The sequence below is a fragment of the Halomonas sp. H33-56 genome (assembly GCF_040147035.1).
Lineage (GTDB): Bacteria > Pseudomonadota > Gammaproteobacteria > Pseudomonadales > Halomonadaceae > Halomonas > Halomonas litopenaei.
Window position 1 is genome coordinate 3,204,226 of the sequence record NZ_JAMSHP010000001.1, and the last position, 115,343, is coordinate 3,319,568.

Sequence of the window (115,343 nt, forward strand, 5' to 3'; positions counted from 1 at the left end):
GCTCCAGGGTCACCGGGTCGGCCACGCAAAGCGCCTCCAGCATGTGCCCACGCACGCCCTGGCGGGCCTTGATGCGGGCACGCTCCTCCAGCGGCAGCTCGTCCCAGGCCTCGCGCCAGGCGCACACAGTCACCGGACCATAGACCTCGGTCAGGCCATAGACGTGGGTCACATCGATACCGAGTGACTCCACCCCGGCGATCACCGCAGCAGGCGGCGCTGCTCCTGCGGTGGTGGCCTTGACCGGGTGGTCGATGGCGCGACGCTGGGACTCGTCCAGATTGACCAGTCCGTTGAGCACGATCGGCGCACCGCTGAAGTGGGTCACCTTCTCGTCGGCGATCAGTTCCATGATCTTCTTCGGGTCGACCTTGCGCAGGCAGACGTTGACCCCGGCGTTGGCGGCGATGGTCCAGGGGAAACACCAGCCGTTGCAGTGGAACATCGGCAGCGTCCACAGGTACACCGGGTGATGTGGCATCGCCCACTCGAGGATGTTGCTCACGGCGTTGAGGTAGGCGCCGCGATGGTGATAGACCACGCCCTTGGGCTTACCGGTGGTACCGGAGGTGTAGTTCAGCGAGATGGCGTCCCACTCGTCTTCGGGCAGGCGATAGGGGTAGTCGGCGTCACCTTCGGCCAGCAGGTCCTCGTACTCGATCTCGCCCAGGCGCTCGGCCTGGCCCTCGAACTCGGGATCCAGCACGTCGATGATCAGAGGCGGTTTATCGAGGCCCTTGATCGCCTCACGTACCACCTCGACAAACTCCGGGTCCACCAGGATCGCCCGGGTCTCGGCGTGTTCCAGCATGTAGGCAATCGCCGAGGCATCGAGACGGATATTCAGAGTGTTGAGTACGCAACCGGCCAGGGGCACGCCAAAGTGAGCCTCGAACATCGCCGGCACATTGGGCAGCATCACCGACACCGTATCCCCCTTGCCGAGCCCACGACGCTCCAGCGCCGAGGCCAGTCGCCGGCAGCGCTGCCAGGTGGTGGCCCAGTCGCGGCGCGTCTGGCCGTGGACCACCGCCGGCAGGTCCGGATAGACGCTGGCCGCGCGTTCGATGAAGGTCAACGGCGAGATCGCCACGTGGTTGGCCGCGTTGCGCGGCATGCCCTGGTCGTAGATGTTGCTCATTAGACACTCCTGATTGAAGGTCGCATGCGTAGCCACTGGCGGCCTGCGCCTCGCTACGAGGGAAATGACGATGGCCGATCCTGAACAGAAGATAGCCGCCGGTGGACACCGACGGCCAATCGGTTCAGCCAAGCGATACGCCAAGCAGTTCGTCGAAGCCAGCCTCGATGACGCGACGCTGGGCGCACCCCTCGGGGAGCCACTGGCGCACGGCGAAGTCGGCACAGGCCAGCTTGCGCCGGTAGAAGTCGTCGTCGCTGCCGGCGTCCAGCGCGGCCCGGGCGATGATCGCCGCGCGCCCCATCTGCCAGGCGCACAGTACGTGGCCGGTCAGCGACAGAAGCGGTGTGGCGTAGGCCTGGATGGCGTCGGCGCCGCGTTCGGCGTCTGCCCCCGCCTCCAGCACCAGGGCCGCACAGGCACGCAGATCCTCGGCACCGGCGGCAAGCTCTGCCCCCAGCGGAGCAAGAGAAGAATGGGCTGACAGCGCTTCGGCGGTGGCCTGCACTTCGTCGATCAGCAGTGACAAGGCCGCGCCGCCATCGCGCTGGAGCTTGCGACCCGCCAGATCGAGCGCCTGGATGCCGTTGGTGCCCTCGTAGATCGGTGCGATACGCACGTCCCGCAACAGTTGCGCGGCGCCGGTCTCCTCGATGAAGCCCATGCCGCCGTGGACCTGAACACCCAACGAGGCGATGTCCACCGCCTGGTCGGTGGAGAAGCCCTTGACCACCGGGATCAGCACCTCGGCCCGCGCCTGGGCCTCGCGACGGCGCGGTTCGTCCTCATGGTGACGAGCCACGTCGAGTTGCTGAGCGCACAGCAGCGCCAGCGCCCTCAGGGCGTCGGTGCGCGCCCGCATCGACAGCAGCATGCGGCGCACGTCCAGGTGCTCGCCGATGGTGCATGGCTCGCCTCCGCGGGACGGTGGTGTGCGTCCCTGGGAGCGATCGTTGGCGTAGGCCAGGGCGTGCTGGCAGGCACGCTCGGCGACACCGATACCCTGGATACCGACCTTGTGGCGAGCCTCGTTCATCATCGTGAACATGTGGTTGAGGCCGCGCCCGGCCTCCCCCACCAGATAGCCGACGGCGCCGTCCTTCTCGCCGAAGCTGAGGGTGCAGGTGGGACTGCCGTGGATGCCCATCTTGTGTTCGATGGAGGCACATACCACGTCGTTGCGCTCGCCAAGCGAGCCGTCCTCATTGACCAGGAACTTGGGCACCAGAAACAGCGAGATGCCCTTGTTGCCCTCGGGGGCGTCGGGGGTGCGCGCCAGCACCAGGTGGATGATGTTCTCGGCGGCCTCGTGTTCGCCCCAGGTGATGAAGATCTTCTGGCCGAACAGCCGGTAGTGATCGCCTTCCGGCACCGCGCGGGTGCGCACCCGAGACAGGTCCGAGCCGGCCTGAGGCTCGGTCAGGTTCATGGTGCCGGTCCAGCTGCCTTCTACCAGACGCGCCAGGTAAAGCTGCTGGAGTTCGTCGCTGCCATGGTGAGCCAGCGCCTCGATGGCACCCGCGGTCAGCATCGGACACAGGCCCAGCGCCATGTTGGCGCCATGCAGCATCTCCTGCACGCTGCTGGCCACCACCTCGGGCAGCCCCTGACCGCCACGCTCCTCGGACACACCGATCCCGTTCCAGCCGCCCTCGGCGTAGGCCTGGTAGGCCTCGGCGAAGCCGTCGGGCAGTGTCACGCTGCCGTCTTCCAGCCGGCTGCAGCCCTGGCGATCACCACTGGCATTGAGCGGCGCCCAGACATCAGAGGCGAGCTTGGCGGCCTCCTCGAGTACAGCGTCGACCAGCTCGGGGCCAACCTCGGCAAAGGGGGCCAGGTTCAAGGACTCGTGCTCGAGCATTTCCGACAGCACGAAGGACAGGTCTCGCAGGGGAGCGGCGTAGGGATACATGGGGCACCTCGTGAAAACGATACCCGGGATAGTAGTTTCCCTAGTCGGCTCACACTATTGGGCCAAGGTCGCAGTAGACTTCAGGGTTGATCGGGGACAAGCGGCGTGCTCGATAGCGCACGGTAAGGAGGGAACGGACAGAAAATGGGAGGCCGTGGAAAAGGTGCGGAAGGGAGGCCGCCGCCGAGCGTGATCGGCGGCGGCAGGTGTGATCAGCGGGTCTGGCGAATCACGTCGGTACCCTCAGGCACCTCGAAGCGGTAGCGCTGGTCATCGATGTTGCCGTTCTGCTCGGCGTTATCGAAGGCGATGGCGGTACGCTGACCGGTGCTGTCGGTCATCTCCAGCGCCGCCAGCTGCTCGCTGTAGAAGGTCAGGCGCAGGCTTTCGAACAGGGTGTCCGAAGCCTTGGGCTCCAGGGTGAAGGTCTCGGCGGTGCCTTGCTGCGAGCTCTTGACCTCGTAGCTGTCGGTGAGCTCATTGGCGCTGCCGGACAGCAGCAGAGCCGGGGTGTGGGTGATGCGCTCATCCAGCGGCTGGATGGTGGCCTGCTCGAGATCGGGGTCATAGAGGGTGACCTCGTCGCCGTCCGACACCACGATCTGCTCGTAAGGTGCCTTGACCTCCCAGCGGAACTTGCCGGGGCGCGACAGCCACATGTGCCCTTCGGTCTGCTGCAGGCGCTGGCCACTGCCGTCGAGGATCTGCTGCTCGAAGTCGGCGGAATAGGTGTTCAACGGCTCCAGCATGCGGGTCAGGCGCTCAGCGCCGTCGGCCAGGGCGGTGGCGGGGATCGCCAGCGCCAGGGCCAGCGTGGCAAGACCGGAACTCAAGGTAAGGCGTGCGGGCATAGCGTCTCTCCGTCGAAATCGTCGAAATCCTTGTCGCGCCGGAGCGGCTCCGGCGCCGGGAGGATGTCCGTTTGAGTCCAGTATGCCTGGCAAGTTGCCGCTGAACCCGGTCGTGACACCCTCTTGCATGGTGATTACATCCTGACGCGACACTGTCCCCAAATGGAGACAGTGTCGCGCCGATCGGGTTAGCCTGCGGTGGGCGGCGGTGCCAGCACCTCTCGCCCGCCGTTGCTGCCCATGGACGATACCACCCCGGCCATCTCCATGGCCTCGACCAGGCGTGCGGCGCGGTTGTAGCCGATCTTGAAGCGCCGCTGGACCGCCGAGATCGAGGCTCGGCGCGTCTCGGTGACGAAGGCCACGGCCTCGTCATAGAGGGCGTCCTGCTCGGCGTCGCTGTCATCGCCGGTGCCTTCGGCCTCGAGCCCGGTCAGTGCATCGGCGGAAACACCACCGGAGAGGATCTCGTCGATGTACTCGGGCTCGCCGCGCCGCTTCCAGTCTTCCACCACCCGGTGCACCTCATCGTCATCGACGAAGGCGCCGTGCACGCGGGTCGGCTGACCCGAGCCCGCCGGCAAGTAGAGCATGTCACCATGGCCCAGCAGGTTCTCGGCGCCGCCCTGATCGAGGATGGTGCGGGAGTCGACCCGCGACGACACCTGGAAGGCCATGCGGGTGGGGATGTTGGCCTTGATCAGGCCGGTGACCACATCCACCGAGGGACGCTGGGTCGCCAGCACCAGATGGATACCGGCGGCGCGGGCCTTCTGCGCCAGTCGGGCGATCAGCTCCTCGACCTTCTTGCCGACGATCATGAACATGTCGGCAAATTCGTCGATCACCACCACGATGTAGGGCAGCTTTTCCAGCACCGGCGGGGTCTGGTGCATCTCCCAGGGCTGGGGCTCCCACAATGGATCGGCCACCTGGGCACCGGCCCGCTCGGCCTCATCGAGCTTGCTGTTGAAGCCGGCGATGTTGCGCACTCCCATGGCGGCCATCAGCTTGTAGCGACGCTCCATTTCGGCCACGCACCAGCGCAGGGCGTTGGCGGCCTCCTTCATGTCGGTGACCACCGGCGCCAGCAGGTGCGGGATACCGTCATAGACCGACAGCTCCAGCATCTTGGGATCGACCATGATCAGCCGAAGCTCGTCGGGGGTCGCCTTGAGCAGCATCGAGATCAGCATGGCGTTGACCCCGACCGACTTGCCCGAGCCGGTGGTACCGGCGACCAGCACGTGGGGCATCTTGCCCAGGTTGGCCACCACCGCGGCGCCGCCGATGTCCTGACCCAGCGCCATGGTGAGACCGGAGGCCTCGTGCTGGTAACGGTCCGAGTCGATCACCTCACGCAGGCGGATCATCGCGCGATTGGGGTTGGGGATCTCGATACCCACGGTGGGACGGCCGGGTATCACCTCCACCACGCGTACGCTCTTGACCATCAGCGAACGCGCCAGGTCCTTGGCCAGGTTGCTGATCTTGGAGACCTTCACCCCCGCTGCCGGCTTGATCTCGAAGCGGGTGATGACCGGGCCCGGCCAGGTATCGACGACCTCGGCCTTGACGCCGTATTCGCGCAGGCGCATCTCGAGCAACTCCGCCATGTCGGCCAGTTGCTGCTCGGTGTAGTTGGGCTGATGCGGCTCCGGCGGGGTCAATAGCCTGAGGCTTGGCAGCTCGCCGTCGGGTTCCGGCAGGTCATCGAAACCGGGACGCTGGCTTTGCAGGTGCTCTACCGTCCACAGCGTCGGGCCGTCGTTGTCGGCGGCCTCACGGGCTTGCTCGGCGGTAGCCACACGTCCTTCGCCCACGCTGTCGTGGCCTCCGCCAACATTCGCGCCCGCGGCGTCGTGACCTGGCTCAGCGCGGGGAGGCTCGGCCGGCGTGCCGGCGTCGCTGCGGGCCGCTTCCTGCTGCACGCGCTGACCAGCATCCTGACCAGCGTCCTCAGCAGAAGACGGACGGGGAGAAGAACTGGGGGCCTGGCTCGAGACACTACGCGGCGCCTCATGGGTGGCCGCCAACAGACCGGCACCCGCCCCTGCAGCGATGGCGCCGCCAGCCAGGGCACCACCGTCATCAGGCAGCACCGGCTCGGGGATTTCCTCGGCACGACGCTCCTCCCGACGAGGCTGCGTCTGGTGGCTCGACGGCTCCTCCCCGTGAGCGGGCTCTTCCCGACGCGGCTCCTGTGGAGCGGCGGGCGCCGGCGCGGACGGCGCAGCCTCGGACTCCTGAGAAGAGCTAGGCACGGCTGGCGCGGCTTCGGGCGCAGTTTCGGGCGCCTGCGGAGAGCGCGCCTGTGAAGAGCGCGCCTGTGAAGAGCGCGCCTGTGAAGAGCCAGGCCCGGCGGGCGCGGCCCCGGGCGCCTGTGGAGAGCGCTCCTGTTGAGAGCCCTGCGCGGCTGGCGCGGCACCGGGCGCCTGCGGAGAGCGCGCCTGAGAAGTGCCAGGCGCGGTTTCGGGCGCCTGTGGAGAGCGCGCCTGTGGAGAGCGTGCCTGTGGAGAGCGTGCCTGAGCAGTAGGCCCGGCTTCGGGGGCCTCTAAAGAGCTCGGCTCGCTTGCACGTTCAGGCGAAGGCACCGGCGCATCCCTCTCTGCACGCAGCGACATCGGCTCTTCTGCCCTTGCCGCCGAAGGTGCCCCTGCCGCAAAACTGCCGCCCAGGGTCGGCTCTCGCCGCTCTCTGGAAGCCGTGGGCTCCGGGGCCAGGGTCGGCTCTCGCCGCCCGCCCTCAGGTTCGGTGGGACGGGTGTCCCGCGGCGTTGTGGTGCCGTCCTGAACGCTACCTTCATGGCGACGGCGAGGCGCGGCCTCGGCAAAGCGTTCGGTATAGGCAGCGCCAGGCTGCTTGGCCGACGGCGTGGATTCCGCCACGTCCCAGGGAATATCGGTGTTGCCGTCGTCGCCCATGGACGACCCCGCGGCCTCATTCAGGTCGGTCGGTGTCCCCTTGCCGCGCAGGCGCTGCCACAAGGAGGGCCGGGGCGTCGTATCGCTTTCCTCGCCATCTTCGCTGTCGATCGGCGATGACGCCTTGGCCCTGGGCTCAGGTGCACTGTGCTGGTCGGCGCTCTGCCCTGCGTCGTCCTCGTCTTTAGACGATGCGAAGCGGGACTTGAGCCAGCGTCCCAGCAACAGACAACGGTGGCCCGCCTCGTCCATGACATTGAGCCAGGACAACCCGGTAAACAGCGGCATTCCGCCCAGGATAGCGACAACGGCGAGCAGACCTGTTCCGCCGACGCCCACCAGTGGCCGCAGGGCGCCGACCAGCCCGACTCCGAGGATGCCACCGGTGGAGTATGGCAACACGCTGTCGGGCTGATGGAAGTAGAGCGCCCCCAGGGTGGTGCACCCCAGCAGCAGCAGAATCAGCCCGCCGCAGCGCACGGCCAGGGCGGTCGCATCCCACTCGAACTCCACTCGACGGGAACGGATCAGATACCAGGCGGCAAACGCCAGCATGCCTGGCCACCACAGGGCGCTGATGCCAAACAACGAATACAGCACGTCGGCGAGCCAGGCCCCGATGGGGCCCATCCAGTTGGCCACCGCGGTCTCGGGGCCACTGCTCGACCAGCCGGGGTCCGCCGGCTCGAAGCTGAACAGTGCCAGCAGCAGGAATACGCAGGCAGCCAGCAGTACGATGATCACACCTTCCCTGGCAGAGCCATGCAGACGCAACCCGACCTTGCGGGCGGTCTCCTTGGCGGCTGCCGCCGTCGCGCGCGACGACATGGACTTCTTGTTGGCACTCAAACGGCCTTCCCCTTGCGCCATAACGGCGTCTTCCATCCTTCTGACTGGCGGTCATGATACCGAGCCAGCCGGTGAGCGAATAGGCCCAGCATACCTTGAGCGAAGCGCGGGCTGGGGGCACACTGCCCCATCTTCCACCCGGTATTGCAAAGGGAGCCCCATGCTGCCCTGGCTCAACGAACATCCAGTGACCTTTCCTTCGGTCGATATTGCCCTCGACGACCCGGACGGCCTGCTGGCCGCTGGCGGCGGGCTATCTCCCGAATGGCTGATAGAGGCCTACCGCCGCGGAATCTTCCCCTGGTACAGCGACGACCAGCCGATTCTCTGGTGGAGCCCCGATCCGCGCATGGTGTTGCACCCCGAAGAGCTACGCGTGCGCCGAAGCCTCGCCAAGCGGCTACGCAACGGGGGCTTTCGCGCCACCGCCGACCAGGCGTTCGACGCCGTCATCGACGCCTGTGCTGCACCGCGCAACGATGGTCATGCGTCAGGCACCTGGATCACCGATGAAATGCGTGACGCCTACTGCGACCTGCACCGGGAGGGGGTCGCTCACTCGGTGGAAATCTGGCGTGACGACCGACTGGTCGGCGGGCTCTATGGTGTCGCCCTGGGACCGGTGTTTTTCGGCGAATCGATGTTCAGCCGCGAGGCCGATGCCTCCAAGATCGCCCTGGTGCATCTGGCCCGCGCCATGGCGGCCGGCGGCGGGCGTCTGATCGACTGCCAGATGCACACGCCCCACCTGGCCAGCCTCGGCGCTCGAGGTATCGCTCGATCAGCCTTCATCGGCTATCTTGAGAGGTGGCTGGATGATCTGGACCGAGACAGCCTGACTACGCCGGCATGGTCATTCACCGGCATCGGTGAATGACCTGGTATCAGAAGGCCATGTATGACGACCACCATTGACACGACCCATACCAACGCCTGATCCATCACTCGATGCCATCCGACAGGGAGACGGCAGCCTTGAGCAGCAATACACCGCGTCAACCCGTACGCGACCTGCGGTTCTTTCTTACTGTGCCGCACGCCTGCAGCTATCTGCCGGGCAAGGAAGCGACCACCCTGTTCCTGGATCCCAAGGAATCCCCGGGACAGGGCGTATATGACGCGCTTACGCTACTTGGCTTCCGTCGCAGCGGTCTGCATCTTTACCGCCCTCACTGTGAAGGCTGCCACGCCTGCATCTCCGTGCGAATCCCGGTAGCGGACTTTAGCCCCAATCGCACCCAGCGACGCCTGATGCGGCGCAATGCCGACCTGACCATCGAGGTGGTGCCGGCGCAGTTCGACTCCCGCCACTACGACCTCTACGCCCGCTATATCTGCACGCGCCACCATGACGGCGACATGTTCCCACCGAGTCACGAGCAGTACCGTACCTTCCTGAGCCTCGATCAGCCCTACGCGAGACTGCTGGAGATGCGCCTGGACGGAAAGCTGGTAGCGGTATCGGCCTTCGACGAGCTGCGCCATGGCTTGTCCGCCATCTACACCTTCTTCGACCCGGACCACAGCCTCGAGCGCCGTTCTCTTGGCACCCAGGCTGTGCTGGCTCTGATCCAGATGGCATCCCTGAAGGGACTCCCCCACGTCTATCTGGGCTACTGGATCGAGGAGTGCCGCAAGATGAGCTACAAGAGCAGCTTCTCGCCCCTCGAGCGCCTGGATGGCCGGCTCTGGCGACGACTGGTACCGATCGACAGCGAGTAATCGCCCAACCTGATAGCTCAAGCACGTTCTCTGCTCTCTAGAGAGCGGCAAAATATCGCTCACCTTGCTGATCCTTGAGAGCTAACCTGCCATCTGCCTTTGCCATCTGCCTCCGGGGATACTGGAAAGCGGCAGAATATCGCGCACTTTGAGGGGCTAGCCTGCTATCAATGGCCATCTGCCTTTGCCATCTGCTTCCGAGGATACTGGAAAGCGGCAGAATATCGTGAACTTTGCTTATCCTTGAGAGCTAACCTGCCATCTGCCTTTGCCATCTGCCTCCGGGGATACTGGAAATCGGCAGAATATCGCGCACTTTGAGAGCCGATCAGCCATCTGCCTTTGCCATCTGAGTCCGGGGATACTGGAAAGCGGCAGAATATCGCGCACTTTGAGGGCCGATCAGCCATCTGCCTTTGCCATCTGGCTCCGGGGATACTGGAAAGCAGCAGAATATCGCGCACTTTGAGGGCCGATCAGCCATCTGCCTTTGCCATCTGCTTCCGGGGATACTGGAAAGCGGCAGAATATCGCGCACTTTGAGGGCCGATCAGCCATCTGCCTTTGCCATCTGCTTCTGCATCCGGCAGAATATCGCGCTATCCTGACCACAGTAACGGCAGTGACGCCTCAAGGTCAGGCATCTTTTCGATTTCACCAGCGAGGATTCGCCTATATGGCACGCGAAGACCATATCGAAATGGAAGGCGTGGTCGTCGACACCCTTCCCAACACCATGTTCCGGGTCGAACTGGAAAACGGCCACGTGGTGACCGCCCACATCTCGGGCAAGATGCGCAAGAACTACATCCGCATCCTGACCGGTGACAAGGTCAAGGTCGAGCTGACTCCCTACGACCTGTCCAAGGGTCGCATCGTCTACCGTTCCCGTTGAGAACGGCCGGCGTCAGCGCTTCAGCGCCGACGCTACTTGCCGGTAACGCGCCTTAGCGGCGCGCCCCACCCCACCGGCAAGCGCAGCCCCCTTTTGCAAGACAGCAAGACTCTGGTGCAGCACCAGCCCTGCTTTGCCTGACGCAGCAGGGCGGCACTGCCTCGTCCAAAAGCCGGGCAACGACCCGCTACCGGGGATTCGCACGGCTGTTGCCGTCCAGACCCTGCTGGATACAAACGACGACGCCCCGTCGTTGACGGGGCGTCGCGTAGTTTCACTTCCTGACCAGTCGAAGCAACCAACTTGCTGATAGTCTCAGCAGGCAGGCCCAACAGGCAGGCTTCAGGCTTGGCCACACCCCACAAAGCCTGCCTCGACGCTCAAGGCGCGTCGGCCATCTCCACGTCGGTGGACAGGTGAAGCTCTCCGTCCTCCAGACTGACGTGCACCAGCCCACCGTGCTCGGCCAGATCCCCAAACAGGATCATCTCGGCCAGGGGCTTCTTCAGCTTTTCCTGGATCAGTCGAGCCATGGGGCGGGCGCCCATGTCCGGGTCGTAACCCATGGTCGCCAGCCAATCGCGCGCCTCGTCGTCCACCTCGAGCTGCACCCGCTTCTCGTCGAGCTGGGCCTGCAGTTCCACCAGGAACTTGTCGACCACATTGCGTACGACAGGCTTGGCCAGCGACGCGAACTGGATGATGCCATCCAGACGGTTGCGGAACTCCGGCGTGAAGGTCTTGCGAATCGCCTCCATGGCATCGGTGGAGTGGTCCTGGGTCTGGAAACCGATCGAGCGACGCGTCGCGATCTCGACCCCGGCGTTGGAGGTCATGATCAGAATGACGTGACGGAAATCCGCCTCGCGCCCGTTGTTGTCGGTCAGACGACCGTGGTCCATGACCTGCAGCAGCAGGTTGAAGACCTCGGGGTGCGCCTTCTCGATCTCGTCGAGCAGCAGCACGCAGTGGGGCTGCTTGGTGACCGCCTCGGTCAGCAGACCACCCTGGTCATAGCCGACATAGCCAGGAGGTGCGCCGATCAGCCGCGAAACCGTGTGCCGTTCCATGTACTCGGACATGTCGAAGCGCAGCAGTTCGACCCCCATGATATGGGCCAGCTGACGCGCCACCTCGGTCTTGCCGACGCCGGTGGGGCCGGCGAACAGGAAGCTGCCGACCGGCTTGTCCGGCGACTTGAGCCCGGCGCGGGACAGCTTGATCGCCGCCGCCAGGCTGTCGATGGCCTCATCCTGACCGAACACCAGCATCTTGAGATCGCGATCCAGGTTCTCGAGCAGCTTGCGATCGGAGCTGGATACGCTCTTCGGCGGAATCCGCGCGATGGAAGCGACCACCGCCTCGACCTGATCGACGTCGATGGTGTCCACGCGCATTTCCGGCGGCAACAGGCGCTGGTGGGCACCGGCCTCATCGATGACATCGATGGCCTTGTCCGGCAGGAAGCGGTCGTTGATGTAGCGATCCGCCAGCCGCGCGGCGCTGTCCAGCGCGGCGTCGGTGTACTTGAGCTGGTGGTGCTCCTCGAAGCGTGAACGCAGCCCCTTGAGGATCTTGATGGAGTCCTCGACCGAGGGGGCCATCACATCGACCTTCTGGAAACGACGTGCCAGGGCACGATCCTTCTCGAAGATACCGCGGAATTCCTGGAAGGTGGTGGAGCCGATACAGCGCAGCTCGCCGGAGGACAGCAGCGGCTTGAGCAGGTTCGATGCGTCCATCACTCCACCGGACGCCGCACCGGCGCCGATCACCGTATGGATCTCATCGATGAACAGGATGGCGTTGGGCAGCTTGCGCAGTTCCGCCAGCAGGCTCTTCAAGCGCTTCTCGAAGTCACCACGATACTTGGTACCCGCCAGCAGCGCGCCCATGTCCAGCGAGTACACCACGGCGTCGCCGATCACATCGGGCACGTCTTCCTCGACGATGCGCTTGGCCAGGCCCTCGGCGATGGCGGTCTTGCCGACGCCGGCCTCACCGACCAGCAAGGGGTTGTTCTTGCGCCGCCGTGCCAGAATCTGCACCACCCGCTCGAGCTCGTGATCACGCCCGATCAGGGGGTCGATCTTGCCCATGCGGGCCTGCTCGTTGAGGTTGGTGGCAAAACCGGTCAACGGATTGCCGCCGGCCTCGCTGCCGGCTTCCTCGGCGTCCTCGGCCTCGGGAGCCGCCGAAGACGGGCTCTGGCCGTGGCCGGTGACCTTGGAGATCCCGTGGGCGATGTAGTTGACCGCATCGACCCGTGCCACGTTCTGCTGCTTGAGGAAGTAGACCGCCTGGCTCTCCTGCTCGGAGAAGATCGCAACCAGTACGTTGGCACCGGTCACTTCGCTCTTGCCAGAAGACTGCACGTGGAACACGGCCCGCTGAAGCACTCGCTGGAAGCCCAGCGTCGGCTGGGTCTCGCGCTCGGTCTGGTCTTCCGGAATCAGCGGGGTGGTGGAATTGATGAAATCCTGCAGGTCGGACCGCAGCTTGTCGAGATTGGCCCCACAGGCACGCAGCACATCTGATGCTGAAGCATTATCCAGAAGCGCCAGCAACAAGTGCTCCACGGTCATGAACTCATGGCGCTTGGAACGCGCCACGGTGAAGGCCGTGTTCAGGGTCAGTTCAAGTTCTTTGCTCAGCATGGCAGTCCCCTTCTCGCCGCATAGGGCTTGCATCGGATCTTTTGTGGTCCGGCACCATCAACATCGGGTACAAATGGCGCCGTTGCAAGTTCTTCGTCAACGCAGCAACCGTCTCTCGTTAACGCGGGGCCGGCTTGTGCGGATCTGTGACCACTCGTCGCCGCCAGCGGCAGCACTGTCAGGGCGATCCGATATCGACCCGTCTCAGTCCGCTGCCTCGATATCGCTCAACAGCGGATGCTGGCACTCTCTCGCATACTCGTTGACCTGATGGCTCTTGGTCTCGGCGATGTCATGGGTAAAGACACCGCAGGTTGCCTTTCCGTGGCTGTGGACCGTCAGCATGATCTGCACGGCGGTCTCGCTGTCCAGATGGAAGAAGGTCTGCAGCACCTCCACCACAAACTCCATGGGGGTGAAGTCGTCGTTATGCAAGACAACCTTATACATGGGTGGCCTGGCCACCTCGGGGTCAGCCTCCTGGGTCGCCAGGTCACCGTCATCCTGCTCGCCCGGCTCACTGGGCGGACGGGTCATTCCGGCGAAGGGGGCACGGATCCAGACAGGATCCTCCTCTCTTGCGTTGAACATAGGCCTCACACTGTCAATCGGGTGCCTGCGCCCACCCGCGTCGAGCATTGGACGTCGGCGGCGCGGCAGGGTTCCGTTCCGTCTCCCATTATCGGAAATCCGACGGACGCTTTCACGCAAAAAACGTACAAAGCAAAAAGCCCCCGCCCGAGCGGGCGAGGGCCTTTTCAGAGCGCCGCGATGAACAGCCGGTACGGGCGATAGCGATCACCTGCACCAGACGCTGTCATCGGACGATCGGTACGTCGCTTACATGTTGTCGGCGACGGCCTGACCGAACTCGGAGCACTTGAACAGCGTGGCGTTTTCCATCAGGCGATGGAAGTCGTAGGTGACCTCGCCCTTGCTGATGGCCTTCTCCACGCCCTTGAGCACCAGATCGGCGGCCTCGACCCAACCCATGTGGCGCAGCATCATCTCGGCGGAGAGGATCAGCGAGCCCGGGTTGACCTTGTCCTGGCCGGCGTACTTCGGCGCGGTGCCGTGGGTCGCCTCGAACATGGCGGTGGTGTCGGAGATGTTGGCGCCCGGCGCGATGCCGATGCCGCCCACTTCCGCCGCCAGTGCGTCGGACAGGTAGTCACCGTTCAGGTTCAGGGTGGCGATGACGTCGTATTCGGCCGGACGCAGCAGGATCTGCTGCAGCATGGCGTCGGCGATGACGTCCTTGACCACGATGTCCTTGCCGGTCTTCGGGTTCTTGAAGGTCATCCAGGGGCCGCCATCGAGGAGTTCGGCGCCGAACTCTTCCTTGGCCAGCTCGTAGCCCCAATCCTTGAAGGAGCCTTCGGTGAACTTCATGATGTTGCCCTTGTGCACCAGGGTCAGCGACTCGCGGTCGTTGTCGATGGTGTACTGCAGGGCCTGACGGACCAGACGCTTGGTGCCTTCGATGGAGACCGGCTTGACGCCGATGCCACAGTTCTCGGGGAAGCGGATGTTGGTGACACCCATCTCTTCACGCAGGAACTTGATGACCTTGTCGGCTTCCGCGGTACCGGCCTTCCATTCGATGCCGGCGTAGATATCTTCGGAGTTCTCGCGGAAGATGACCATGTCGACGTCGGCAGGCTTCTTGACCGGGCTCGGCACGCCTTCGAACCAGCGCACCGGGCGCTGACAGACGTACAGGTCCAGCTTCTGGCGCAGCGCCACGTTCAGTGAACGGATGCCGCCACCGACCGGCGTGGTCAGCGGGCCCTTGATGGAAACGATGTAGTCCTTGACCGCTTCCAGGGTCTCTTCCGGCAGCCAGGTGTCCGCGTCATAGACGTGGGTGGCCTTCTCGCCGGCGTAGACTTCCATCCAGTGGATCTTGCGCTCGCCGTTGTAAGCCTTCTGCACAGCGGCGTCGATGGCGATCTTCATCGCCGGGGTCACGTCGACACCGATACCGTCACCCTCGATGAAGGGAATGATCGGATTATTCGGTACGTTCAGGCTGTTGTCGGCGTTGGCGGTGATCTTTTCGCCGCCCTCAGGGACGACAATTTTCTGGAAACCCATTGAGAACTCCCCTGTCAGGTCTATTCAGTGGAGCGCGGAGTATAGCATTACCCCCCGCGCCCGGAGTAGGCTTTGTCGACAATCTTTGGAAAAGGCCTAAACGGCCCGCCGCCACGCCTTCCGAGCCAGATCATCGAGCCCGCCCATGAGTCAACTTTATCTGCTGCACAAGCCCTATCGGGTGCTGTCCCAGTTCACCGATGACCAGGGACGCAATACCCTGGCCTCGCTGATCGACGTGCCGGACATCTATCCGGCCGGCCGCCTCGACTACGATTCCGAAGGCCTGTTGTTGCTCAGTGACGATGGCGAGTTGATTCATCGTATCAGCCACCCGCGCCACAAGCAGCCGAAGACGTATCGAGTGCTCGTCGAGGGACAGCCGGACGATCGGGCCTTGAAGGCGCTCGCCGAAGGGGTCACTCTCAAGGATGGACCCACCCGGCCGGCCAAGGTCCGGCGACTGACGACCAGCGGGCTGCCCGAGCGCACGCCGCCCCTGGACCCGAAGCGCCATCCCGTTACCTGCTGGCTGGAGCTGACCATCAGCGAGGGGCGTAATCGCCAGGTGCGCAGGATGACCGCCCATGTGGGCCACCCGACGCTGAGGCTGGTACGCGTCGCCATCGGCCCCTGGCGGCTCGACGGCCTGGCCCCGGGACAATGGCAGCGCCAGACGCTGCACGCGCCAAAGCGCCCCCGGGGCTCAGCCCCTACAACAAGGAGACGCCGATAATGCGCTGGACCCCCTACGTGACCGTGGCCACGGTGGTCGAACGAGCCGGTCGTTTCCTGCTGGTGGAAGAAGACCGTGGCGGCCCCCATACCCTGTTCAACCAGCCCGCCGGCCACCTGGAACCCGGTGAGCGCATCCGCGACGGCGCCCTGCGCGAGGTCGCCGAAGAGACTGCCTGGCGGGTCGGCATCACCGACTACCTGGGCATGTACGTGTACGAGGCCCCGGACGGCAAGACCTTCCACAGCCACGCCTTCTTCGGCATGGCGCTGGCCCACCTGGGCACCGAACTGGACCGGGATATCATGGCCATCCATTGGCTGACCCTGGAGGACGTCGAGGCGCTGGAGCGCGAGGGCCGCCTGCGCAGCCCACTGGTGATCAAGCGCATCCGCGACGCCCTGGCCGGCAAGACCTTCCCGATGGAGGTGCTGCACGAACGCTGAGGCTTCGGTTGACGGGTGCAATTCGTGTATAATCACCGCCCATTTGCCCCACCACTCCGAGAGTCGTTATGTCAGCGTCCACCGGCAAAGTCATCGTCGGCATGTCCGGCGGCGTCGATTCCTCCGTTTCCGCCCTCCGCCTGATCCAACAGGGCTATCAGGTGGAAGGGCTGTTCATGAAGAACTGGGATGAGGACGACGGCACCGAATACTGCACCGCCATGGAAGACCTGGCGGACGCCGAAGCGGTGTGCAAGAAGCTCGGCATTCCCCTGCACACGGCCAACTTTGCCGCCGAGTACTGGGACAACGTGTTCGAGCACTTCCTCGCCGAGTACAAGGCCGGACGCACACCGAATCCCGATATCCTTTGCAACCGCGAAATCAAGTTCAAGGTGTTCCTCGACTACGCCGAGATGCTCGGCGCCGAGATGATCGCCACCGGTCACTATGTTCGCCGCGGCGAGCGCGACGGCCGCCCGCGACTGCTCAAGGGACTCGACGGCAACAAGGACCAGAGCTACTTCCTGCACGCCGTGCCGGAAGCCGCCATCGCGCGCACCCTGTTCCCGGTGGGCGAGATCGAAAAGCCCGAGGTTCGCGCCATCGCCGAACAGCACGATCTGGTTACCGCAAAGAAGAAGGACTCCACCGGTATCTGCTTCATCGGCGAGCGCCGCTTCAGCGACTTTCTCAAGCAGTACCTGCCGGCCCAGCCGGGGACCATCGAGACACCGGACGGCGACGTCATCGGCGATCACATGGGCCTGATGTACTACACCCTGGGCCAGCGCCAGGGCCTCGGCATCGGCGGTCTCGCCAACTATTCGGAAGACCCCTGGTACGTGGCCGGCAAGGACCTCGAGCGCAACGTGCTGATCGCGGTTCAAGGCAAGCATCACCCTCTGTTGTACACCGACAGCCTGGCCACCGAGGCGATGGATTGGGTCGCCGGTGAGCCGCCTTGCGCCGAGGGGCGCTTCAGCGCCAAGACCCGCTATCGTCAGGACGACGTGCCATGCACGCTGACGACCCGGGCCGATGGCGGCGTCGCGGTACACTTCGACGACCCACAGCGGGCCGTGACACCGGGCCAATCGCTGGTCATCTACGACGGTGACGTCTGCCTCGGCGGCGGCGTCATCCGGTCCACCTGGAACGCCGAGGAGCGAGCGGCATGACCGATTCGGTACCTATCCACCGCGCCCCCGAGTCCCCGGCGGCTCGCCAGGCGATCGCCCTGGCCGGCGTATTTCAGGCCGCCCATCTGGTCGACGAGCTGGCGCGCACCGGCCAGGTCGACAGCCGCGCCTGGGACACCCAGATCACCGCCACCCTGGAAACCAACCCGCCAACCTTCGAATCCATCTATGGCGGGCATCCCAACAATCTGCGCCTGGGGCTCGAGACCCTGGAGGCAGTGCTCGGCCGACGCCAGGCCAACCCGGTGGTGATGCGCTACGGCTTCAGCCTGATGCTGCTGATGAACAAGCTGCGCACCCAGCCCGACATGATGGACGCGCTCGGCACCCACCTGACCCGCATCCAGGGCCAGGCCGAACACTTCGGACCGACCCACGAGAACGTCGTGGCGAGCCTCGGCGAGGCCTACCAGCAGACGCTTTCCACCTTCAAGAACCGAATCGTGGTCCAGGGCGACCCTTCGCTGCTGCAAAGCCGGATGATGCCGGAGCGGGTCCGCGCCTGCCTGCTCTCCGGCATTCGCTTCGGCCTGCTGTGGCACCAGCAGGGCGGACGTCGCTGGAAGCTGATCTTCCAGCGGGGCAGCCTCAAGCGCGCCCTGGACACCCTCTGATCGCTCGATCTTCCTTTCCTACCCGTACCGGAAAACCGCCATGCAACTCTCCGCTCTCACCGCCCTCTCTCCCGTCGACGGTCGCTACGGCAGCAAGGCCGAATCACTGCGCGAACACTTCAGCGAATTTGGGCTGATCCGCGCCCGCGTCATCGTCGAGATCCGCTGGCTGGAGCGCCTGGCCGCGCACCCGCAGATCACCGAGGTGCCGGAGCTGTCGGCCACCGCCACAGCCTTCCTGGATGGCCTGGTCAAGAACTTCAGCGAAGCCGACGCGGCGCGCATCAAGGACATCGAGCGCACCACCAACCACGACGTCAAGGCGGTCGAGTACTGGATCAAGGAAGCCATTGCCGAGAATGCAGAGCTGCATGCCGTCACCGAGTTCGTGCACTTCGCCTGCACCAGCGAGGACATCAACAACCTGTCCTACGGCGTGATGCTGCGCGATGGCCTCGACAGCCTGCTGCCGACCATGCGCCAGGTGGCCGACGAGATCGCCCGTCTGGCCGAAGAGCACGCTGCCGTGCCAATGCTGTCGCGCACCCATGGCCAGACCGCCAGCCCCACCACCCTGGGCAAGGAAATGGCCAACGTGGCCTACCGTCTGCGCCGCCAGCTCAAGCAGATCGAAAGCGCCGAGGTACTGGGCAAGATCAACGGCGCCGTGGGCAACTACAACGCCCACCTGGCCACCTACCCGGACATCGACTGGGAGGCCAACGCTCGCACCTTCGTCGAAGGCCTGGGCCTGACCTTCAATCCCTATACCACCCAGATCGAACCCCACGACTATATCGCCGAGCTGTTCGACGCTGTGTGTCGCTTCAACACCATCCTGATCGACTTCGATCGTGACGTCTGGGGCTACATCTCGCTGGGTTACTTCAAGCAGCGCACCGTGGCCGGCGAGATCGGCTCCTCGACCATGCCGCACAAGGTCAACCCGATCGACTTCGAGAACTCCGAGGGTAATCTGGGCCTGGCCAATGCCATCCTCGCCCACCTGGCCCAGAAGCTGCCGATCTCCCGCTGGCAGCGTGACCTGACCGACTCCACCGTGCTGCGCAACCTGGGCGTCGGTCTGGCCTACGGCCTGATCGCCTACCAGGCCTCGCTGAAAGGCATCGGCAAGCTGGAGGCCAACCCCCAGCGTCTGGCCGAGGACCTGGACGCCAGCTGGGAAGTGCTGGCCGAGCCAATCCAGACGGTGATGCGTCGCTACGGCATCGAGAAGCCCTACGAAAAGTTGAAGGAGCTGACCCGCGGCAAGCGCATCGACCAGGCCGGTTTCGCCGCCTTCATCGATGGCCTGGAACTGCCCGACGAGGTCAAGGCAGAGCTCAAGCAGCTGACCCCCGGCAACTACATCGGCAATGCCGTCGAGCAGGCTCGCGCCCTGCCGCAGCACTGAGCCGGAGCCACTGACAGAACCCCGCTTCACCCCGCCAATCGGTGGGGTGAGGCGTTTCTGGAGCCCTCTCTTCGGGGCCGGGGCCGATACCGAGCCCGCTACTCCCAATCACCATCAGGATTCCTCATGTCAACTGATACCCCCCTCACCCTGCTGGGCGGCCTGACATCGGCAGAGTTCCTGCGCGATGTCTGGCAACAGCAACCGCTGCTGATCCGTGGCGCCTTCCCCGACTTCGACAACCCGCTGACGCCAGACGAACTGGCCGGGCTCGCCTGCGAGGACAATATCGAGGCACGCCTGGTCGAGGAACAGGGCCCCGACGGACCCTGGCAGGTCAGCCACGGCCCCTTCGACGAGGCCACCTTCGCCCGCCTGCCGGAGCGCGACTGGACCCTGCTGGTACAGGCGGTGGATCACTATGTGCCGGAGGTCGCCGCCCTGCTGGAGGACTTCACCTTCCTGCCGCGCTGGCGCCTGGATGACATCATGGTCAGCTACGCGCCTCCGGGGGGCAGTGTCGGCCCGCACCTGGACCAGTACGATGTCTTCCTGCTCCAGGGCAGCGGTCAGCGCCGCTGGCAGCTTGGCGGCAAGGTGGCCGATGACGCACCCATCGTGCGCGGCATCGACCTGCGTATCCTCGAGACCTTCGAGGTCAACACCGAACAGGACTGGGTGCTGGAGCCCGGCGACATGCTCTACCTGCCCCCCGGCTGGGCGCACCATGGGGTCAGTCAGAGCGATGACTGCATGACCTACTCGGTGGGCTTTCGCGCCCCCTCGGCGGACGAGGCGATCACCTCCTTCGCCGACTACCTGGGTGAGCAGCAACCCCCCTCTCGCCGCTACGGCGATGCCGGAATGACCCCGGCCGAGGACCCGGGCGAACTCGATCAGGCGGCGCTGTCACGCATGCGCCAGCTGATCCTCGATACCCTGGACGATCCGGCCCAGATGGCCCAGTGGTTCGGCCGGGTGATGACCCAGCCCAAGTACGTGGACCAGCTCGAACCCAGCGAGACACCGACAGCGCCAGACGAGCTTGTTGCTGCACTACAGGAAGGCGAGGTGCTGGTGGCCGCGCCGGGCTCTCGCTTCGCCTGGCACGCTCTGGCGGACGACCGGGCCACCCTGTTTGCCGACGGCGACGGCATCGACTGCGATCTGGCGCTGGCCCGCGAGATCGCCAACCGCGGCGAGTTCGACGCCTCGCTGCTCGACTACCCCGGCGCCGCCGAGGTGCTGACACGGCTGTTCGACGCCGGCAGCCTTGGCTGGCCGGTCGACGACATGGAGGACGACGATGCCTGAGGTGGTGATCGAACAGGGAAGCTGGGAACAACTTGGCGAAGCGGCCGGTGACATTCGCTATCGCGTCTTCGTCATCGAACAACAGGTGCCGATCGAGGAAGAGTGGGACGGCCTCGATCCTGACTGCCTGCATTTCCTGGCGCGCCAGGACGAGCGTGTACTGGGTACGGCGAGACTGCTGCCCGATGGCCATATCGGTCGCGTGGCGGTGCTTGCCGAAGCCCGTGGACTCGGCGTCGGCGTGGCGCTGATGCGCGCCACCATCGAGGCTGCGCGACAGCGTGCTCACTCGAGCGTCGAGCTCGCCGCCCAGACCCATGCGCTCGGTTTCTACGAAGCCCTGGGCTTCCGCGCCGAGGGAGATATCTTCCTCGACGCCGGCATTCCGCATCGCAATATGACCCTCTCCCTGAACGACTGACCTCTCCGTCAGCTCCTCCGTTCAGGAAACTCAACTACAGGAATGTGCCTCTACGGCGCTTTCCTGTAGTCGGACTACAACGCCTTGTCCCCCCAAGTACCAATGGCGAACCCCCGCCGCTGTGGGCCATAGTCACAACCATGGCGCAGCGGACAGACCTCGATGGCGAGTCAGATCGCTCACTTTGTAGTCGACCTCTACCGTTCCGCCAAGATTCGACCAAGGCCGTAAAGACTTCTCGGCCAAGGTGCAGGAACCTGACTACACTTCGCAGGTGCAGCATGGCATGGCGAGCAGTCGATCCTCTTGCAATGACGCCAACCGCAAGAGCCTGCAAGCCACTGGAGCCAAAGGCCGGTCGAAAGCGACCGCCCCGACACCGCCCCTCACCATGGATGCCAGGCAAGTCGTATCAGAACGTCGAACCAAACAGTCGATTCAACATCAGGACGGCCCGATCATGACCTTTCGTGAAGAACTGAAGACCCTGACCCAGCTTCGTGAAGCCCAGCGCGGCAAGTGGGACAACATCGATCCGGAAAGCGCCGCCCGCATGCGCGTGCAGAACCGTTTCCGCACTGGTCTCGACATCGCTCGCTACACCGCCGCCATCATGCGCGAGGACATGGCCGCCTACGACGCCGACACCGCCAACTACACCCAGTCTCTGGGCTGCTGGCACGGCTTCATCGGTCAGCAGAAGCTGATTTCCATCAAGAAGCACTTTGGCAACACCAAGCGCCGCTACCTCTACCTGTCCGGCTGGATGGTCGCCGCCCTGCGCAGCGAGTTCGGTCCGCTGCCCGACCAGTCCATGCACGAGAAGACCAGCGTGGCATCGCTGATCGAGGAGCTCTACACCTTCCTGCGCCAGGCCGACACCTGGGAGCTCAACCACCTGTTCCGTGCCCGAGAAGAAGCCAAGGAAGCCGGTGACAGCGCCAAGGTCGACGATCTGACCAACCAGATCGACAACCACGAAACGCACATCGTGCCGATCATCGCCGACATCGACGCCGGTTTCGGCAACGCCGAGGCCACCTACCTGCTGGCCAAGAAGATGATCGAGGCCGGTGCCTGCTGTATCCAGCTCGAGAACCAGGTGTCCGACGAGAAGCAGTGCGGCCACCAGGACGGCAAGGTCACCGTGCCCCACGAGGACTTCATCGCCAAGATCAACGCCGTACGTTACGCCTTCCTTGAACTGGGCGTGGATGATGGGGTGATCGTGGCCCGTACCGATTCCCTGGGTGCCGGCCTGACCCAGAAGATCGCGGTCACCAACGAGCCAGGCGACCTGGGCGATCAGTACAACAGCTTCCTCGACGGTGAAGAGATTTCCTCGGCCTCCGATATCGACAACGGCGACGTGGTGATCAAGCAGAACGGCAAGTTGGTAAAGGTCAAGCGTCTCGCCTCCGGCCTCTATCAGTTCAAGCCTGGCACCGGCGAAGACCGGGTGGTGCTGGACTGCATCACCAGCCTGCAGAACGGTGCCGATCTTTTGTGGATCGAGACCGAAAAGCCCCACGTCGGCCAGATCGCCGGCATGGTCAACCGCATCCGCGAGGCGGTGCCCAGCGCCAAGCTGGTCTACAACAACTCGCCGTCGTTCAACTGGACGCTGAACTTCCGCCAGCAGGTGTTCGACGCCTGGGAAGCCGAAGGCAAGGACGTCTCCGCCTACGAGCGTGCCGACCTGATGAACGCACGCTACGACGACACTGAGCTTGGCCAACTGGCCGACGAGTGGACGCGCAACTTCCAGCGTGACGCCGCCCGCGAGGCAGGCATCTTCCACCACCTGATCACCCTGCCGACCTACCACACGGCCGCCCTGTCTACCGACAACCTGGCCAAGGGCTACTTCGGCGACGAGGGCATGCTGGCCTACGTGGCGGGTGTGCAGCGCCGCGAGATCCGCGAGGGTATCGCCACCGTTCGCCACCAGGACATGGCCGGCTCCAATATCGGTGACGACCACAAGGAGTTCTTCCACGGCGACGCGGCGCTCAAGGCCGGCGGCAAGGACAACACCATGAACCAGTTCGGCTAAGGATCGCGGGCCAGCGGCACCCAGTCACTGAGCCCAGACACTGAGCCCTGTGACTGTGAGAAAGGGAGGCCGTCGGCCTCCCTTTTTGCTGTCCGTGACCTTGCCCTGCCAAGCCAGCCTTTCCTTCTTCCCTGGCAAGGGCCTACTCTCGAACTAACACGTCTGGCTCCAGCGAGTCCGACAACTGCAGCCATGCGACTCCCTCCGATGCCCATTGGCCTGGCAGGTCCGGTTCGGCATATGATGAATGTCAGGAAAGCGCTGTCGGCGCGACTCAGTGGCAGTCGCGGGGCGACAAGGGCGACAGGCGGACGGCCACCATGGGACGGACGAGACCCGATCATCGTTGGATCCGGGGAACCATCGCCCTGTCAAAGCCTCCAAACAGGCGTTACACTATTTTCGAACAGCGTTTGCGAACTTTGGTGCGGTACCACTACAAGCGAATGTGACCCGAACCGATGCGTTCAGAATGCGGCGCAGAAGACATTCAAGGAGAATCGCCATGAAAACTTCCATCCTTCCTGTCCTGGCGCTGAGCGTCGTGGTGCTTGCCGGCTGCACCGCCACCAATCAGTACTCGGGCAACGTCTATTCCGGCAACCAGGCTCAGACCGCCCAGAACGTGCAGTTCGGCACCATCACCGCCCTGCGTCGCGTCCAGATCCAGGGTGAAAGCTCCGCCGGCGGCATCCTCGGCACCGGTGGTGGCGCGGTGATCGGTGGCCTGCTCGGCAACCAGGTCGGCGGCGGTTCCGGTCGCACCATCGCCACCGCCGCAGGTGCCATCGGTGGCGCCGTGGCCGGCAACCAGATCGAGAAAGGCGTCAACCGCACCGACGCCTGGGAGATGGAGATTCGCAAGGACAGCGGCCAGACCGTGGTCGTCGTGCAGAAGGCAGACCAGGCCTTCCAGGTGGGGCAGCGTGTTCGCCTGATCGGCAGCGGTTCACGTCAGAGTGTTGCCCCCTACTGAGGGCTTGACGAAGGCGCTCGCGAAAGGGGCTTGTCCTTGTAAGCGACAACAGCACTTCGCTCCGCCGCAAACATCTCTGCGTTACATACAAAGGGCCCTGAGGCGTATCCGCCTCAGGGCCCTTTCGGTGATCACCAGGTGAACGCCAGGTGATTCACGTCACCACCGACTAGTGGACCTTGCCCATCACCCAGCAGCCCAGCTTGCAGCCCACCAGGGCGATGATGCCGATCACCAGCAGTGTCATCAGCATATCGATGGGGAAGACGATGAAGGTGGCCCCCAGCACGGCAAGGGCGGGGCACCAGATCCACTGGTCATCGTCACTGCGCAGTACCGCCGGCAGCAGGCTGCCCAGGGCACAGCTCAGGCCCTTGTCCCAGGCCTTGCTCATCACCGCCAGCAGTACCGCAAAGGCCAGCACCCAGATCACAAATAGCGTCATGTTCAGCTCCGCAAGAAAAGCGTGAAAGGCAGAATCGAAAAATCTCACAAGAGGGTATCCCCACCACCGATACTGCGCAACAACCCGAAGGTGGCAGAGGGCGCGCGTGAATACCGTTCAGGATATGACCACACAAGGTGAAAAATGTCCCACGCCCCTGACAGCCCCAGCACCCACGCGTTACCATGCGTCCTCACACGCACTCACCAAAGGTTCATCAATGCAAATTGCGCAAAATTCCGTTGTCGCGTTCCACTACACCCTGACCAATGATGCAGGTGAAGTGCTGGACAGCTCGGAAGGCCGCGAGCCGCTGACCTACCTCCACGGCGCCGGCAACATCATTCCGGGTCTGGAAAAGGAACTCGAAGGCAAGGCCGCCGGCGACAAGGTCAACGCCAAGGTTGCCCCCGCCGAAGGTTACGGCGAAGTACAGGAGCAGCTCGTCCAGGAAGTGCCGCGTGACGCCTTCCAGGGTGTCGAGAGCATCGAGCCGGGCATGCAGTTCCAGGCGCAGACCCAGGGCGGTCCGCTGATGGTCACCGTGACCCAGGTCGAAGGCGACACCGTCACCGTCGACGGCAACCACCCGCTGGCCGGCCAGAACCTGAACTTCGACGTCGAGATCGCCGAAGTCCGTGAAGCCAGCCAGGAAGAAATCGAGCACGGCCACGTGCACGGCGAAGGCGGCCACGAGCACTGATCAGCGCTACGCTCGTCGGAAGCACCACGAGCATGCATGATCAAGTGCCGGCAAGATCAGGTGCCAGCAGGATCAAGCGCCAGCAGGATCAACAGCCGGCATGGTCAAGAGAAAGGGCAGCCCAGGCTGCCCTTTCGCGTGTCTGAGTATCACGTCTGATGAAAGGCCCCTCGCCTCGCGAGCCACGACCGGGGATCAGCTTCTGTCCTCGACGCCAGCGCCTCGCTCGATTGCCCTGAGGGTATGATAGCCGCCCCATAGCCGAGTGGCGGTGGTCAGCAGACAGGCCGCGGCGAACAGCCCTGCCAGCACAGGAAAGTGCGCCGGCCACAGACAAAAGGCCACCAGCGCCAGCACGGTCTCGGTACCTTCGGTCAGGCCGTGCAGATAGTAGAAGGCCTTGCGCTGGAAGCGTGGGCGCTCGAGATCATGGCGCGCCGCCATGATGGCGAAGGCCAGAAAGGACGTCCCGGTGCCGATAAAGGCAAACAGCAGCAGCGCTGCCGGCAAGGCGTTGCGCTCGCTGTCGGCCAGGGCAAAGCCGAGCACCACCGCGGCGTAGAAGACGAAGTCCAGCCCGATATCGAGAAATCCCCCGGCATCGCTGGGCGTACCCCGACGGCGCGCCAGCGCCCCGTCCAGGCCATCGGCGAGTCGATTGAGGAGGATCGCCGCCAGTGCCCATCCATAGGCCTGAACGGCCAGCAGCGGCAGTGCCAGCAAGCCGATAAGAAATCCCGCCAGAGTCACCTGATCAGGCGTCACCTTGCAGCGCTCCAGCATCTTGACCAGAGGCGCCAGGGGCGCCTGGGTTCTGGGCATGGTCCAGCGATCCAGCATAAAAGTCTCGTCAGCAGTAAAACGTCGGTTCGGTAGAAGGAAAGCACAAGCGGCGGGCCAGGGCCCACCGCTTGTGTCTTCAGGTCCAGGCTACTACCTGGGCGGTTCGCTCAGTCGTTGGACTGGGCAGAGGACAGCGACGATGCTTCGTGTCGCTCGGGGCTCGCACCGGCTCTGTCTCCCGTCACCGGCTGGCTTGAGGAATCGGCGTCGCCTCCCCCGCCTCGCCGCCAATTGAAGTAACGCTCCAGATACCCCAGGACCCGCTCGGGCTTGTTCGCGTTCTTCCACACCCCGGCGGCGGCCTTTACGGCTTCCGAATGGGTCGGGTACGGGTGGATGGTCCCCAACAGCTTGTTCAGTCCGATACCGCGGGTCATTGCCAGGGTGAACTCCGCCAGCATCTCGCCAGCGCCAGCACCGACAATGGTGGCACCGAGAATGCGATCCTTGCCTGGTACGGTCAGCACCTTGACGAATCCGGTGGTATCGCCCTCGGCGATGGCCCGGTCGAGCTCGGACAAGGAATAGCGGGTGACCTCGAAGGGCACCTTTTGCTCCTTGGCTTCGCGCTCGTTGAGCCCCACGCGCGCCACCTCCGGGTCACAGAAGGTGACCGCCGGCAGCGCCCGATAGCTCACATTGAAGCGCTTGAACTCGCCAAACAAGGCATTGACGGTGGCGTGCCAGGCCTGGTGGGCGCTGGCATGGGTCAGCTGGAAGGGCCCGACCACATCGCCACAGGCCCAGACATTGGGCAACACTGACTGCAGCCCGCCATCCACGTCCAGGGTGCCGTTGTCGCGAGTGCCCACGCCCAGTTCTTCAAGCCCGAGTCCCTCGACGTTGGCCTGTCGACCCACCGCCACCAGCAACTGATCGAACTCCAGTTGCTCGATACGTGTCTCGCCTGCCTCGTTGACCTCGATCTCGAGTCGATGAAGATCACCGTCACCGGCCACCACCTTGAGCGCCCGGGTCGACAGGCACAGCGTCACGCCGCTGGCCTCGAGCCCCTGAGCCGCCTCCCTGGCGACGTCCTCGTCTTCGCGTGGCAAGAGTTGCGGGCCCATCTCCACCAGGGTGACCTGGCTACCCAGCCGGGCGAAGCTCTGGCCCAGTTCACTGCCGATCGGACCACCACCAAGCACCACCAGGCGCTTCGGCAATGCCTTTAGCTCCCACAGGTTGTCGGAGGTCAGCACCTCGATATCCTTGATCCCCGGCAACGGCGGGACTCTGGGGCGGGCACCGCTGGCGATGATCACGTGGCGGGTGGACAGCACCTGATCGCCAACCTGCACCCGCCAGGGATCGAGCAGCCTGGCTTCTCCTTCGACCACATCGACGCCCAGGCCCCGATAACGTTCCGGACTATCATGGGGCTCGACCTCGGCGATGGCGCCATGGACGTGGCCCATCACAGCGGCGAAGTCGACGCTTGGCTCACCGGCGCTGACACCATAGGACGGCGCCCGACGAATGTCCTCGGCGGCGCGAGCGGCGCGAATCAATGCCTTGGACGGCACACAGCCGGTATTGAGGCAGTCGCCGCCCATGCGGTGGCGCTCCACCAGGGTCACCTTGGCCTTCACCGCCGCGGCGATATAACTGGCGACCAGGCCCGCCGAGCCCGCACCGATCACGACGATATCCCGGTCAAAACGCGACGGGCGCTGGTATTCGGCGGCGAGCCGGCGACGCTTGAGCACCGCCACCACCGCCTTGGCGATCCAGGGAAACAAGCCGATCAACACAAAGGACAGGATCAGCCCTGGCGACAGGATGCCCGCCAGCGACTCGAGTTCACCCAGTTCCCGGCCAGCATTCACGAACACCATGGTACCCGGCAGCATGCCGAGCTGGCTGACCCAATAGAAGGTGGACAGACGCATGCGGGTCAGGCCGACCACCAGGTTGATCACGAAGAAGGGGAAGATCGGAATCAGCCGCAGCGTGAACAGGTAGAAGGCGCCTTCGCGCTCGATGCCGCCGTTGATTCGCGCCAGCTGGCGCGAAAAACGCGTCTCCAGCGTCTCACGCAGCAGGGTCCGGGCGATCACCGCAGCCAGGGTCGCGCCCAGCGAACTGGCGAAGGACACCAGCACCAGACCGATCCAGAAGCCGAACAAGGCCCCCGCCAGCAGCGTCAGCAACCCCGCCCCAGGCAGCGACAGCGCCGCCATCAGGATATAGACCGCGAAGAAGCCACCGGCCACGGTCCAGGGGTCCTCGTGGAACCACTGTTGAAATTGCGCCTGCTGGGCCTTGATCGCGTCCAGCGTAAAGGCCTCGTTGGCGCCGGTGACAAAGAACGCCACCACGGCGACGGCAATCAGTGCCAGCAAGATCCATTTGTTACGGGTCACCCGCGTCTCCTTCTAGGTCAACTGGTGTCGATGATCGGGTCGATGATCGATAGGTAGCCGTGGCCAGCAGCAGCGCCCGTTGTCCTGCGTCCGTCTTGCGACGAGACGATGACCTTACCAGGAGCTGTGCGGCCGGCTATCGGGATGCAATCGAGAGTAGCAGTCTGCCTGAGTCGCGCACAGGCGACCGAGCCTTACGACCGAAAATGCAAAAAATCATCCCCTTATCGACAGCGCATGTAAGGATGCGCCTGCCACAATGACTGAACCAACCGGGAACTGCCCTACTCGAACCTTACAATGACGCCATCCTGACGGAGCCTACGAATGCGATATCCCTTCAATCAGCGTACCTTCCTGCTGGCCGGCCTGCTGACTGGTGCCGTGCTTTCCACGACCCCCGCCCTCGCCGCCGAAGAAAAGGCCATCTTCGCCGGAGGCTGCTTCTGGTGTGTCGAGGACGCCTTCGACAAGATCGATGGCGTCGAGGCGACCGTCTCTGGCTATGCGGCGGGCAACACCGACAATCCCACCTACGAAACCGTCAGCGCGGGGGGCACCGGACACGCCGAAGTGGTGGAAGTCACCTTCGACAGCGACACGGTGAGCTACCAGGATCTGCTCTACGTCTTCTGGCGCAATATCGATCCCTTCGTCGCCAACCGTCAGTTCTGCGATGAAGGTGATTCCTATCGCTCCGCCCTGCTGCCACTCAACGATGAACAGCGCGAACTGGCCGAGGCCAGCAAGGCGGACATCGCCGAGCGCTTCGACCAGCCGATCGAGACCACCATCGAAGATCCCGGCACCTTCTATCCGGCCGAGGACTATCACCAGAACTACTACCAGAAGAACAAGGTGCGCTACACCTTCTACAAGAACGCCTGCGGCCGTCCTGATCGACTCGAGGAAATCTGGGGAGACGAAGCCATGCCCCACGACGTGCCTGCCTCGTCCGCAGCATCCTGACGGCGCGGCGCTGACAGCAACGTCATGACACACCGATCGACCCTGGTGCGAGCCAAGGTCGATCGGTCTCTGCAACGCATCTGCAACCTATCAGCAACAGCGTCGCTGTAGCGTACTCATACGTGTTCGAGTCGACGCTCGACGACGCGCTGGTGTTGTGCACGCTGCAGCCGCTTTCCTAGCCGCCAGGACAGCCAGCCCGTGGTCGCCAGCACCAGCCAGCTGGCCGCCACCACCCCAGGCCAGCCCCGCCACAGCCAGAACGGCTCGAGCCACAGCGGCCCGAGACTCGCCCCCAGGTAGTAGAACACCAGATAGAGCGCCGATGCGCCGCCTCGTCCTTCGCGGGCCTGGCGACCGACCCAGCCCGAAGCGGTGGCGTGGCACAGAAAGAAGCCGAAGGCGCTGAGGGTCAAGGCGGCAATGATGACGGCGAGCATCGGTATCAGGGACACACCCAGCGCCAGCATCATGATGACAACGCCCACCCCCATGGTGGCGGGCGCTCCCGCTCTGGCGACGACCCTGGCAGATAACGTCGAGCCCAGAGTACCGCCCAGGTAGGTCAGAAACAGCAGGCCCAGCCAGCGGGGCCCGAGAGCAAAGGGTGCCTCGGCCAGACGAAAGGTCATGTAGCTGTACTGGTTGATGAACACCAGGAAGTTGAGACCACCGATCAGATAGGCCGACAGCAGCCATGGGTTGGCCAGGTGGCCACGCATCTGGCGGCAGGCGTGCCCCACTCGAAAGGGTTGAGGGGCAAAGGAGCTGGCCGCCGGCAGCAGCCACCAGAACACCGCCACGCCTACCAGGGTCAAACCGCCAACCGCCACGAAGCTCGCCTGGACGCCATACCATTCACCGATGACGCCTCCCAGCACGCGACCACCGATACCGCCCAGGGTATTGGCCGCGATATAGAGCCCCACGGCTCGACTCATCGCCTCCGGCGAGAACTCGTCGCCCATCCAGGCGATCGCCACCGCCGGCAGCCCTCCCAGGGCGACCCCCTGCAGCACGCGCGCGACCAGCAGCCAGTCGAGCCCAGGCGCAAATGCCGCCAACAGTGTCGCGAGAGCTGCCACCGACAGGCTCGCACGCATGATACCGCCCCGCCCGATGGCGTCGGACAAGGGCCCGTAGACCAGCAACGAGAGCGCCAGGGTAAGGGTGGCAAGCGACATCACCAGGCCCACCTTCAGGGTCGAAGCCTCATGGATATCGCGCAGCAGCGGCAGCAATGGCTGGGGGGCGTAGAGGTTGATGAACACCAGCATCGAGCCCAGACACAGGGCGAGGGTCGCCCTGCGCCAGGCAGGGGTATTGGCGTGAATCATGGCGGTCTCCGGTTGGCCTCGTCCATCTTCCATGCTTCACTACCATCACACCAACAGAAGAAAATGATGCTATCCATCACATTCCCTTATGTCGCTACCCTTTGACCTGCGCTCGCTGTCGCTGTTTGTCGCGGTGGTGGACCACGGCGGCTTCAGCGCCGCCGCCCGCGCCCGTCACATCGCCCAGTCCGCCGTCAGCCAGACCATCGCGGGCCTCGAGCGACGCCTCGACACTCGTCTGTTCGAGCGCCATGATCGGCGTGTTCGACTGACACCAGAAGGTGAGGTGCTGCTGGAACATGCCCGACGGCTGCTCGCCGACGCCAGTGCCACCGAACTGGCGCTGAAGGAACTCAACGGCCTGGTAAAGGGCGAAGTGCGCATCGGCATCCCCTCGATGCTGGGTTCCTACTATCTGCCGCCGCTGCTGATGGGCTTTGCCGCACGCCACCCTGGCATACGCATGACGGTGATCGAGGCGGGCGCCCGCCGACTGCAGGCAATGATCAAGGCACGCGAGCTGGACCTGGGAATCGTGGTCGAGGATGGCAGTGCCTGCGAACTGGAAACCGAGGCCCTGCTGCGCGCGGAGATGGTGGTATGCACGCCCCGGGACCACCCCTTCACGGCACGCCACAGCGTGACCCCGGAAGCCTTTCTGAGCGAGCCGCTGGTGCTGTTTCAGGACGGCTATTTTCACCGCGAGTTTGTCGACGCCATGGCCCGACGGCTGGATATCCAGCCCCGCCTGACGTTCCAGTCGAATCTGATCCCGCTGACCAAGGCCATCGTCCGCCAGGGCTTTGGCATCACCACCTTTCTGCGCCGGGTGATCGAGGAAGATGACCTGTCGGCGGTGCCCTTTGACCCCGCCGCCTGGCTGACCCTGTCGCTGGCCTGGCAGCCCCAGGGCTACCTGTCACGCGCCGAGCGCGCCTTTATCGACTACGCCCTGTCGCAACGCGACTCGTTGTAGCCCTGGAGGCGCCGAAGGCTCGCCAAGGACTGGCCGAGGCCTCGCCAGCCAAGCACCAATGCTACCCAACGCAAACGGGGCGAGCCCAGTGAAAGGCTCGCCCCGTTGTTGTGGCGACGTCGATGGCGCCGAGGACGCTTCAGCCGCCCATGCCCGCCGGGCTGTAGGCGAACTGGCGCATGCTCAACCGGGTGGGTTCCAGCGGTCGACGCGCCTGCCAGTAGTAGCGGCGCCAGTAGCTGTTATCCAGCTTGGAGATCATCACACCGCGCGACGATGAGGCGTGCAGAAAGCGCCCCTGGCCGACGTAGATGCCGACGTGGCGGTTGCCCGGAGGACGAAAGAACACCAGATCGCCGGGAGACAGCTGATCACGCGTGATCGGTTCGCCGGTATGCACCTGGCTGCCGGTGGTGCGCGGCAGCTGCACCTGGAAGGCATCGCTGAAGATGTTCTGCACCAGCGCCGAGCAGTCGATGCCGCTCATGCCGGTGCCGCCGAAACGATAGGGCGTACCCGCCCAGCGATCGTGCTCCGCCATCAGCGCCTCGCGGATGGCAGCGGCGGGATCTTCAAGGAAGCTTCCCCCTGCCGCTGGGTCCTCCAGCGGGGACATGCGCGAGGCGGCGCGTTCGGCCAGGCTCGGCATATCACGGGAAAAGTAGTCGTTATCGGCAGTATTCTGGTAGTTCGATGCCGCACAGCCTGACAGCAGGCCAAGCAACACCATCGCCGCTGTCACGCGGCTTGTCTGGGCGACGCTCATGCGACACACACCTCATTCCCTGAACCGGCTGGCTGACGGCCTGCCGGCGCCCAAGAGCCGCTGTGGAAGTGACGCACTCGTGTCACTACCATAACGCCCCTCAGCTGCAAGTTTGACAATTCGGCCTCCTTCTTGATGGGAGGCCTGACGAAAGATCAACACGATACTAGCCAAAATTATCCGATCTGACGATAGATCAGGACAATTTTTTGGCGTTTTTTTCTGCTGTTTCGCGACGATCAGTGCAGGGTTCGTCCATCTCCCGGCAAGGTATCGATGTGAAGCGGTGCCCAATGGCGGGGGCGCGCACCCGGGAAATCCAGGCTGGCCCAGGTGCCGGCGAGGGGCGGAGCGCCCGACAGCCAGGCCACCAGCGCCTGGCGGAAGCTGGCCAGAAACGCTTCGCGCTCCGGGGTTTCCCCCATGAAGAACGAAAATCCTGCATAGAGACCCCGGGCATACTCCTGCCAACCGGCGTAGTGCTCCGACGCCAACTGGTGCGCACGCTCGAGCAGTGCCAGGAAGTCCTGCTGAGCCAGCCAGCCCAGCTGGCGACCGGCGATCGCCAGGTCGACCGCCTGGGCCAGGTCCCAGGCGCACATGTCGACGTCATTGCACTGGTCGGCGTTGTCACGTACCCGCAGCAGGCGCTCCAGGTGATTGCGCTCTTCCTCGTTGCACTCACCGGACTCCAGGGTCGCAATCTCGGAATTCAGGCGCGCGCTGTTGAGGGTGTAGGGCGCGTAGTTGATCTGATATTCCTGGCGATCACCGGCGTCCAGCAGAAAGCGCACGAAATCGATCAGCTCGGTGGCGGAGTGCAGGCCGTAGTGTCCATCGATCCACTCCAGGATCGAAGCCCCTTCCCGGTCGCTTTCCGGCTGCGGCAGGCTCCAGGCGGCGGTGTTCAAGGGTCCCACCAGCGACAGCGCGGTAAAGTGCATCAGGCTCGGACGCTCGCCAGGCTCGCGCCAATCGCCGCTGCGCCACTCGAGCCAGTGGAACAGGCTACCCGGATCGTCCAGGTGCCAGCGAATCTCGTAGGTCAAGGAAGGCTGATCCGGTTCCGGCAACAGCGCATCCCAGGTCGCCCAGGCCTCGAGCAGGCGCTTGGGGGTGCTGTAGAACCGACACAGCACATCGCGCAGGGACGCCGCCATATCGGTCAGGCTGTCCTCGTCGAACTGCTCACTGTCCATGCTCATCAGCAAGTAGAAGGCATACTTCTCGGCCATATGGATGGTCGCCGAATGGCGGGTCGCCCTGGCCAGGCCATCACGACCTGCCAGATCCGCCTGGGGCGCATCACCAAAGGGGGTTCTGGCCGAAGGCAGCGCTCGATGCGCCGCGTCAGCCGCCAGCTGATTGAGATGATGGGCCTGGGCCGGCAGCCAGTAGCGCACCAGTGAGCGGGCGCCCTCGTCGGGGTGCAGATCGAGGGTCTCCGCCAGGTACTTGCGCGCCTCGTCACGACGCGCCTGGGGCAGCGGCGGAATCGGCCCCTGACGTGCCGCCAGCTCGGGTTCACGCACCGAGGCCAGCGCCAGCACCCAGTGGCGAGGCGAGGCGCGCCACTGCCTGGCCGCCTGGCGTGATGCCTCGACCTGCTCCTGGTCGAGCAACTCCTGCAACGAGCCATGCCAAGGGCTCACCGGCGAGCCCATCAGCAACTGCCAGTCGGCTGCCAGGGTCGGCAGCCTGTCCTGACCTTCGAACAGACCACGGCCGCGCTGATAGGAGCGCGCCAGGGCGCTCCAGTCACTGTAACGACGCTGGACCAGATCGCCTGCGTGGTGCGCCAGCAGCGACGCTTCCTGGGGTGTCAGCCAGCCAATGCAGCTGCCGGCCCAGGCCAGATCCACCGCCCTCAGCCAGTCCCAGGCGGCCCACTCCAGCGGCTCCCCCTGGTCCACGTAGCGGCACAGCAGGCGGCCGTATGGGCGCTCCTGAGGCGCCAGCCCCTCACACCAGGCCTGGCGTTCGCCGGCACTGACCGCCATCAACCGCGCGGCGTCGATATCCCAGCCCTGGCGATCCCCCTGACTGGTCAGCCACAGCAAGGCGCGCTTGAGATCCTCGGCGCCATGAATCTGCCAGACTTCCCCCAGCCAGGCCTCGACCCCGTCCCAGTCATCCATGCTGGCCGGCGTCATCAGTACCGGCGAGAAGGCCGCCCGCAGTCGCCAGACGCGATCTTCCGGGCTGTCAGGCCAGAGGGCGGCGGCAGGCTCGCGACTCAGCGCAGTGCCGAGCAACGGCCAGGTGATTCCGGCGCCCTCGCCTTCCAGCTTCGACAGCGCCCGGCAGGTATCGAGCAAGCCCTCATCGCCGCGAAGCCAGCCTTCGCCGCTGCGGGAGGCGCAGAGTGCCTCCAGCCATTCATCCAGGCTTGCGTGACGATGGTGGATGTCGCTGCACAGGCGTGCTGCCCAGCCACGACTCACCTCGGCCGACATCCATCCCGACGCCCCTGCCAGGGCCACCAGCTCAAGCGCTCCCAGCAGGTGGGAGGCAGGCAGCGTGTTCGACGCATTGAGCTCGAGCAGGCGCCACCCCAGTTCGCCCCGGTCGGGGATCTCGAGGGCGGCCAATCGCTCACGTGCCGCCTCTTCAGGCAGCATCAAGGGGTCAGGCATAAAGGCCCAGTCGCACAGCACCAGTTGCTGAGCCCACCAGGCATTGAGCGGATCAACCAAGTCTCACCTCGCAGAAACACGGAGTCAGGCCAGCCCGGTCCGGCCTGACACAAGGCGCCAAGGACCATCGCTTCGGGCAGCTAGAAGTCGGCGACACAGTGTACCGGAAACTGTTCGCCACGCCGATGGCGATTGTTGCCAATAGATCTTCCAGACCTGGGCCTCGAGGGCCCGGCAAGCCTCATCGATGCATTCTTCGAACGGGCGTAAAAAATTCCGATCACAGCCCTTGGCGAGATGTTTCAAATAATGCACACTCGTCAATCATGACATAACACCCCTCTTCTCTGACCCTTTCCGGAGCTCCCGCATGTCCCACGTTCAGGACCTGATCATCGACAAGGCGTACATCGGCGGCCAGTGGCGTGACGCCGATCGCCACTTCAGCGTCACCAATCCCGCCACCGGCGAGACCCTGGCCGAGGTGCCGGACTTGAACGCCGAGGAAGTCCGCGAAGCCATCGGTGCCGCCGATGCGGCCTGGGCCGGCTGGAAGCGCAAGACCGCCAAGGAGCGCTCGGCCCTGCTGCGCGCCTGGTTCAACAGCATCATGGACCACCAGGAAGCCCTGGCCGAACTGATGACCCGTGAACAGGGCAAGCCGCTGGCCGAGTCCCGTGGCGAGGTCGCCTACGGTGCTGCCTTCGTCGAGTTCTACGCCGAGGAAGCCAAGCGTGTGGCTGGCGAGACCCTGCCGGGCCACGGACCCGACAAGCGTATCCTGGTGTTCCGCGAGCCGGTCGGTGTGGTCGCCGCCATCACCCCCTGGAACTTCCCGCTGGCGATGATCACCCGCAAGTGCGCCCCGGCCATGGCCGCCGGCTGCACCGTGGTGGTCAAGCCGGCCGAGGCCACCCCGCTGACCGCCCTGGCGCTGGCCAAGCTCGCTGAAGACGTGGGCATCCCCGCCGGCGTGCTCAACGTGGTGACCTCGAGCTCCCCGCGCGAAGTCGGCCCGGTACTGACCGGCGATGCCCGAGTACGCAAGGTGTCCTTCACCGGCTCCACCCCGGTGGGCAAGATCCTGCTGGCCCAGTGCGCCGACACCGTGAAGAAGGCCTCCATGGAGCTTGGCGGCAACGCGCCCTTTATCGTCTTCGATGACGCCGACCTGGACGCCGCCGTCGAGGGTGCCATCGCCTCCAAGTACCGCAACTCCGGCCAGACCTGCGTATGCACCAACCGCTTCCTGGTTCAGGACGGCGTCTACGATGCCTTTGTCGAGAAGCTGGCCAAGCGCGTGGGCGAGCTGAAGGTCGGCAACGGCCTCGAGGACGGTGTGGTTCAGGGTCCCCTGATCAACTCGGCAGCGGTGGACAAGGTGCAGTCGCACATCGCTGACGCCCTCGACAACGGTGCCCGCCTGGTCGCCGGCGGTGAGGCCCTGGAGGGCACCTTCTTCCAGCCCACGGTGCTGGCCGACGTGACCACCGACATGCGTGTCGCCCGGGAAGAGACCTTCGGGCCGCTGGCCCCGGTGTTCCGCTTCTCCAGCGACAACGAAGCCATCGCCATGGCCAACGACACCGAATTCGGTCTGGCCGCCTACTTCTATGCCACCGACTATCACCGTATCTGGCGCACCATGGAACAACTCGAGTACGGCATGGTCGCCATCAATGAGGGCATCCTCTCTACCGAGCTCGCCCCCTTCGGCGGCGTCAAGGAATCGGGTCTCGGTCGCGAAGGTTCACGCCATGGCCTCGATGAGTACACAGAGCTGAAGTACGCCTGTGTCGGCGGCCTCTAAGGGCCAGCCCCGTCTCCCCGGGGCACGCCCTGCGTGTCCCGGACCTAGCGTCTACCCTATACATTCAGTGCCCTCAAAGGAGTCACGACATGAATAACGCTCAGCTGAACGAACTCAAGGACAAGTACGTCGCCAAGGGCGCGGCCAGCCCCGCCACCGCCTTCGCCGATCGCGCCAAGAACGCTGAACTGTGGGATGCCGATGGCAACCGCTTCATCGACTTCGCCGGCGGTATCGGCGTGCTCAACATCGGTCACTGCCACCCCAAGGTGGTGCAGGCGGTCAAGGACCAGCTCGACAAGGTGATGCACACCTGCCAGACCGTGATGCCCTACGAGGGATACGTGAAGGTCGCCGAAAAGCTTGCTGCGATCACCCCGGTGCGCGGTGAGGCCAAGGTGATGCTGGCCAACTCCGGCGCCGAGGCGCTGGAAAACGCGGTCAAGATCGCCCGCGCCGCCACCGGTCGCAACAACGTCATCTGCTTCGACGGCGGCTACCACGGCCGTACCTTCATGACCATGGCGATGAACGGCAAGGTTGCCCCCTACGCCAGCGACTTCGGCACCATGCCGGGTTGTGTGTTCCGCGCCGGCTACCCGGTGGCCGAGCACGGCATCAGCGAGGAAGAGGCGGTGCGTCGCCTCAAGATGGTGCTGAAGACCGACGCCAACCCCAAGGATACCGCCGCCATCGTGCTCGAGCCGGTACTGGGTGAAGGCGGCTTCTACCCCGCGCCGCAGAGCTTCCTCGAGAAGATCCGCGAGATCTGTGACGAACACCGCATCCTGATGATCGTCGACGAGGTCCAGAGCGGCTTCGGTCGTACCGGCAAGATGTTCGCCATCGAACACAGCGGCGTGAAGCCAGACCTGATGACCATGGCCAAGAGCATGGCCGCCGGCATGCCGATCTCCGCCGTGGTCGGCACCGCCGAGCACATGGACGCCTCTGGCGGCAACTCGCTGGGCGGCACCTATTCCGGCAGCCCGGTGTCCTGCGCCGCGACCCTGGCGGTGATGGAAGTGTTCGAGGAAGAGGACATCCTGGCCAAGAGCCAGGCGCTGGGCGACAAGCTGGCCAAGCGTTTTGCCCAGTGGGCGAGCGACTTCGACGCCGTGGTCCACCCGCGCAACCTGGGTTCCATGGCCGCCTTCGAACTCAACGGCAAGGACGGTCAGCCGGCTCCGGATCTCGCCGCCGCCCTGTGCAAGCGTGCCCGGGAGCAGGGCCTGATCCTGCTGTCCTGCGGCATGTTCGGCAACACCATCCGCTTCTTGATGCCGGTCACCATCGAGGACAAGGTACTCGAGGAAGGCCTGGACATCGTCGAGCAGAACCTCAAGGCCCTGGTCGGCAGCGAAGCCGCCGCCACCGCCTGATCGTGAAGCCTTGACGGCCTGAGCCGTCAGCCGATGACGCCACCGGTCCCGCCGGTGGCGTCGTCGTTTGTGGGGGTTGGCAACACTATGCCGAATCAAGCTAGGGTAAGGGTCCATCCATGGACGCGAGGGACCCGACCATGCAAGAGGACGAACTGGGCATTCTGGGCGTTGCCGCGCTGACGGAGCACTATCGCAGCGGCGACGCCTCCCCCCTGGAAGCTACACGGGCGGCGCTTGCGCGCATCGAGCGCTTCAACGACGCCGTCAATGCCTACACCTACGTCGACGCCGAGGGTGCCGAAAAGGCGGCCAAGGCGTCGGCACGTCGCTGGGGCCAGGGCAAGCCGCTGAGTCCGATCGACGGTGTTCCGGTCTCGCTCAAGGATCTGACCAACGTGGCCGGCATGCCGACGTCCAACGGCTCGCTGCTGGGTTCAAGCGAGCCCTGCGATGCCGACGCGCCACCGGCGAAACGCCTGAGAGAGGCCGGCGCCATCCTGCTGGGCAAGACCAACACCCCGGAAGACGGCTGGAAGGCGGTCACCGACAATCGGGTGTTCGGCGCCACCTGCAACCCCTGGGATACCCGCCTGACCGCGGGAGGCTCGTCCGGCGGTGCTGCCGCCGCAGCGGCCCTCAACATGGGGGTGTTGCACCAGGGCGGCGACTCCGGCGGCTCGATCCGCATTCCTGCCGCCTTCTGCGGGGTGTTCGGCTTCAAGCCGACCTTCGGCTGGACGCCCCAGTGGCCGCCGGCGGAAGAACCGACGCTGTCCCATATCGGGCCCATCGCCCGCAGCGTCGACGACGCCGTGGCGATGCTCAATGTCATTGGCCGCTACGACTATGTCGATCCCTACGCCACCCGGGGCCAGCCGGAGGACTGGGGCCAGGATATCGGCAAGGGGCTCGAGGGACTGCGCATCGCCTTTTCCACCGATCTGGGCTTCGCCGAGGTGGACCCTCAGGTCGCCACACGGGTCAGAGAAGCGGCGGATCGCATGCGCGATCTGGGCGCGGAGATCTGCGAGGTGGATCCAGAGCTGCCCTCGCCGCTATGGATCTTTCAGCGGCTGTGGTTCACCGCCTCGCTGGAGATGGTCTCGCAGCTCAGCGACAGCGAACGCGCCAAGCTGGATCCCGGCCTCTACGAGAACGCCCTGCGCGCAGAAGAGTGGAAGGCCGTGGAGCTGTTTCGCGCCCAGGCGGCCCGAGCCGAGCTGACCATGCGTCTTGAGCAGTTCAACCAGGACTACCACCTGCTGATGACGCCCTCTGTGCCGATCAGCCCCTTCGAGATCAACCACCAGGTGCCGCCGGGTAGCCAGATGCGCGACTGGGAGGAGTGGGCGCCGTTCTCCTACCCCTTCAACCTGAGCCAGCAGCCGGCCGCCTCGGTGCCCTGTGGTTTCACCGACCGTGGCCTGCCGGTGGGTTTCCAGCTGGCCGGCGGCAAGTTCGACGACGCCCGGGTACTGCGCGCCTGCCACGCCTTTCTCGAGGCGCATCCGCCGCGCTTCCCGACCCTGCCGGACCCGGCCCAGCGCGCCGGCTGAGCGGTGCATCAGGCCCCTGGCAGGGCCAGCTACGACAAGGGCCCGGTGCAGTGCACCGGGCCCCTTGCGATGACGGCGAGTCGCCGCCATTCGGTCGCTGATCAGAGCGCGCTAACCGCGTAGCTTGCCCACACCCCACAGCAGCACCACGGCACCCACCACCGCAGTGACCAGTGAACCGATAAAGCCGCCGCTGGACAGCCCCACCAGGCTGAACAGCAGGCCGCCAATCAGAGCACCCACCACGCCGACGCCGATGTTGCCGAGCAGGCCGAAGCCGCCGCCACGCATGATGTTGCCCGCGATCCAGCCCGCCAGACCACCGATGATCAACCACGCGATAAAGCTCATTGCGTTCTCCTTTCGTCACTGAATGGAAACTTGCGAATCATTCACCCTCGCTCCTTCGACCAAATCCCTTGACCAGGGCGCGAGGTGCCGCGTCGATCGCCCGGGGACGATCTTCACCGTTCACAGCTATACCATTACATCAATGCATACGAAAGTAGGGATATGTCACGTAATGTGAGACGCGACAGCACGAATACCGTCCGGTGACGCTGGGTCAGCGCCGATGACAGGCCCTTCGTCGCGTCTAGAATCGGTTGCCGGGCAGGGCAAGAAAGGCCAGTTCCTCGGCGGTGGACGCTCGTCCCAGCGCCTCATTGCGCTGAGGATAGCGACCAAAACGCACCAGCACCTCGCGGTGGCGATGCTCGTGGTGCAGGTTGTGCTCGAGTCCCGGTTGGTCGAACAGGCGCAGCGCCTCGTCGTGCACACGCAACGACTCGCTGTGCATATAGGGCATGTACAGGAAGGCTCGCCAGGGAGGATCGAGCACCCGATCTGCGCGCTGGGACACCGCCTCTTGGGCCAGTACCAGGGCCTGACCGTCACAGGCGAAGGCTCGTGGCTCGCCGCGGTAGATGTTGCGAGAGAACTGATCGAGCACCAGGATTTCCGCCAGCCGCCCGCGGGCCGAGGTACGCCACTGCCAGGTCTCGCCGGCGGCCGCCGCCGCCAGGGTCGCACCGAAGTCATCGCGGATACGGCCATCCAGCGCATCATCCTTGGCAAACCACTGTTTTGGTGTCAGCGTCTGAAACCAGAACTCGATCACTTCGTCGGCTCGCACCACCCTGTCGGTCATGGCAGACTCCCCTTCGCTCGCTTGTGACCCAGGCGGCCGCGCCCTTTCGCTCGCGGATTCCGCCACGTCGCCCCTCTGCCACAGGATGCCCAGGGACAGCCCATGACCTCGTTTGAACTGCTTCGATCGCTCGCCGTGGTGTTTCATCTCACGGGCTTGCTGGTCTGCCTGCTCGGCCTTCACCTGGCACGCCACCCGCAGCGCCGATGGCCCGGTCGTGCACTGGCCCTGTGCGGCTTTATCATCGCGGCAACGCCGACACTGCTGCAACTGTTCGGCATCATCGAGCCTGTGCCGATTTCAGCAGCTCCACCAAACTGACCCGCTGCGACAAAAGACGTATGGCTCGCCACGGAGAGCCGATTAGACTTGCGATCACGTAGTTGGAATACGCAACCGTCGGTTAACTTAATCCTTTAAGCTCGACGTCTTTCTGGAAAAAGACGAAGACTTTCGGAATTTCCACCGACTTGACGTCAATGCGACACTGCGCGAACCCGCGCTGCTTCAGCGCCAAAAGATGCACTGCAGCGGGCAGGATGACGCAAGCGCTGCAAAGATACTTCCTGGGTGTCGGCGCCACTGGCCTGCCAGCTGGCGCTCGGCACGGACATCGACCCAAGTGCGGTAATCGCCATGCCCCCTTTGGGAGGTGGCTCACGACCACGCCGCACCGGACAACGACCGCAAGGATGACACCATGCCCCTACTCACCTTCGCGTCCTTCCTGTTCTTTACAGGACTGGTCGCCTTCATCACCTGGCGCATCACACGCCGTGACGACCATTCAAGCACCAGCGGCTTCTTCCTGGCGGGGCGCAGCCTGACCTTCCCGCTGATCGCCGGCTCGCTGTTGATGACCAACCTGTCCACCGAGCAGATGGTCGGCCTCAACGGCTCCGCCTTCACCGATGGCCTCAGCGTGATGGCCTGGGAGGTGGTGGCGGTCATGGCTCTGGTGGCGCTGGCGTTGTTCTTCCTGCCGCGCTTTCTGAAAAGCGGCATCGCCACCCTGCCCCAGTTGCTCGAGATTCGCTTCGACAAGGGCACCCAACTGATCACCAACGTGATCTTTCTGATCGCCTACGCGGTGGTACTGCTGCCGATCATCCTCTACTCCGGCGCCATCGGCCTGCAGGGCATGCTCGACCTGTCCGGGCTCACCGGTATCGAATCCAGCACCACCCTGCTGTGGCTGACGGTGTGGATCGTCGGCATCATCGGCTCCATCTATGCCCTGTTCGGGGGCCTGCGCACCGTTGCCGTGTCGGATACCCTCAATGGCGTCGGCCTGCTGATCGGTGGCTTCGTGATCGTCTACTTCGGCCTTCAGGCGGTCAGCGACAGCGGCGGTGTGCTCGCCGGCTGGGAGATCCTCAAGGAATCCAACCCCGACAAGATGAACTCCATCGGTGGCAGCGAGCAGAGCGTCCCCTTCTTCACCCTGTTCACCGGCGTCTTCCTGATCAACGTCTTCTACTGGACCACCAACCAGCAGATCATCCAGCGGACCTTCGCCGCCAAGAACCTGGCCGAGGGCCAGAAGGGCGTGCTGCTGACCGGCTTCTTCAAGCTGCTGGGGCCCCTGTACCTGGTCCTGCCGGGCATCATCGCCTACCACCTGTACGCCGATCAGGGCGTCAAGGCTGACGCGGCCTACGGCCACCTGGTGTTCAACGTGCTGCCGGCGCCACTCACCGGCTTCTTCGCCGCGGTGATGGTCGGCGCCATCCTGTCTTCCTTCAACTCGGCGCTGAACTCCACCACCACCCTGTTCAGTCTGGGCCTCTACAAGGCGGTCCTGAAGAAGGACGCCACCGAGGCCCAGGTGGTCAAGTCGAGCCAGGTGTTCGGCTGGATCATGGCCATCTCCGCGATGATCATCGCGCCACTGCTGGCCGGTCAGGAAAGCCTGTTCGGTTACCTGCAGAAGATGAACGCCATCTACTTCATCCCCATCCTGGCGGTGGTGGTGGTCGGCCTGCTGACTCGTCGGGTGCCCCCCATGGCGGCCAAGATCGCTCTGGTGGGTGGCTGTCTGGCCATCTTCTGTGGCTACTTCATCCCGCCCTTCAACAAGCTGCCGGTGATCATGCACGAGTTCCACTTCGTCGCCCTGGTGTTCGTGCTGCTGGTGGCATTGATGCTGGTGATCGGCAAGCTGCGCCCGCGCGCCGAGGCCTGGAAGCAGGAAGACGTCGGCGCCGTCGACCTGACGCCCTGGAAGGGTGCCGTGCCGGCGGGCATCGTGCTGGTGATCCTGGTCATCGCCATCTACCTGGCCTTTGCCGGCTGACGGCCACCACGCCCCGCAATGACGACGCCCCGCCCTGTCAAGGCGGGGCGTCGTCGTTGTGGACACCATATGTCCATATCGGTGGGATAATGGTCCTTGCCGACATTCCTGACCTCCTCCAGACTCCAGAGACTCGCTGTCGCGCCGTTGTCAGGTGCGTCCCCCCTTCTCTGGAGCCCCCATCGTGACCACGACTCGAGACGTCGCCCTGCTGGCCTACCCCGACTGTCAGATGCTCGACGTCAGCGGCCCCTGGCAGGTCTTCGCCAGCGCCAACGACGTGCTGGGCAAGCCTGCCTACCGGCTACGTCTGATCGGCCGAAGTGCGAGCGAACTGGTCACCAACGGCGGTCTGCGACTGCTGCCGGATCTTGACTGGGAAGGGTGGGAGAGCGAACTCGACGAGGCCCCCGATGCTGGCGGCAACGGCCGCGACCTGACCACCCTGCTCATCGCCGGGGGCCACGGCGTCTTCGTCCAGTGCCAGCAACAGCGCTGGCGCGAACGACTGACGCGGGTGGCGCCGCACCTCGGGCGCCTGGGCGCCGTCTGCACCGGCGCCTTCCTGCTGGCCGATGCGGGCCTGCTTGACGGACGCAGCGCCACCACCCACTGGCGCCACTGTCGACGGCTTGCCGACAACTTTCCGCAGGTAAGGGTCCAGGCCGATGCGCTCTACGTCCATGACGGCGGGCGCTACACCAGCGCCGGGGTCACCGCCGGCATCGACCTGGCACTGTCGCTGGTCGAGAGTGATCTGGGCGCAGAAGCCGCCGCAGCGGTGGCCCGCGAACTGGTGATGTTCCTCCATCGCCCCGGCGGCCAGTCCCAGTTCAGCGAACTGCTGTCTCGCCAGCATCGTTGCGGCCCCCGCCTGCGCCCCTTGATCGATCGACTGCACGCCGACCCCGGCGGCGCCTTCGACCTGGAGAGCATGGCCGACAGCCTGAAGATCACCCCACGCCACCTGACCCGGCTGTTTCGCCACCACCTGGACACCAGTCCCGGCGAGTATCTCACCGGACTGCGCCTGGAGGCGGCTCGGCGCGAGCTGGTGCGTGGAGAAACCTCGCTGGAACGCCTCGCTTCACGCTGGCGTCTGGGCACCAGCGAACAATTGAGACGCCAGTTCCATCGCCACTATGGCGTTTCGCCGTCGATCTACCACGCGCGCTTCGGCGCCGATTCAGCGAACCATCGCTGAGTCACCGCCTCAGTCTTTTTTATCCACGACCTTCGTTACCGGAGACTCCGCCATGCCCCCTGTGACTTCATCCCGCCTCCCCGGCGGTGTGCTTCTGCTGTCGCTGTGTCAGGCGCTGCTGGTGAGCGGCAACATTCTGTTGATCGCCGTCTCGCCGCTGATCGGCCAGAGCCTGGCGCCCTCGCCCTGGCTGTCCACCCTGCCGGTGGCGACTCAGTGGCTGGGGTTGATGCTCGCCACCCTGCCGGCCTCCTTGATCATGGGCCGATTGGGGCGCAAGCGAGGCTTCGTGATCGGCAACCTGATCGGCTTCGCCGGCACGGTAGCCGCCTACCTGGCGTTGCTGGCCAATCACTTCGCCGCCTTCACCGTGGCGACCATGGCAATCGGCGTGGGCATCGGCTTCGGTCAGCTCTATCGCTTCGCGGCGATCGAGCTGGCCCCGAGCGGCGCCAGGGACAGGGCCATCGGTCTGGTCATGGGCGGTGGTGTGCTGGCCGCCTTCTTCGGCCCCTGGCTTGCACGTATCAGTCAGGACGCCGTCACGACGCCCTTTCTCGGAAGCTTCATCGGCCTGGGAGCGCTCTACCTCATCGCCCTGGCCCTGTTGCTGGTGGTACCTTTGCCCCCGCTGGACCCGAGCACCCGTCATGGCAAGAGACGTCCGCTCGGGGAGCTGCTGGCACAGCCCAAGCTTTGGCTTGCGGTACTCGCCGCCATGATCGGCTACGGCGTGATGAACCTGGCCATGACCGCTACCCCCCTGGCCATGGCCTCCGATGGCCACGCCTTTCACCACGTCTCGATGACGATTCAGTGGCATGTGCTGGCGATGTTCGCGCCCTCGTTCTTCACCGGCCAACTGACCCAGCGGTTCGGCACGACACGCATGATCGCGCTGGGTTGTGTGCTGCTTTGCGCCAGTGCCCTCAGCGCCCTGGCACCCTCCAGCCTGGCGGGCTTCAATGTCACTTTGATCCTGCTGGGACTGGGCTGGAACTTTACCTTTCTGCCGGCCACTGGCCTTCTGACCGAGTGTCACCTGCCCGCAGAAAAGGCCCGTGTTCAGGCCGCCAATGAGTTCCTGGTGTTTTCCACTGCGGCGATCACCGCCCTGGCGGCCGGCCCGCTGATCCAGTGGCTTGGCTGGCAGACGCTCAATCTGTGGCTGTTGCCGATGGCTGCCCTGCCGCTGATACTGATCGCGGCGCAGCGTCTTGCCTTTGACGCCGGTCGCCCCCAGATTAAGGAATAACTTTCACCGACGGAGTGGCAATGCCAACGGACCTGACCCGTGATCTGATGGACCTGATCGAGCGCGGCCGAGACCGCCAGTTGCGTCTGGCGGTGACCGGGCTATCTCGGGCCGGCAAGACGGCATTCTTGACCTCCCTGGTGGACCAGTTGCGTCACGCCGGGCTCGAGGCGCGGCTCGACCTGCTCTCGGCCAGCCGCGAGGGGCGCCTGCTGGGCGCACAGCGGGTTTCCCAGCAGGATCTCGCGGTCCCCAGGTTTCCCTTCGACCGAGCCCGCGCCAGCCTCGAGAGCACGCCTCCCGAGTGGCCCCAGCCCACCCGTGGCATCAGCGAGTTACGCCTGAAGATTCGCTATCGCCCCGGTCGCCAGCAGTGGTTGCGACCCGATACCGCCGAGTTGACCCTGGACCTGTTCGACTATCCTGGCGAGTGGCTGCTCGACCTGCCGCTGCTGGACCACGACTTCCTGAGCTGGAGCCTCGCCCAGTGGGACGCGGCGGGGCCAGCAAGGCGCGCCATGCTGGCCGACTGGGAAAGCGCGGTGCGTGAACTTCGGCTCGACGACGAGGCCGACGAGGCCCGCCTGGCGGAGATCAGCGAGCGCTACGCCGAAGGCCTGCGCGCCGCCAGGGAGGCCGGCTTCTCCGACCTTCAGCCCGGCCGTTTTCTGCTGCCGGGGGAGCTGTCCGGCGCCCCGGTGCTGCAGTTCTTCCCCCTGCCGGGGCTGGAGCAGGCATCGTCCGACGACCTCGAAAGGCTGCCCGAGACCAGCGTCTACCGTACCCTGGCCCGGCGTTTCAGCTACTACCAGCAACATATCGTCAAGCCGTTCTACCGCGAGCACTTCCGGCGCTTCGACCGCCAGATCGTGCTGGTGGACGTGCTGGGAGCACTGAACGCCGGGCCGGAACGCTTCGAGGATCTGTCCAAGGCGCTCCATCGTCTGATGCAGAGCTTCAACTACGGCCAGCGCAGCCTGTTCTCGCGGCTGTTCACGCCACGCATCGACCGCCTCGCCATCGCCGCCACCAAGGCCGACCACGTGACCCCGGAACAGCATGCCCGCCTGGTCGGGCTGCTCGAGGCGCTGCTGGCCGAACCACTGAAGAACCTCAAGTACGCCAATATTCCGGTCAAGGCCATGTCGCTGGCGGCCATTCGCGCCACCGAGGCCCGCGAGGTCACCCACCAGGGCAGGAAATCCCCTGCGCTCAAGGGCGTCACCCTGGAAGGCGAGCCCTTGCTGGCCTTCCCCGGCGAGGTGCCCAGCCGCCTGCCTGACCCAGCCTTCTGGGATCGCCAGGGGTTCGATTTCACCGCCTTCCGCCCTCAGCCCTCGACCACCGGTGCGCTGCCCCATATTCGCATGGACCTGGCGCTGGACTGGCTGATTGGAGACAAGCTCGCATGACTCGAGATAGCCGTGACGACCCGCGCCCTGCGGTACGCTTCGCCGATGACGACGATGCGCCCTCCGCTGCCGGCGTCGACAACACCACCTTCAGTGACCCGCGTCCGGGCCTGCGCTTCGACGATCACCTGGATAGCCGAGCGCTAACCCCAGCCGAGGCGCCGGAAACCGATACCAAGGTCGACCTCGAGGGCTCTCTGGGACGCCCACGCAAGCGCCGCTGGGGCCTGATCGCAGTACTGGGAGCGGCGGTGGGACTGGGCGGCGCCGAACTGGTGACCGGGGTCCCCGCTACCCTGGCCAGCGGTGACCTGATCGCCACCGGCTGGCAACTGCTGGGACTTGCCACCATCGGCCTTGGCGGGCTCGCCCTGAGTCGGGAGCTGTTTCGCCTCAGGCGCCTCAAGCGCCACGACCAGTTGCGTGAATCCCTGGCCGAATTACCGTCGCGCTCCCCCAGGGACGCACTGTCCATGGTCAGACGGCTCAAGCATCAGCTGGCCCTCGGCGACGACGATCCCCATTGGCTGGCCTTCGAGGCCGCCCGTGAAGACCACCATGACGGCCGTGACCTGCAGGCGCTGGTGGCCCACCATCTGCTCGCCCCCCGTGACCGAGAGGCGCGCCGGCTGATCTCGCGCATGAGCGGAGAAACCGCCGTGATGGTGGCGGTCAGCCCGCTAACCTTGGTCGACATGGCGCTGGTGGCCTGGCGCCACCTGGCGATGATCGATCGCCTGTGCCGACTCTACGGATTGGAGCTGGGCTACGCCGCCCGGGTACGCCTGCTGCGCAGCGTGCTCTATCAGATGGCCTTCGCCGGCGCCACCGAGCTTGCCGCCGACGCCAGCATGCAGATGCTGTCGCTGGACCTGGCCGGGCGGCTGTCCACCCGCGCCGCCCAGGGCCTCGGCGTGGGGCTGCTGGGGGCACGTCTGGGACTGCGCACCCAGCGTCTAGTGCGCCCGCTGGCCTTCGACCCTGACGAGCGCCCCCGAGTGGCGGACCTGCGCCGCGATCTGTGGCGCCAGCTCAGGCGCATGGAGGCACCGAAGAAGGACGCCTGACGGCCCAGGATGGTGAGGAGCGCCGGCCGTAGCATGGCATCGGCCGGCGCCGAAGACAGATGCCTAACGATCCAGCCGCTCGAGCACTTCCATGACTTCCTGACAGGCGCCCATGGTGTGGTAGTCGACCTTGCCGGCAGGGCTCTTCAGGTTGTCGTAACGACGATTGTCCGGCGTCAGGATACGCACCCAGGCGCCATGATGGTGGTCGATCATGTGCTGCCAACTGTAGTCCCACAGCCGCTGGTACCAGCGTCGATAGCTGGCCTTGCCGGTGACCTCCCAGAGCACGGCGGCCGCGGCGAAGCTCTCCGCCTGGACCCAGAAGTACTTGTCGCCGTCACATACCTGCCCGTCGAGATCCAGGCCATAGACCAGGCCGCCATGGGTCCTGTCCCAGCCCGCTTCGCAGGCGCTCGAGAACAACCGCTCGGCGGTGGGAATCAACCAGGCATCATCGCGATAGCGTGCCAGCAGCACCAGCAGCTTGGCCCATTCGGTCTGGTGGCCCACCTGATAGCCCCAGGGACGGAACAGGTGCTTGGGATCATCGCGGTTGTAGTCGAAGTCGCGCTGCCACTGGCGGTTGTAGTGCTCCCAGATCCAGCCCTGGGGATGGTCATCGCTGGCCTTGGTGATCGCGCGGGCGATGGCCATGGCCTGGTCCAGATAAGGGGTCTCGCCGGTGGCCTCGAAGGCGGCGATCAGCGCCTCACAGCCATGCATGTTGGCGTTCTGGCCGCGATAGTCGCTGAGATTCCAGTGCTCATCAGCCTCATCGGCGAAGCGCTGCCACTGGGGTTCCCAGAAGCGCTTGTCGAGCATGGCGTGTACCCGACCGATACCCTCGTAGGCTTCATCGATGCCGGCGCGATAGGCCTCGGCGTAGGCCAGCAACACGAAGGCCAGGCCGTAACAGTGATGGGTGGGGTCTTCGACCTTTCCATCGCGCAGGGTCCAGGCGTAGCCCTGATGGCGCGTCTGGAAGTGGGCCTTTTCGAGATAGGCCAGACCATGGCGGGCCCAGTGCAGATACTCGGGATTGCCGGTCTGGCGAGCAAAGCGAGCGTAGGTCACCACGAAACGCGTACTGGAGACCAGATGCCGATGTCCTGCGTCGACGATGTGGCCATCGTCACGAAAATACTGGAAGAACCCGCCGTGCGGATCGATCGCCCGCGGATGATAGAACGCCATGGTGTCGCGCACATGGCGATCGAGAAACATCGGGTCAAATCCGTTCATCACTGCCTCCTGTTACAGGGGATGCAAGACCTCGGTATGACGGCGCTAGGCGCTGTCCGAAAAGTCGACGAGCGAAGGTTAGACAAGGCAAAAATCGGTGAGAAAGCGCAGTTTACGGGGTGTAAATGAGCATTTTGACCGGGCTGGCGCACCAGCCGATTTTTAACGCCGTATTACCGAGCGCAGGCACTTTTCAGACAAGCCCTAGCCCGCCGCCCCACCACTGCCCCAAGTGTGGCCTCAGTGTAGCGCGCTGCCTTTGCCTCGGCCGCCCCGTCAGCCGTCCAGTCCAAACCGCTGCCGCAGGTGCTGGGCCACCGCTGCCTCGGCGTGGTGACCGATCACGCGGGCCTCGGGCAGGTCCTCGGCCAGCCTGGGATGGGCGTTGGCCATCACCTGGGCCTCGCCGGCCAGCGCCAGCATCTCCAGATCATTGAGGTTGTCGCCGAAGGCCAGGCAACGGGTGGCGGGGATGCCGAGGTCGTCAAGCAGTGCCGAGACGGCGGTGCCCTTGTTGACCCCGGCGGCCATGATCTCCAGCGAATGACTCATCGAGTAGGTGATGTGAAGCGCCTCGCCTGCCGCCTCCCGGGCGCCGGCTTCGATGTCGGCGAGCAGACTGGGGTCACCGATATAGAGCACCTTGCCGACCCCCTGGACGTCCATCTCTCCCGGTCCCTCCACCCGGTAGCCGAAGCCGGTGGCCTCGTGCAGCGACAACAGACCCGGGGCGTGATCATCGATCACCCAGGCCTCGTCGCGGTACATGTTGAGGCGTACGTCGGGATGACGCGGCAGCTGGATCAGCGCCTCGACCAGCTCCGGGGCGAGGTGTGCCGACCGCACGCAGCGGTCGCTCGGGTCCAACGTCCAGGCGCCGTTGCTGGAGATGATATGGGCGTCCACCCCCAGGCGATCGCGAAAGCCGATCATGTCGCGATGATGGCGGCCCGAGGCCAGGGCGATACGGTGGCCATCGGCGGCCAGTCGACGCAGGGTCTCGACGGTCAGCTCGGCCAGGTCATGGTTGGCACCCAGCAGGGTACCGTCGAGGTCGGACACGATCAGGTGAGGCAGCATGGCGACTCCGGGTCTTCAGGGGGAACGGGGAAGTCTACACCAGATGGCCAGGCGTAGAACGCCAGCGGCGGCACACCCTGAAGTGTGCCGCCGCTGGCGGTAAGGCGAGATGACCGCAGGTGGCGGGCGCATCACACTCGCCACCTGCCACCCAGCGGGCTACCACTCAGCGGGCTGCCAGCCCTGCCTGGTGCAGACCACCGGCCAGGGCCTCGGCGTCCTTGCCCACCACCAGGTGCCACACGCCATCGGCTACTCGCATCACGCCGTGACAACCCAGCTGCGCCAGCGCCTGCTCGTCCAGCGCACCGTCGCTGCCGACCTCCAGGCGCAGACGGGTCGCCGCCCGGGCTTCCAGCGCGCGAACGTTGTCCGAGCCACCCAGCGCTCGGGTCCAGGCGTCTATCTGCTCGTCATTGAGACTCTTGGCGCTCACCACCTTGGGGACGCCGGTGGCGATAGGTGCGGGGTCGGCGCCCACCGGCGGGGTCTGGCCCTCGGCGGCCATGGCGGCGCGAATCTCATCGGACACGCTGTCGGCGATGGGGCCCAGGATGACCTGGATGCCACCTCCGCCGAGGCGCATGATGCCACGCGAGCCCAGCGCCTTGAGTGCCGGCTCGTCGATCTGCTCCGGCTCCTTGAGCACCAGCCGCAGGCGTGTGGTGCAGGCACCGACGGCCTCGAGGTTGGCGGCACCGCCGAGTGCCGTGACGAAGGCCGGCCCCCGCTCGCCCAGGTCCTCGGCTTGTACCTTGGCGCCCTCGTCCATCGGCTCACGCCCTGGCGTCGGCAGATCGAAGCGCACGATCGCCCAACGGAACAGCACGTAGTAGACGCTACCGATCGCGAGCCCCACCGGCAGCATCAGCCAGCCGTTGGTGGACAGACCGTAGGACAGGGCGTAGTCGAAGGCGCCGGCCGAGAAAGTGAAGCCAAGCTTGACGTCGAGCCACTGCATGATCGCCATGCTCAGCCCGGTCATCAGCGCGTGGAAGGCGTACAACAGCGGCGCCAGGAACATGAAGGTGAACTCGATCGGTTCGGTCACCCCGGTCAGGAAGGCGGTCAGCGCCAGCGACATCAAGAGCCCGCCGACCTGGGCGCGACGGCCCTTGTCTGCGGTGTGATACATGGCCAGTGCCGCCGCCGGCAGACCGAACATCATCACCGGGAAGAAGCCGGCCATGAAACCACCCGCCGCCGGGTCACCGGCGAAGAAGCGATTGAGGTCACCGGTGGCGTCACCGAAGCTGCCGAACACGAACCACACAAAGCTGTTGAGCACGTGGTGCAGGCCGGTGACGATCAGCAGCCGATTGAGAGCACCGTAGACGAACTTGCCAAAGGCGCCGGCGTCGATCAGCCAGTGTCCCAGGGTGTCGATGGCGTGCTGAATCGGCGGCCAGCCCCAGCCGAAGGCGATCCCCAGCACCACCCCGGCAAGGCCGGTGGCGATGGGCACGAAGCGCCGTCCGCCGAAGAAGGCCAGATAGTCGGGCAGTTTTATCGCCTTGAAGCGGTTGTACAGAAGCCCGGCTACGGTACCCATGATGATGCCGGCCAGCACCCCCATGTCGATCTCGGGGTTGAGGCTTTGCAGCACCGCGTCCAGCACCAGATAGCCGATCACCCCGGCGAGCCCCGCCGCGCCGTTGCTGTCGTCGGCAAAGCCAACGGCGAGGCCGATGGCGAAGATCAACGCCAGGTTGGCGAAGATCGCCTGACCGGCGCTGGCGACGAAGGCGATGTCCAGCAGGTCCGGCTGGCCCAGGCGCAGCAGCAGGCCGGCCACCGGCAGTACCGCGATCGGCAGCATCAAGGAGCGCCCGAGCAGCTGAAGTGCCGCCATCAGGCGTGAACCAAAGGAGGTGGTCATGTCAGGATCCTCTCGGGAGTGGGTTCGACGTCGAGGGCGGCGTCCACCAGCGGTGCCAGTGCCTTGCGCACCGAGGCCGCATCGGGCATCGCCAGCAGGGTGTCGATTTCACGCGCGATCACGGCGGCATCAAGTCTGCGCAGGCGGGCCTTGACCGAAGCGATACGCGACGGCTCCACCGACAATTCCGACACGCCCATGGCCACCAGCAGCGGGCCGGCCAGGTCGTCACCCGCCGCTGCGCCACACACCCCCACCGGGCAGCGGTTGGCGGTGCCCGACAGGGTCGCCTGGATCAGCCGCAGCACTCCGGGATGCAGCACGTCGGCCTGGGCCGCCAGCTGAGGATCCTCGCGGTCCATCGCCAGGCCATACTGGGTCAGGTCATTGGTGCCGATCGACAGGAAGTCCGCGACCTTGGCCATGGCGGCGGAGCACAGCGCTGCGCTGGGCACCTCGATCATGGCGCCGAGCAGCGGCAGTTCGGTCAGCCGCATCTCGGCGGCCAGCGCCTCCATGCGTTCGCGCACCCACTCGAGTTCGCTGGCATCGCTGACCATCGGCACCATGATGCGCAGATGACGCAACGGCTTGACCCCGAGCAAGGCCTTCAACTGGGTATCCAGCAGGGCCGGCTGGGTCTGCCACAAACGCATGCCGCGCACGCCCAGCGCCGGGTTGGGGACGGTGGGCAGGGTGAGGTACGGCAACTGCTTGTCGGCACCGATATCCAGAGTACGGATGATCACCGGCCTGGAACCCAGCGCATCGACGCTTGCCTGGTACTCCTGACGCTGGGCGTCCTCGTCCGGCGCTGCGCCACGCCCCAGAAAAAGAAACTCGGAGCGCATCAGGCCGACGCCATCGGCACCACAGTCGCTGGCCTGGCGGGCTTCCTCGGCGCTGCCGATATTGGCCGCCACCTCGACCATGTGGTTGTCCCGGGTGACCACCTCCAGGTGAGCCTCGGCGCGTTCTTCCTCGGCGCGCGCCTGGCGGGCGGCGATGTCCGCCACCACCTGGTCGCGACGCGCCTGGTCGGGCTCGAGTTCCAGCCGGCCGTTGTCGGCATCCAGCACCACCGCCCGATCCAGACACGACTCGGTCGCTTCCATCAGGCCGCCGCCCATGGCGACCAGGCACGGCAATCCCCTGGCCCTGGCCATGATGGCCACGTGGGAGGTGGTGCCTCCGGCGGCCAGGCATATCCCTGCCGGCGCCAGGGCGCAGAGATCGACGAAGGTGGACGGTGTCAGATCCTCTGCGACGACGATGGCGCCGGGGGTGATATCACCGAACCCGCTGCCCTCGCCTTCGCTGAATTCCAGCATCACCTGGCGTTGCAGATCACGCAGGTCGGCGATCCGCCCGATCAGGATGGGGTTACCAGTGGCCCGCAGCCGATCGGCCTCGGCATCCAGCGCCTCGCGCCAGGCCTGGCCAGGGCTTAGTCCCTCTTCCAGGCGGCTGATCGACGAGGCCACCAGATCAGGGTCTTCAAGCCACGCCTGGTGCGCCTCGAACACCTCCGCCTCGGCGGTCTGGCCACTGCGCTCGGCGCGCTCTCGGGCGGCCTCCAGCTGGCGCCCGACGCGTTCGAGCGCCTCTTTCAGACGCGGACTTTCCAGCTTGCGCCCCAGCCCTTCCAGCGGTACCTCGGGTAACTTGACCGACAGTGTCGCCAGCGGACCGGTCGCGATCCCGGCGCTGGCCACAAGACCTGCGAGCTGTCCGGCGGGCAGATCGACGCTGGGCGCTGCCGATGATGTGGCGGCCTCCGCCTGTCCTGGGCCATGCCCTTCCGGGGTGGTCAACAGCGCCATCGCTGCCGCCAGGGCCGCGTCGGCCTGACGCCCCTTTACTCTGATGACCACCTCGTCACCGCACTCGAGCCCCAGGTTCATCAGGGCGCTGACACTATCCGAACTGGCCGTGCGAGCGTCGCGCAGCAGGCTCAGGCTCACCTGGTGATCACGCGCGATGGCACGCAGGCGTGCCGCCGGCCGGGCGTGCAACCCTGACTCGATCGCCAGTACCAGAGAGCGCTCCAGCGCCTGGTCATCGCCGCCTTCTTCATCGGTGACATCATCGGCAAGCCTTTCGGGGCCCAGCACCACCAGCGGATCACCGCGCTGGACGATATCGCCGGCACGCAGGTCCAGCGACACCCACCCACGACCTCCGGCATCCAGCACCACCAGTGGTGTCACCAGCGATACCGCCTCGCATACCAGTTGATCCACATCGAAGTAGCACAGCGGCTCGCCCGCCTCGATGCGCTGGCCCAGGCTGACGCAGGGCTCGATGCCCTTGCCTTCGAGGGCGACGGTGTCGAGGCCAAGATGAACCAGTACCTCGACGCCCTCGTCGCTCTTGATGGTGAAGGCGTGATGGGTACGGGCACACTGAATCACCTCGCCGGCGCAGGGCGCGTGCAGGCAACCGCCCAGGGGATCCAGGGCGATGCCCTGGCCGAGGGTACCCTCGGCAAAAACCGGGTCCGGCACGTCGGCCAGGGGGACTACCACCCCCTTGACCGGCGCCACCAGAGTGACATTGCTGGAAGTCATGATCGGCTCCGTATGATTGTCGTAGTGATTAGAGCGTGCAGGTCACCTTGCGCAGGTGCCTCGGTTGATCCGGATCGATACCGCGAGCCTCGGCCAGGCGGGCCACCATCGGATAGAAGCTCTGGATCACCGACACCGGTTCCAGCGCCTCGTGACCCGCCGAGGTCAATGTCAGATGGCGCTTGGGCACACGGTCGTCGGCGGCCAGCAGCACCTTGGCACCCACGCTCTCGAGCCACTCGGCCAGCTCCAGCAAGCCCTGCTGTTCGGCGCCGGGGGGGGCGAACACCAGTACCGGATAGCCTGGCTCGATCAGCGCCATGGGGCCGTGCTTGACCTCGGCGCCACTGAAGGGCTCTGCCTGAATGGCGCAGGTTTCCTTGAACTTGAGCGCCGCCTCCTGGGCGATGCCAAGCCCGGTACCCCGGCCGATGACCATCAGCCGATCGGCGTCCTTGAGCGCTTCTACCGCCGTGCTCCAGTCCTGGGCGGCGGCGTCGGTGAGGCGGTCGGGCAGCTCATTGAGCGCCCCCAGCAGCATGGCGCTCTCGTTCCAGTGCGCCATCAGCTGGGCACCGGCGGACAGGGTCGCCAGGAAGCTCTTGGTGGCCGCCACACTCTTCTCTTCACCGGCAAACAGCGGCACTTCCAGATCGCTCGCCCGGCCCAGTGGTGACTCCGGCGTATTGACCAGCGCGATGGTGGTGGCACCACCCTGCTTCAGCGCCTCCTGGCTCGCCACCAGATCGGGACTCTGGCCCGACTGGGAGATGGCGATGGACAGCTGGCCGGCCAATCGCCAGGGCGTACGCGACAGGGTCGACAGTGACGGCGGCAGCGAGGCCACCGGAATGCCGCGAGTCTGCATGCACAGGTAGGCGAGATAGCTGGCGGCGTGGTCAGAGCTGCCCCTGGCCACGGTGACGGCGCCTGTCGGCGGCTCGGCACGCAGGCGATCACCCAGTTCCCGCAGCACTGTCTGGTTACGCGTCAACTGACCGCGCAGGCGTTCCGGCGCGTTCAGCGCCTCTTCAAGCATGAGTGACATGGGATTCTCCAGAGACAAGACGACCGTCCAGATGGACAGAGGTAAGGGTGAGTTCGGGGTCGAGGGTCACGATATCGGCGCGGGCCCCGGCCCCCAGGCGACCGATGTCACGGCGCCCGAGGAAGTCCGCGGGAAAGCGCGACAGCCGATCCGAGGCCTCGGCCAGGCTGAGCCCGACACTGACGAAGTTGCGCAGCGCCTGATCCATGGTCAGGGTGCTGCCGGCCAGGGTGCCGTCGGCCAGACGCACGCCGCCCAGGCACTTGGTCACCTTCTGCTCGCCCAGGCGGTAGTCACCGTCGGGCATGCCAGCCGCCGCGGTGGAATCGGTCACCGCATAGAGCCGCGGAATGCAGCGCAGCGCGGTGCGAATGGCGCCGGGATGTACATGCAGCAGATCGGGAATGATCTCGGCGTACTCGGCGTGGGCCAGCGCCGCCCCGACCATGCCCGGCTTGCGGTGGTGCAGCGCGGTCATGGCGTTGAACAGGTGGGTAAAGCCGCAGGCGCCGTGGGACAGCGCCTCGACGCCTTCTTCGTAGCTGCCCAGGGTATGGCCCAGCTGGACGCGCACGCCCTTGTCGGTGAGGTGACGGATCACTTCGCCATGGCCGCTGATTTCCGGTGCCAGGGTGATCAGCAGGATGGGCGCCAACGCCATCAGTTCATCCATTTCGGCGACGCTGGCGACCTGGGCGTGGGCCGGCTGGGCGCCGAGCTTGCCAGGATTGATGAAGGGCCCTTCGAGGTGTACGCCGAGCACCCGGGAAGCCGCGGGGTCCGGGGCGTCCATATAGCCTGAGATCTCGCCCAGAACCGTACGCACCTCTTCCGGGCGCGCGGTCATGGTGGTCGCCAGCAGGCTGGTGGTGCCAAACCGCAGGTGAGTGCGGGCGAGGGTCGAGACGGCCTCGCGCCCCTCCATGGCGTCGGCTCCGCCACCACCATGCACGTGCAGGTCGACGAAGCCGGGGATCAGCCGAGGGGCATCATTGGTAGAGGGGTCCACGGGGGAGCCCTCGATGGCGGCGATCCGGCCCTGTTCCAGCCGAATCTCACCCAGGCGCCAGCCCTCGGGGGTCAGCACGTTACCGGCAAGGCGGGTGGGAGCGGTACTCATGGCGGTCTCCTAGCGGGCGAGTTCGACGGTGAAGTCGTAGTAGTCGGTACGGCAGTAGGTGATGGTCAGCTCCGCCGGGGTGTCGTCGGCCAGGTAGCCCAGCCGCGTCACCTTGAGCAGAGCCTGGCCTTCGGCCACCTGGGCAAGCCCGGCGAGTTCGGCGTCGGCATTGACCGCGGTGACCTGCTGACGGGCACGCACGATGGGGCGACCAGCCTGCTCGAGCCATTGATACAGCGAGACGTCGACCGCCATGGGGTCCGGCAGCACCGTGACCGGCAGGCAGCTCTCCTCCACCGCCATCACCACGTCATCGGCCAGACGCAGACGCTTGAGTCGCGACACCTGGGCATTGCTCGACAATCCCAGGCGTAGATTCTCCTCGGAGCTCGGCTGGCAGCGCTCGCGTCTCAGCCACTCGGAGCGCGGCGAAAATCCCCGCTGGATCAGCATGTCGCTGAAACTCGCCAGTCGGGTCAGCGGCTGATCCATGCTGGGACGAATAAAGGTGCCGGAGCCGCGGTCGCGTCGGATCAGGCCGCTTTCCTCCAGCTGGTCGAGGGCCTTGCGCGCCGTGATGCGTGACACCGCCAACGCCTCGGCCAGGTTGCGTTCCGACGGCAGCGCCTCTCCGGCGCGCCAGCTGCCACTGCGGATGGCCGCCTCCAGGCCGTTGGCCAGCTGGCGGTACAGTGGCGTGGCAAGCGAGGCGTCGAGGTGCAGGTGCTCGAATCGTGAATCCATGGCGGCGTGGTCCCTGGGAGCTTGGTGATAACCACTATAGCTCCACCTAGAGACCAATTGAATACCAATCTAATACCACATTGGTCGAACCCTGACTGTGCATTTCACGGCGACCCACACGCCCCCTCAACTCCTCTACCGAGGTATTCCCACGGGAGCGAAAGGAGGCGTAGCAAGGATGCCGCACAGGAAGCGGTGAAATTTTGCCGAATGCCGTTTCCAACCCCTTGATTTGTGGCCTCGGGCTCCACGGGGTTTGGCCGGGGCTGCAACAATCCGTATAGTGGCCCCCTTATTCCCGCCACTCGATCGTGACCATGCTGCAGAACAACGCCTTGCTGGCTCAGCTCAAGCAACAGATCCGCGATAACACCCCCCGCGTCACGGGTGTCATCAAAGCCACCGAAAAGGGCTTCGGCTTCCTCGAGTGCGAGGACGGTGCGTCCTATTTCGTGCCGCCCCCCGCCATGAAGAAGGTGCTGCACGGCGACCGCGTCGAGGCAGTGCTGCACGAGGAAGGCGAGCGCAAGTCGGTGGAACCCGACACCCTGATCGAGAGCAACATGCAGCGCTTCGTTGCCCGGGTGCAGAAGCGCGATGGACGCCTGGCGGTGGTGCCTGATCACCCGTCGATCAAGACCGCCATGAAGGCACGCATCAAGCGCAGCCTTGAGGAAGACGCCATCGGTGACGGCGACTGGGTCGTGGCGCGTCTGGTGCGCCACCCGCTCAAGCCCGACGATCGCGCCTTCTTTACCCAGATCGACGAGCTGGTGGCCAAGACCGATGATCCCGCAGTGCCCTGGCGCGTCACCCTGGCCCGCCACGCCCTCGAGCAGGAATGCCCCGACGCCGGCAACGACTGGCCGCTGCGCGACGAAGGCCTGGAGCGAAAGGACCTGACCGCCGAGCCCTTCTTCACCATCGACGGCGAGAAGACCCGGGACATGGACGACGCCTTGCGCGTCGAGGTCCGTGAGGACGGCGGCTGGCGCCTGTCGGTGGCCATCGCCGACCCTACCGCCTACGTCGAGGAAGGCCACGCCGCCGACCTCGAGGCCCGCACCCGCGCCTTCACCGTCTACCTGCCGGGCCAGAACGTCACCATGCTGCCCGAGCAGCTGGCCGACGATCTGTGCTCGCTGCACGAGGGCCAGGAGCGCCCGGTGCTGGCCTGTCGCCTGGACGTCAACGCCGATGGCAGCCTCGGTGACTATCAGTTCTTCGCTGCCACCGCGCGTTCACAGGCTCGCCTGGTCTACGACAACGTCTCTGACTGGCTCGAGGGCCAGGGCGAATGGGCACCCGACGACATCATCGGTGAACAGCTCAAGGCCCTCCGCGATCTGACCGAGGCACGCACCGCCTGGCGTCAGGAGCACGCCCTGGTGTTCAAGGACCGTCCCGACTATGTCTTCGACCTGGACGAGGCCGGCAACGTGCTGGCGATCCGCACCGAAGAGCGGCGCATCGCCAACCGCATGATCGAAGAGTCGATGATCGCCGCCAACGCCTGCTGTGCGACGCTGCTGGCCGACAAGGTCGGTCACGGCATCTTCAACGTCCATCGTGCCTTCGAGGACGACAAGGCCGAGGCCGCCCAGAGCTTCCTGGCGACCCAGGACATCGCCGTCGAGCGTGAGGCGCTGACCGACCTGTCGCGCTACAAGGAGCTCAAGCGTGCGCTGGAAAGCCGCGACGATGCCTGGCTCGACGCCCGCCTGCGCAAGTTCCAGGGCTTTACCGCCATGTCCGCCCAGCCGGGCCCGCACTTTGGCCTGGGACTGGCCGCCTACGCCACCTGGACCTCGCCGATCCGCAAGTACGGCGACATGGTCAACCACCGCCTGATCAAGCGCGTGCTCAAGGGCGAGCAGGCGCCGAAGGAGGCCAGCGTCGAGTTGACCGAGCAGCTCACCGAGCGCCGTCGCCTCAACCGTCTGGCCGAGCGCGACGTCAAGGACTGGCTCTACGTGCGCTACCTGACCCCGGCGGCCAAGCAGCAGGACGTGTTCGATGCCGAGATCATCGCCATCAACCGCGGCGGCATGCGGGTACGCCTGACCGCCAACGGCGCCACCGCCTTCGTACCGGCACCGCTGATGCACGCAGACCGCGACAAGGTGGTGGTCGACGACAAGGAAGGCCGCATCCAGATCGAGGGCGAGGAGCGCTTCAAGCTCGGCGACGCGGTACGCGTCGCCCTGACCGAAGCCAAGGAAGAGACCCGCTCACTGGTGGCCCAGCCCGCCGCCTGAGCGATCCTTCCTGCTCGGTCGCGGCGGTAACACCGCTATCGACCTCGAAGTACAGAAAACGGCGACCTTCGGGTCGCCGTTTTTCGTTCTCCGCCCGGGCGATTCTTCCAGGCACCTTTCCCTGTCGCTGAACTGACTTATTTCCCTCGTAGGCTCATGGCAATGACGCGCTCGCCATGGAGGCCCCTTTTGCATCTCGCCGACGTCACCATGTTTCACGCCCCCGCCAGCGGCGGCGTACGCACCTACCTTCAAGCCAAACACCGGGTGTTTTCGCGCTTCCCGCAGTTGCGCACCAGTCTGCTGGTGCCGGGGGCCGAGCGAGACAGCCTCGGCGACCATCACCAGTTGCCTGCACTGCGCATCCCGCTGGGCCAGAGCTACCGCTTTCCGCTGCGCCGCCGGCCCTGGCGCGACGCCCTGGTGGAGCTATCGCCGGATCTGATCGAAGCCGGCGACCCCTACGTCACCGCCTGGGCGGCACTGGACGCCGGCCAGCGTCTCGGCGTGCCGGTGGTGGGCTTCTACCACTCGGACCTTCCTCGGTTGATGGGGGATCGCTTCGGGCCGATGGTGCAGCGACGGCTGGAGCGCTACGTGGTCGACCTTTACCGCCGCTTCGACAGCGTACTGGCGCCCTGCCAGGCGATGGCCGACCGTCTGACGTCCTGGGGCGTCAAACGGGTGCGGGTGCAGCCCCTTGGCGTCGATCTGGCGACCTTTCACCCGGACAGGCGCGATCCCGAGCTCAGGCGCAAGCTGGGGCTCGGCAACGACAGCCGTCTATTGGTGTTCGTCGGGCGCTACTCACGAGAGAAGAACATCGAGGTGTTGCTGGACACCGCCAGGCGCCTTGGGCCTCCCTACCACCTGCTGTTGATGGGCCCCGGCATGCCCACCGAGGTGCCCGCCAACGTCAGCGTCATCAATCGCTGCGTCGGCGTGCATGAGGTCGCCCGTGCGCTCGCCTCCAGTGATGCCCTGCTGCACGCGGGCACCCGCGAGACCTTCGGGCTGATCGCCCAGGAAGCCATGGCCAGCGGCATCCCGGTGATCGGCGCCAGGGCCGGTGCGCTGATCGAGAACGTGCCATTGGGCGGCGGCGTGCTATGTCAGCCACATTCGGCAGCCGCCATGGCCGAGGCCACCGAGGCGCTGTTCGCCAATGATCCGCAATCGGCCGGGCGCCACGCTCGGCGCTTCGTCGAGCGCCAGTTCGACTGGGACAAGGTGATGATTTCGCTGCTCAACCATTACGAAGCCGTCATCGATCCGGTCTGCCCGCGCGATCGGCGCCATGGCTAGGTTTGGGCCAACACCATCGCTGGACAGGCGCCTGCGTGCCCCTGCCGGGATGCAATCACGCCTGTGGTGGAAGGCCGCCCTGCTGATCCTGACCCTGGCCATCACCCTGCTGCTGCCGTGGTGGCTGGGGGGCGCCGGCACCTTCACTGCGGTTATCGCCTTCCCGCTGCCCCTGCTGGCGCTGATGGTAGCCCTGGCGGTGATCTGCTGGAACCTCAACGCGGCGCGCCTGCGGCTGATGCTCGACGGACGAGCCGGCCGCCTCGGTCAGGGCGGTGCCCTGGCGATCGAGATGTCGTCGAAGTTCGCGCTATGTGCCACCCCGGCCGGGGGCGGAGGCGTCGCCACCCTGCTGTGGCTGCTGGCACGCCGGGGCTATCCGCCGGCCCAGGCCTCGGCCATCTTTCTGGTCGATCAACTGGCCGACATGCTGTTCTTCAGCCTGATGCTGGGCGTACTGGTGTCGCTGTCGATGAGCGGACTGGCCAGCTGGCCTCACCAGACCCTGGTCGAGGCCTCCCTGGCGGCGCTGCTGCTGGCGCTTGTGGTGTTTGCGGTGGTGATCGTGTGGCTACCCTGGCTGCTGCGCCATGTCTCTCCCCCTCCCTTTGTCGGCTCGGGGCCCAGGCGCTGGATGACCCGACGCCTGCTGCGCTGTCGCCGGACCCTGGCGAGTACGCTTGCGCTGCCCAAGGGCGTGCTGATGGCGATCTTCGCGCTGTGCTGCCTGCACTGGCTTGCGCGCTATAGCCTCCTGTATCTGGCGGTGCTGGGGGTGGGCGGCGGCGCCGACTGGGCCTGGACCTTTCTAGTGCAGATGCTGGCCATGGCCGCCAGCCAGTTGAGCGTGCTGCCGGGCGGCGCCGGCGCCGCGGAGGTCAGCGTAGGCGCCCTGCTGCTGCCGCTGATGGCCCGAGAGCAGGCCGCGGCGGCGGTGATCGTCTGGCGCCTGGTCAGCTACCACCTCTATCTGGTGGCGGGCGCGCCGGTGTTCGTGGCACAGGTGGTCGGCTGGTGGCGCACGCGGGCCAATCAATCGTCGCCTCGTCCCTAACGCCTTCCGCGTACTTCCCCCTTCGACCCGCCCCTTCGTCGCATCTGGTGGAGTTCCAGCCACAAAAAAGGCCACCCGGAGGTGGCCTTTATTCTGACGCTTATTCTGACGGTAGGACCGCTTACCAGCCGGTCGCTTCCTTCAGGGCGTCGCCGATCTCGGCCAGGGAGCGCACGGTCTTGACGCCCGCGGCTTCCAGGGCGGCGAACTTCTCGTCCGCGGTGCCCTTGCCACCGGCGATGATGGCGCCGGCGTGGCCCATGCGCTTGCCGGGAGGAGCGGTGACACCGGCGATGTAGGACACCACCGGCTTGGAGACGTGCTCCTTGATGTAGGCAGCAGCCTCTTCCTCGGCGGTACCGCCGATCTCACCGATCATGACGATGGCCTCGGTCGCCGGGTCCTTCTCGAACATCTCGAGGATGTCGATGAAGTTGGAGCCCGGGATCGGGTCACCGCCGATGCCCACACAGGTGGACTGGCCGAAGCCGTGGTCGGTGGTCTGCTTGACCGCTTCGTAGGTCAGGGTGCCGGAACGCGACACGATACCGACCTTGCCCGGCTTGTGGATGTGACCCGGCATGATGCCGATCTTGGTCTCGCCCGGGGTGATGACACCGGGGCAGTTCGGACCGATCAGACGCACGCCCAGCTCATCGCACTTGACCTTGACGTCCAGCATGTCGAGGGTCGGGATGCCTTCAGTGATGCACACGATCAGCTTGATGCCGGCGTTGGCGGCTTCCAGGATGGAATCCTTGCAGAACGGGGCAGGCACGTAGATCACGCTGGCCTCGGCGCCGGTCTGCTCGACGGCTTCCTTGACGGTGTTGAACACCGGCAGGCCCAGGTGCTCCTGGCCGCCCTTGCCCGGGGTCACGCCGCCGACCATCTGGGTGCCGTACTCGATGGCCTGTTCGGAGTGGAAGGTCCCCTGTCCGCCAGTGAAGCCCTGGCAGATGACCTTGGTGTTCTTGTCGATCAGGATGCTCATTACTTGCCCTCCGCTGCCTTGACGACCTGCTGAGCCGCATCGGTGAGGCTCTTGGCAGCGATGATGTTCAGACCGCTGGAGGCCAGTTTCTCGGCACCCAGCTCGGCGTTGTTACCTTCCAGACGCACCACGACCGGCACATTGACGCCGACCTGCTCGACGGCACCGATGATGCCTTCAGCGATCATGTCGCAGCGCACGATACCGCCGAAGATGTTGACCAGCACGGCCTGCACGCTGTCGTCGGACAGGATGATCTTGAACGCCTCAGCCACGCGCTCCTTGGTGGCGCCGCCGCCGACGTCAAGGAAGTTGGCCGGCTGGCCACCGTGGAGCTTGATGATGTCCATGGTGCCCATGGCCAGGCCAGCGCCGTTGACCATGCAGCCGATGTTGCCTTCCAGGGCGACGTAGTTCAGGTCCCACTGGGCAGCGTTGGCTTCACGCTCGTCTTCCTGGGACGGGTCACGCATTTCCTGCAGATCCGGGTGACGGTACAGGGCGTTGCCGTCCAGGTTGATCTTGGCGTCGAGGCAGTGGAGATTGCCTTCGTCGGTGATCACCAGCGGGTTGATCTCCAAAAGCGCCAGATCCTTGTCGTGGAACATCTTGGACAGACCCAGGAAGATCTTGGTGAACTGCTTCACCTGCGCGCCTTCCAGGCCGAGGGCGAAGGCCAGCTCACGCGCCTGGTAGGGCTGTGCGCCGACCAGCGGGTCGATCTCGGCCTTGAGGATCTTCTCGGGCGTCTCTTCGGCGACCTTCTCGATCTCGACACCACCTTCGGTGGAAGCCATGAAGACCACACGCTGGGTGCCACGGTCGACCACCGCGCCAAGGTACAGCTCATTGGCGATGTCGGTGCAGTTCTCGACCAGGATCTTGGCGACCGGCTGACCGTTCTCGTCGGTCTGGAAGGTCACCAGGTTCTTGCCCAGCCACTGCTCGGCGAAGGCCTTGGCTTCGTCCGGGCTCTTGATCAGCTTGACACCACCGGCTTTGCCGCGGCCACCGGCGTGGACCTGGGCCTTGACGACCCACATGTCGCCGCCGATCTTCTTGCAAGCCTCGTAGGCTTCTTCGGGGGTGTCGCAGGCGAAGCCCTTGGAAACGGGCAGACCATAGTCGGCAAACAGCTGCTTGCCTTGATACTCGTGAAGGTTCATCGATTCATGCCATTGGTTGCATGTGACTCGAACGGCGACCCACCCTGCCCCGAGGGACGAAAGTCATCGGGTCGCCACCGACCGCCACCGATACATGGTCGGCGGCGATGCGCTCGCGGAAAACACCGGCAAGCCTGCCAAAACTGCACAGGCTTGCCTAGGATTACCGGGCGCTTGTTGTCTTGCTAGCGCTTCTTGCGGTTGGCCACGTGGATGGCGTGCCCTTCCACCGCCAGCGCTGCCTCGTGCACCGCCTCGGACAGGCTCGGGTGCGCGTAGCAGGTCAGCGCCAGATCTTCGGCGCTGGAGCCGAATTCCATGGCGATAACGCCCTGGGCGATCAGCTCACCGGCGTGCTGACCGACGATGTGCATCCCCAGGATGCGATCGGTCTCGGCGTCGGCGATGATCTTGGCCTGGCCTTCGGTGGCGTTGTTGGCCATGGCACGGCCACTGGCGGCGAACGGGAAACTACCGGTCTTGACCTTGATACCGGCGGACTTGGCGTCCTGCTCGTTCATGCCGACCCAGGCCACCTCGGGGTGGGTGTAGATCACGCTGGGAATGGCGTCGTAGTTCATCTGCGCCTTGTGGCCTGCGATGATGTCGGCCACCATCACGCCCTCTTCGGAGGCCTTGTGGGCCAGCATCGGGCCACGCACGCAGTCGCCGATGGCGTAGACGCCCGGCACGCTGGTGCGGCACTGGTCATCGACGTGGATGAAGCCGCGCTGATCCAGTTCGACGCCCAGGCCGTCGGCTACCACGCCCTTGGTGTAGGGACGACGGCCGACACAGACGATCAGCTTGTCGAAGGTCAGTTCCTTCTCACCCTCGTTGTCCTCGTACTTGACGACGACTTCCTCACCCTTGACCTCGGAACCGGTCACGCGGGCGTTGAGCTTGATGTCCAGACCCTGCTTCTTGAGCAGCTTCTGGGTCTCCTTGGCGATGGCCGAGTCGACCATCGGCAGGAAGCTGTCCATCGCCTCGAGCACGGTCACTTCGCTGCCGAGGCGGCTCCACACGCTGCCGAGCTCAAGGCCGATGACGCCGGCGCCGATGACGCCCAGACGCTTGGGCGTCTCCTGGAACTCGAGGGCGCCGGTGGAATCGACGATCAGACCCTCGGTCAGCGGGGTCGGCGGGATCTCCACCGGCACCGAGCCGGCGGCGATGACGATGTTGTCCGCCTCGACGGTGCTGGACTCGCCGTCCTTGTCGGTGACCTCGACCTTGTTCTTGGCCACGACCTTGCCGGTACCTTCGATGGCGGTGACGCCATTGGCCTTGAACAGCCCGGAGATGCCGCCGGTCAGCTGCTTAACGATCTTGTCCTTGCGCGCCATCATCTTGGACACGTCCATGCTGACGTCGCCGGCCTGGATGCCCATGTCGTCGAAGTCGTGCTGGGCCTCGACGAACTTGTGGGAGGCCTCGAGCAGTGCCTTGGACGGGATACAGCCCACGTTCAGGCAGGTACCGCCGTGCACCACCTTGCCTTCCTTGCCGATCCACTTCTCGACGCAGGCGGTCTTCAGACCCAGCTGAGCAGCACGGATGGCGGCCACGTAGCCACCCGGGCCCGCGCCAATGACGATCACATCATACTTGTCGGCCATGTTGGCTCCTGTTCGTTCTGTGTGCAGAGGCTCTGCAGTAAATCCCTGTCGCTGCCACGGTCAGGCTCAGATTTCCAGCAGCAGACGCGCCGGATCCTCGAGCAGCTCCTTGATGGTGACCAGGAACTGTACCGCATCCTTGCCATCGATCATGCGGTGGTCGTAGGACAGCGCCAGATACATCATCGGGCGAATCTCGACCTTGCCGTTGACCGCCATCGGACGCTCCTGGATCTTGTGCATGCCGAGGATCGCGGTCTGCGGCGGATTCAGGATCGGGGTCGACATCAGCGAGCCGAAGATGCCGCCGTTGGTGATGGTGAAGGTACCGCCCTGCATGTCCTCGATGCCCAGCTTGCCTTCGCGTCCGCGCTTGCCGAAGTCGACGATGCCCTTCTCGACGTCGGCGATCTTCATGCTGTCGGTATCGCGCAGCACCGGCACCACCAGGCCACGGTCGGTGGATACGGCCACGCCGATGTCCTGATAACCGTGGTAGACGATGTCGTCACCGTCGATGGAGGCGTTGACATCAGGGAAGCGCTTGAGCGCCTCGGAAGCCGCCTTGACGAAGAAGCCCATGAAACCGAGCTTGACGTCGTGGGCCTTCAGGAAGGTGTCCTTGTACTGGGAGCGCAGCTCCATCACCGCACCCATGTCCACCTCATTGTAGGTGGTCAGCATGGCAGCGGTCTGCTGAGCCTGGACCAGACGCTTGGCGATGGTCTTGCGCAGACGGGTCATCGGCACGCGCTTCTCGGGGCGCTCGCCTTCCACGGCCGGGGCTGCGGTGGCGCCGGAGCTGGCCTTCTTGGCCGGCGCGGACTTCTTGGCGCCGCCGTCCTTGACCGCCTTGAGCACGTCTTCCTTGAGGACGCGACCGTCCTTGCCGGTGCCCTTGATGGCACTGACGTCGAGGTCGTGCTCGGCGATCAGCTTGCGCGCGGCAGGCGCCACGATCTTGTCACCGACCTGCTCGTCGCTGTCGCCATCGTCGGCGCTGGCCTTGGGCGCTTCCTGATCGGCGGTATCGGCAGAGCCACCGCCTGCACCCACCTCGAACACCGCCAGCACGGCCTCGGACTCCACGGTGTCGCCTTCCTCGATCTTGATCTCGGCCAGGGCGCCATCTTCCGGTGCGACCACCTCGAGCACGACCTTGTCGGTCTCGATCTCGGCCAGCACTTCGTCACGCTTGACCGCTTCGCCGACCTTCTTGGTCCAGCTGGCGACGGTCCCTTCCTGCACCGACTCGGGGAAGCTCGGTGCCTTGACGTCGCGCTTCTCGCCGCCGCCCTTGGGCGCTTCGGCCGGCTTCTTCTCAGCCTTGTCGTCGGACGCTTCGGAAGCGGCTTCCCTGGCGTCGTCCTCGTCTTTCTCGGACGACTCCTCGGACGCTTCCTTGGACTCGCCGCCGCCTTCACCGATGCGGCCCAGGACCTGCTCGGACTCCACGGTGTCGCCTTCTTCCACCAGCACCTCTGACAGGGTGCCGGCTTCCACCGCCACCACCTCGAGCACGACCTTGTCGGTCTCGATCTCGACGATCAGTTCGTCACGCTCGACGCTGTCACCCGGCTTCTTGTGCCAGGTACCTACGGTGCCTTCGGCAACGGATTCCGGAAAGGATGGTGCCTTGATCTCGGTAGCCATGTCGTATCCTTAGTGTTCTCTCTCTTCCCGATGGTCGCCTTAGAGATTGAAGGCGTCTTCCACCAGTTGGCGCTGCTGTTCGGTGTGTACGGACATGTAGCCCGCCGCGGGAGCCGCCGATGCCGGACGTCCGGCAAACTTCAGCTGACCGCCCAGGCCGTCCTTGAGCGAATCGGCGACGATGCGCAGATTGTGCTGCATGGAATACCAGGCGCCCTGGTTCAGGGGCTCTTCCTGACACCAGACGATGTCGGTGACGCCGCTGTAGTCCTTGAGCGTCTCGATCAGCTCTTCCTTGGGGAACGGATAGAGCTGCTCGACGCGCACGATCGCTACATCGTCACGCAGGTTCTCCTCGCGCCAGTTGGCCAGATCGTAATAGACCTTGCCCGAGCACATGATGATCCGCTCGACCTTGGACGCATCACGCTGTCCCTGGTCGGGCAGCACCATGTTGAAGCTGCCGTTGGCGAGGTCCTCGAGGCTCGAGGTGGCTTCCTTGTGGCGCAGCAGGCTCTTCGGCGACATCACCACCAGCGGCTTGCGCAGCGGGCGAATCACCTGACGGCGCAGCAGGTGATAGATCTGCGCCGGGGTGGTCGGCACGCACACCTGCATGTTGTGCTCGGCGCACAGCTGCAGGAAGCGCTCGAGACGCGCCGAGGAGTGCTCGGGGCCCTGCCCTTCGAAACCGTGGGGCAGCAGCATGGTCAGGCCACACAGACGACCCCACTTGGTCTCGCCGGAGGAGATGAACTGGTCCACCACCACCTGGGCGCCGTTGAAGAAGTCACCGAACTGCGCTTCCCAGATCACCAGCGCGTTGGGCATGGTGGTCGAGTAGCCGTACTCGAACGCCAGCACCGCCTCCTCGGAGAGGAAGGAGTCATGGATAGTGAAACGCGGCTGACCGTCCGCCATGTGCTGAAGCGGCACGTAGGTGGAACCGTCGGCCTGGTTGTGGATCACCGCATGGCGGTGCGAGAAGGTACCGCGTCCGACATCCTGACCGGTCAGGCGAATCGGGTGCCCCTGCTCGAGCAAGGTGGCGTAGGCCAGGGTTTCGGCGAAGCCCCAGTTCATGGCCAGCCCACCGCCCTGCATCTTGCGGCGATCATCGTAGATCTTGGCGACCTGACGCTGCACCTTCACCCCGTCAGGGATCTCGCACATCTTGGCGGCAAGCTGCTTGAGCCGCTTCATGTCGAAGGTGGTATCGGCGTGCCCGGTCCACTCGTGACCGAGGTACGGCTTCCAGTCGACGAACAGTGAGGTGTTGGGTTCCTGCACCAGGGCGTTGGCCACGTGATTGCCGGCGACCAGATCATCGCGATACTTCTCGACCACCGCCTTGGCTTCGTCTTCGCTCAGCACGCCCTGCTTGACCAGGCGCTCGGCGTAGATCGCACGAGAGGACGGATGGTCCTTGATCTTGCGGTACATCATCGGCTGGGTGCCGGAGGGCTCGTCGGCCTCGTTGTGGCCGCGGCGGCGGTAGCACACCAGGTCGATGACCACGTCCTTCTTGAACTGCTGACGATAGTCCAGGGCCACCTGGGTCACGTGGAGCACCGCGTCGGGATCGTCACCGTTCACGTGCAGGATCGGCGCCTGCACCATCTTGGCGATGTCGGTGCAGTACTCAGTGGAACGCGCGTCCTCGGGATGCGACGTGGTGAAGCCGACCTGGTTGTTGATGACGATGTGCACCGTACCACCGGTCTTGTAGGCACGGGTCTGGGACATCTGGAACGTCTCCATGACCACGCCCTGACCAGCGAAGGCGGCATCGCCATGGACGTTGATCGGCAGCACCTTGCCGCCATCGACATCGTCGCGGCGATCCTGGCGAGCGCGCACCGAGCCTTCCACCACCGGCGCCACGATTTCGAGGTGCGAGGGGTTGAAGGACATCGCCAGGTGAACCTCACCGCCCGGCGTCATCACGTTGGAGCTGAAGCCCTGGTGATACTTGACGTCACCGGAACCGCGCTCGATCAGCTTCTTGCCGTCGAACTCGTCGATCAGCTCGCCGGGGTTCTTGCCGAGGATGTTGACCAGCACGTTGAGGCGACCGCGGTGGGCCATGCCGATGACCACTTCCTTGGTGCCGTAGCTGCCCGCGCGCTGGATCAGCTCGTCCATCATCGGAATGAAGGTCTCGCCACCCTCAAGGCCGAAGCGCTTGGTGCCCGGGTACTTGGAGGCCAGGTAGCTTTCCAGCCCTTCGGCCGCGGACAACCGCTCGAACAGCTGCTTGCGGCGATCATCACCATGGTCCGGAGCCGAGCGCACCGACTCGAAACGCTGCTGCAGCCAGCGCTTCTCTTCGGTATCGACGATATGCATGAACTCGCAGCCGATCGAACGGCAATAGGTGCGATCCAGCGCATCGACGATTTCCTTGAGCGGCGCCTGGTCCTTGCCCAGGAAGAAGGAACCGGTCTGGAACTCGGTATCGAGGTCGGCCTTGGACAGCTGGTGGAACGCCAGATCAAGATCAGGCACCGGCTTCGGATCACGCAGCCCCAGCGGGTCGATGTCGGCCTTCTGGTGGCCCCGGAAGCGATAGGCGTTGATCAGCTGCAGGACCTTGACCTGCTTGCGGCTCTCTTCGCTGTCGACAGGCGTGCTGCCGGCAACGGCGGTGCGACGTTCGCGGCCAAGCTGATAGAACTGATCACGGATCGGTGAGAGGGGGGTCTCGTCGGACGGGGCGCCTTCCTGGCGTGACAACTCGTCGAAGTAATCGCGCCATTCATCGGTGACGGCGCTAGGGTCGTCGAGGTACTGCTCATAGAGCGCTTCCACGTAGTGGACGTTGCTGCCCGTCACGTGAGAGGAGCGCCACATCAACTCCATTATGCCTTGTTGCATCTCTCGGTCACCCTGCACTGATGGGGTGGTAGTGGGCTCGATGCTCGTGATCTACCGCGGGCGTGGCGCAGGCCCCTCAGTGGAAGGCGTCCTGCCCATCGTCACCCTTGGCACTGACCATCATCGAGCGCCCTGGTGGTTCTGCCGCGGTCATCGGGGCCGCGGTCGATCTGCCTAGCGGTCTTGCATCATGCTCAAAAGCCGGTGCCCATGGCACCGGCTCCTGACGCTGTCATCCGGGGGCGCGACAGGATGCCGCGCCCCCGGACCGAGCCCATGATAACAAGCCCGGCGCCACGATTTAAGTGGCATTCGCCAGCAACATCTCACGGATCTTGCCGATCGCCCGAGTCGGGTTAAGCCCCTTGGGACAGACCGCCACGCAGTTCATGATGCCGCGGCAACGGAATACGGAGAACGGATCCTCCAGCTCCGACAGACGCTCCTGGGTCGCCGTATCGCGGGAATCCGCGAGGAAGCGATAGGACTGCAGCAGGCCGGCGGGACCGACGAACTTCTCCGGATTCCACCAGAACGACGGGCACGAGGTCGAACAGCAGGCGCATAGAATGCACTCATACAGACCGTCGAGCTTGTCGCGCTCTTCCGGAGACTGCAGGCGCTCGATGGCCGGCGCCGGCGTGTCGTTCTGCAGGTACGGCTGGATCTTTTCGTACTGCTTGTAGAACAGCGCCATGTCGACCACCAGGTCACGAATGACCGGCAGACCGGGCAAGGGACGCAGTACCAGCTTGTTGTTCTTGACCACCTCGGACAGCGGGGTGATACAAGCCAGGCCGTTCTTGCCGTTCATGTTCATGCCGTCACTACCACAGACGCCTTCACGGCAGCTGCGACGGAAGGCCACGGAGCTGTCGTCCTCCTTGATCATCTCAAGCAGGTTCAGCACCATCAGGTCGCGACCCTGGGTGTCGACCTCGAACTCCTGCATATAAGGCGCGGAGTCGGTTTCCGGGTTGTAGCGGTACAGGGATACCTGAAGCTTGGACATGTTGACTCCCCCTTAATAGGTACGGATTTTCGGCTCGAACTTGTCGACGGTCTTCGGCGCGAAATTGACATCGCGCTGGCCGACCCGCTTCTCGCCGGGGAAGAACATGGAGTGCTTCAGCCAGTTGGCGTCGTCACGATCCGGATAGTCGTAGCGGGAGTGCGCACCGCGACTCTCCTTGCGCTCCAGTGCCGCGATGGCGGTGGCCTCGGCCACTTCCATCAGGTTGTCGAGCTCGAGAGCCTCGACCCGGGCAGTGTTGAACGCATGGGACTTGTCGGCCAGATGAGCGTTGGCGATCCGTCCACGCAATTCGGCCAGCTTCTCGACGCCCTCGACCATGTTCTTCTCTTCGCGGAACACGCCGAAGGAGTTCTGCATGATGCTCTGCAGCTCGCGCTTGAGCTCAGGCACGCTCTCGCCGCCTTCGGACTCGTTCCAGCGAGTGATGCGTTTCATCGCGGTCTCGATGTCGGACTCGCGGGCATCCAGGTACTCGATGCCTTCATTGAGCGCGCTCTCGATGTACATGCCGGCGGCACGCCCGAACACCACCAGATCCAGCAGCGAGTTGCCGCCCAGGCGGTTGGCACCGTGCACGGAGACACAAGCTGCCTCGCCACAGGCGTAGAGACCATTGATGATCTGGTCGTTGCCGTCGGCATCCTGGGCAATCGCCTGACCATGCACGTTGGTGGCGATACCACCCATCATGTAGTGGCAGGTCGGCACCACCGGGATCGGCTCCTTGGCCGGATCCACGTGGGCGAAGGTCTTGGCCAGCTCGACGATGCCCGGCAGACGCTTGGACAGCACCTCCTCGCCCAGATGGTCGAGCTTGAGGAAGACGTGATCGCCGTCTTCACCGCAACCACGGCCTTCGAGGATTTCCATGACCATGGAGCGCGCAACCACATCGCGGCCGGCGAGGTCCTTGGCGTTCGGCGCATAACGCTCCATGAAGCGCTCGCCGTCCTTGTTGACCAGGTAGCCGCCTTCACCGCGACAACCTTCTGTCACCAGCACACCGGCACCGTGGATACCGGTCGGGTGGAACTGCCACATTTCCATGTCCTGCATCGGCACACCGGCACGCAGCGCCATGCCGATACCGTCACCGGTGTTGATCAGGGCATTGGTGGTGGAGGCATAGATGCGACCGGAACCGCCGGTGGCCAGCACGGTAGCCTTGGACTTTACGTGCACCACTTCACCGGTCTCGATATCCATGGCGATACAGCCGACCACGTCACCGTTGGCGTTCTTCACCAGGTCGACGGCGTACCATTCATTGAGAAAGGTGGTGTTATTTTTCAGATTGTTCTGGTACAGCGTGTGCAGCAGAGCGTGTCCGGTACGGTCGGCCGCGGCGCAGGTACGGGCCGCCTGGCCGCCTTCGCCAAAGTTCTTGGACTGACCGCCGAACGGGCGCTGATAGATCCGCCCATTGTCGAAACGGGAAAACGGCAGGCCCATGTGCTCGAGTTCGAACACCGCCTTCGGCCCCTCGGAACACATGTATTCCGCAGCGTCCTGGTCGGTGATGTAGTCACCGCCCTTGACGGTGTCGTACATGTGCCAGCGCCAGTCGTCGTTGGGGTCGGAGGAAGCGATGGCACAGGTAATGCCGCCCTGGGCGGACACGGTGTGCGAACGCGTCGGGAAGACCTTGGACAGCACCGCGGTCTTCTTGCCGGACTTGGCCAGCTCCAGCGCCGCACGAAGGCCGGCACCACCGCCACCGATGATGATGGCGTCAAAGGTCAAACTACGCATGGTTGACATGTATCAGGCTCCCCACAGCACTTGGATGCCCCAGACCAGGAACACGAAGATGGCAATGATGATGACGGACTGGGTGCCGACACGAATGGCGGTCGGCTTGATGTAGTCGGTGGTCACGGTCCACAGGCCCACCCAGGCATGGGCGGCCAGCGAGACGAAGGCCAGCAACGAGAAGATTCGCATCCAGGTCTGCTCGAACAGACCGCTCCAGGTGGCATAGTCGAGCTGCGGATGAGCCAGCAGATAGACCACCAGAAAGACCGTGTAGAGCGCCATGACAACCGCACTGGCGCGCTGGATGATCCAGTCGGACAGGCCGCTGCGGCTGAAGCTCGTGATGTTGGTTACCATACCCAGACTCCCGCCAGAATGATCAGGACAACGCTCGCCACGATGGTGATCTGCGCCTTTTTCACCGCACCTTCCAATGACACGCCGATGTTGGCGTCCATAATGAAGTGCTTGCAGCCGGCGACGAAGTGGAAGGCCAGAGCGGACAACAGTCCCCAGGCCACCAGCTTGGCGAAGAAGTTGTGCGCCAGCGCATCACGTACGGCGTCGAAACCGGCCGGCGAGGACAACGAGGCGTCCAGCGCCCAGAAGCCGAAGATCAGACCGACGAAGAGAATGACGCCAGTGACCCGGTGGGTAATCGACGTCAAGGCGGGAAGGGGGAAGTGGATCGTGGATAGATCCAGATTTACGGGTCGTTTGCTATTCACGGCTCTCTACACACTCTCTTGGCCCACTCTACGACATACGGGCCAGAGGCCCGAGCGGGCGGTGGTTTTGGGAAGGGCGCTGTCGTGACCCAACCTGCGACAAGTTGGACACGACCTCCTGTTCCTGCCAGTCGCGGCCTGAATTATAGGGACATGCCCCCACCATGACAAATGGCATGACCATGCAATTTGGCGAACGCTTCGTCGGAAAATGCGGCAAAGCTGCATAAAAATGCGACTTCGTCAAGTTGCTGCACTGCAAAAGGACAGCCTATGATGCAAAGCATCATAACCTGTACAACACCTATACTGCTAAATGAGCATAGTACAACAGCAAGCGTTCAATGGGAGAATTGACAATATCCTGAACGCTTCTATAGTGGGCGAACCTTTTTTGCCGGGCGACCCCCTATTCGTCGGCACGTTAGTGAGAAATGACAACGTATCGCTCCATATCGAACACGAAGGAGGCCTGACATGGCTGAGAGAAAAGCGACCCTGACGGTGGATGGTCTGGAGAAACCTGTCGAACTTCCCGTCCATTCAGGCACCCTCGGCCCCGACGTCGTTGACGTGCGCGGACTCGGAGCGGAAGGCCTCTTTACCTTCGACCCCGGCTTCCTGGCCACCTCTTCCTGCGAATCCGGCATCACCTACATCGATGGCGCCAACGGCGTGCTGCTGCATCGCGGCTACCCGATCGAGCAACTGGCCAAGCATTCCAACTTCGTCGAGCTCTGCTACACCCTGCTGTTCGGTGAACTGCCGGACGAAGAGCAGTACAAGGACTTCGAGCACCGGGTGCGCAACCACACCATGGTCCACGAGCAGATCGCCAACTTCTTCAAGGGCTTTCGCCGCGACGCCCACCCCATGTCGATCATGTGCGGCGTGATCGGCGGCCTGGCAGCCTTCTACCATGACCACCTAGACATCACCCAGGCGCAGGACCGCGAGATCAGCGCCATTCGCCTGATCGCCAAGATGCCGACCATCGCGGCCATGTCCTACAAGTACAACATCGGCCAGCCTTTCAACTACCCGCGCAACGACCTGAACTATGCAGAGAACTTCCTCTACATGATGTTCAGCAATCCGTGCGAGCCTTACGAGATCAATCCGGTCTACGCCAAGGCCATGGACCGCATCTTCATGCTGCACGCGGACCACGAGCAGAACGCTTCCACCTCCACGGTGCGTCTGGCAGGCTCCACCGGCGCCAACCCGTTTGCCTGCATCAGCGCCGGCATCGCGGCTCTGTGGGGTCCAGCCCACGGTGGCGCCAACGAAGCAGTGCTCAACATGCTCGACGAGATCGGCGACGACTCCGAAGAGAACATCCAGCGCTTCATCGACAAGGCCAAGGACAAGGATGACCCGTTCAAGCTGATGGGCTTCGGTCACCGCGTCTATCGCAACTTCGACCCGCGCGCCAAGGTCATGAAAGAGACCTGCGACGAGGTCCTGGAAGAACTGGGCAAGGCCGACGATCCGCAACTCAAGATCGCCAAGCGCCTGGAGCAGATCGCCCTGGAAGACGAGTACTTCGTCGAGCGCAAGCTCTACCCGAATGTCGACTTCTATTCCGGCATCATCCTCAAGGCGATGGGCATCCCGACCAACATGTTCACGGTCATCTTCGCGGTATCCCGTACCATCGGCTGGATCTCGCACTGGAACGAGATGATCAGCGAAAGCTACAAGATCGGTCGTCCGCGCCAGCTCTACACCGGGCATCCCAAGCGCGACTACCCGTCCAAGTAATTCGCCGACCAGGTAATTCGCGTGGCGCCCGCTGCCCCATGCAAGGGAATCGCCGCCACGCCAGAAGACGCACCATCCCGCGTCGCATTACCATGAAAAGGGCCGCCCTCCGGGGCGGCCCTTTTTTTGTTCAACTTTTTTGCCCAACGGATGAACGGACACGCCTACCGGCGCTATGCTGACCCCCTCTAGCGAAACAACAAAGGAGCGTTTTCATGAGTCAAGACATCTCCACCGTCGCCTTTATCGGCCTTGGGGTCATGGGCTACCCCATGGCAGGCCATCTCGCCGAAGCCGGACTGACGGTACGGGTCTACAATCGCACCCGAAGCAAGGCCGAACAGTGGTGCGAGCGCTTCGACGGCAGCCATCATGCGACACCCGCCGAGGCCGCCAGCGGCGCCGATCTGGTACTGGTGTGCGTGGGCAATGACGACGACGTTCGCGAGGTCACCACCGGGCCCGACGGGGTACTGTCGACGCTCTCCCAGGGCGCCATCCTGGTGGACCATACCACCGCCTCCTCGAGCCTCGCCGAGGAGCTCGACCAGGCCTGCCAGAAGCAGGATGTGGGCTTCATCGATGCGCCGGTCTCCGGCGGCCAGCAAGGAGCAGAGAACGGCGCCCTGACCATCATGTGCGGCGGCCAGGAGGAGCACTTCTCCAGGGCAAGGCCGGTACTCGAGCACTATGGCAGAGCCGTAACCTTGATGGGCGGCGTCGGCGCCGGACAGCTGACCAAGATGGTCAACCAGATCTGCATCGCGGGCCTTGTCCAGGGCCTCGCTGAAGGCCTTCATTTCGCCGAGCAAGCGGGTCTCGATCAGGAGCGGGTGGTCGAGGTCATCAGCCAGGGAGCCGCCGGATCGTGGCAGATGGAGAACCGTCACGCGACCATGATCCGTGACGAATACGAGCATGGCTTCGCCGTCAACTGGATGCGCAAGGATCTGGATATCTGTCTGAACCAGGCGCGTCAGCTGGAGGCTCGCCTGCCGGTGACCGCCCTGGTGGACCAGTTCTACGCCGACGTGCAGGCAATGGGGGGTGGGCGCTGGGACACGTCCTCATTGCTGCGACGCCTGCGCGAAAGGTCTGACAGCAAGGACTGACATTTTCCATACCTGCCGGGCCAGCGCCCTCCTGCTGGCCCGACCTTCCCGCGCCGCCGGCATGCGCTCATGGGCCAACATCCCCCTCTCTTCTCAAGCCCCTTTCACCCCGCCCAGCGTTTTCCACACTTTCTGTGGATAACCCTGTTCACAACCTATCGAAACCGCCCTCGAATCGCCATGAACTGGGCATTGGACTTAGATTGGTTAATTTTTAACCTGTCGCAACACGTTGATTTTGAAAGGAAAAAATATAAATCGCGCAACCACGGGCGTTATCCCCGTAGCAGAGGCTGACCGGGGGAAAAATGCGTCACTGGTGGACAAGAGGAAGGTTCTGTCAAGCCGTACAAGACAGTTTTTGCAAACCATCCACAAGCAAACTGAGGCTTCGTGCAAATCACGAAGAGCTCACAAAGCGAATGGTGATAACAAGAGGAGAGACCACGGAGTTCACAACGATTCATGCGAAAGCATGAATCCATGCGGAGCAGACGCTACGCACAGGAAGTGGCGTCCCATAGGGGGTTCGAACCCCTGTTCCCGCCGTGAAAGGGCGGTGTCCTGGACCACTAGACGAATGGGACGCAGCCTGAAACGAGATTGGTGGAGCCTAGCGGGATCGAACCGCTGACCTCGACACTGCCAGTGTCGCGCTCTCCCAGCTGAGCTAAGGCCCCATCTCGTGAAGACGAGACGTATCTTACGGATATCATAAGATTTGGTCAACCCCGGAAGCGCCAAAATTTTTCGGTGTCCCGGCCATGGCGATGCCAAGGTGATGGGGTGCCAGCAGGCCTCCCCATCTTTTTCATCATGCCGCCGGCAGCTCGCGCTTTTTCTCAGGTCAGCTCGCGGCGCGCCTTCTCGAAGCGCTTGGCCTGCCTCCTGGAGACGCCACCCAGCACGCCGATGGCGTGACGCAGGCGGGCGCGGGGGAGCTAAACGTATCAAGCGCCATGGCGATGGGGGCTCGCAATAACGCCTCTCCCCCACCGCCATCACTTGTCACTATTCCGCCGGCAACTCGCGATATTCCTTCTCGAAGCGCTTGGCCTGCTTCTTGGAGACGCCACCCAGCACGCCGATGGCGTGACGCAGGCGGGCGCGGGTCATGTCGGAGCCAAGAATCGCCATGGCGTCCATCACCGAGGTGCTCGACGAAGAGCCGGTGATGGCGATAAAGACCGGTGCCAGCAGTACCTTCATCTTCAGATCGAAGTGGCTGCCCAACAGCTTGATCTCGGCCAGCAGCGCGTCCTTGTTCCAGCTGGACACACCTTCGAGCCGCCAGACCAGGAACTGCAGCAGCTTGACGAGATCTTCACGCTCCAGGTTGATCCCGTCGAAGCTTGCTTCGCTGATGGCGGGCAGCCCGGAGAAGAAGTGCCCCGCCAGAGGCGCCACGTCGGACAAGGTATCGACCCGCGTGCGCACCTGGGGCAGGATCTGCGCCACATAGTCTTCATTGAAGGCCCAGGTCATCAAGGCCTGGAGAAAGGCGCGGTCGTCCAGGTCCTCGCGCAGGTAGACACCGTTGAGCCAGGTCAGCTTCTCGAGATCGAACACCGGGCCACCCAGCGATACCCGCTGAATGTCGAAGTTTTCCATCATCTCGGCGAGGGAGAACTTCTCTCGTTCGTCCGGCATGGACCAGCCCATGCGTCCGAGATAGTTGGTTACCGCCTGGGGCAGGAATCCCATACGCCGATAATAGTTGATCGAGGTAGGGTTCTTGCGCTTGGACAGCTTGGACTTGTCGGGATTGCGCAGCAGCGGCATATGGCACAGCTCAGGCATGTCCCAGCCAAAGTACTCATACAGCAACTGGTGCTTGGGCGCCGAATTGATCCACTCCTCGCCACGCAGCACGTGGGTGATCCCCATCAGGTGATCGTCCACCACATTGGCCAGGTGATAGGTCGGCATGCCGTCGGACTTGAGCAGGATCTGCGCATCCACCTGGGCCCAGTCCACCTCGATGGCGCCACGCAGCATGTCCTGAACGACGCAGGGGCCGCTTTCCGGCACCTGCATGCGCACCACATAGGGCATGCCCTCTTGCTCGCGACGGGCCTGTTCATCGGGATCAAGCGCCAGATCGGCCGGCTTCAGCGCCAGGTGCAGCCCCTGGGCCTTGCGCGCCTCACGCAGCTCGTCGAGCTCCTCGCTGGTGCGGTAACACTTGAAGGCATGGCCGGCATCGATCAATCGCTGGGCGTGCTCGGCATAGATGTCTCCTCGCTCGCTCTGACGATACGGACCATGCGGGCCGCCTACATCGGGTCCTTCGTCCCATTCGAGCCCCAACCAGCGCAACGAATCGAGGATCATCTGCTCCGACTCGGCGGTGGAACGAACACGATCGGTGTCCTCGATGCGAAGGATGAACTCTCCCCCATGCTGTCGAGCAAAGCACAGGTTGAACAAGGCAATGTAGGCGGTTCCTACGTGGGGGTCCCCGGTGGGCGACGGGGCGATACGCGTGCGAACAGTCATAACGTCCTGCATCCTGAAGTCGTTGAAGCCAAGCTGGCGGCGTGGGCGCATTATACGCACCGACGAAGCAATTGCGCAGGACCCGGCGGGATTCGCGAAACTCTGAAATCGTCACCCCGTGCGGGACTCGAACAGGTTGCCACCCCACCCAGGCCAGGAGAGCGACATGGACAGACTTCCCGACGGCTATCGCGCCCTCGTCATCGGCGGCAATGGAGGCATAGGTCGCGCCGTCGTCGATCGACTGCTCGCCGACCCACGGCTGGGGCAGGCGACCGTCGTCAGCCGAACCTCCTTTCAGGCCTCCTCTTCTCGCCTGGAAGCGATCGAAGGCGATGTCACCACTGCACAGGGCCGGGCTGACCTGGGTCGAGCCCTTCACGGCCCTGCTGGCCAAGCCGTTCCTCTTCACCTTGTGGTCAACGCCATTGGCCTGTTGCACGACGAAGCAAGCAACATTCAGCCCGAGAAACGCCTGGAGGACCTCGACGAAGCCGCCCTGACGACCCTTTTTCAGGTCAACGCCGCCACGCCGGCCTTGATGCTCCAGACGCTGCTTCCCCACCTCAAGGGCTCCCATCCCACCACCGTGGTCAGCCTATCGGCACGGGTCGGCTCGATCGGCGATAACGGCCTGGGCGGCTGGTACGCCTACCGCGCCAGCAAGGCCGCCCACAACATGCTGATGAAAACCGCTGCCATCGAACTCAAGCGATTGAATCCCCAGTCCTGCGTGCTGAGCTTCCACCCGGGTACCACCGACAGCTTGCTGTCACGCCCCTTTCAGGCCCGAGTCCCTGAGCACAAGCTATTCACCGCCGACTTTGTCGCCGACCGACTGATGACCATGGTGCAGCAGCGTGGCCCCGACGACAGCGGCGGCTTCTTCGACTGGGCCAACGAGCCGATCACCTGGTAGTGCGGCATAGGAACCGTCGAATATCGTTGACGCCTGATATTGCACAAGAGGTGCTTATGAATGAGTATTCTAAATTCTCTTTATGTGTCGACAGGAAGGTTCCATGGACGCGCTGGGTCCGCGCATCAAATCTTTGAGGTTGGCAGCCGGCTTGAACAAGGCGGCGCTGGCTCGCCAGGTCGGGGTCTCTGACGTCACCATTTCCTACTGGGAGTCCGGCACCATCAAGCAGATCGGGCATGAACGCCTGGTGGCACTGTCACAGGCCCTTAACTGCCCCCTGGCACACCTGCTGGAAGGAGAACCGAGCCGACCATCTCCCCTCTACCTGAGATCGACCCTGCCGCTGCCCTGGCAGGAAGTCGCCCACAAGGGGATCGATCTGCCACTGGAGCTGATCCCGGAGCAGCGTTGGGACGGTGACTGCCACCTGGTGACGCCAGCACCGGATGAGCACTTCGATTTTCTGGGACCGCTGGATCTGGCCGCCGTGGCTCCGACCGAGATATTCCGGCAGCCGGGACTCTATCTTGTGGCGGAGGAAGATACCCTGTACCTGCGCCGGGTCGCACAGGACAACAACGGGCAACTGACCTTTCAGCGCCAGGGCCAGACCACCACCATGCCTTATCACAGCGGCATGCGACTCAAGGCCAAGGTGGTAGCGCTATGGCGTAGCGAGTCAGCGACCTGAGGTGAGACGAAAAGCAGAGATGAAACCAAAAGCAGTCGGCCGGGCCTGACGTTTCATCTCTCGCCTACCCAGATCATCCAACCAGGCGCCCAAGCCCCGAGAGCGAGCCCGACGGGGCAGGTCGGTCACTCCGGCCTGACCGTCCCTTGCCGCCTCTGCCCTGCCCGGCAGTCTTGTCGCCACCGCTCTCTGTGCCTTGCCCTTCTTATCCTCTGCCCTTCTTATCACTTGCGTTTCTTATCTCTTGAGCTTCTTATCCCTGGCGCCGTTTATCCCTCTTACTTATAAGTCGGCGATGGCGTCCAGGCGCGTTCGACGCATGACGTCCGCTTCCAGCCATCTTCCAGGACGCTTTTCTGGAACACTTCTCCAGAACTCTTCTCAAGAACGTTGCCCCGAGAACTCTTCCCAAGAACTTTTCCCAAGAACTTTTCTCAAGCATGTTTTCCGAGAACACTTCTCAAAGCCTTTTCAGATACATCTTCTCAAGAACTTTTCGCAAGAACTTTGCCAGGAACACTTCTCAAGAACACGTTTCCGGAACGATTTCCAAAAACGATTTCCAAAAGCGACTTCCACGGGCGGTCTGTAACAACTTCCTGCTGCGTTCGCGTCTTAAGGACACTTATCAAGGGCTGCTTTCAAGGGTTGATTCACGGGCTTTGCTGCACTTCGACATCGTCCAGCGTTCGTCGCACTTCCTGCCCTACCAGAAACCGCTGGCTAGCCTTGATGATCTTGCCCAGTCCATGCTCCGACGTGGCAACCAGCGGCCCATCAAGGTGCTCGCCGCTCGGCCCGATCCGCGCCTTGACCTCGGCGGGCTGCACGTCAGCAGGCGCGGTGACCAGTTCGATACGATAGTAGCCATCGGGCAACCCGCTACCGGGACCGTAGGGCCCGGCTGCCACACTGCCCTCACGCACCTCAGTGCGTGACTGCCAACGCACATTGCTGGCCTCGCGCACCACTCGAAGCTGGACTTTAGTGCCTTCCGGCAAGTTGGTCGTGGCCGCCACATGCATTCGCCGATCCGACGCCAGCCGGATATCCAGCGACACCGTCACCGGCTCGTCCAGCGCCGCTACCGTCATCGGTTCAGGTTCAGGTTCATCAGCTCGGGACGTCACCCTTTCGACAGAACCGGACGCGATGTCTCGCTCACCGCTCGGCTCCGAAGGGTGACTCACTGTTGAATCTCCATCACAGGCCGCCAGCACCCCGGCAACCAAGGCTCCTGCGACCAACATTACTACAAAACGCCAAGGGCTCATCATCACCTCTCCTTGCTGCTACATGAGCCTAGCACGGTGCTAGTTCAGTGTACGCCCGAGCGCCCCGCCCTTTTCAAAACAACCTTCAGCACAATCACTTCATAACACCTTTCATTACGTTTGATAACACTTAAACACCAATTAAAACCCATAAAAAGCTAATAAAAAGGAATCATGCGTAAAGATGCATCTACGCTAAATATTCAACTACAAGAGTTTTAGAAAGCCCATACTGGCTTCATTGCCTTTCCACCAAGATAACCATTACATCCGGACTAGGTGAGGTATAAACCAATGACTTTGCAACGAAAACTACTCGTTATTGCTCTCGCCAGCGCGATGGCGACCCTGACCGCCTGCTCTGGTGATTCCAGCAACTCTCGCACCCTGGCCAGTAACAGCCAGGACCCGATTACCAGCGGTGGCGACGATGGCTCCGGTGGCGCCGGTGGCGATGGCGGCTCAGGTGGCGATGGCGGCTCCGGTGGCGATGGCTCCGGTGGTGATGGCTCCGGTGGCGATGGCGGCGATGGTGATGGATCCGACGGCGGCGATGGCGGCGATGGCATTGCCCGCTCATCGCTGGAAGGTGTATTCCTGGCGACAGCCGATACCAGCGACGGTGTAGACACCACGCTTACTGACATCGGGAACGGCATCTCCCAGCAGAGCGCCGTCCCTCAATTGGCCAGCGTCACCGAACCTGCAGGTACGATCGTCTCCGAAACGGGCGATGCGGTCGGCGACATCTCGAGCGGCATACGCGATGGTGTCGGCAGCCTCAGTACCAATGACAACTATCTGGGCACCACCGCCGCAGGCGTGACCAACGGTGTCGGCGAGCTTGGACAGGCAGTTTCGGCGACAGGAGACACCGTTGCCGGCCTGGGCGAACTGCCCGTAGTGATGGAACTCGACGCCCGAACAGGACTGGTGACCAAGCTCGGTACCACCGTCAATGGGCTCGGCGGCAAGGTGGAGCGCGCAGGCGACGCACTCAGCGTTAATTTCGAGGATTCCAGCGAGGTGCTCGGGGCCACCACTACCAAGCTTGGTGTTGCCCTTCGTCCTGTGCTGCTGGGCACCGACGGCAAGGTCACACGCGTCGGTCAAGCGCTGGTGTTGCCGGCCCAGGCCGGCAACCTGCTGCTACGCACCGGTGGCACCCTGGCCGACCTCGGTCAGCGTATCGGTGAACGCTACTCTCTGCTTGGCGGCGCCGGCGATAGCGTGACCGGCAGCGGTAATATCGTCATCGCGACCGGCGAGCTGCTCGGCGGGGGTGAAGGCGACAATGGCTCAGGCGGCGGCCTCGGCGGACTGCTCGATGGCGATACCAGCGCGCCTGAAGACGGCCGCACCGACCTGGAGCGCACCGTCGCCAGCGCAGGACAGACCGGCGCCGGTGCTGGAGACGCGGTCACCGCCCTGGGCGATGGCATTTCGCAACAAAGTCTGGGAGGACGTGGAGATTTCGTCACCGACGGGCTGGGCAATGTCATCAGCAATGGCGGCCAAGCCGTATCCGGGCTCAGCAACGGACTCGACAATGGTCTGGGCAACTTCTCGAATAACCCCAACGCTGTGGGAACCACCTTGGCCGACGGCGGTGTAGCGGTCTCCGAAACCGGAGAGGTGGTATCCAGCCTCGGCGCCACCGTCGGCAACCTGAACCAGCTCCCCCTGGTCATGCAGCTCGACAACCGCAGCGGCGCCATCACCCAGCTCGGCAGCAGCGTCGCGGCCCTTGGTGGCGGCGTGACCCAGGCCGGTAACGTGCTGACCCTGAACTTCAACGACGATGGCTCGCACCTTGGTGGCCTGACCCGCGAAGTGTCGGCGGTATTGCGCCCCGTTGTCATCCAGACGGATAGCGGCGTTACCCAGCTCAGCCAGGCCCTGGTGGTCGGCCCCGAGGTAGGCAACGTGCTGATCCAGGCCGGCGTAGCGGTAGATGGACTGGGTGGCCGCCTGGGCCAGGGCAATGACCTCGCCGCTGGCGTGGGTGGTGCTGTCAGTGGTGTCGGAGGCATCGCCGCCAACACCGGCAGACTGCTGGGCGGTGATGAGGCTCGACTGCTTTCACGCCTCGATGGTCAGGGACTCAGTCAACTGGAATCTGCCGGACTGCTGGGCCAAGGGGCTCTGCTCTCGGACCTCGGAGGAAGCCAGCAAGGCGGCCTCGGGGGCGGACTCGAGGCAGGGCTTGGCGACCAGCTTGGTGGTGACAGCAACCTCATCGCCGGACTCAACGATACGCTGGGCGGCGGCAGCGGCTTGACCGCAGGGCTTGGCGACACCCTCGGTGGCGACAGTGGCGGCGGCCTGGTCTCTGGCGTCTCCGACACCCTGACCAGCACCCTCGGCGGTGGCGACAGCGACAGCGGCGGTGGCCTGGTCGGCGGCACCCTGGACGCCGTCGGTGGCGTGACCGAGAAGCTTACCGGTGACATGGGTAGCAGCCAGGACGGCAGCAGTAACGACTCCAGCAGCAATGACGGCCTGGTCAGCAACGTTCTGGGAGGACTGCTGGGCAGAAACTGATCTCGCCTGACCAGCCATGCCAGACGCAGGCCCGATACCCCCGCGGGTATCGGGCCTTTTCTTGAGGTCAAACCCAACACCAGTCCAGACGCTGTTCATAACAATATTCGAGCCCCCTTGAGGGGCCTCTACCAGGGATCGACAAGGAAGCCTATGCCAAGCACTACGCCGCAACCAACGCCCTACACCAAGCCGCCTACCCCGCCACGTTCGCGATACAGTCCCCTTCCACTAGTGATGGCCGCCGGCAGCCTGCTGGCCGTGTCCCCCCTCCAGGCCCAGCAGACGCTGGAGACCGTCGACGACATCATCGAAAATCGCCGGCTGGCGCCACAACAGCGCAGCGTGGAAACCGAGGTTGACCTGCCCAGCGACGCCAGCGCCGGCATCCCTGCCCGCGTCACCGTGCGTCACGTGCGCTTCATCGGCGACAGCGTGCTGGATCTGGCCGAACTGAGTCAGGGACTTCAGGCCATGATCGGGCAGAGTGTGAGCCGAGAGGCCATCGAGGCCGAAGTCCAGGCGATCACCGACGCCTACCAGGATGGCGGCTATCCGCTGTCCTTCGCCTACCTGCCAACCAACAACTTTCGTGACGGCAACGTGCGCATCGTACTGGTGGAGGGGCATATCGCCCGTACCGAGATCGTGGTGGACGATGACCCCGTGGCGGGCCGGGTGGAGAAACTGGTCCAGCCATTGCTGGAAGAACGCCCTCTGACGCGCAGCACCTTTGAGCGTGTCAGCGGGCTGATCGAGCGAATTCCCGGTGCCAGCCTGACCTTGAAGGCACCGGTGCCGCGCACCCCCAGCGGCGCCACTACCCTGCGTGTCGAAGAACGTCGTATCGATCATTTTGACTATTCGGGCAACCTCAGCGGCGGCGATGAGCAGGACGCCGTCTTCATCAACAGGGTCTCGACCCAGAGCCTGACTACCTGGGGCGACAGCCTGGGCTTCTCCTGGCTGTGGCCCATCGACAACGACAACGAGCTCTACGCGTTGGACTATCGTACCGATATCGGCAACGACGGCCTGACCCTGACCGCCTCCGCCGACAGCTATGACGGTGAGGACGAGGAGAATCTGATCTACCTGCTCGACGGACAGCGCTTCGATCTGCGCCAGGATCAGGATACCGACCGCAGACGCTATCGCCTGGGGCTGTCCTACCCCTTGCTGCTGTCACGTTCCTCGAGCCTGACCCTGGGCGGCGCCTTGCGTCACCACGACGAGACCAAGACCACATCACTCAGCTTCGAGGAACAGACTCTCAACCAACTGGTCGAGGAATCCGAGTATTCGGCCGCCGATCTGGACCTGAACTATCGCACCCAGCGTGGACGTCAGTTCTGGCTGGCCTCGCTGGCCCTGCGCCAGGGCATGGATCTGGGGGCCAACGAGCAGCAGCGCCGGCTCAACGGTACACCGCTTGCCGACAACGGAGATCTACACTTCACCCGCTGGCAGCTGGACGCCCAGTACAGACGCCTGTATGGCGATCACTGGCGCCTTACCGCCAGCGCCAATGGTTTCTACTCCGACGATGCGCTGCCGGAACCCGAGCGCGGCAACTACGGTGGCCAACGCTTCGGTCGCGGCTATGACGCCGGCCAAGCTGAGGGCGACTACGGTTTCGCCGGGGCGCTGGAACTACGCTATCTGCAGCCTGTGAATAGCGCCTGGCTTTCGCGCGTCGAGCCCTACCTGGTGCTGGATGGTGCCCGCACCGAGTTTCAGGAGCGCGACGCGGATAGCCACCTGGCCTCGGCGGCGGCCGGCGTCAGTCTGGGCAAAGGACGTCTGTACGGCCTCACCCTGGAGTACGCCGAGCCCATCGGCGATCGTGACCTCGAGACCGATAGCCGCGAGGGTCGCATCAACGCCCGCCTGACCTGGAACTTCGAAGGCTGATCTCTGGGCTATGGGTGAACTCGCCAGGGGCCGCCACACCGGGCCCCTGGCCATATCACCCGACCCAAGGCCCTCATTTACGGCAGGGTCGGCCACTCGCTCAGTCGGCCTCCCGGCCGTCCTTCCAGCCGCCCTTTCAACCGCCCTGTCAGCCGACCCCAGCGCCACTTCCTATTGCCCTGCACACGACAACCCTGCGCGTGTCTCGTCGTGGAGCGAGACCGCGTGCGGTGAAACATTGGGGTCGTCTCGTTTCTTGAGCCAGGCCAGCAAATTTACCTCTCATCTCGCCGCATCGTCGCCGTCCTTGCAGCGGATCAAGCATTGTGCCGACCCAAGTCCCGACAGACTGTCGAGGCCCGTAGACTCGAAGACAGGCGGTCACACAAGGGCCGTCTGTCCCTGATCACACCGACAACAAAAGAGCCTACACCATGACCTTCTGAAACGAGGAAACCGAGATGGAAACGCAAGCGACCTCCTCCAAACGGCGCTCCGGCCTGCGCATGCCCACGGTCTATACCCTGCTCTTTGTGATCACCGCGCTGGTGGCGGTGCTGACCTGGGTCATGCCCGCCGGCAAGTACGACTACCATGTGGAAGGCAGCGATCAGGTCATTGCTGCCAGCGACGTGCTCGACTATCAGGGTGACGGCCGCCTGTTGCCGATTCCCGGCACCTACCAGGTGCTGGAAAGCTCCCCCCAGGGGCCTTTGGATGTGCTGGTGGCACCGATCCAGGGATTCCACAAGGCCGTGGACGTTGCCCTGTTCGTGCTGGTCATCGGCGGCTTCCTGGCGGTGACGATGCGCTCGGGCGCCCTAGATGCCGGGATCGGCGCGGTGGTCGAGCGCTTTGGCGGGCGCGAGCAGTACCTGATTCCCGTACTGATGGTGCTGTTTGCCCTCGGTGGGTCCACCTACGGCATGGCCGAGGAAACGGTCGCCTTCTGGGCCATCATCCTGCCGGTGATCACCGCCGCCGGCTACGACCGCATGGTGGCCGCAGGCATCATCCTGCTCGGCTCCGGCACCGGTGTGCTGGCCTCCACCGTCAACCCCTTCGCCACCGGCATCGCCTCGGGCTTCGCCGGCCTGCCGATCGGCGCCGGTATCACCCTCCGGCTGGTGCAGTTCGTGATCCTGGTGTCGCTGGCTATCTGGTTCGTGATGCGCTACGCCGCGCGGATCAAGCGCGACCCGCAGCGCTCGGTGCTGGCGGACCTGCATCTGGCGGCCGCCCCTCAGGCCAAGGATGCCGCCTCGACCCAGGCGTTTACCCTGCGCCACAAGCTGACCATGACGGTGTTTTTCATGACCTTCGGGATCATGGTCTACGGCGTCGTGCCCTGGGAAGACATGGGCATCACGGCTTTTCCGACCCTGTGGTGGTGGTTCGATGAACTCTCCACCCTGTTCCTGAGCGCTGCCATCCTGATCGCCCTGATCAATCGACAGTCCGAATCCGACTTCATCGAGACCTTCCTCGATGGTGCCAAGGACCTGATCGGCGTGGCCCTGGTGGTGGCCGTGGCACGCGGCATCTATGTGGTGATGGACAACGGCGTGATCATCGACACCATCCTCAATTGGGCCGAAGGCGCGGTAGCCGGCCTGTCCTCGGGACTGTTCGTGGTGGTGGCCTACGTGGTCCACATCGTGCTGAGCTTCTTCATCCCATCGACTTCGGGGCTGGCCACGGTGTCCATGCCGCTGATGGCGCCACTGGCCGACTTCTCGGGCGTGGATCGCGAACTGGTGGTCACCGCCTTCCAGTCCGCCAGCGGCTGGATCAACATGTTCGCTCCCACCGCCGCCCATCTGGTCGCCGGACTGGCGCTTGCCAAGATACCCTACGAGCGCTTCGTCAAGTGGGCGCTGCCTTATATCCTGATGACCCTGGGAGTCACCACCGTGACATTGTTCGTGGGCGCCAGCCTCACCTGAGCACAGGTCGCGTCAGGGCAACCAACGCAAGTCGAGCATAAAAAAACGCCAGCGCTTTCCAAGCGCTGGCGTTTGCCCTTGCATGACGCCTCAAGGGCCGCATTCAGGCCTTCTTGACGTACATCGACTTGAGCTTCATGGCACCGATGCCATCGATCTTGCAGTCGATGTCGTGGTCACCATCGACCAGGCGGATGTTCTTCACCTTGGTGCCGACCTTGACCACCGAGGAAGAGCCCTTGACCTTCAGATCCTTGATCACGGTGACGCTGTCGCCGTCGCTCAGCACATTGCCGTGGGCGTCACGCACCTCGTCACCGCTCTCATCGGGCTCGGCGTTCAACGACCATTCGTGGCCGCACTCGGGACAGACCAGGGAATGGCCATCCTCGTAGCCGTATGGGGACTCACAGGCGGGACAGGGGGGCAGGTCGCTCATGACACTCTCGCAGGTGGGAAAAGCGAAGACGGTACTCTGCCCCCCGCCGGATTGCCAGTCGTCCAATGGAAGGAGAGCCTTGTCAGGCGCTGTCTTCCTATTGCTCCCTATTCCTCCTTATCTTCCTTTTCCGCCTTTTCGCCCTCGCCTTGGGCCTGGCGCTCGTGAATGCGCTTGATATCGGCCTTCAGGGCCCGCCGCTGACGGCGTGTACTGAACTGCAGAGTGTCCCAGGTTTCGGGCACCAGGGTGCAGGAATCCTCGCTCTGGTGAAACACGAAACGCCGCTCGGCACCGATCGGCAGGTTCTCCGAACAGTACGTGCCGATCACCCGTACACAGACGGCCTTGAATACCAGCCCATCCCGCGACTCGTCGATGTCGGCGATGGTGGTAATACGTTCCTTCAAGGCATTGAACGAACCGATATGAACGAAGCCACCGCTGTCCAGCGGACCCTGGTGGGTACAATGACTGGCGTTGTGGCCAGCTTCCTGCTGATCTTCATCATCATCAAGATCCGCCTCGTGGTCACTGACATCCAGCGTCCAGTCACCTTCCGAGGTCTCCAGCGTCATCATGATATGTTGCAAGTAGATGGGCTCGGCGCTCATGTTGCTGATCACACACAGCGCATCCAGATTCTTTCGCTTGCCGCGATTGATGATCAGCCGGGGTCGACGCTGGCGGCGAAAGCCAAAGTACAGAAGCTGCGCGTAGATCAGCCAGATCATGAAGGAGCCGACGCTGGCCAGCGTCTGCAATACGTCCTTGTGGGCAGAAATCCATTCGTACATGGGCGTCATCCTTGAACGAGAAGCCCGTTAAAAACGGGCTTCAGTACGTCATGTTCTGATGGTGGCCGAAGCGCCTCAGGCGTCGCGCTGATAGCTCCCCACCAGCCGATTCATGCCGAGCAGGTGCGGCTCGACCTCGGACAGCAGTTCATTCATGCCGAGGCCCTCCGGCAGGTTCGTCTCGGTGTCCAGCGCCAGTACCCAGAAGTAGTAGCGGTGCACGCCATGCCCTTCCGGCGGCATCGGACCATTGAAACCGAGGTTGCCGGCGTCGTTGACTCCTCGGGTGCCTTCCTCGGTGGCCTCCTCCAGCGAGGAGAGAGACGCCGGCAGGTTGTAGAGCACCCAGTGAACAAAGCCGTAGCATCCCTTCTGGACCAGCGGCGCGTCGGGGTCGTGACAGATGACCGCCACCGACTTGGTACCCTCGGGCAGGCCGTCCCAGGCCAGCGCCGGAGACAGGTCTTCTGCCTCCTGGGAGTGCCGTGCGGGGATGGCGCCATCATTGTCGAAGGCGGTGCTGGTCACTCTTAGCGAAGAAAGCGCAAAGGGCATGGTGATATCCTCCCTGGATCGAAATGGTTCACAATCTGCAAAGGGCGTCTGCGTGATGTTCATGCCACCGCTAGGCGATATTTCACCGCGGCAGCCATGTCCAGCCTTGACGAGTCGCCCCGGGCTGTCAAACCCGCATGTCTTTGACATGATGATGATCCCCCATGGCTTCAAGGGGGCAGCCGGAAGATCGACGCACTGAACCGTCGCTCGCCGCTCTAGCCACCATCCTCGCACCAACCTTGCCGGAGCCCTGCATGAAACGTCTGCTGATCGTCGCCCATGCACCCTCGCCCAACACCCTGGCACTAAGGGAAGCGGCCGAGCGTGGCGCCCGCCATCCGGACATCGACGGCGTGGACGTCCAGGTACTGGCGCCGCTCGATGCTGGCCCCGAGGATGTCAGGAAAGCGGACGCCATCCTGCTTGGCACCACCGAGAACCTCGGCTACATGAGCGGTGCCCTCAAGGATTTCTTCGATCGTAGCTATTACCCCGTGCTGGAACACACCCAGGGGCTGCCCTGCGTGCTGTACATCCGCGCGGGTCACGACGGCACCGGCACGCAGCGGGCGGTGGAAAGCATCGTCACCGGTCTACGCTGGAAATGGGTCCAGGCGCCACTGGTGCTGCGGGGTGAATGGCAGGACGACTTCATCGGTCAGGTAGAAGAACTCGCCATGACCCTGGCGGCGGGGCTTGATGCGGGGATCGTGTAAGGCGCAAGCAGGCACTACCCATCGCCGCAAGCGGCGCCGACAAAGGCACCGTCCAGCACCATCCAGAATCGAGAAGCCCCGCTACCGAGCCGCCGTCTGGTCAGCGCCTTGGCGCTATGCTCTGCCGGAGGAGACGTTCGAATAGACCTGACGTCGCGATCGACTCGCCGTCCCCTTGCTTGCCGCAGCGAACGGAAATGTCGCCAAGACCTCACAACTATGCACCATCACATCGCCAATAGCGTATTAGCTTGGTCGCATAAAGCCTCGGCATTGCCAGGCCACGATCCCTGTAGAGACACTCTCACCAACGTACAGATGGGCCTTTGGCAAGATGCCTGATGTCGCCCGGACTGTGCGTCACTCACTCGATACTCGTCCGTTCAAGGGATGCCGTAAATCACGGCGAGGTCGGGGTCTACAGGGAAGTACAACGGCTCCGGCCTACGGAGCCACAGGAGATGCGCATGGATGCACAGCAGACGCTGGAGGACCTACCGATCGAATTCGAAGGTCCCTCCTACACCGGTGATACTGTCTTTGGCTATCTGGTCATTGCGGTGTCGCTGATTGTCTTGATCATCGCCGTTCTGATCATCATTTTCGGCCCCGAGTACGTCAGCGTATCGATCGCCCGCGGCCCCACCTTCACCCAGTTCTGGCAGCTCTACCCGGGCCCTATCGCTACCGTCGCGGGGATCGTGACGCAGCTTGGCTGGATGTTGGTCAAAAAGCAGGATGAGGTATTGTCAGAGGAGGTCTTGGATCGTGTACGCCGGCTCCTCCCGGCCTCCGCCGAGATGCCCGAGGGCCATCGGTTCGTGTTGACCCACCTCGCCGGACATCGCTACAGGGTGGAACTCGAGGAAGTGGTCGAACCATCGGACCAGCAGAACCCGCCGGACAACGTCGGTCAGATCGTGCCACTGGGACGAGGAGGCGCCATGGTGCGCCTCTGCCACGATCAGATGATGGCCACGGCAGCATCCAGCGGTTGAATGACTTGCGCGTGTACACTGCACTCTCGCAACAACGCCGGCACTGTCAGACAGTGCCGGCGTTTTCCGCTCTGCTCCGCCCGAAGGCGGCAAGAGTTCAGTCGAGGCGTTCGAACACGGTCGCCACGCCCTGCCCCATGCCGATACACATGGTGGCGAGACCCAGGCGGGTGTCCTGGCGCCGCATCACGTTCAGCAGGCTGTTGCTGATACGGGTGCCGGAGCAGCCCAGCGGGTGACCCAGGGCGATGGCGCCGCCGTGCAGGTTGACCTTCTCGTCCATCACGTCGAGCAGCCCCAGGTCCTTGAGTACCGGCAACGCCTGGGCGGCAAAGGCTTCGTTGAGCTCCACCGTGTCGATGTCATCGATGCTCAGTCCCGCCGCCTTGAGCGCCTTCTGGGACGCCGGTACCGGGCCATAGCCCATGATCGAGGCGTCGCAGCCGGACACTCCGGTGGAAAGCACCCGAGCAATCGGCGAAAGACCAAGGGCCTGGGCGCGTTCGTAGCTCATCACCAGCATGCCACTTGCGCCCACCGACAGTGCCGAGGAGGTGCCGGCGGTGACGGTACCGCCACGCGGATCGAACACCGGCTTGAGGCCCGCCATGCTGTCCAGGCTGGCCTCGGGACGAATCACCTCGTCACGCTTGACCAGAATCCGGCGGCCGTCGGCGTCATGGCCTTCCACACCGATGATCTCGCGGTCAAAGGCGCCGCTCTGCTGGGCCTCGTAGGCACGCTGATGGGAGCGTACGCCGAAGCTGTCCTGCTGCTCGCGGGAGATGCTGTGCAGCTTGCCCAGCAATTCGGCGGTCATGCCCATCATCATCGCTGCCTTGGCGGCGTGCTTGCTGGCGCTGGGGTTGACGTCGATGCCGTGGGTCAGCGGGATGTGCTCCATATGCTCGACGCCACCGACCAGGTAGACGTCACCCATGCCGGCCTTGATGTTGGCGGTGGCGATGTGCAGTGCGCTCATCGACGAGCCACACAGGCGGTTGACCGTCTGGGCCGGCACGCTGCGCGGCATGGCGGTCATGATCTGGGCGTTGCGTGCGACGTTGAAGCCCTGCTCCAGGGTCTGGTTGACGCAGCCCCAGATGACGTCATCCACCTCGCCGGGATCAACGGCGGCGTTGCGCTCGAGCAGCGCATTCATCACCGCCGCCGACAGGTTCTCGGCACGCACGTGGCGGAAGCCACCGTTCTTGGCCTTGGCCATGGCGGTACGGGCACCATCGACCACCACCACATCTCTCGGGTTCAAGCTCATCTGTCTTCTCCTGTCTGGTGGGGTCACTTGGCGTCGGCGTAGAAGGTCTTGCCACTGTTGGCCATCTCACGCAGGCCATCGGTGGGCGCATAAAGCGGCCCGAGCTCCTCGGCCAGGCTGTCGGCCAGGGCGACGAATTCGGCCACGCCCATGGCATCGATATAGCGCAGTGCACCACCTCGGAAGGGAGGGAAGCCGATGCCGTAGATCAGCGCCATGTCGGCCTCGGCCGGGGTGCCGACGATGTCATCTTCGAGACAGCGCACGGTCTCCATGCACAGCGGCACCATCATCCGAGCGATGATCTCTTCGTCGGAGAACTCGTGGTTCTCGCTGACCACCTGCTTGACCAGCTCGATGGCGGCCTCGTCGCTGACCTTCCTGGGCTTGCCCTTGCGATCCTCTTCGTAGGCGTAGAAGCCCTTGGCGTTCTTCTGCCCCAGGCGATCGTTGTCGAACATCACCTGAATGGCGGTCTTGGCGTCACGCGCCATGCGGTCGGGGAAGCCTTCGGCCATCACCGCATTGGCGTGCACCGCGGTATCCATGCCGACCACGTCGAGCAGATAGGCCGGGCCCATCGGCCAGCCGAACTTCTCCATCACCTTGTCGACGCGCTGGTAGTCGGCACCCTTCTCGACCAGCAGGCTGAAACCGCCGAAATAGGGGAACAGCACGCGATTGACCAGGAAGCCCGGGCAGTCGTTGACCACGATCGGCGTCTTGCCCATGGCCTTGGCGTAGGCCACGGTGGCGGCCACGGCAGCGTCGCTGGTCTTCTCGCCACGGATGACCTCGACCAGCGGCATGCGGTGCACCGGGTTGAAGAAGTGCATGCCGCAGAAGTTCTCGGGACGCTTCAGGTTCTCGGCCAGCCGGGTGATCGAGATGGTCGAGGTGTTGGACGCCAGGATGGTGTTATCGCCTACCTGCTGCTCGACCTCGCTGAGCACCGCACCCTTGACCTTGGGGTTCTCGACCACCGCCTCGACCACCAGGTCGACATTGTCGAAATCACCGTAGGACAGCGTCGGACGAATGTTGGCGAGCTTCTCGGCCACGCCTTCGACGGACAGCTTGCCGCGGGAGGCCTGCTTGCCGAACAGCTTGCGCGCCTCCTTGAGGCCCAGCTCGATGGCGTCTTCCTTGATATCCTTCATCAGGATCGGGGTGCCCTTGGAGGCGCTCTGGTAGGCGATTCCGCCGCCCATGATGCCGGCACCGAGCACCGCCGCCTGGCGCACCGGTTGCGCCTTGCTGGCGTACTTGCCGCCCTTCTTCTTGACCACCTGGTCGTTGAGGAACAGCCCGACCAGGTTGTAGCAGACGTCGGTCTTGGCCATCTTGCAGAAGGCCTTGGCTTCGATTGCCTGGGCCCGCGCACGACCTTCACCGGCGCCCTTCTGGATCACCTTGATGGCTTCCACCGGCGCCGGATAGTGCGGCCCGGCCTTGCCGGCGACATATCCCTTGGAGGTCTCGAACACCATCATCTGCTCGACCGGATTGAGGTTCAGCGCGCTGTTCTTTTCCTCGCGCCGGGCCTTGAAGTCGAGTTCGCCGGCGTTGGCTCGCGCCAGCATGTCGAGCGCCGCTGCCTCGAGGTCATCGGCGGGCACCACCGCATCCACGGCGCCGACCTTGAGGCAGGCCTCGGCACGGTTCTCGGTGCCGCCGGCGATCCACTCGATGGCGTTGTCGGCGCCGATCACCCTGGGCAGACGCACGCAGCCGCCCCAGCCGGGGACGATTCCGAGCTTGGTCTCGGGCAGGCCGATCTTGGCGTCAGGCGTCATCACGCGGAAGTCGGTGGACAGCACCACCTCACAGCCGCCACCGAGGGCCAGACCGTTGATCGCGCTGACCGTCGGGAAGGGCAGGTCCTCGAGGCCATTGAAGATGCCGTGGACCTGCTCGAGCATACCCTGGATCTCCGCCTCGTCCTTGCCGAACATGGCGTGAAACTCGGTGATGTCGGCACCGACGATGAAGGCGTCCTTGGCACTTTTCAGCATCAGGCCCTTGACGCCGCTCTCGCCGCGTACCGCGTCCAGCGCTTCGCCCAGCTCCTTGATCACCGCGCCAGAGAGCTTGTTGACCGATTCATCCTTCAAGTCGAAGGTCAGAGTGGCGATATCGTCGCCATTGCGAGCCACCGAAATGGCATTGCCTTGATAGATCATCCACGCATCTCCACTGAAGTCATGCCGTGTCATCCGGAAAGGGCCCGACAATCGATGGGCCAGGCGACATTCATACGCCCGTTTGATTTCGCCAGCTTGGTGCAAAGATTCACTTCCGTCAACCCCTACCAATACCTTAGAGGGCTTGCGAGGCGTTGAAGCATGCAGCGGCGCTTCACCAGCGTTTAAGCATACTGATAGCATGCCCCTCCCAGCCGCCGCGGACCACGCCATGCCCTCCTCGCCCCCTCAGCGCACCACCCTCAACGCGACGCAGCGATTCATCGAGACCTGGGTAGCGCGTCTGCGGCCCTGGCACTGGCTGTGGCCACCGCTGGCCTTCGCTGCCGGTGTCGCCAGCTTCTTTCTGGTCGAGCGCCAGCAGTGGCTCGGCGTGTTGCTGGCCGGGGGCATGTTGCTGGCCTGGACCCTGCTGCTGTCGGAGAGTCTGATCGGACGCCTGATGGTGAGGCGCGGCTATCCTGCCCTGCCCCGTGGCGTCACCACCTTCATCGCCCAGATGATCCACCAGGAGACGCTGTTCTTCGCCCTGCCCTTTCTGGTCGCCACCACGGTGTGGAGCAGCGGTCAGGCGCTGTTCACCCTGTTCATGCTTGGCATGGCGGTGCTGTCCATCGTTGATCCGCTCTACTACCGACTGGCCGAACGCAAGCGCTGGCTCTACTTCGTGTTCCACGCCCAGTGCGTGTTCCTGGTGGTGCTGGTGACCCTGCCGCTGGTACTGCACCTGAGTACCGGTCAGAGCATGCTGGCGGCCGCCGTGGCCATGGTGGTATTCAGCCTGCCGAGTCTGTTGCATCTGCTGCGCCCCATGAGTCCCGCCCGCTGGCTGGCGATGTTCGCGCTGCTGCCGTTATTGGCCGGGGTCGCCTGGCTGGGCCGGGTGTGGGTGCCGCCGGCGACCCTGTGGTTGTCCGGCAGCGCCCTGTCGCCGGCCTTCGACGAGGCCGCACGCACGCCGCAGGGCTCCATGGCGCTGACACCGGAGGCGCTGTCGTCCCGAGGGCTCTATGCCTACACCGCAATCCATGCGCCACGCGGCTTGAAGGAAGAGGTGGTACACGAGTGGCGCCACGAGGGAGAACTCGTCGACCGCATCGCGCTGAATATCTACGGCGGACGCGCCGAGGGCTATCGCGCCTGGACCCGCAAGCAGAACTTCCCCGAGGCCAGCAGCGGCAGCTGGCGCATCGATGTGATGACCGCCGGCGGCCAACGTATCGGCGTACTGCGCTTCGAGGTTGCCGAAGACCCTGGGGCGGCGACCACCGCCGACGCCAGCATCGATACCCAGGCGGGCATTCCCGGCCTCAGGCTACGCTGGTTGACCGCCCGCCCCGAGGGACAGCAGGAGACACCGGACATGGCATCCGACAAGGCACGCCAGCAAGAGCCGCCGAATCACGAGGAGCCAGCCCCTGCTGAAGAGGATGCGGAGGGTGAGCCGAAAGATGACACGGGACAAAGCGGCGAGACGAGGGAGAGCGGCACCGGAGGCGATCCGCCGGCTGATCATGAAGGCGGTCACAAGGGAAACGGCGATCAAGCGCCAGACGCAGACGACGATGAAGTGGCGCAAGGAAACGATGATACAAAAGCCGCCAACCGTGAGGCGGAAGCAGGCGACAGCCGATGAGCGGCTGTACCCCCGAAGAGTGAATCTAAGGTGCGTATTCGGCGCAAAGGAGGGAGTTGGCTTGCATTACCGCCGCTGCGTTCGGACAATCAAATCATTTGCAGCCTTGCGATCTTGATCACTATGAACGAGAACATCGGATTTCAACTGTCTCGGGCACCACGCATCTGGCGTGCGGTGCTCGATCAGCGCCTCGCTCCGCTGGGACTGACCCAGACGCGGTGGGTGACGCTCTATCATCTGTGGCGCATGCCGGACGGGCAGCCCCAGTGCGACCTGGCGCGGGCCATCGGCGTCGAGGCGCCGTCGCTGGTCAGGACGCTGGATCAGCTTTGCGAGCAGGGCCTGGTCGAGCGCTGTCCCTGTGACCAGGATCGCCGCACCAAACGCGTGCACCTGACCAAGCAGGCGACGCCTCTGCTCGAGAAGATCGATGCCATCGTGCAACAGGCCAGGGAAGAGATGCTCAAGGGGCTGGACGAGCAGGAACAGGAAAGACTCAGCGACATGCTCAGCCGTATCGAGGCCAACGGTCAGGCCTTGCTGACGCCGGACGATTGCCAGCGCTGACACCTGAGCCCGACGAGTCCAACAAGAGCCTCGCCGAGATCGCCTTCACGGCCCGCCCTGACACCTGGGCCGGATACCCAGCATGCCGCAGCCCTGTTCGATCCTGGGTGGTCGATCGCCATCGTCCAAGTTAGAGCCGCCAATATCAGGGCGGCGAGTTCGGCAAATTGGCGGCGGGACGATCCGGACGTCCCTGCAGGGCGTCGCGTAGCGCCGTCGCAGGCGCCGCCAGGCTGCCGAAGGCGTCGGCCTCCAGCGACTCTTCCCACCACAGCGTCAAGGCCTTGTCGCTGGATTCGACCACGCAGGCGTCCTCGGGCAACTGGGTCAGCAGACGCGACAGTCGCGCATTGATCACCGATGGCAACGGCTCCAGCGGCTGAATCCGCCAGCGCCAGCTATTGTCGTAGTCGAACGACTTGAGCGCCTCGCTGGCACGTTCTGTGCGTACCAGCACAAAACGTGGGCCAGGCCGCTGGCTCGGATAGACCCAGCGATAGGCCGCCATCTTGTCGGTCTCGCCGTGCAGCGGTGGCGTCTCCAGCTTGACGCTGGCCCCCGCCTCGATCGCCACCTGGCGCAGCGACCCCTGACGACGCTCTCGGGCGGTGGGGCGCAGCCACATGGCCGGGGCAAAGACCATTCCTACCACCCCCAGGATCAGCAGCCACAACATACGGTTTCCTCAGAAAAATCGTTGATCATCAGCATTGTTTTGACGGGACTGGCGGCCTAGAGTGGAAGCACAGACCTTTTCTCAACCGACCGCCGCTGGAGGCGTAGTCCCGTGAGCAATGAATATCGTCATGTGCTGGTGGCCGTGGACCTCACCAAGGACTCCCACAAGATCCTCGAACGCGCGCTGCAGATCGCCGATCGCAACCACGCGAAGCTGTCGATCATGCATACGCTGGAGCCCCTCGGCTTTGCCTACGGGGGCGACATCCCCATGGACCTGACCAGCATCCAGGACCAGTTGGACGACCATGCCAAGCAGCGCCTGGCCGAGATCGCCGATGCCCACGTGGCGCGCGACGACCAGCACGTGGTCGTCGGCATGCCCGATACCGAGATCCATCGCTTCGCCGATGAGCACGACGTCGACCTGATTGTGGTCGGCTCCCACGGCCGTCATGGCTTCGCCCTGCTGCTCGGCTCCACCTCCACCGGCGTGCTCCATGGTGCTCAGTGCGACGTACTAGCCGTGCGCGTCGGCAAGGAAAGCGAAGAGTAACCCCAGCGGTTGACCGGATCGCACCTCGCGGCAACCGCATCGCGCCCACTGCCCCGTTCATTCCCGGGAGCTTGCCCTCGCCCGTCCACCCAAGCGGTGGACGGGCGAGCTTTTTTCGCAAGGCTCCTTTCGCGAGGCGCCTATCGAGCGACTCCTCGGTGCCCCGCCGACGGGCCAGAGCGCGTCCGTGTCTACTCGCCGGCGGCCATGGCCTCGAGTTCCATCCAGCGCTCCATGACCGCGTCGAGGCGTTCCTGAGTCTCCTGCAGCAACGCCAGACGCTCGGTGACCACACCGGATGGCTGCTGGTAGAAGTCGGGCTTGCCCGCCTCCGCCTCGAGCTCGGCCACCTCAGACTCCAGCCGCTCGATCTCCGCCGGAAGGCCATCGAGCTCCCGCTGCAGCTTGTAGGATAGCTTGACCGGCTTGGCCTTGGCTGGCGCTGCGGCCGTGTCCGCCGTATCCGTCTTGCTGGATGCCGGCGCCGGTGCCGCGTCATCCGCGGTCGGCTCCACCCGCTGGCGCGCCGCCCCCTCCCAGGGCGCCGGCGGCAACTTGCCGCCCTGGCGGACCCAGTCGCTGTAGCCACCGACGTACTCGCGTACCTGCCCCCTGCCTTCGAAGGCCAGCACGCTGGTCACCACGTTGTCCATGAAGGCGCGGTCGTGTGATACCAGCAACAGGGTGCCGTCGAAGTTGAGCAACAATTCCTCGAGCAGCTCCAGGGTCTCGACGTCCAGGTCATTGGTCGGCTCATCGAGCACCAGCACGTTGGCCGGCTGGGTGAACAGCTTGGCCAGCAGCAGGCGGTTGGACTCGCCCCCGGACAGTGCCTTGACCGGCTGACGCGCACGCTCCGGCGAGAACAGAAAGTCCTGCAGGTAGCTCATCACGTGGCGGTCCTTGCCACCCACCGTGACCCGATCACTGCCCTGGGCCACGTTGTCGTAGACGGTGCGCTCAGGCTCGAGCCCGGCCCGGAGCTGGTCGAAGTAGGCGACCTGAAGCTTGGTCCCCAGCCGCACCGTGCCTTCGCTCGGCTCGAGTTCGCCCAGCAGGATCTTCAACAGGGTGGTCTTGCCGGCGCCATTGCGCCCGATCAGACCGATACGATCCCCACGCTGAATCTCGATATTCAGGTCACGGATGACCGTCGCGTCCTCGAAGTGCTGGGTGACGTGAGACAGCTCCACCACCCGCTTGCCGCTGCGTTCGCCGGTATCTACCGTCAGCGAAGCATTGCCCTGGCGCTCGCGCCGCTGGCTGCGTTCGCGGCGCAACTGCTCGAGCGCCCTCACCCGTCCTTCGTTGCGCGTACGTCGGGCCTTGATCCCCTGACGAATCCAGGCTTCTTCCTGGGCCAGTTTCTTGTCGAACTCGGCGTTCTCCCGGGCCTCGACCTCGAGCTCGTGCTGCTTCTGGGCCTGGTAGGTGGCGTAGTCACCGGGATAGCGCCCGAGCTTGCCACGATCCAGCTCGAGGATGCCGGTGGCCAGACGCGACAGAAAGGCGCGGTCGTGGGTGATGAACAGCACCGCTCCGGCAAAGGCGGCAAGCTGTTCCTCGAGCCAGGCGATGGTATCCAGGTCCAGGTGGTTGGTCGGCTCATCGAGCAGCAGCAGATCAGGTTCGGCGACCAGCGCCCGAGCCAGCGCCACCCGCCGGCGCCAGCCGCCCGACAGCGAGGACATCTCGGCGTCTTCGGGCAGCCCCAGGCGGGTCAGCACCACATCGATCCGCTGGTGGAACGACCAGCCGTCGATGGCCTCCAGCCGCGTCTGCAGCGTGGCCATGCGGTTCATGTCCGGTTCCTCGGACTGCACCAGATGGTGATACTCGGACAGCAGATCGCCGGCCTCGGGCAGGCCCTGGGCCACCACATCAAAGATGGTCTCGCCGCTGGCCTCGGGCAGGTCCTGCTCGAGCACCCCGATCTTGAGCCCTGGGGCGCGCCAGATGGTGCCGCTGTCGGCCTGATTCTCGCCCGCCACCAGTCTCAGCAGCGTGGACTTGCCGGTGCCATTGCGGCCCACCAGCGCCAGCCGCTCTCCCCGCTCGAGCACCAGGTCGGCACCGTCGAGCAACACATGGTGGCCATAGGCCAGTTGCAACTGCTCCAATCGTAGCAGGGTCACGCTTCACCTCTTCGCTTGATCATCGCGACAGTGTACCTCATGCCCCCCTCCTGCTGGCATGACCGATCCCACCTGAGAGTCAAAATCAGAGACTACGCGATCAGCGACATGGCCACCTCGAGCACCGCACCACGTGGTTGTGCCGCCGACACACAGGTACAATGCGCCTCCATCGAAATAGCCGCCCCAAGGAGACCGCGTTGTCCGTCCCAGACAAGCCTGCCCCAGACGAGACGCTGCCGAACCCGCTGCCGGAGCCGCTGCGCTTTCACTCGCCTGCCCCTCTGGTCGACATCGGCGCCAACCTGACCCACGAGAGCTTTACCCACGATATCGATGCCACCCTCGCCCGTGCCCGCGCGGCCGGCGTCGAGACGCTGATTCTCACCGGTACCGATCGTGAGCATGCCGAACAGGCGGTGGCCCTGTGCCAGGCCCACGAAGGCCTTTACGCCACCGCCGGCATCCACCCGCACCAGGCCAGCGAATGGGGTCCGGAGCTCGAAGCCGCCATGGCCGAGCTACACCAAAAGCCCCAAGTGGTCGCGGTGGGAGAATGTGGCCTCGACTTCAATCGCAACTTCTCGACCCCGGCCGAACAGGAACGCGCCTTCGAGGCGCAACTCGCCCTGGCTGCCGAGTCGGGGCTGCCATTGTTCCTGCACGAGCGCGACGCCGGTGCCCGAATGCGTGACATCCTCGGCGCCTGGCGAGATGATATTTCACGGGCGGTGATTCATTGCTTCACCGCGGATCGCGAGACGCTCCACGGCTACCTGGATCTTGACCTGCACATCGGCCTGACCGGCTGGATCTGCGACGAGCGCAGGGGCCATCATCTACGTGATCTGGTGGGCGACATCGCCGCCAATCGACTGATGGTGGAGACCGACTGTCCCTACCTGTTGCCGCGTAATCTGCCGGCCAAGCTCAAGGGCCGCCGCCACGAGCCGGCGCTGCTGCCCTGGATCGTGCGAGAGATCGCCCACTGGCGCGGCGAAAGCGAAGCTGAGCTTGCCGCCAGCAGCACCGCGACGGCCCGCGCCTTCTTCGATATCAAGGAGTCCTGACATGGGCGACATGCCTGCCTTTATCGCCGTGGAGACCGGCGGCGACGGCGATCTGCCCCTGGCCATCGCCTGGAGCCTCGACGATGGCCGCATCAAGCACACCCTGATCCAGCCCGACGAGGACTGGCTCGATGCCGAGACGGTGTCCCTCGGCGACTACAGCCGCGAGGAACTGGCCAGCATCGGCGTGAGTCCGCTGGACGTGATCCGTGAACTGGAAACCGATCACTTCAATGCCACCCTGCTGACTGCCGGCGTATTCGACGACGAGGCGGCCATCTCTCGGCTGTTCGACACCTACGGTCTCGACCCCTTCGTCGAGCTGGCCCCGGCAGAATCCCTCTATCCCGACCTGGATCCTGGCGAGTGGGCGCGCGCCCGCAACGAGCTGTTCGCCGAACTGGGCCTAGAGCCCATGCGTCCGGAGCAGGAGGTAGAGGTAATGTTGCATCTGCACAAGCGACTCAGCGACAGCGACTGAGTCCGCAAACGAAATGCAACCGCTGACGGTGCGACTCGGACCGTCAGCCCTCCCGACAGCCCTCCCGACAGTCTTCCCGCCAGCCCTCCCACCAGCCCACTCATAGCTCCATACCCTGTTACCAGGGCTTCAGGCGTTCTCGCGAACTATCGCTTGGTCACGAAGCAGTACCGCCCGTGCGGGCGCGAAGCTAAGCAGCGGCTGGCGTCACCCCGGTGTGGTGGTCGCGGTATACCTTGGTCGACTGGTCTCCTCCCTCCTCTCGAGCCAGGCTTGTTCTTCCCAACAAATCGAACTTAAGTGCGCTATACGAACAGCAAGCTTCGAGAGAGTGAGCCCATGCCCATTACTACGAACATTGCCACGAGCATTACGACGACCATTGCCACGTCTTTTGCCCAGCCCCGTCGTCTTGCCGGCCCCCGACCTACCCCCCGCGCCATCGCCACCTTCCTGGCCCTGGCCAGCGCAGCCCTTTTCAGCGCAACCCTGTCCACCGCCGCCCAGGCCGACACCAGTATCGTGATGCTGGGCACCGGCACCCCGGTACCCGACGGGGAGCGGGCCGGTTCGGGGGTCGCGGTCATCCATGATGGCGAGGCCTATCTCTTCGATGTTGGCCCCGGTGTCGTCGAGCGCGCCAGCCAGGCCCAGGAGCGAATGGGCATCGAAGCGCTCGCCCCGGTGAACATCGAGCGGCTGTTTCTGACCCACCTCCACAGCGACCATGTACTGGATTACCCGGAACTGCTCGGCACCTACTGGTGGCGCCGCGAACAGCCCATCTCGGTGGTCGGCCCGGTGGGTACCGAGGCCATGAGCCAAGGGGTCTACACCATGCTGGCCGAGGACACCAATACGCGCCTGGCCGACAAGAGCCCTGTCACCAATCCAGCGGCGGCCAGGGCCCTGGTGACCGAAATCGAGAAGGAGGGGCTGGTCCACGAGTCACCCGGCATCAGCATCCACGCCTTCGGGGTAACTCATGGAGACTGGGAGCAGGCCTACGGCTACAAGGTCGTCACCGATGACCTGACCCTGGTGATCTCGGGTGACACGTCGCTTTCCGAGGAAGTGCGTCGCCAGGCAAGCGGCGCAGACGTACTGATCCACGAGGTGATCAGCCGTCAGGGGTGGGAACAACTATCACCGCAGTGGCAGGCCTACCATCAATACGCCCACACGCTGAGCGATGAACTGGCAGAGTTGGCCCGGGAAGCGCGTCCCGGCACCCTGGTGCTGACTCATGTTCTGCACTACTCGGCCCCGCGGGAGAGCGTGCTTGACGAGGTTCGCGCCGACTATGATGGCAGGGTGCTGCTACCCGATGATCTTGACGTCATCGAGTGACCGACACCATCAGGCGATGGCAGGCTCGAGCTGCTCTCGTCCGAGCTCGATCGCCTCGCTCAACGCCAGCCCTTGCCGATAGAAGCCGCGCAGCGCGGCTTCGAAGGCTGCCGCACGGCGCGGCAGTCCTTCGTCACGGTAGCGGCGGGCACGCACTGCTACCCGTCGGGCGAAGCCTTCGCGATCGACCTCCACCTCGCCGAGGTTGTCGACGCTGACGTGAAAGGTCAGCCCGGCCGCCTCGCTGAAGATGCGCTCCAGCGCCTGGGGCGCCACCTCGACCTTCTCGAAGGCCTGCTGCTGCATCTCGCTGCGACCGTCAGGCTCGTACCAGTAGCCGTAGTCTTCCAGCAGTCGCCGACGCGGCCCGGCGATACACCAGTGACTGACCTCGTGCAGAACGCTGGCAAAAAAGCCCCGTGCGAAGATCACCCGATGCCAGGGCACCTGATCGTCGGCGGGCAGATACAGTGGCTCATCACCGCCACGCACCAGACGGGTATTGCAGGGGCCCAGGAACAGCCCATCGAACAGTTCGATCACGTCTTCCAGGCGGTGCTCCACGAGGGCTCCTTCACGTCGGGCGTTTGTCTCAAGCGGCGGCGGGTTGTTGACCAACGCCACTACCGAGCGATGTTGGCGAGGGCGCTTGCCAAGGGCGCCTGCCGAGAACAGTGGCCGATGCCGACTGGCGCGAGCCGGCAAGGATACCAAGGCTTGGCGCACAGCCAAACTCTCGAAGCGTTCGATTCTGGCGACATCGCTGGTTTGACTGACCAGACACCGATGACAGCGCTCCGCCTTGGCGCACTGGCAACTGGCCGCGCGGCGCCAAGATGGTGCATCGCTGGTACACTCTCACGGTACCCCGTGCCCCGAGTCGGCGCTTGCCCGGCGATCACCTCTTGGCCGTCTGTCCCGACAGCGACCCGCTGACTCAAGGCACCAGGGCAAGAAGCCCGTATTCTCTGCATGGAGCCCACCAACGTGCGTCCTTTCCCCACCGGCCTCGGCGCCACCAGCCGCCGCGAGAGCTGGCCCTTGATCCGTCTGGCATTGCCCATCTGTGGCGCCCAGCTGGCCCAGGCCGGCATGAGCGTCGTCGATATCATGATGACTGGCCGCCAGAGCGCCACCGATCTTGCCGCGGTCTCCGTCGGTGCCAGCCTGTGGATGCCCTTGATGCTGTTCATGACCGGCACCCTGATGGGACTGACCCCGATCGTCGCCCAACTGCTGGGAGGCGGGCGCCAGGCGGGCATTCGTCCCAACGTGCACCAGGCGCTGTGGGTGGGCCTGGTGCTGGGGCTGATCTCGGCGCTGCTGCTGCGCCTGGCGGTGGCGCCGGTATTCGCCTGGATGGAGGTCCCCTCCGAGGTAGCCGAACGCGCTCGTGACTATGTTGGCGCAGTGGCTTTCGGAATGCCCGGCGTCGCTATCTTTCTGGCACTGCGAGCGTTCTCCGACGGGGTCAATCATACCCGACCGGCGCTGTGGATCAGCCTGATCGGGCTGGCCGTGAATATTCCCAGCAACTATGTGCTGATCTACGGTGGTGACGGTTTCACTCGCCTGCTGGGCGACGCCACCCCCGGCTGGTTGGCCGACCTGCCGGCACTGGGCGCCTATGGTTGCGGCATCGCCACCGCCATCGCCATGTGGGTGATGACCCTGGCGATGATCCGCTACACCCAGAAGAGCCGCGCCTATGGCAGTATCGAGCTGTGGCACTCGCCCACCCGTCCGAATCCCCGGATGATTGCCGAATTGCTCTACGTGGGCGTCCCCATCGGTGTGGCGATCTTTGTCGAGGTCACCCTGTTCACCCTGATCGCGCTGTTTATCGCAAGCCTCGGCGAGATCGTGGTGGCCGCCCACCAGGTGGCGCTCAACTACACCTCGGTGCTGTTCATGCTGCCGCTGTCGCTGGGTATGGCCTTGACGGTGCGGGTCGGAAACACCCTCGGCGGTGGTGACCCTCGGCTGGCGCGACTGGTGGCCTGGAACGGCATCCTGATCGCGCTGTTGGTGGCGCTGTTCAACAGCCTGCTGCTGTGGCTGACGGCGGAGACCATCGTCGGGCTCTACACCCATAACGTCGAGGTCCAGGCACTGACCCTGTCGCTGGTGGGGCTGGCGATGCTCTATCAGGTATCGGATTCCCTGCAGGTGGCTCTCGCCGGCGCCCTGCGCGGCTACAAGGATACCCGGGTGATCATGTTCATCACCCTGCTGGCGTACTGGCTGGTCGGCCTCGGCGGCGGCCACCTGCTGGGACGCTACGGGGTTGGCGACTGGATCGAGCCGATGGGGGTACACGGCTACTGGATCGGGCTGATCGCGGGGCTGACCGTCGCCGCGCTGCTGCTCGGTGAGCGCTTCCGACGCAAGGCCCGAAGCGTTGCCAGGCGCGCGGAGGACGGCTGAGCATGAACGGCTTTCGTCCTGGCCGGTGGCGACCGCTGCTGCTCGCCTCCTGCCTGTCGCTGCTGGTGGGCTGTGGCGACTCGGCGCTGGAACGTGATCTGCTGGCCTATCAACAGCGGCTAGCCGAGGCACTCGACCAGCCACCACCGGAGCCCGCGCCGGTGGCCAACATCGGCGACTTCCCCGAACGCCGTCAGTTGACGCTCGAGATCCCGCCGATCAGGGAAGGCATGCTCGACGTCTTTGCCCTGCGCGGCTGCCATATCGCCAACCTGGTCGCCGAGCGCAACAACCAGCTTGGCAAGACCGCCGCCCCCAGCCAGCGCTGGCTCTACGAGCTGCGTCTGTGGCGCCGCCTCAGCGCCTGCTGGAACGCCGAGGCCGCCGACGCCCTGGCCGAGGGCGACCGCCAGCGTCTGGCTCGCCTGACCGACATCAAGACACGCCAGCTGCCGCTGGCCAGCTACAACGCCCTGGTCTCCTCCGAGGAGTGGACCGGCAGCTTCTCGCGGGCAAGCTCCCCCCTGCCTCTCGACGAACTCTCGGCGGTCGACGAGCAGCTTGCGGCGCTTGGCTATCTGAACGAAGCGGTCATCCACCAGTTCGACCGCCAGTGGACGCCAGAGTCCGGGCCACTGGAACAGGCGCTTGCCACCCTGCGGGATCGTCCACTGAGTGCCGAGCTGATGCGCGCCCTGATGCTGGCAAGCCAACGCCTCGAGGAAGCCAGTCGACTGCTTGAGCGCGCCCTCGCCTCCCGCCATGGCCCAGACAACGACCGGACCGGCGCTGATGCGGCATGTTCACAGACGACGACGCTGCCCGAGGAAGGCGACACCCTAGCGTCACTTGAGCGCCTCGAGACGCAGGCGCTACGCTGGTTCGCTGGCATGGACCGACTGCTGGACGCCCATGTGGCGGGCAGCCAGGCCTTTCAGGACTACCGCCGGCAATGGCTCGACCTGGACAGCGAAACCACGCCACTGGCAAGTTTCGTGCGCGTACGAGACGATCACCTGTGGTTGCGTCAGCAATGGCGTCAACGCTGTGATACCCACGAGGACTTACGCTAGTTGATGAGTCTGTGCTATTGATGAGAACAGGGACGTAGAGCGCAGCGTCCGGCCCCGGGCCGAGATGCGATGCCGTAAGCAAGCAGCCGCTGGAGGGAGATCATGGGCATTCCACTGTCACCCCGCCCCGCTCGGGTCATCGACCTGGAGAGCATGCGCCAACGCCAACTGGCCCGCAGACGCCTGGTTCGCCTGGCCCCGGAGCTCGATGGACTGGAGATGGTGTACCGACTCGACGCGCACCCGGATACCCTGTACGGCATGCCGATACTGGCCTGGGGGATGCGTGAGAACGGCGATATTGTCGGGCTGGTCCCGTGGATGGAGTCGCTGACGCCATGCGAGCAGCTCGACGATCCGGACCACGGTCACTTCGTCGGCTACCGTGATCCGGAAACCGAGGAGCTGTTCGACCAGCCCCCGGAACACAAGGAAATGGAACTGGCCCACGCGGCGGCCTACTTCGAATACGAGGATACCCGCGAAACCACCCTGATCCAGAGCCTGCCGGATCATCAGGGTACCCACGCCCTGTGCATGGACGAGGAAGGCGCGCCCTGGCAGCTCAAGCAGGTCTTCGGCTGGCGCCTGTACAGCGATGGCACCATCGAGTCCCTGCTGGCCGACGAGAACCTGATCGAAACCGTCCCGGTGCTGCCCGGCGACGCCTGTCTCTACCCGGGCCACAGCCGACACCGGGTGGTGTACTTCTTCCAGCGCCAGATCGCCAATCGTATTCGCCAGGAAGACCCGGCGACGCTGGAAGCCCTGGCCATGATGGTCATGCCTGACGACGATGAGGAAGCCGCGCCATAACGTAAGAAGGAGCGTCGGAAGGAGCGTCAGGATCAGCGTCACCACCAGGGAGGGGGCTCAAGCGTTGAGTCCCCTCCCTCGGCAATATCATCCCAGCCGGATAAAGTAGAAGTGCGAGCCATCTTCAAGACTGCGATGCTCCACCAGCTCGTGCCCGAGAAACTGGCAGAACTTGGGCACATCTCGGGTGGTCGCCGGATCTGTCGCCGTGACCTTGAGCACCTGGCCAGGACTCATGTCCCGCACCGCGTTGTGCATCATCATGATCGGTTCAGGGCAGAACAGACCGCTGGTATCCAGTTCCTTGTCGCTTGCGGGCAGCGCATCGGAAGAATCCACCATCAATACCTCGGAGTTGGAGTGAAAGCATGATCAAGATCATCATCGAGCGCCGCATCATGCCGGGCCTGGAAGAAGAATACGAGCAGGCCGCACGAGAGGCCATGCGCCAGTCGCTGGGCGCCGATGGCTTCTTCGGCGGCGAGAGCCTGGTCGAACAAGGACGCTCCGACCGCCGTCTGATGATCACCAAGTGGCGCGATCTGCGCGCCTGGAAGGCATGGTACAACAGCGAGGCCCGAGAAAGAGTGATGCAGCACGTCCAGCCGTTGCTGACCGAGGCCGAAAACGTCCGGATCTTCGAACCGGCCTACTGACCCACGCCCATCTGCTGCCCGTGTCGCCGTCTCAATCGAGGCGAACGTGCACGGTGACCTCTTCCCTGTCGTGATAGAGGTGACGACAGCGTATCTCGGCCCGAACCCCGGCCTCCTGCAAGCGTGACGCGAGGCCGGAAAGACACAGCGATACCTCCTCCCAGCGCTTCTTCATCGGCAGCTTCAAGTTGAACACCGCCTCGCGACACCAGCGCTGCAACAGCCAACGCTCCATCATGGTGATGACGCGCGAGGGCTTGTCGACGATGTCGCAGACCAGCCAGTCCAGGCGCATCGGCGGCTCCCACACGAAGCCATCCTCGCGCAGATGCTCGACCATGCCGCTGGCCATCAGGGCCTTGTCCATGGGGCCATTGTCGATGGCGTAGACCTGCATCCCCCGCTGCACCAGCTGCCAGGTCCAGCCCCCCGGGGCAGCACCAAGATCCGCCGCCTGCATGCCCTCCCCGAGTCGCCCGTCCCACTCGTCACGCGGCACGAATTCATGCCAGGCCTCCTCGAGCTTCAAGGTCGAGCGGCTTGGCGCGGCGTGGGGGAAGCGCAGACGTCGAATGCCGCCGGGGAATTCACTGCGATTGCCGGGAAAGCTCATCGCCAACTGGACCCGGTCACCGTCACGCCAGACCAGGTGCAGCCGTCGTCCTCCCGCCTTGCGCCGCAAGGCACCACGCTTCTTGAGCTGGGAGTTGAGCGGGCGTTCCAACGCCTTCAACAGGCTACTCAGCGCCTTGGCCTCGTTGGTATCCGGGGTCTCCTGCCAGATCGACTCGAAGCTCCAGCCACAGGCCTTGAGCTGCTCGAAGATGGGCGAGAGCCGATCGTCCCGGGACAGCGAGAGCTCCGGCAGGGCCAGCAACGACTGGCGGGCAAATACCAGCTCGTCGAGACGCAGGCGACGATGCAAGTCATTGGCCGGGTGCTCGCCGTCCATTCTGACCCTGACCAGCCCCTCCTCCATCAGGGGCTCGACGCTGGCGCCCTCGCCTTCGGCCAGGAACTCAGCGTGCAGGCGGTCGGTCAGCTCGGCGGCCAGGTCCGGCTCGAACCCCGGGCGACAGAACAGAAGGATTTGATCAGGCGTCATGAGTAAAGGTTCTCTTTCTCCAGTCGAGTCCGGCGCGTCCCTCGGCGGTCAGTTCGATATCCTTCAACTGAACGTTCAGGGCGTTGGTGGAGATCACCACCTCCCACAGCGAAAACACCAGGGATATCGACAGCGATGCCAGGCTGATGCCGAAAAGCAGCATACCCAGCGGCGTCCATGACAGGAACAGCGCAAACATCGACAGGGTACACAGCAGAAAAGCGAAAACCCCGGCGATCTGCATTCGCTTGGTCAGCGAGATGCGCCGGCGCAGTAGTCGGATCTGGGTGACGTGATCCTCTTCCCCCTCCTTTACCTGCTCCGCCAGCTTGCGGATCAGTCCGGCCAGGGTCAGGAAGCGATTGGTATAGGCCAGCAACAGCAATGAAATGGCGGGAAACAGCAGGGCCGGCGTGGTCAAGTTCACGGGGGCACTCCAGAGGATCGACGAAAGTCGGTCATGGTAGCAGTCACGGCGCCTGGCGACGAGTCGCGCGGTCCTTCCCCGGCCTTGGAGGTCAGCTTGACGCACCGGGAGCGACACACCCGGTACGCTGAGCCAAGCTCGCGCAGGAAGACGCACAACTTGCCGATCCGGTAGCGACTGCCGGACCGCTGTGCCATATACGAAACTGCCCCCGACGCAAGCGTCGGGGGCAGACAATGGAGCGGAGGCCGCAATCAGGACTCAACCTGCAGAGCCATCAGGCCGCGGCCAACAGAGGCGATGTCCCGATTACAGGATGCCTTGCTCCTTGGCCATCTGACGAGCCGCCCGAGGGGCCGTCCACAATGTCGGCAGCAGCACCAGCGACACCGGGATGGCGGTGATCACGATAAACTGCTGCAGGGCACTGATCTGGCCTGCACCCATTCTCAGCAGAATGGCGGCCATCAGCGCCATGGCGATGCCCCAGAAGGCACGAACCAGAGCATTGGGCTCGTCGTGACCGGCACCGACCACGGAAATGGCGTAGCTCATGGAGTCACCAGTGGTCGCCACGAAGATGGTGGTCAACAGCAGGATGGCCATGGCCATCAGGCTTCCGCCGGGCAGCGCCTGGGCCACGGTCAGGGTCGCGACATCAAACTGGAAGTTGTTCAGCGCCTCGGTCAGATCGATGGCACCGCTCAGTTGATAGTAGATGCCGGAACCACCCAGCAGGGTGAACCAGATCATGGTGGCCACAGGCGCCATCACCGCCACCGCCAGAATCATCTGCCGGATGGAGCGTCCACGAGAAATACGAGCGACGAAGATCGCCATCAGCGGGCCGTAACCGATAAACCAGGCAAAGAAGAACACTGTCCACCACTGCATCCACCAGTCCGGTGCGGTCTGGGTGGTCATGGTCGCCATCTCGAAGAACGAGCTCAGATAGGCGCCCGCCCCCTGGGTAAAGGCATCGGTCAGAAACAGCGTCGGTCCCAGGATAAAGATCGTCGCAGCGATCGCCAGAGCCAGAAACACGTTGAAGCGGCTGAGGATCTGGATCCCCTTGTGGATCCCGGTGACCGCCGAGGTCACGTACACCACCCCCAGAGCAGCAAGCACCATCAATTGGGTGCTGTAGCCTTCACTGACACCGAACAGCTCATGAAAACCGAAGCTGACCTGAGTCGCCAGGAAACCGATGGGGCCGACGGTACCCGCCACCACGGCGATTACGCACAGAGCGTCGACCAGGCCACCGAAGGGCCCCTTCATGACCTTTTCGCCCAGCACCGGATACAGCAGGGTCCGCGGCTGCAGCGGCTGTCCCTTGACGTAGTGGGCATGAGCCAGCACCACCGACGCCAGCGTACCCAGCACGGCCCAGGCCAGCAGCCCCCAGTGCATGAACGACTGGGCCAGAGCCCCTGAAATGGCCTCGGCCGTCCCGGCTTCGCTGTCGAAGGCCGGCGGCGTCACCACGAAGTGATACACCGGCTCACCGGCGGCGAAGAACACACCGCCGCCCGCGAGCAGCGTGCACATGATCATCGACAGCCACTTGAAGGTACTGATCTCTGGCGTCTCGAGATTGCCGATACGCGCCTTGGCGCTGGGAGACACGGCGATGCCCATGGCGATGAAGAAGGTCGCCAGCAACAACAGCTGGAAATAGCTGCCCAGGGTCTTGGCGGTCCAGGCAAAGCCTGCCGAGATGCCGTTGGCAACCATCTCGATGTCGTATACAGACAGGGCGACGAAGCCCATGATGAAGCCGATGCTCAAGATGAGCACGATGGGATCACCCAGTCGAGAACCGGCCGAAGAAGCCCGCGAGTCGGAGGAAGCGGTGGTATGACTCATGTGGTGGGTAGCGACAGCAGACTAGGGTCAGGCTGTCGGACTCTCCTTTTGGGAAAGATGAATGGCGCCCTGATGGGCATGAAGGAAGCACGGAGGATTCCGCGATTTCATGACAGCTCTGTGGCTGAAGGGAAAGGATTCACCGCGCCTCATGCGCGAATCGAACCCGGCGACGCGCCTGGAACCCGTTCCAGGCTTATCGTAAAAAAAGCATGACAATGTCGACGCCGCGTGACCACCCCCTGAACAGCGCGATGGTTCAACGCTTGAGTCTTTTTCCGGTCATGCCAGCATGCCACTGGAGGGGTATACGACCTCAGGGCGTCACACAAACACTAGCGCCCTCGCATGGGGGTGAGTCACCCCGAAGCTCTTCAGAAGAACTGCAGCGAAGCTGCAAGGGGTGACGAACGACGCGAGCCCGCCCTTGAGCAGAGCCAGGCCGGACCGCGCCGAAGGGGTTATCGTCCCGCGCCCGCCTATAGAAAGCGAGCCTAACCTTGTGGAAAATTCCGGTATCCGGAGTTGTACTAGAAACAAGGCAGCTTATCTCTCGCATGGGGGTGAGTCACCCCGAGCTTTTGCGGCAACGCCGCAAGGGGGGACGAACGACGCGAGCTTGCGAGCGGCCGGACCGCACGCAGTGCGGCCCCACATATAAAGAGAGGGGTCTTCCCCATGCGTACGAAAAAGCCCAACTCCTCTCGGAATTGGGCTTCTTCTGAATAAATGCCTGACGATGACCTACTCTCGCATGGGGAGACCCCACACTACCATCGGCGCTGAGCGGTTTCACTTCTGAGTTCGGCAAGGGATCAGGTGGTTCCCACTCGCTATGGTCGTCAGGCGGAAAAAGGCAATGTATATCATGCTGACGATACGTTTCATCGTATCCGTCAATTAATTCGAGACATCATCGACCAAAACCCTTTGGGTGTTATATGGTCAAGCCTCACGGACCATTAGTACCGGTTAGCTCAACGCCTTGCAGCGCTTCCACACCCGGCCTATCAACCAGCTGGTCTTGCTGGGTCCTTTAGGAGGCTCAAGGCCTCAGGGAGATCTCATCTTGAAGGGGGCTTCCCGCTTAGATGCTTTCAGCGGTTATCCCGTCCGTACATAGCTACCCGGCAATGCCACTGGCGTGACAACCGGAACACCAGAGGTACGTCCACTCCGGTCCTCTCGTACTAGGAGCAGCGCTTCTCAAATCTCCAACGCCCACGGCAGATAGGGACCGAACTGTCTCACGACGTTCTAAACCCAGCTCGCGTACCACTTTAAATGGCGAACAGCCATACCCTTGGGACCGACTTCAGCCCCAGGATGTGATGAGCCGACATCGAGGTGCCAAACACCGCCGTCGATGTGAACTCTTGGGCGGTATCAGCCTGTTATCCCCGGAGTACCTTTTATCCGTTGAGCGATGGCCCTTCCATACAGAACCACCGGATCACTAGAACCTACTTTCGTATCTGCTCGACGTGTCTGTCTCGCAGTTAAGCACCCTTATGCTCTTGCACTCACTGCACGATTTCCAACCGTGCTGAGGGTACCTTCGTGCTCCTCCGTTACTCTTTGGGAGGAGACCGCCCCAGTCAAACTACCCACCACACACGGTCCTCGAACCGGATTACGGTCCTGAGTTAGAACGCCAATGATGCCAGGCTGGTATTTCAAGGTTGGCTCCACCCCATCTGGCGACAGGGTTTCAAAGCCTCCCAGCTATCCTACACAAGCAACATCAGCGTCCAGTGTGAAGCTGTAGTAAAGGTTCACGGGGTCTTTCCGTCTAGCCGCGGGTACACAGCATCTTCACTGCGATTTCAATTTCACTGAGTCTCGGGTGGAGACAGCGTGGCCATCATTACGCCATTCGTGCAGGTCGGAACTTACCCGACAAGGAATTTCGCTACCTTAGGACCGTTATAGTTACGGCCGCCGTTTACCGGGGCTTCGATCAGGAGCTTCGCGTGAGCTAACACCATCACTTAACCTTCCGGCACCGGGCAGGCGTCACACCCTATACGTCCGCTTGCGCGTTTGCAGAGTGCTGTGTTTTTAATAAACAGTTGCAGCCACCTGGTATCTTCGACCGCGTCAGGCTCCGGTCGCGAGGACCTTCACCCTAATGCGGCGTGCCTTCTCCCGAAGTTACGGCACCATTTTGCCTAGTTCCTTCACCCGAGTTCTCTCAAGCGCCTTGGTATTCTCTACCTGACCACCTGTGTCGGTTTGGGGTACGGTCTCACAGTATCTGAAGCTTAGAGGCTTTTCCTGGAAGCGTGGCATCGATGACTTCC

At 64.2% G+C, this 115,343-nt stretch carries 91 protein-coding genes, 2 tRNA genes, 2 rRNA genes and 1 pseudogene (2 of these 96 only partly in view); 47 read left to right on the forward strand and 49 right to left on the reverse strand.

The features are described 5' to 3' along the window. The 4 genes from NFH98_RS13785 to NFH98_RS13800 all read right to left on the reverse strand — a co-directional run. Positions 1 to 1,141, reverse strand: partial view of an acyl-CoA synthetase gene (locus NFH98_RS13785; protein WP_045992904.1) — the 5' portion only. The gene continues 488 nt to the left of window position 1, outside the view; only the first 1,141 of its 1,629 coding nucleotides appear in the window; the start codon lies at positions 1,139 to 1,141; its stop codon lies beyond the left edge, outside the window. 124 nt (positions 1,142 to 1,265) lie between these two features. After that, a complete protein-coding gene (locus tag NFH98_RS13790; protein ID WP_124804127.1) occupies positions 1,266 to 3,053 on the reverse strand; it encodes an acyl-CoA dehydrogenase in 1,788 nt (595 codons plus the stop codon). Positions 3,054 to 3,265: 212 nt separating this feature from the next. Next, entirely contained in the window at positions 3,266 to 3,904 is a 639-nt protein-coding gene (lolA, locus tag NFH98_RS13795; protein ID WP_045992906.1) for an outer membrane lipoprotein periplasmic chaperone LolA, read from the reverse strand. Positions 3,905 to 4,092: 188 nt separating this feature from the next. Then, a complete protein-coding gene (locus NFH98_RS13800; RefSeq protein WP_349623118.1) occupies positions 4,093 to 7,656 on the reverse strand; it encodes a DNA translocase FtsK in 3,564 nt (1,187 codons plus the stop codon). Positions 7,657 to 7,837: 181 nt separating this feature from the next. On the opposite strand from NFH98_RS13800, the gene aat reads away from it, so the two are divergent. From aat to infA, 3 genes are all read left to right on the forward strand, one after another. Continuing rightward, on the forward strand, positions 7,838 to 8,554 hold the full coding sequence (gene aat / locus NFH98_RS13805; RefSeq protein ID WP_045992907.1) for a leucyl/phenylalanyl-tRNA--protein transferase: 717 nt from the start codon (positions 7,838 to 7,840) through the stop codon (positions 8,552 to 8,554). 98 nt (positions 8,555 to 8,652) lie between these two features. Continuing rightward, entirely contained in the window at positions 8,653 to 9,399 is a 747-nt protein-coding gene (locus tag NFH98_RS13810; RefSeq protein WP_045992908.1) for an arginyltransferase, read from the forward strand. Between the two features lie 676 nt (positions 9,400 to 10,075). After that, the gene (gene infA / locus NFH98_RS13815; RefSeq protein ID WP_013332816.1) at positions 10,076 to 10,294 is read left to right on the forward strand and encodes a translation initiation factor IF-1; all 219 of its coding nucleotides are present in this window, start codon (positions 10,076 to 10,078) and stop codon (positions 10,292 to 10,294) included. A 380-nt stretch (positions 10,295 to 10,674) separates the two neighbouring features. Here the strand turns inward: infA and clpA are convergent, their stop codons facing one another. The 3 genes from clpA to icd all read right to left on the reverse strand — a co-directional run bounded on the left by clpA (position 10,675) and on the right by icd (position 15,048). Continuing rightward, entirely contained in the window at positions 10,675 to 12,951 is a 2,277-nt protein-coding gene (gene clpA, locus NFH98_RS13820; RefSeq protein WP_045992909.1) for an ATP-dependent Clp protease ATP-binding subunit ClpA, read from the reverse strand. Positions 12,952 to 13,155: 204 nt separating this feature from the next. Then, complete coding sequence (clpS, locus tag NFH98_RS13825) at positions 13,156 to 13,542, reverse strand: ATP-dependent Clp protease adapter ClpS (protein ID WP_083970414.1); 387 nt, start codon at positions 13,540 to 13,542, stop codon at positions 13,156 to 13,158. Between the two features lie 249 nt (positions 13,543 to 13,791). After that, the gene (gene icd / locus NFH98_RS13830) at positions 13,792 to 15,048 is read right to left on the reverse strand and encodes an NADP-dependent isocitrate dehydrogenase (protein ID WP_045992911.1); all 1,257 of its coding nucleotides are present in this window, start codon (positions 15,046 to 15,048) and stop codon (positions 13,792 to 13,794) included. Between the two features lie 145 nt (positions 15,049 to 15,193). On the opposite strand from icd, the gene NFH98_RS13835 reads away from it, so the two are divergent. The 9 genes from NFH98_RS13835 (at position 15,194) to NFH98_RS13875 (ending at position 24,227) form a co-directional block, all read left to right on the forward strand. After that, the gene (locus tag NFH98_RS13835) at positions 15,194 to 15,784 is read left to right on the forward strand and encodes a pseudouridine synthase (protein WP_108133262.1); all 591 of its coding nucleotides are present in this window, start codon (positions 15,194 to 15,196) and stop codon (positions 15,782 to 15,784) included. Beyond that, positions 15,781 to 16,230: an NUDIX domain-containing protein gene (locus NFH98_RS13840; protein ID WP_045992993.1), complete on the forward strand. Its 450-nt coding sequence runs from the start codon at positions 15,781 to 15,783 to the stop codon at positions 16,228 to 16,230. The genes NFH98_RS13835 and NFH98_RS13840 overlap by 4 nt, the downstream gene beginning before the upstream one ends. A 68-nt stretch (positions 16,231 to 16,298) precedes the next feature. Beyond that, complete coding sequence (gene mnmA, locus NFH98_RS13845; RefSeq protein WP_108133261.1) at positions 16,299 to 17,411, forward strand: tRNA 2-thiouridine(34) synthase MnmA; 1,113 nt, start codon at positions 16,299 to 16,301, stop codon at positions 17,409 to 17,411. Next, entirely contained in the window at positions 17,408 to 18,046 is a 639-nt protein-coding gene (gene hflD / locus NFH98_RS13850; protein WP_045992914.1) for a high frequency lysogenization protein HflD, read from the forward strand. Before mnmA ends, hflD begins: the two co-directional genes overlap by 4 nt. 40 nt (positions 18,047 to 18,086) lie before the next feature. After that, entirely contained in the window at positions 18,087 to 19,460 is a 1,374-nt protein-coding gene (purB, locus tag NFH98_RS13855; RefSeq protein ID WP_108133260.1) for an adenylosuccinate lyase, read from the forward strand. A gap of 126 nt (positions 19,461 to 19,586) precedes the next feature. Beyond that, positions 19,587 to 20,774 carry a JmjC domain-containing protein gene (locus NFH98_RS13860; protein WP_349622875.1) on the forward strand — a complete coding sequence of 396 codons (1,188 nt, stop codon included), beginning with the start codon at positions 19,587 to 19,589 and terminating at the stop codon, positions 20,772 to 20,774. Next, positions 20,767 to 21,195: a GNAT family N-acetyltransferase gene (locus NFH98_RS13865; RefSeq protein WP_349622876.1), complete on the forward strand. Its 429-nt coding sequence runs from the start codon at positions 20,767 to 20,769 to the stop codon at positions 21,193 to 21,195. The genes NFH98_RS13860 and NFH98_RS13865 overlap by 8 nt, the downstream gene beginning before the upstream one ends. A 460-nt stretch (positions 21,196 to 21,655) precedes the next feature. Beyond that, complete coding sequence (locus NFH98_RS13870) at positions 21,656 to 23,251, forward strand: isocitrate lyase (RefSeq protein WP_108133257.1); 1,596 nt, start codon at positions 21,656 to 21,658, stop codon at positions 23,249 to 23,251. A 505-nt stretch (positions 23,252 to 23,756) separates the two neighbouring features. Continuing rightward, complete coding sequence (locus NFH98_RS13875; protein ID WP_108449068.1) at positions 23,757 to 24,227, forward strand: outer membrane lipoprotein; 471 nt, start codon at positions 23,757 to 23,759, stop codon at positions 24,225 to 24,227. A gap of 169 nt (positions 24,228 to 24,396) precedes the next feature. Here NFH98_RS13875 and NFH98_RS13880 read toward each other — a convergent pair whose 3' ends face one another. Beyond that, positions 24,397 to 24,672, reverse strand: a complete 276-nt coding sequence (locus NFH98_RS13880; RefSeq protein ID WP_349622877.1) for a hypothetical protein — start codon at positions 24,670 to 24,672, stop codon at positions 24,397 to 24,399. 220 nt (positions 24,673 to 24,892) lie between these two features. Here NFH98_RS13880 and NFH98_RS13885 point away from each other — a divergent pair, with 220 nt between their 5' ends. Next, a complete protein-coding gene (locus NFH98_RS13885; RefSeq protein WP_045992921.1) occupies positions 24,893 to 25,375 on the forward strand; it encodes an FKBP-type peptidyl-prolyl cis-trans isomerase in 483 nt (160 codons plus the stop codon). A gap of 195 nt (positions 25,376 to 25,570) precedes the next feature. Here the strand turns inward: NFH98_RS13885 and NFH98_RS13890 are convergent, their stop codons facing one another. Both NFH98_RS13890 and NFH98_RS13895 read right to left on the reverse strand, forming a co-directional pair. After that, positions 25,571 to 26,215 carry a CDP-alcohol phosphatidyltransferase family protein gene (locus NFH98_RS13890; RefSeq protein ID WP_108133256.1) on the reverse strand — a complete coding sequence of 215 codons (645 nt, stop codon included), beginning with the start codon at positions 26,213 to 26,215 and terminating at the stop codon, positions 25,571 to 25,573. A gap of 110 nt (positions 26,216 to 26,325) precedes the next feature. After that, positions 26,326 to 28,584 carry a dihydrolipoyl dehydrogenase family protein gene (locus tag NFH98_RS13895; protein WP_349622878.1) on the reverse strand — a complete coding sequence of 753 codons (2,259 nt, stop codon included), beginning with the start codon at positions 28,582 to 28,584 and terminating at the stop codon, positions 26,326 to 26,328. Positions 28,585 to 28,911: 327 nt separating this feature from the next. Here NFH98_RS13895 and msrA point away from each other — a divergent pair, with 327 nt between their 5' ends. After that, positions 28,912 to 29,553 carry a peptide-methionine (S)-S-oxide reductase MsrA gene (msrA, locus tag NFH98_RS13900; RefSeq protein WP_213228857.1) on the forward strand — a complete coding sequence of 214 codons (642 nt, stop codon included), beginning with the start codon at positions 28,912 to 28,914 and terminating at the stop codon, positions 29,551 to 29,553. Between the two features lie 116 nt (positions 29,554 to 29,669). Here the strand turns inward: msrA and NFH98_RS13905 are convergent, their stop codons facing one another. After that, positions 29,670 to 30,890, reverse strand: a complete 1,221-nt coding sequence (locus NFH98_RS13905) for an MFS transporter (protein WP_348828141.1) — start codon at positions 30,888 to 30,890, stop codon at positions 29,670 to 29,672. 88 nt (positions 30,891 to 30,978) lie between these two features. On the opposite strand from NFH98_RS13905, the gene NFH98_RS13910 reads away from it, so the two are divergent. After that, complete coding sequence (locus NFH98_RS13910; protein ID WP_348826825.1) at positions 30,979 to 31,866, forward strand: LysR family transcriptional regulator; 888 nt, start codon at positions 30,979 to 30,981, stop codon at positions 31,864 to 31,866. A 139-nt stretch (positions 31,867 to 32,005) separates the two neighbouring features. Here the strand turns inward: NFH98_RS13910 and NFH98_RS13915 are convergent, their stop codons facing one another. Together NFH98_RS13915 and NFH98_RS13920 are read right to left on the reverse strand one after the other, a co-directional pair. Then, the gene (locus NFH98_RS13915; protein ID WP_231498679.1) at positions 32,006 to 32,632 is read right to left on the reverse strand and encodes a C40 family peptidase; all 627 of its coding nucleotides are present in this window, start codon (positions 32,630 to 32,632) and stop codon (positions 32,006 to 32,008) included. Between the two features lie 239 nt (positions 32,633 to 32,871). Beyond that, the gene (locus NFH98_RS13920) at positions 32,872 to 35,328 is read right to left on the reverse strand and encodes a DUF1266 domain-containing protein (RefSeq protein WP_348826826.1); all 2,457 of its coding nucleotides are present in this window, start codon (positions 35,326 to 35,328) and stop codon (positions 32,872 to 32,874) included. A 310-nt stretch (positions 35,329 to 35,638) separates the two neighbouring features. Here NFH98_RS13920 and NFH98_RS13925 point away from each other — a divergent pair, with 310 nt between their 5' ends. The 3 genes from NFH98_RS13925 (at position 35,639) to NFH98_RS13935 (ending at position 40,019) form a co-directional block, all read left to right on the forward strand. Further along, positions 35,639 to 37,078 (forward strand): NAD-dependent succinate-semialdehyde dehydrogenase, encoded by a 1,440-nt coding sequence (locus NFH98_RS13925; protein WP_349622879.1) that lies wholly within the window; start codon positions 35,639 to 35,641, stop codon positions 37,076 to 37,078. Positions 37,079 to 37,167: 89 nt separating this feature from the next. Then, entirely contained in the window at positions 37,168 to 38,460 is a 1,293-nt protein-coding gene (gene gabT / locus NFH98_RS13930; RefSeq protein ID WP_348826828.1) for a 4-aminobutyrate--2-oxoglutarate transaminase, read from the forward strand. A gap of 140 nt (positions 38,461 to 38,600) precedes the next feature. Next, positions 38,601 to 40,019, forward strand: a complete 1,419-nt coding sequence (locus NFH98_RS13935; RefSeq protein WP_045992929.1) for an amidase — start codon at positions 38,601 to 38,603, stop codon at positions 40,017 to 40,019. A 111-nt stretch (positions 40,020 to 40,130) separates the two neighbouring features. Here NFH98_RS13935 and NFH98_RS13940 read toward each other — a convergent pair whose 3' ends face one another. Together NFH98_RS13940 and NFH98_RS13945 are read right to left on the reverse strand one after the other, a co-directional pair. Further along, complete coding sequence (locus tag NFH98_RS13940; RefSeq protein WP_045992930.1) at positions 40,131 to 40,370, reverse strand: GlsB/YeaQ/YmgE family stress response membrane protein; 240 nt, start codon at positions 40,368 to 40,370, stop codon at positions 40,131 to 40,133. 244 nt (positions 40,371 to 40,614) lie between these two features. Next, the gene (locus tag NFH98_RS13945) at positions 40,615 to 41,169 is read right to left on the reverse strand and encodes a DUF924 family protein (RefSeq protein WP_348826829.1); all 555 of its coding nucleotides are present in this window, start codon (positions 41,167 to 41,169) and stop codon (positions 40,615 to 40,617) included. Between the two features lie 102 nt (positions 41,170 to 41,271). On the opposite strand from NFH98_RS13945, the gene NFH98_RS13950 reads away from it, so the two are divergent. The 6 genes from NFH98_RS13950 (at position 41,272) to NFH98_RS13975 (ending at position 48,403) form a co-directional block, all read left to right on the forward strand. Beyond that, a complete protein-coding gene (locus tag NFH98_RS13950; protein ID WP_045992932.1) occupies positions 41,272 to 41,490 on the forward strand; it encodes a hypothetical protein in 219 nt (72 codons plus the stop codon). A 379-nt stretch (positions 41,491 to 41,869) separates the two neighbouring features. Then, positions 41,870 to 43,465: a solute:sodium symporter family transporter gene (locus tag NFH98_RS13955; RefSeq protein WP_045992933.1), complete on the forward strand. Its 1,596-nt coding sequence runs from the start codon at positions 41,870 to 41,872 to the stop codon at positions 43,463 to 43,465. Between the two features lie 184 nt (positions 43,466 to 43,649). Then, the gene (locus tag NFH98_RS13960; protein WP_348826830.1) at positions 43,650 to 44,669 is read left to right on the forward strand and encodes a GlxA family transcriptional regulator; all 1,020 of its coding nucleotides are present in this window, start codon (positions 43,650 to 43,652) and stop codon (positions 44,667 to 44,669) included. 52 nt (positions 44,670 to 44,721) lie between these two features. Then, positions 44,722 to 45,924, forward strand: coding sequence for an MFS transporter (locus NFH98_RS13965; protein ID WP_348826831.1), 1,203 nt, complete (start codon positions 44,722 to 44,724; stop codon positions 45,922 to 45,924). Between the two features lie 20 nt (positions 45,925 to 45,944). Further along, on the forward strand, positions 45,945 to 47,336 hold the full coding sequence (locus NFH98_RS13970) for a YcjX family GTP-binding protein (RefSeq protein WP_045992935.1): 1,392 nt from the start codon (positions 45,945 to 45,947) through the stop codon (positions 47,334 to 47,336). Then, positions 47,333 to 48,403, forward strand: coding sequence for a YcjF family protein (locus NFH98_RS13975; protein WP_348814580.1), 1,071 nt, complete (start codon positions 47,333 to 47,335; stop codon positions 48,401 to 48,403). Before NFH98_RS13970 ends, NFH98_RS13975 begins: the two co-directional genes overlap by 4 nt. Before the next feature lie 63 nt (positions 48,404 to 48,466). Here NFH98_RS13975 and NFH98_RS13980 read toward each other — a convergent pair whose 3' ends face one another. The 7 genes from NFH98_RS13980 to NFH98_RS14010 all read right to left on the reverse strand — a co-directional run bounded on the left by NFH98_RS13980 (position 48,467) and on the right by NFH98_RS14010 (position 58,089). After that, positions 48,467 to 49,648, reverse strand: coding sequence for an AGE family epimerase/isomerase (locus tag NFH98_RS13980; RefSeq protein ID WP_348826832.1), 1,182 nt, complete (start codon positions 49,646 to 49,648; stop codon positions 48,467 to 48,469). Between the two features lie 276 nt (positions 49,649 to 49,924). Further along, complete coding sequence (locus NFH98_RS13985; protein ID WP_222517168.1) at positions 49,925 to 50,728, reverse strand: Cof-type HAD-IIB family hydrolase; 804 nt, start codon at positions 50,726 to 50,728, stop codon at positions 49,925 to 49,927. 166 nt (positions 50,729 to 50,894) lie between these two features. Next, positions 50,895 to 52,607: an N-acetylglucosamine-specific PTS transporter subunit IIBC gene (gene nagE, locus NFH98_RS13990; RefSeq protein ID WP_222517167.1), complete on the reverse strand. Its 1,713-nt coding sequence runs from the start codon at positions 52,605 to 52,607 to the stop codon at positions 50,895 to 50,897. Continuing rightward, a complete protein-coding gene (ptsP, locus tag NFH98_RS13995) occupies positions 52,604 to 55,177 on the reverse strand; it encodes a phosphoenolpyruvate--protein phosphotransferase (protein WP_349622880.1) in 2,574 nt (857 codons plus the stop codon). Before ptsP ends, nagE begins: the two co-directional genes overlap by 4 nt. Before the next feature lie 28 nt (positions 55,178 to 55,205). Beyond that, positions 55,206 to 56,225, reverse strand: coding sequence for an SIS domain-containing protein (locus NFH98_RS14000; protein WP_348826835.1), 1,020 nt, complete (start codon positions 56,223 to 56,225; stop codon positions 55,206 to 55,208). Continuing rightward, positions 56,209 to 57,345: an N-acetylglucosamine-6-phosphate deacetylase gene (gene nagA / locus NFH98_RS14005; protein ID WP_348826836.1), complete on the reverse strand. Its 1,137-nt coding sequence runs from the start codon at positions 57,343 to 57,345 to the stop codon at positions 56,209 to 56,211. The genes NFH98_RS14000 and nagA overlap by 17 nt, the downstream gene beginning before the upstream one ends. A 9-nt stretch (positions 57,346 to 57,354) precedes the next feature. Beyond that, entirely contained in the window at positions 57,355 to 58,089 is a 735-nt protein-coding gene (locus tag NFH98_RS14010; RefSeq protein WP_108133240.1) for a GntR family transcriptional regulator, read from the reverse strand. Positions 58,090 to 58,406: 317 nt separating this feature from the next. Here NFH98_RS14010 and NFH98_RS14015 point away from each other — a divergent pair, with 317 nt between their 5' ends. The 3 genes from NFH98_RS14015 (at position 58,407) to gpgF (ending at position 62,706) form a co-directional block, all read left to right on the forward strand. Beyond that, positions 58,407 to 60,347, forward strand: coding sequence for an exoribonuclease II (locus NFH98_RS14015; RefSeq protein ID WP_348826837.1), 1,941 nt, complete (start codon positions 58,407 to 58,409; stop codon positions 60,345 to 60,347). Positions 60,348 to 60,536: 189 nt separating this feature from the next. Next, on the forward strand, positions 60,537 to 61,652 hold the full coding sequence (gene gpgS / locus NFH98_RS14020) for an N-acetylglucosaminyl phosphatidylglycerol synthase (protein ID WP_108133238.1): 1,116 nt from the start codon (positions 60,537 to 60,539) through the stop codon (positions 61,650 to 61,652). Then, a complete protein-coding gene (gene gpgF / locus NFH98_RS14025) occupies positions 61,645 to 62,706 on the forward strand; it encodes a glucosaminyl phosphatidylglycerol flippase (RefSeq protein ID WP_231498677.1) in 1,062 nt (353 codons plus the stop codon). The genes gpgS and gpgF overlap by 8 nt, the downstream gene beginning before the upstream one ends. A gap of 121 nt (positions 62,707 to 62,827) precedes the next feature. Here the strand turns inward: gpgF and sucD are convergent, their stop codons facing one another. From sucD to sdhC, 9 genes are all read right to left on the reverse strand, one after another. Beyond that, positions 62,828 to 63,700: a succinate--CoA ligase subunit alpha gene (gene sucD, locus NFH98_RS14030; RefSeq protein WP_045992944.1), complete on the reverse strand. Its 873-nt coding sequence runs from the start codon at positions 63,698 to 63,700 to the stop codon at positions 62,828 to 62,830. Continuing rightward, positions 63,700 to 64,866: an ADP-forming succinate--CoA ligase subunit beta gene (gene sucC, locus NFH98_RS14035; RefSeq protein WP_045992945.1), complete on the reverse strand. Its 1,167-nt coding sequence runs from the start codon at positions 64,864 to 64,866 to the stop codon at positions 63,700 to 63,702. Before sucC ends, sucD begins: the two co-directional genes overlap by 1 nt. A gap of 185 nt (positions 64,867 to 65,051) precedes the next feature. Further along, entirely contained in the window at positions 65,052 to 66,488 is a 1,437-nt protein-coding gene (gene lpdA / locus NFH98_RS14040; protein ID WP_045992946.1) for a dihydrolipoyl dehydrogenase, read from the reverse strand. A gap of 66 nt (positions 66,489 to 66,554) precedes the next feature. After that, on the reverse strand, positions 66,555 to 68,141 hold the full coding sequence (odhB, locus tag NFH98_RS14045; protein WP_348826838.1) for a 2-oxoglutarate dehydrogenase complex dihydrolipoyllysine-residue succinyltransferase: 1,587 nt from the start codon (positions 68,139 to 68,141) through the stop codon (positions 66,555 to 66,557). A gap of 39 nt (positions 68,142 to 68,180) precedes the next feature. Then, positions 68,181 to 71,018 carry a 2-oxoglutarate dehydrogenase E1 component gene (locus NFH98_RS14050; protein WP_108133235.1) on the reverse strand — a complete coding sequence of 946 codons (2,838 nt, stop codon included), beginning with the start codon at positions 71,016 to 71,018 and terminating at the stop codon, positions 68,181 to 68,183. Positions 71,019 to 71,319: 301 nt separating this feature from the next. After that, complete coding sequence (locus NFH98_RS14055; RefSeq protein ID WP_045992949.1) at positions 71,320 to 72,030, reverse strand: succinate dehydrogenase iron-sulfur subunit; 711 nt, start codon at positions 72,028 to 72,030, stop codon at positions 71,320 to 71,322. Positions 72,031 to 72,042: 12 nt separating this feature from the next. Next, positions 72,043 to 73,815 (reverse strand): succinate dehydrogenase flavoprotein subunit, encoded by a 1,773-nt coding sequence (gene sdhA, locus NFH98_RS14060; protein ID WP_045992950.1) that lies wholly within the window; start codon positions 73,813 to 73,815, stop codon positions 72,043 to 72,045. Positions 73,816 to 73,818: 3 nt separating this feature from the next. Then, the gene (gene sdhD / locus NFH98_RS14065) at positions 73,819 to 74,166 is read right to left on the reverse strand and encodes a succinate dehydrogenase, hydrophobic membrane anchor protein (RefSeq protein ID WP_045992951.1); all 348 of its coding nucleotides are present in this window, start codon (positions 74,164 to 74,166) and stop codon (positions 73,819 to 73,821) included. Further along, positions 74,160 to 74,537, reverse strand: a complete 378-nt coding sequence (gene sdhC / locus NFH98_RS14070; RefSeq protein WP_045992952.1) for a succinate dehydrogenase, cytochrome b556 subunit — start codon at positions 74,535 to 74,537, stop codon at positions 74,160 to 74,162. The genes sdhD and sdhC overlap by 7 nt, the downstream gene beginning before the upstream one ends. Before the next feature lie 477 nt (positions 74,538 to 75,014). On the opposite strand from sdhC, the gene gltA reads away from it, so the two are divergent. Both gltA and NFH98_RS14080 read left to right on the forward strand, forming a co-directional pair. Next, positions 75,015 to 76,301: a citrate synthase gene (gene gltA / locus NFH98_RS14075; RefSeq protein ID WP_222517158.1), complete on the forward strand. Its 1,287-nt coding sequence runs from the start codon at positions 75,015 to 75,017 to the stop codon at positions 76,299 to 76,301. Between the two features lie 215 nt (positions 76,302 to 76,516). After that, a complete protein-coding gene (locus tag NFH98_RS14080) occupies positions 76,517 to 77,413 on the forward strand; it encodes an NAD(P)-dependent oxidoreductase (RefSeq protein ID WP_348826839.1) in 897 nt (298 codons plus the stop codon). A 511-nt stretch (positions 77,414 to 77,924) separates the two neighbouring features. Here the strand turns inward: NFH98_RS14080 and NFH98_RS14085 are convergent. The 3 genes from NFH98_RS14085 to gltX all read right to left on the reverse strand — a co-directional run bounded on the left by NFH98_RS14085 (position 77,925) and on the right by gltX (position 79,912). Continuing rightward, positions 77,925 to 78,000, reverse strand: a tRNA-Glu gene (locus NFH98_RS14085). Positions 78,001 to 78,017: 17 nt separating this feature from the next. Further along, positions 78,018 to 78,093 (reverse strand) — tRNA-Ala (locus tag NFH98_RS14090). A 331-nt stretch (positions 78,094 to 78,424) separates the two neighbouring features. Then, the gene (gltX, locus tag NFH98_RS14095) at positions 78,425 to 79,912 is read right to left on the reverse strand and encodes a glutamate--tRNA ligase (RefSeq protein ID WP_045992955.1); all 1,488 of its coding nucleotides are present in this window, start codon (positions 79,910 to 79,912) and stop codon (positions 78,425 to 78,427) included. A 166-nt stretch (positions 79,913 to 80,078) separates the two neighbouring features. Here gltX and NFH98_RS14100 point away from each other — a divergent pair, with 166 nt between their 5' ends. Further along, positions 80,079 to 80,831 carry an SDR family NAD(P)-dependent oxidoreductase gene (locus NFH98_RS14100; RefSeq protein ID WP_348826840.1) on the forward strand — a complete coding sequence of 251 codons (753 nt, stop codon included), beginning with the start codon at positions 80,079 to 80,081 and terminating at the stop codon, positions 80,829 to 80,831. A 103-nt stretch (positions 80,832 to 80,934) separates the two neighbouring features. Further along, a complete protein-coding gene (locus tag NFH98_RS14105; RefSeq protein WP_162816469.1) occupies positions 80,935 to 81,525 on the forward strand; it encodes a helix-turn-helix domain-containing protein in 591 nt (196 codons plus the stop codon). 653 nt (positions 81,526 to 82,178) lie between these two features. Here the strand turns inward: NFH98_RS14105 and NFH98_RS14110 are convergent. After that, positions 82,179 to 82,715, reverse strand: coding sequence for a hypothetical protein (locus tag NFH98_RS14110; RefSeq protein ID WP_348826841.1), 537 nt, complete (start codon positions 82,713 to 82,715; stop codon positions 82,179 to 82,181). Between the two features lie 378 nt (positions 82,716 to 83,093). Between NFH98_RS14110 and NFH98_RS14115 the strand changes: the two genes are divergently transcribed. From NFH98_RS14115 to NFH98_RS14125, 3 genes are all read left to right on the forward strand, one after another. Continuing rightward, positions 83,094 to 85,343 (forward strand): collagen-like triple helix repeat-containing protein, encoded by a 2,250-nt coding sequence (locus tag NFH98_RS14115; protein WP_349622881.1) that lies wholly within the window; start codon positions 83,094 to 83,096, stop codon positions 85,341 to 85,343. A 153-nt stretch (positions 85,344 to 85,496) separates the two neighbouring features. Then, positions 85,497 to 87,257, forward strand: a complete 1,761-nt coding sequence (locus NFH98_RS14120; protein WP_124804185.1) for a ShlB/FhaC/HecB family hemolysin secretion/activation protein — start codon at positions 85,497 to 85,499, stop codon at positions 87,255 to 87,257. Between the two features lie 461 nt (positions 87,258 to 87,718). Further along, positions 87,719 to 89,203 carry a YfcC family protein gene (locus NFH98_RS14125; protein ID WP_222568565.1) on the forward strand — a complete coding sequence of 495 codons (1,485 nt, stop codon included), beginning with the start codon at positions 87,719 to 87,721 and terminating at the stop codon, positions 89,201 to 89,203. 103 nt (positions 89,204 to 89,306) lie between these two features. Here the strand turns inward: NFH98_RS14125 and NFH98_RS14130 are convergent, their stop codons facing one another. From NFH98_RS14130 to NFH98_RS14140, 3 genes are all read right to left on the reverse strand, one after another. Then, positions 89,307 to 89,642, reverse strand: a complete 336-nt coding sequence (locus NFH98_RS14130; protein ID WP_348814591.1) for a zinc ribbon domain-containing protein YjdM — start codon at positions 89,640 to 89,642, stop codon at positions 89,307 to 89,309. 107 nt (positions 89,643 to 89,749) lie between these two features. After that, entirely contained in the window at positions 89,750 to 90,439 is a 690-nt protein-coding gene (locus NFH98_RS14135; protein WP_108449038.1) for a hypothetical protein, read from the reverse strand. A gap of 75 nt (positions 90,440 to 90,514) precedes the next feature. After that, complete coding sequence (locus NFH98_RS14140; protein WP_348826843.1) at positions 90,515 to 90,994, reverse strand: YbhB/YbcL family Raf kinase inhibitor-like protein; 480 nt, start codon at positions 90,992 to 90,994, stop codon at positions 90,515 to 90,517. A gap of 257 nt (positions 90,995 to 91,251) precedes the next feature. Between NFH98_RS14140 and NFH98_RS14145 the strand changes: the two genes are divergently transcribed. Both NFH98_RS14145 and NFH98_RS14150 read left to right on the forward strand, forming a co-directional pair. Then, a complete protein-coding gene (locus tag NFH98_RS14145; RefSeq protein WP_348826844.1) occupies positions 91,252 to 91,713 on the forward strand; it encodes a flavodoxin family protein in 462 nt (153 codons plus the stop codon). A 467-nt stretch (positions 91,714 to 92,180) separates the two neighbouring features. Beyond that, positions 92,181 to 92,711: a hypothetical protein gene (locus NFH98_RS14150; RefSeq protein ID WP_108133213.1), complete on the forward strand. Its 531-nt coding sequence runs from the start codon at positions 92,181 to 92,183 to the stop codon at positions 92,709 to 92,711. A 97-nt stretch (positions 92,712 to 92,808) separates the two neighbouring features. Here NFH98_RS14150 and fadA read toward each other — a convergent pair whose 3' ends face one another. Both fadA and fadB read right to left on the reverse strand, forming a co-directional pair. Next, positions 92,809 to 93,987: an acetyl-CoA C-acyltransferase FadA gene (fadA, locus tag NFH98_RS14155; protein ID WP_045992964.1), complete on the reverse strand. Its 1,179-nt coding sequence runs from the start codon at positions 93,985 to 93,987 to the stop codon at positions 92,809 to 92,811. A 23-nt stretch (positions 93,988 to 94,010) separates the two neighbouring features. Beyond that, positions 94,011 to 96,170, reverse strand: coding sequence for a fatty acid oxidation complex subunit alpha FadB (gene fadB / locus NFH98_RS14160; RefSeq protein ID WP_349622883.1), 2,160 nt, complete (start codon positions 96,168 to 96,170; stop codon positions 94,011 to 94,013). A gap of 232 nt (positions 96,171 to 96,402) precedes the next feature. Between fadB and NFH98_RS14165 the strand changes: the two genes are divergently transcribed. Both NFH98_RS14165 and slyA read left to right on the forward strand, forming a co-directional pair. After that, positions 96,403 to 97,827, forward strand: a complete 1,425-nt coding sequence (locus NFH98_RS14165) for a DUF5924 family protein (protein ID WP_348826846.1) — start codon at positions 96,403 to 96,405, stop codon at positions 97,825 to 97,827. 123 nt (positions 97,828 to 97,950) lie between these two features. Continuing rightward, the gene (gene slyA, locus NFH98_RS14170) at positions 97,951 to 98,397 is read left to right on the forward strand and encodes a transcriptional regulator SlyA (RefSeq protein WP_045992966.1); all 447 of its coding nucleotides are present in this window, start codon (positions 97,951 to 97,953) and stop codon (positions 98,395 to 98,397) included. Positions 98,398 to 98,542: 145 nt separating this feature from the next. Here slyA and NFH98_RS14175 read toward each other — a convergent pair whose 3' ends face one another. Further along, positions 98,543 to 99,073, reverse strand: a complete 531-nt coding sequence (locus NFH98_RS14175; RefSeq protein ID WP_348826847.1) for a preprotein translocase subunit YajC — start codon at positions 99,071 to 99,073, stop codon at positions 98,543 to 98,545. A gap of 111 nt (positions 99,074 to 99,184) precedes the next feature. Here NFH98_RS14175 and NFH98_RS14180 point away from each other — a divergent pair, with 111 nt between their 5' ends. Beyond that, a complete protein-coding gene (locus NFH98_RS14180) occupies positions 99,185 to 99,631 on the forward strand; it encodes a universal stress protein (protein ID WP_045992968.1) in 447 nt (148 codons plus the stop codon). Between the two features lie 191 nt (positions 99,632 to 99,822). On the opposite strand, the gene NFH98_RS14185 is transcribed toward NFH98_RS14180, so the two are convergent. Continuing rightward, complete coding sequence (locus NFH98_RS14185; RefSeq protein ID WP_348826848.1) at positions 99,823 to 101,766, reverse strand: ATP-binding cassette domain-containing protein; 1,944 nt, start codon at positions 101,764 to 101,766, stop codon at positions 99,823 to 99,825. Positions 101,767 to 101,966: 200 nt separating this feature from the next. Here NFH98_RS14185 and NFH98_RS14190 point away from each other — a divergent pair, with 200 nt between their 5' ends. The 3 genes from NFH98_RS14190 to NFH98_RS14200 all read left to right on the forward strand — a co-directional run bounded on the left by NFH98_RS14190 (position 101,967) and on the right by NFH98_RS14200 (position 104,667). Then, positions 101,967 to 102,836, forward strand: a complete 870-nt coding sequence (locus NFH98_RS14190) for a TatD family hydrolase (RefSeq protein ID WP_231498675.1) — start codon at positions 101,967 to 101,969, stop codon at positions 102,834 to 102,836. A 1-nt stretch (position 102,837) separates the two neighbouring features. Continuing rightward, positions 102,838 to 103,317, forward strand: a complete 480-nt coding sequence (locus NFH98_RS14195) for a hypothetical protein (protein ID WP_108133207.1) — start codon at positions 102,838 to 102,840, stop codon at positions 103,315 to 103,317. Between the two features lie 339 nt (positions 103,318 to 103,656). Beyond that, a complete protein-coding gene (locus NFH98_RS14200; RefSeq protein ID WP_348826850.1) occupies positions 103,657 to 104,667 on the forward strand; it encodes an MBL fold metallo-hydrolase in 1,011 nt (336 codons plus the stop codon). Positions 104,668 to 104,676: 9 nt separating this feature from the next. On the opposite strand, the gene NFH98_RS14205 is transcribed toward NFH98_RS14200, so the two are convergent. Next, a complete protein-coding gene (locus NFH98_RS14205; RefSeq protein ID WP_348826851.1) occupies positions 104,677 to 105,231 on the reverse strand; it encodes an elongation factor P hydroxylase in 555 nt (184 codons plus the stop codon). Positions 105,232 to 105,654: 423 nt separating this feature from the next. Here NFH98_RS14205 and NFH98_RS14210 point away from each other — a divergent pair, with 423 nt between their 5' ends. The 4 genes and pseudogenes from NFH98_RS14210 to NFH98_RS14220 all read left to right on the forward strand — a co-directional run bounded on the left by NFH98_RS14210 (position 105,655) and on the right by NFH98_RS14220 (position 108,983). Then, entirely contained in the window at positions 105,655 to 107,094 is a 1,440-nt protein-coding gene (locus NFH98_RS14210) for an MATE family efflux transporter (RefSeq protein WP_315900882.1), read from the forward strand. Between the two features lie 2 nt (positions 107,095 to 107,096). Then, positions 107,097 to 107,858: pseudogene (locus NFH98_RS14215) on the forward strand (DUF3080 family protein); the annotation flags it as partial. A gap of 85 nt (positions 107,859 to 107,943) precedes the next feature. Then, positions 107,944 to 108,171, forward strand: coding sequence for a hypothetical protein (locus NFH98_RS21020; RefSeq protein ID WP_375038301.1), 228 nt, complete (start codon positions 107,944 to 107,946; stop codon positions 108,169 to 108,171). Between the two features lie 98 nt (positions 108,172 to 108,269). Continuing rightward, positions 108,270 to 108,983 (forward strand): hypothetical protein, encoded by a 714-nt coding sequence (locus NFH98_RS14220; RefSeq protein ID WP_045992975.1) that lies wholly within the window; start codon positions 108,270 to 108,272, stop codon positions 108,981 to 108,983. Between the two features lie 87 nt (positions 108,984 to 109,070). Here the strand turns inward: NFH98_RS14220 and tusA are convergent, their stop codons facing one another. Continuing rightward, a complete protein-coding gene (gene tusA, locus NFH98_RS14225; RefSeq protein ID WP_045992976.1) occupies positions 109,071 to 109,325 on the reverse strand; it encodes a sulfurtransferase TusA in 255 nt (84 codons plus the stop codon). A gap of 26 nt (positions 109,326 to 109,351) precedes the next feature. On the opposite strand from tusA, the gene NFH98_RS14230 reads away from it, so the two are divergent. After that, positions 109,352 to 109,639 (forward strand): antibiotic biosynthesis monooxygenase family protein, encoded by a 288-nt coding sequence (locus NFH98_RS14230; protein ID WP_045992977.1) that lies wholly within the window; start codon positions 109,352 to 109,354, stop codon positions 109,637 to 109,639. A 31-nt stretch (positions 109,640 to 109,670) separates the two neighbouring features. On the opposite strand, the gene rlmM is transcribed toward NFH98_RS14230, so the two are convergent. From rlmM to NFH98_RS14255, 5 genes are all read right to left on the reverse strand, one after another. Next, the gene (gene rlmM, locus NFH98_RS14235) at positions 109,671 to 110,744 is read right to left on the reverse strand and encodes a 23S rRNA (cytidine(2498)-2'-O)-methyltransferase RlmM (protein WP_349622884.1); all 1,074 of its coding nucleotides are present in this window, start codon (positions 110,742 to 110,744) and stop codon (positions 109,671 to 109,673) included. Beyond that, positions 110,734 to 111,171, reverse strand: a complete 438-nt coding sequence (locus NFH98_RS14240; RefSeq protein WP_108449027.1) for a DUF2721 domain-containing protein — start codon at positions 111,169 to 111,171, stop codon at positions 110,734 to 110,736. Before NFH98_RS14240 ends, rlmM begins: the two co-directional genes overlap by 11 nt. Positions 111,172 to 111,480: 309 nt before the next feature. Next, positions 111,481 to 113,040: a BCCT family transporter gene (locus NFH98_RS14245; protein ID WP_045992980.1), complete on the reverse strand. Its 1,560-nt coding sequence runs from the start codon at positions 113,038 to 113,040 to the stop codon at positions 111,481 to 111,483. Between the two features lie 731 nt (positions 113,041 to 113,771). Next, positions 113,772 to 113,887, reverse strand: a 5S ribosomal RNA gene (gene rrf, locus NFH98_RS14250). Positions 113,888 to 113,981: 94 nt separating this feature from the next. Continuing rightward, positions 113,982 to 115,343: ribosomal RNA gene (locus tag NFH98_RS14255) — 23S ribosomal RNA — on the reverse strand; it runs 1,644 nt beyond the window's last position.

Bases quoted from the DNA above. Each gene is read 5' to 3' on its own strand.
- NFH98_RS13985 (WP_222517168.1), bottom strand. From the start codon at position 50,728: ATGCTGCCTCACCTGATCGTGTCCGACCTCGACGGTACCCTGCTGGGT.
- NFH98_RS14000 (WP_348826835.1), bottom strand. From the start codon at position 56,225: ATGTCACTCATGCTTGAAGAGGCGCTGAACGCGCCGGAACGCCTGCGC.
- sdhA (WP_045992950.1), bottom strand. From the start codon at position 73,815: ATGTCAACCATGCGTAGTTTGACCTTTGACGCCATCATCATCGGTGGC.
- NFH98_RS14055 (WP_045992949.1), bottom strand. From the start codon at position 72,030: ATGTCCAAGCTTCAGGTATCCCTGTACCGCTACAACCCGGAAACCGAC.
- NFH98_RS13940 (WP_045992930.1), bottom strand. From the start codon at position 40,370: ATGAGCTTTATCGCGTGGTTGATCATCGGTGGTCTGGCGGGCTGGATC.
- NFH98_RS14010 (WP_108133240.1), bottom strand. From the start codon at position 58,089: ATGGATTCACGATTCGAGCACCTGCACCTCGACGCCTCGCTTGCCACG.
- NFH98_RS14140 (WP_348826843.1), bottom strand. From the start codon at position 90,994: ATGCCCTTTGCGCTTTCTTCGCTAAGAGTGACCAGCACCGCCTTCGAC.
- NFH98_RS13980 (WP_348826832.1), bottom strand. From the start codon at position 49,648: ATGAACGGATTTGACCCGATGTTTCTCGATCGCCATGTGCGCGACACC.
- purB (WP_108133260.1), top strand. From the start codon at position 18,087: ATGCAACTCTCCGCTCTCACCGCCCTCTCTCCCGTCGACGGTCGCTAC.
- NFH98_RS13935 (WP_045992929.1), top strand. From the start codon at position 38,601: ATGCAAGAGGACGAACTGGGCATTCTGGGCGTTGCCGCGCTGACGGAG.
- clpA (WP_045992909.1), bottom strand. From the start codon at position 12,951: ATGCTGAGCAAAGAACTTGAACTGACCCTGAACACGGCCTTCACCGTG.
- NFH98_RS14100 (WP_348826840.1), top strand. From the start codon at position 80,079: ATGGACAGACTTCCCGACGGCTATCGCGCCCTCGTCATCGGCGGCAAT.
- NFH98_RS14050 (WP_108133235.1), bottom strand. From the start codon at position 71,018: ATGCAACAAGGCATAATGGAGTTGATGTGGCGCTCCTCTCACGTGACG.
- sucC (WP_045992945.1), bottom strand. From the start codon at position 64,866: ATGAACCTTCACGAGTATCAAGGCAAGCAGCTGTTTGCCGACTATGGT.
- icd (WP_045992911.1), bottom strand. From the start codon at position 15,048: ATGGGTTTCCAGAAAATTGTCGTCCCTGAGGGCGGCGAAAAGATCACC.
- msrA (WP_213228857.1), top strand. From the start codon at position 28,912: ATGCGATATCCCTTCAATCAGCGTACCTTCCTGCTGGCCGGCCTGCTG.
- NFH98_RS14145 (WP_348826844.1), top strand. From the start codon at position 91,252: ATGAAACGTCTGCTGATCGTCGCCCATGCACCCTCGCCCAACACCCTG.
- NFH98_RS13890 (WP_108133256.1), bottom strand. From the start codon at position 26,215: ATGCTGGATCGCTGGACCATGCCCAGAACCCAGGCGCCCCTGGCGCCT.
- NFH98_RS13915 (WP_231498679.1), bottom strand. From the start codon at position 32,632: ATGAGCGTCGCCCAGACAAGCCGCGTGACAGCGGCGATGGTGTTGCTT.
- NFH98_RS14125 (WP_222568565.1), top strand. From the start codon at position 87,719: ATGGAAACGCAAGCGACCTCCTCCAAACGGCGCTCCGGCCTGCGCATG.
- NFH98_RS13800 (WP_349623118.1), bottom strand. From the start codon at position 7,656: ATGTCGTCGCGCGCGACGGCGGCAGCCGCCAAGGAGACCGCCCGCAAG.
- infA (WP_013332816.1), top strand. From the start codon at position 10,076: ATGGCACGCGAAGACCATATCGAAATGGAAGGCGTGGTCGTCGACACC.
- NFH98_RS14230 (WP_045992977.1), top strand. From the start codon at position 109,352: ATGATCAAGATCATCATCGAGCGCCGCATCATGCCGGGCCTGGAAGAA.
- NFH98_RS13865 (WP_349622876.1), top strand. From the start codon at position 20,767: ATGCCTGAGGTGGTGATCGAACAGGGAAGCTGGGAACAACTTGGCGAA.
- sdhD (WP_045992951.1), bottom strand. From the start codon at position 74,166: ATGGTAACCAACATCACGAGCTTCAGCCGCAGCGGCCTGTCCGACTGG.
- NFH98_RS14200 (WP_348826850.1), top strand. From the start codon at position 103,657: ATGCCCATTACTACGAACATTGCCACGAGCATTACGACGACCATTGCC.
- nagA (WP_348826836.1), bottom strand. From the start codon at position 57,345: ATGAGTACCGCTCCCACCCGCCTTGCCGGTAACGTGCTGACCCCCGAG.
- fadA (WP_045992964.1), bottom strand. From the start codon at position 93,987: ATGAGCTTGAACCCGAGAGATGTGGTGGTGGTCGATGGTGCCCGTACC.
- NFH98_RS13925 (WP_349622879.1), top strand. From the start codon at position 35,639: ATGTCCCACGTTCAGGACCTGATCATCGACAAGGCGTACATCGGCGGC.
- NFH98_RS13945 (WP_348826829.1), bottom strand. From the start codon at position 41,169: ATGACCGACAGGGTGGTGCGAGCCGACGAAGTGATCGAGTTCTGGTTT.
- nagE (WP_222517167.1), bottom strand. From the start codon at position 52,607: ATGACCACCTCCTTTGGTTCACGCCTGATGGCGGCACTTCAGCTGCTC.
- NFH98_RS13910 (WP_348826825.1), top strand. From the start codon at position 30,979: ATGTCGCTACCCTTTGACCTGCGCTCGCTGTCGCTGTTTGTCGCGGTG.
- sucD (WP_045992944.1), bottom strand. From the start codon at position 63,700: ATGAGCATCCTGATCGACAAGAACACCAAGGTCATCTGCCAGGGCTTC.
- NFH98_RS14135 (WP_108449038.1), bottom strand. From the start codon at position 90,439: ATGTACGAATGGATTTCTGCCCACAAGGACGTATTGCAGACGCTGGCC.
- NFH98_RS13965 (WP_348826831.1), top strand. From the start codon at position 44,722: ATGCCCCCTGTGACTTCATCCCGCCTCCCCGGCGGTGTGCTTCTGCTG.
- NFH98_RS14080 (WP_348826839.1), top strand. From the start codon at position 76,517: ATGAGTCAAGACATCTCCACCGTCGCCTTTATCGGCCTTGGGGTCATG.
- NFH98_RS14015 (WP_348826837.1), top strand. From the start codon at position 58,407: ATGCTGCAGAACAACGCCTTGCTGGCTCAGCTCAAGCAACAGATCCGC.
- gltX (WP_045992955.1), bottom strand. From the start codon at position 79,912: ATGACTGTTCGCACGCGTATCGCCCCGTCGCCCACCGGGGACCCCCAC.
- ptsP (WP_349622880.1), bottom strand. From the start codon at position 55,177: ATGACTTCCAGCAATGTCACTCTGGTGGCGCCGGTCAAGGGGGTGGTA.
- NFH98_RS13950 (WP_045992932.1), top strand. From the start codon at position 41,272: ATGACCTCGTTTGAACTGCTTCGATCGCTCGCCGTGGTGTTTCATCTC.
- NFH98_RS14105 (WP_162816469.1), top strand. From the start codon at position 80,935: ATGGACGCGCTGGGTCCGCGCATCAAATCTTTGAGGTTGGCAGCCGGC.
- gabT (WP_348826828.1), top strand. From the start codon at position 37,168: ATGAATAACGCTCAGCTGAACGAACTCAAGGACAAGTACGTCGCCAAG.
- NFH98_RS14165 (WP_348826846.1), top strand. From the start codon at position 96,403: ATGCCCTCCTCGCCCCCTCAGCGCACCACCCTCAACGCGACGCAGCGA.
- odhB (WP_348826838.1), bottom strand. From the start codon at position 68,141: ATGGCTACCGAGATCAAGGCACCATCCTTTCCGGAATCCGTTGCCGAA.
- NFH98_RS13880 (WP_349622877.1), bottom strand. From the start codon at position 24,672: ATGACGCTATTTGTGATCTGGGTGCTGGCCTTTGCGGTACTGCTGGCG.
- gltA (WP_222517158.1), top strand. From the start codon at position 75,015: ATGGCTGAGAGAAAAGCGACCCTGACGGTGGATGGTCTGGAGAAACCT.
- NFH98_RS13970 (WP_045992935.1), top strand. From the start codon at position 45,945: ATGCCAACGGACCTGACCCGTGATCTGATGGACCTGATCGAGCGCGGC.
- NFH98_RS14130 (WP_348814591.1), bottom strand. From the start codon at position 89,642: ATGAGCGACCTGCCCCCCTGTCCCGCCTGTGAGTCCCCATACGGCTAC.
- NFH98_RS14175 (WP_348826847.1), bottom strand. From the start codon at position 99,073: ATGTTGTGGCTGCTGATCCTGGGGGTGGTAGGAATGGTCTTTGCCCCG.
- NFH98_RS13870 (WP_108133257.1), top strand. From the start codon at position 21,656: ATGACCTTTCGTGAAGAACTGAAGACCCTGACCCAGCTTCGTGAAGCC.
- NFH98_RS14150 (WP_108133213.1), top strand. From the start codon at position 92,181: ATGGATGCACAGCAGACGCTGGAGGACCTACCGATCGAATTCGAAGGT.
- rlmM (WP_349622884.1), bottom strand. From the start codon at position 110,744: ATGACGCCTGATCAAATCCTTCTGTTCTGTCGCCCGGGGTTCGAGCCG.
- gpgF (WP_231498677.1), top strand. From the start codon at position 61,645: ATGGCTAGGTTTGGGCCAACACCATCGCTGGACAGGCGCCTGCGTGCC.
- NFH98_RS13835 (WP_108133262.1), top strand. From the start codon at position 15,194: ATGAGTCAACTTTATCTGCTGCACAAGCCCTATCGGGTGCTGTCCCAG.
- lolA (WP_045992906.1), bottom strand. From the start codon at position 3,904: ATGCCCGCACGCCTTACCTTGAGTTCCGGTCTTGCCACGCTGGCCCTG.
- NFH98_RS13975 (WP_348814580.1), top strand. From the start codon at position 47,333: ATGACTCGAGATAGCCGTGACGACCCGCGCCCTGCGGTACGCTTCGCC.
- mnmA (WP_108133261.1), top strand. From the start codon at position 16,299: ATGTCAGCGTCCACCGGCAAAGTCATCGTCGGCATGTCCGGCGGCGTC.
- NFH98_RS13885 (WP_045992921.1), top strand. From the start codon at position 24,893: ATGCAAATTGCGCAAAATTCCGTTGTCGCGTTCCACTACACCCTGACC.
- NFH98_RS13955 (WP_045992933.1), top strand. From the start codon at position 41,870: ATGCCCCTACTCACCTTCGCGTCCTTCCTGTTCTTTACAGGACTGGTC.
- lpdA (WP_045992946.1), bottom strand. From the start codon at position 66,488: ATGGCCGACAAGTATGATGTGATCGTCATTGGCGCGGGCCCGGGTGGC.
- aat (WP_045992907.1), top strand. From the start codon at position 7,838: ATGCTGCCCTGGCTCAACGAACATCCAGTGACCTTTCCTTCGGTCGAT.
- NFH98_RS13790 (WP_124804127.1), bottom strand. From the start codon at position 3,053: ATGTATCCCTACGCCGCTCCCCTGCGAGACCTGTCCTTCGTGCTGTCG.
- NFH98_RS14245 (WP_045992980.1), bottom strand. From the start codon at position 113,040: ATGAGTCATACCACCGCTTCCTCCGACTCGCGGGCTTCTTCGGCCGGT.
- NFH98_RS13860 (WP_349622875.1), top strand. From the start codon at position 19,587: ATGTCAACTGATACCCCCCTCACCCTGCTGGGCGGCCTGACATCGGCA.
- fadB (WP_349622883.1), bottom strand. From the start codon at position 96,170: ATGATCTATCAAGGCAATGCCATTTCGGTGGCTCGCAATGGCGACGAT.
- NFH98_RS14195 (WP_108133207.1), top strand. From the start codon at position 102,838: ATGGGCGACATGCCTGCCTTTATCGCCGTGGAGACCGGCGGCGACGGC.
- NFH98_RS13875 (WP_108449068.1), top strand. From the start codon at position 23,757: ATGAAAACTTCCATCCTTCCTGTCCTGGCGCTGAGCGTCGTGGTGCTT.
- hflD (WP_045992914.1), top strand. From the start codon at position 17,408: ATGACCGATTCGGTACCTATCCACCGCGCCCCCGAGTCCCCGGCGGCT.
- NFH98_RS13905 (WP_348828141.1), bottom strand. From the start codon at position 30,890: ATGATTCACGCCAATACCCCTGCCTGGCGCAGGGCGACCCTCGCCCTG.
- tusA (WP_045992976.1), bottom strand. From the start codon at position 109,325: ATGGTGGATTCTTCCGATGCGCTGCCCGCAAGCGACAAGGAACTGGAT.
- NFH98_RS14120 (WP_124804185.1), top strand. From the start codon at position 85,497: ATGCCAAGCACTACGCCGCAACCAACGCCCTACACCAAGCCGCCTACC.
- NFH98_RS14115 (WP_349622881.1), top strand. From the start codon at position 83,094: ATGACTTTGCAACGAAAACTACTCGTTATTGCTCTCGCCAGCGCGATG.
- slyA (WP_045992966.1), top strand. From the start codon at position 97,951: ATGAACGAGAACATCGGATTTCAACTGTCTCGGGCACCACGCATCTGG.
- clpS (WP_083970414.1), bottom strand. From the start codon at position 13,542: ATGTTCAACGCAAGAGAGGAGGATCCTGTCTGGATCCGTGCCCCCTTC.
- NFH98_RS14220 (WP_045992975.1), top strand. From the start codon at position 108,270: ATGGGCATTCCACTGTCACCCCGCCCCGCTCGGGTCATCGACCTGGAG.